This window comes from Scytonema hankhaensis NUACC26 (assembly GCF_045865695.1).
GTDB lineage: Bacteria > Cyanobacteriota > Cyanobacteriia > Cyanobacteriales > Nostocaceae > Scytonema.
The window spans coordinates 1-115,343 of record NZ_BAACAP010000244.1 but is presented as its reverse complement, the minus strand read 5'-3'; the positions used below and the strand labels follow the sequence as shown (position 1 = coordinate 115,343).

Genomic DNA, 115,343 nt, shown 5'->3' with positions numbered 1-115,343 from the left:
AAACTCTCGAATTGCAACCGTGCGACTCGACCAAATTTCCACGCATCTCAGGACTGAATGAACGCAATCTTGCTGTGAAGATAGTGCTATGTACTCATTTGCTGTCCAAAGTTCCCCCAACTCCCATCCCAAACACTCACATATAGCGTGTAAAGTTTTTGGAATCGCTTGTTGGATGCTTTGTGATTCTGAGAGAATGCGAGTTATGGCGTATTGCGTACCAATTCGTTGCTGTCTGCTTTTTTGGACAGTAATATTTCTTCCAATATAAATTATATCTATATTATCATCTGTTTTTGATTGAATTAAAGAGCAAGAAAACGCTATCAACAATTTTTCTTTCTTTTTACTGCGACAAATAATTTCTATATTTTGAAAGTATTTTTTTAATAAAGATTTTTGCTGAATAGCTTTTGGAAATAATGTATTATCATCGAGTAATAAAGATATAGGTTGACCAATAAGTTCTTCTTCACTATAACCAAATAAATCTAACGCCGCTCGATTCACTTTCTTGATTTTTCCTGTTTTCGTTGTCACTAGCAAGGCTTCTGCCATTGCAGCGAGAACTTTTTCCATATAATTTTTATATGTAAATAAAAGATTATATAAAAGTTTTATATTCTTGCTTTGTTGCTTAATAAGTATTGTCTTTGTTGTATCTTCAAAAAGTATTGTTAGCTTATTTTCATTATGACTTTCACATCGATTGCGTAAAATATATATGTCAAAATATAGATGACATTCTTCACTAGATGTTCTAGCCAAAGATTTCAATTCAAAGAGTTCCTGTTCTCCTTTTAAGATAGGAATTAAAATATTTTCAAGACCAATAAACTCAGGAAAACCCAAACGAATATCTTTTCCTGGCATAACCTCTTGAGGGTTAGCTGCAAATCGTTGCACTTGTTTGGATGCGTACAGAATCAGAAAACGACTATCCAAGTCCAAGCGTTCAAACTGGCGATGTATGGCTTTATACTTTTGTAAACTTTGATTGGATGCCTGGTGTTTCATAGTCGTACAGAGAGACTAACAGATGATTTGAGAAATAACTCCTGTACGGGCGTATGGTAGAAAACCATTCGCCCCTTCTATATGGGCAAACAATTGCTTGCCCCTCCACTCCTAAATTGGCACCACTAATGATTGTTCTGGGATTGCTGCCGTAACTTCATCTACTAAATTATAAAGTGAATTAGGCTTCTAGTTATACCTCTAATTCACCATATCTGCAATCTTTCATAAAGAACGAACATAGTTCTAAGGCTTTACTTCTGTAATATCAGACTTTAACCCCAATCATATAATACTCATAGTTGCAAAAAAATAAATATACCCAATGACAGATTTACTTTTCTTGGAGTTTAATTGATGTTAATTTTCGCGGTAAGTCAAGGATTTAGTGGCTAAAGCCGTATCGCATTAGTAGTGATACCAAATTCAAGTTCTATAGCCCTTCTAGCCTTGGCGATTGGAAATCGCGGCTATACAAACAAAGTCCGCCTACGCGGACTAGATTGTCAGGGGAGTTTAAAACATGGCTTGCGATCGCACGCTTGAGCTACCTCAGCTATACAAGCGAAACAAACCTGAGTTTATAGCGGTTTTCAATTGGGTGCAATACATAAAAAAGTTATGGAACCGCAGCCTGTAGCAGCCCGTAGCGGATAAATCTGTACTTCAATAAGAGTGAAAACCGCTATATAAACCTTGAATTTTCGTTAGTTTGCACGAGGGGTGAGTCTGAGAAATGCTAAAATTTATTATTGATTGACTTTTACTAATACACTTAACACAATATTAAAACTGAATGACTGTATATAATTATCCTCGTGCTACGACACTAAAGACAGCTTTTCAATTTTGTAATGTTGAACCTCTAGAAGGAGAAGAAATAGAGCGTTACTACGTTGACCTATCGTCAGTTCGGAAAACATCCGCCATTGAAAACGTAAGTACTATTTTAGACTTTCAAGAACCCGCACAATTCACCACTATTCTATTTACCGGACATCGAGGCTGTGGCAAGAGTACAGAACTGAAAAAAATTCAAAAGCAGTGGGAAGAAGATTATAAAGTTATTTATTTAGAAGTCAATGAAGAAACAGATATTAATGATGCTCGTTATACAGACTTATATTTAATCATTATTAAACAAGTAGAGTTTGAGCTACGTCAACTAGATTTACATTTTGATTCTCAACTTCTGAAAAACTTTGAATCTTGGTTTAAAGAAGTTACCAAAGAAACTGAAGAAACCGTTGAAAAATCCGTCAGTATAGAAGGAGAAGCTACCCTCGGACCTAGAGATCCGTTTATAGCTAAGTTGCTAGTTAAGTTATTAGCACAAATTAAAGGCTCTGACAAGCAAAAAACAACAATTCGCCAAACTTTAGAGAAAGACTTATCACGGTTAAAGGCAGATATTAATCTTTTGCTAGGTGATGCATACGTTAAACTAAGAAATAAATACCCTCAAATATAAAGGTTTATTGATTATTTTTGACAATTTAGATCGCGTTCCCCTTACAGTGGCAGACCATTTATTCTTTGAATACGCTGCTCAGTTACAAGAATTAAATTGCACTATCATTTATACGGTACCAATTTCTGTTCTTTGTTCGCCTAAAAACCCTTTTACCCAATTTGATGGTAATCCTCACATCGTACCAATGGTGAACATATATGAATTTAAACGCGATGTCTGGCATCTAAATTACAATCGAGAAGGATTAGAAGCAGTCGCTAGCCTCATTGAACGCCGTGTAGACATTGATGCAGTTTTTGAATCGCGACAAGAGTTACTCGATCTCGCAAAAGCTAGTGGAGGTCATGTACGTCAGTTAATGCAGATGATGCGGTCTGCTTGTCAAACAGCTAGCACTCGCAAACATTCTAAAATTAATGCTAAAGATGTCATCTACGCTGTAAAACAACAGCAATTTAGCTTTGAACGGTTTATTCCTGAAGAACACTATCCATTTTTAGCTCAAGTTTGCTTAACTAAAAATGTTAGCAAGGATGATATCGGTCAGTTAATGCTTTTTAACACCTCGGTTTTAGAATACAACGGGGATAAGCGATGGAATTACCCAAACCCAGTGGTGAAACAAAATGAATTCTTTCAAGCAGCCCTCAAATCCGCTCTCTCCAACAATCTTAAGATAGAAAGAGGGCAATTTCTTGCAGTCAATCAACAAACTTTTGCGGAGTTAATAACATTTGTAGACTTTGCCGAAAAGTTTACGATTGGCTTTGTAGAAATCAATTTTCCTAAAGATAGAGAAATTTTAATTGAAGCACTCAAGAGTCATCCTGAATGCCAGGATATTCAATTTGTCACACTAGATTTTCCTGACTCTAATTTACGTTTTTTGAAAGATGAAATTGTGAAAATATTACCAACAATTCAGAGAGAAACAAGTAAAAAATTAGTTTTGATTGTACGGAAGTTAGAAAATTCTATAGGTGTTTTTGGAGATTATCCTCCAGTTTTACAAGACCTAAATTTTGTGAGAGATACTTATAAAAAAACACTTCCACATCCTATATTATTTATATTACCTGATTATGCACTCACCCGCTTAGCAAAATTTGCTCCTGATTTTTGGGCTTGGAGGTCGGGAGTATTCCGTTTTAAAACAAACCAATTTACAAGAGAAGACGCGCTTGCTCAAACTCTTAACTCCGAGCAAGCAATAGATACATTAGAGAAACCAGAAAAACAAGAACGCATAGATTTGCTGCATCGCCTGTTAATGGAATACAAACCTACAGGTAATCGGGTAACAGGATAAAATTTACATAGCTACAGTAACATCTTACATCAGCTTGGAGTCGCATATTTAAGTCAACGAAATCCTGAAAAAGCAAGAAAATATTTAGAAGAAGCCGCTACAATTGCTAAAAATAGTGAGAATTCGTCATTCTATGCTGAAGTTCTCAATACATTAGGCAAAGCTTATTATCAACAAAGGAATTTTGACAGGGCTATTGCATACTAGGAAGAGTCTTTAGAGATTTCACAAAAGATTGGTAATCGTCTGGGTGAAATTGCTTCTTTGTTTGGCATGGGAAATACTTACTTGGGTTTAAGACAATTTCAACAGGCAAACAACCTTTATCATCAATGTTTAGAAATTGAGCAACAAGTGGGCGATCGCTACTCAAGTGCAAGCACATACCACCAATTGGGAATAGTAGCCCAAGAGTTGCGGGAGTACGAACAAGCGCGGCAATATTATCAACAAGCTTTGGAAATCTACATCGAATTCGGCGATCGCTACTCAAGTGCGAGCACATACCATGAGTTAGGAAGAGTAGCCCAAGCGTTGCGCTCGTTTGAGGAGGCGCGGCAATATTATCAACAAGCTTTGGAAATCAAACTCGAATCTGGCGATCGCTACTCAAGTGCTCGTACATACCACCAATTGGGATATTTAGCCCAAGAGTTGCGGGAGTACGAACAAGCACGGCAATATTATCAACAAGCCTTGGAAATCACACTCGAATCTGGCGATCGCTATTCCCAAGCTAGTACATATTACTGTTTGGGAACACTGGCAGAAGCACAGGAAAACTATGCCGAAGCAAGAGCTAATTTACAAAAAGCGTTAGAAATTTATGTTGAGTATAACGATGAATATTGGGCTTCTTCAGCACGTCAATTGCTAGAAAGACTTCCGTAATAAAAATTTTCCTTTTATAGCAATTCCCAGTCTGCTGATGACAATCTTATCAGCGTTCATCAGCGTTCATCTGCGGTTCATTCCTTCTTCCCATACCTCACAAAAGCGAGAATTGCCTCTTTCTTAGCGCCTTTGCGACTTTGCGTGAGTTTTAATAATAAATATTCAACCATACGACCATACTCAAAATGCAAATAACCCAATATCTCCACACAGCCATTCTCGTCACCGATTTAGAAAAAGCCGAGCATTTCTACGGAACAGTGCTAGGACTACCCAAAGTAGAACGTTCTTTAAAATTCCCAGGTGCGTGGTATCAAATAGGAAACTACCAAATTCACCTTATCGCCGCCCCATCCACACCCGAACCCCAAAACGAAAAATGGGGACGTAACGCCCATATCGCTTTCTCAGTCGTTGACTTAGATATAGCCAAACAGCAACTTATAGATAACAACGTTCCCATTCAACCTAGTGCTTCCGGACGCCCAGCCGTCTTTACCAAAGACCCAGATGGTAATATTGTTGAACTCAGCCAGCAATAAAAGATAAAGATTGCTGGGTTTCGTTCCTCAACCCAGCCTACAAAAATCTTCCCTTCGCGCACTTTGCGTCTTTGCAGTTTATAAATGAAAACCTTCGCCTACACCTACAGCGATCCCTTACTAGAACAAAACCCCGATCCCACAACCTGGGGATGGGAGATAGAACGAACATACCAAGATTTAGGAAAAAGGACTGAACTACAAAAACTACTCAACGACTGCAAAACCGAAACTCCCACCCATCTCCTCATTCGTCGCTTAGAAGAATTAGGAGACACCGTAGAAGAAGTAACTTCCCACCTCACAGAACTAGAAGCAATAGGAGTCACACTCATTGCAATTGAACAAAATTATAACTCCTCACAAAAAAGCCCCAACATCCGTGCTGACTTACTCAAACTCCTCTACGAAATACAAAATCAGCACAAAAGTCGCCGCATACGTCAAGGACACGCCCGCAATCGTTTAGAGTCTGCACCTCCTCCTGGTAAAGCACCCTACGGCTACCGCCGAGGGAAAGGAAAATACACTGTAGATCGCAGTACTTCCCCAGTCGTCAAAGATTTCTTCGATAACTTCTTGCTTTATGGTTCCTTAAGAGGTGCAGTTCGTTACCTAGCAAAAAAATATGGCAAGAAAATCTCTGTCACCACAGGACGCCGTTGGTTAACAAATCCCGTTTATCGTGGCGATACAGCGTATCACAATGGAGAAATTATTTCCGATACTCATGCTGCTATTATTAGCCGAGAAGAAGCAGCCCAAGTCGATCGACTATTACGTCGCAACAGCCGTTTACCTAGAAGAACAGCTAGCGCACCACGTTCTTTAGCAGGTTTAGCAATTTGTGGCGAATGTCAGTCGCACATGACAATTACCCGCGTAACCATACGCAAGCAAGATAAAGAATACCTCTATCTACGCCCAATTAGCTGTCCCAAAAGCCCTAAGTGTCGCGCAATACCATATCAAGAGGTATTAGAAAAGACAATTGAAATTGTCTGTAAAGACTTACCTCTTGCAGTAGCTGGAATGAATTTTCCTCAGCTAGATGCAGTTAAAAATAATTTAAATGAAGAAATTTTGCGTCAACAAGAAATCCTCAAACAGTTACCCGGTTTGGTGGAAACTAGTGTCTTGGATGCGGAAACATCTCAAATCAGAGCATATAAACTCCGTGTAGAAATATCAGAGCTTCAAGCGAAGTTAGCCACTCTACCACCAGTGAATTTACGTTCTGTTGCTCAAGCTGTTTCTATTCCTCAGTTTTGGTTGGATTTGTCTGAGGTAGAACGAAGGTTTTATTTCCGCGAGTTTATTCGACAAATTGAGATTGTTCGTGAAGATAAGGATTGGCGATTACGAGTTATTTTTATTTTTTAGTCAATTTATATTAGCCATGGCGAATGGAATTCGCGGCTATACAGACAAAACCCACCTACGTGGGTTTAAAACCTTGATTCTTTAATTATTTATTTAGTCCGCGTAGGCGGACTTCGTTTGTATAGTCGCGATTTCAATCGCCCAAAACTTTTAAAACATCCAAAACATCCTCTTAATTATTCCCTTCCCCAGCCTCATTTGCATTCTTTGTCGATTTAGGACGTTTGCCAGCATTTCGTACATTCATAAATTTACCAAGTACATCGAACCAAAAGGGCGCTCCCATTGCAATGGCAAAACCACTAACTATCCAACCCGGTATCATTCTTAAAAATCTAAGAGGCGTAATGACAGGTTCTTCTGGTGCTATTAAGCGAAACTGCTGGGATAAATTAGCAGGAGTCCAACCAATGGGTAGAGAAACTGCTGTGAGAATATTGTCAGCATCATTGGTTAATTTCTTTATGTCTCCTACTGTTGAAAAATTATTAACATTGGGGTTTGATAATTTTTCCGCATTTTGAACAATGATATTTCTCAAGACTGAATCTTTTGATAATCTATTAACCATGTGAAATGCATCAGCATTGGCTGCAACAGCAAGTACCAAGCCAATCAAAATCCCTACACCTTTGGCATTACGTTTGTACACCCCAGAGGCTCTTTCCATAGAGCTATCAAAAGCCGATTCAATTTCTTGTCGCAAATTATCGATTCCTTCGCGTGTATTTTGTATTTTCGTTCCAGCACGCTTTGCTAAAACTGAAATATTATCAACAACAGATGGCGGTAAATTCTCAATTAATTTTTGAATTTCTTGAGATGCTGCTCCATCTTTAGTTTTGAAAATAGTCTTGACTTCTTGATAAATTGCACTATTTTTATTAATAAGTCCAACCACTTCATCAATACTGGGTTGCAATCCTCCAATTAACATTGTCTGCTGGGGATTACCAAAGATATCTTGTTGGTAATATTCCAATTTCTTGAAAAATTTGCTGTATGGCTCCTGGCTTGAAAGTTCTTTAGGAAAATCCTCTAGAAATCTCTTGAAACTTATCTCCATACGTTCAACACTGGCTGTTATATTATTTTTGTTTTCTTTATAGTTTTTAACGATGTCATTGTAGTCTTTTTCTAAATCTTGAAGATTAAGTGCGAGTTTATCAAAAAATCTCCGCATTTTTTCATCTTGAACGGGCTGTTGTTGCAATTGATTTAAAATACCTCTGATTTCATTGATTCGTGCTGTTTTGAATTTTTCTAGCCTCCCTTCAGTTAGCCAACGAACTAATGTTGGAATTTCTAGTACTTCTAACAGAGTTGTCGCATAAATATCTGCTGGAATGTATGATGGTCCTGTGTGTTTGCTTTTACCAAAGAGAGTTTGTTGACCTCTATGTTTTGATGAGAATAAAGAACGAACTAATGATGCGATCGCCCAAGTGAATTTGCGAGGTAAGGACTCAAACCATCCTTTAGCTTCTTGGTTAATATTTTTAATTAAGGGATTGTCATAAAGTTTATTTGCTAATTCGACAACTGACTTTAATTCCTGATGTTGGTCTTTACTTGTAACATTGCCTGATAAGAAAATTTCAACTGACTTTTTTAAGTGTGCTGCACGCCATTGTAATAAAGTGGCAATCAATTCTTGAATTTCTGATGCTAGTAAGCTTAAAATTAAATAAATAAATATTAAGCCGAGAACTACGTCAAATATAGCTGGTAAATTCATACTTTTCTTCTCCTCATAGGAATTAGTACACAATCTTACTCGGAATTGGAACCACTTTCACCTTCTTTTAAAAAAAATAGATAAACCAAAAAAAACTGTAAAAAAAATTCTTTACGAAGAAATACAAGTTAATTTAAAATTTAGGAGATTAGGGATTGGGGACTGGGAACTGGTAACAAAGGGGGGATAAGGAAGAATAACTCATGACTAACAACCAATGATTAATTTCTAATTCCTAATCCCCAATCGCCAATCCCTTAGCAACAATCAAGTCTACAATGCGTCAGGAGTTTCATTCAATAACCAGCAAGCACAGTAATTGTCCTAGATTATGCAAGAAGGAAGCTTTCTTTGGGGTCGTCTGGAAAAACAGTATCGGTCGGCGGAACAGTGGATTGATTGGGTATGGGCGATCGTGCTGCTTTTGGCAGCTGTATTACTCTTTACCATAAATCTTGGAGAATTACCACTGCGAGATTGGGATGAAGGTACTGTCGCACAAGTCGCACGTGAAATCCTGCGTGCGCCTGCTGGTTCAATGCCTTGGCTTTATCCAACGCTTGGTGGAGAACCTTATCACAACAAACCACCGCTTATGCATTTGCTGATTACTGGGGCTTACTCTATCTGGGGAGTTAATGAATGGTCTTCCCGTTTACCTGGGGCTATGCTTACAGCTATTTCAGTCCCTTTACTTTATTACATTGGTCGAGAAATATTTCGCAAGCGTCATGCAGCAGTATATAGCGCTTTAATTTACCTGACTATGCTACCTGTCGTGCGTCACGGACGGTTGGCTATGTTGGATGGGGCTGTTGTCTGTTTTTTTATGCTGATGATGCTGTGCTTGTTGCGATCGCGTCGCAATTTACGTTACTGTCTTGGAGTTGGTATTGGTTTTGGGTTAATTTGCCTAACAAAAAGTATACTTGGTTTATTGTTGGGTGCGATCGCACTGTTATTTCTTTTTTGGGACACGCCAAGACTGTTAGGCAGTTGGTATATGTGGTTGGGAATTTTCCTTGGCAGTGTACCTGTAATGTTTTGGTACGGTGCTCAATGGGTACATTACGGTCAAATATTTACCAAAGTTGGTGTAGTAGGTCAATCCTTCAGCCGTCTTTGGGAATCTGTTGAGAACCATTCTGGACCACCCTGGTACTACTTGTTAGAAATTTTCAAGTACACTTGGCCCTGGCTAGTTTTCTTACCTCCGAGTTTGCGTTTAACTTGGGAAAATCGGAACCTAAGCTGGGCAAAACTGGTATTGGTATGGAGCAGCGTTTACTTAATTTCTATATCTTTAATGAGTACCAAACTTCCTTGGTACGTATTTCCCATCTATCCTAGCTTAGCCCTAGCTTGTGGGGCAAAAATCTCAGAAACTGAAGATTCACAATTGTTATCACCTTATCCTCGGTTTGTGGTCGTTTCTTTAGCTGTGTTAGCGGTAGTCGCGATCGCTCTCAGTGTATCCTACAGTATAGGAAGTGCATCTCGACCGGAGTTACAACTGCTTTTTGCTGCCGTAGCGTTAACAATGGCTTTAGCTGCTGTGTTAGCAGAACGAGGTGACGGGCAATTTTTGAAAGTTCTATTTTGGGGTAGTTATGTATCGCTGTTAATATTAATGTACTCCAAGCATTGGGTTTGGGAATTAGAAGAAGCTTATCCTGTCAAACCCGTCGCTGAGATGATACAAACAGTAGTACCTTCCGATGTAAAAAAGATTTATACATCTTTCCCTTATCATCGCCCATCATTAGATTTTTATAGCGATCGCACTATTATTCCCGCATCTATTGCTGAACTCGATAGATACTGGCTAAACGACAAGCAACCCTACTTCTTGCTACATGATATTGCCCGTAAAAACCTACATCTAGATTCTGTCAAGCAAATTGGTCAGACAGATGATTGGGTACTGATTACAAAAGATTGAGAGTTATTTAGTAGGGGCGCAATGCCTTGCGCCCGTACATTTGTTAGTTGTACTTCCCACTAACCACTAACCACTAACGATTCAAAACTGTTTCTCTGTTTTTGGAAGTTCTTGAGAATCGTAATTTGTAGTTTGTTGTTGGGTGATACCGATTGCACCAAGCAAAATAGCGCTTCCCACAACAAGCGCTACCAAAGGATGCTTAAGAATAACAAAATCTCGTAAAATCCGAGCTAGGGGTCTGCTTTGACGGCGTAGGGAAGATGAAACAGACACCTGGTGTCTGTATGAAAAAGGATCGCGGACGTAATGACCGCTTTGACAAACCACTAGCCTTTCCTGACAGTACGGACAAGAAAACAATCCGATGCACGCTTTTATTGGTTTTCGTGCAGCGTTTTTCTGACAAATGGGGCAAGTCAAATAATGATTATCAAAGATGTGTGTATTCATCTACCTCGTCCGCCTAGTCTACTTACTCGCTTTAATAACAAAACAACAGCTATATAGAAATTCCGGTGACACTTACGTAGAGTACCCAGTGTTCTGACATCAGCCATCAGTCACTGAATTGTTAGTGTTTCGGCTTCCCATACAATTCTAGTGCTAGGGAAGCCACCACGCCTCTGTTTGAAGTGTGTAGTTTATAACTCCCAAGAAGTGTGAAGTGTAAAGGATGAAGGCTAAAGTGAAGAAATGACCTCAAACCTTACCCTTGTGGGCGCAATCTCCGTTCAAGCACTTCAGTATTTACCGTATGATTCAAGCCGCGCCCCTACGAGGCGGTTACTTCATCCTTTATCGTTCATACTTTATCCTTTTGCTGACCTTCCATTCTTTCTCATTTAAGCATTGTCTCCGCAAAAATTTTGAGTGCTTGCAATCTTTTAACCAAAGCTTTGTAAATTTAATAAAGAAGCATGAGGAAATTAGGGATGGGGGATTGGGGATTGGGGAACTCGGGGTCCCCTCCTTGTTGAGGGGCAATGGGGATTGGGGAACTCGGGGCCCCCTCCTTGTTGAGGGGCAATAGGGATTGGGGAACTCGGGGCCCCCTCCTTGTTGAGGGGCAATGGGGATAAGGGGCAATGGGGATTGGGAAATAGATCGTTCCTAGTCCCTAGTACCCAGTCCCCAGTCCCCAGTCCCCGATCCCCAGATTCTACTTGTCTGGTTGATAAATAATCGCTCACAATGAAGTGTAAGACATAAAAATTTAAATTTTTTATTAGATTTACTCCTCCACCCAATGAGCCTTTTGCCTTCTACTCAATTGAGGAAGGTTGTGGAACAACCTGCTTTTCACTTCCTTTCTGCCCAGTTAACCGATTTACTTAACCGTTTTCAGCCATCTCCAGAAAGTGTCGTTCTGTTTTTAGCAGTGCTGATAGGAGGTGGCAGTGGAATGGGGGTAGTCACATTTCACTACCTCATTGATATCATTCACCATCTCATGCTGGAAAATTTCATGGGCGCTATTGGGGCTTGGGGTGCTTGGACTCTTGCTTGTGTCCCTACCCTGGGTGGAACGATTGTCGGGTTCATGCGCTGGCGTACCTCTGATTTTGGTCCGGGACTGTCATCTCTTATCGCCGCTTCCTCCCCAGGAGAGATTCAGCGAAAACTACGACCGGTTACCAAAATGCTGGCTGCATCTGTATCTTTGGGGAGTGGTGCTTCATTAGGACCAGAAGGACCCAGTGTGGAAATTGGGGCTAATTTTGGTTTGCTGTTATCTGTGGTGCAGCAAGTTTCACAAGAAAGACAACGCTTGCTTTTGGGTGCTGGTGCTGCTGCTGGCTTAGCTGCTGGATTTAACGCCCCCATTGCAGGGGTTTTCTTTGCTTTGGAGGTGGTTTTGGGTACGACTGCCTTTGCGACTTCTGCTGTGAGTGTGGTTTTACTAGCCGCAGTTGTTGCCGCACTTGTAGCTCAAATTGGGTTAGGCGCACAGCCTGCTTTTACCTTACCCGCTTACCAAGTCCGCAGCCCTTTGGAATTACCTTTATATCTTGGCTTAGGTTTGGGGTCTAGTGTAGTTTCTCTTGCTTACACCCAGTCAATCCGTCTGGCAAAAGCTTGCTTCCACGGAAAAGTGCCTTATTTTCAATGGATGAAACGCATACCCGAACCTATTCATCCTGTTATTGGTGGAATTATTGTTGGTACAGTTGCCATATTTCTCCCTCAAATTTTGGGGATTGGGTATGGCACTGTAGAAGCGATGTTGCAAGATGCAGAATTTTCTTTGCAATTACTCGTCGTGCTACTTGTGGTGAAACTTTGCATGACAGCTATCAGTGCTGGTAGTGGTTTTGTAGGTGGCGTGTTTGCTCCTGCTATGTTTTTAGGTGCCTCCTTTGGAGCGGCTTATGCCAAGATTTTAGCGTGGATTGCACCTGAAATTGGTCAGTTTATGGCGGGTCCGCCTGCTTATGCAATGGTAGGAATGGCTGCTGTTTTGGCTGCAAGTGTTAGAGCACCGCTTACAGCTATTCTAATGCTGTTTGAATTAACGAGAGACTATCGTATTGTCTTACCTTTAATGGCGGCAGTAGGTTTAAGTGTTTGGTTGGTAGAGAGAATGAAACCAAATTCCAACTCAAACACTAATTTACAACAAATTGGTCTTTCTGAATTGAAAGACGAACAAGCAGATATCTTACGGCAAATTTTAGTGGAAGATGCTATGCTCTCTTGTCCCAAAAAGCTACTATCAACCATGACGGTGATTGAAGCTGCTTTGGAAATGACAGGAGACTTATGCCGTAGCGCTTTAGTTGTTAATGATGCAGGACAACTTGTTGGTATCGTCTCTCTAGAAGATATCAACCGCGCTCTTTCTGTTTGGGAAAAATACCCAAATTCGTCAAGTGAAATTCGGGCTGACATCGCCAAGCAAACCCTCATAGATATTTCTACTACCGATCTTCTCTATGCATGGCTCGATGAACCTCTTGCTGATGCTTTAGATCGCATGGCAGGTCGAGGTTTACATCAGTTACCTGTTGTTGCCCGAGATAACCAAGAACGAATTTTAGGTTTATTAGAACGCGAGCAAATCGCTTTGACCTGCAACGTTGCAGTTACGCGCAGGTCTCTTCGTCATTACTTACCAATGACTATAAAAACAAGTGTCAGTATTTAGTAATTGGTCAAAAGGTCACTGGTCAAAAGGTCAAAAGGTCACTGGTCACTGGTCACTGACTAATGACCAATGACTCTTTAGACTAAAGCTTCTTCTGCCTCAAGAGCTTCTCTCTCCTCAGAGTCTAGTTGTCTCAAGCGAATATGTTTTTTGCCTAAAGTAATGACAAACTCATCTCCTGGTTTGAGATTCATTTGTTTTGTGTAGGCGGAACCTATCAATAAGTTACCGTTTGACTGCACGCTGATTCTGTAGCTAGCACTTCGTCCACCTCGTCCGTTTGCACTAGGAGCACTGTCTAACTGAATGCCCTCGGCATCAATTAGGGCATTTAGGAATTTCATCATGTTGACGCGCTCGATACCGTTTTTGGTTACGGTGTAGTAGCCGCATTGTTTAGCTTTTTCTTCTTTACTGAGGTGCTCTAGCTCTTTGACTTTTCTGAGCAGATCTTCTCCGACTAGGGGTTCAATTTTTTTCTGTTTAGCCATCAACTTAATTCACAAACGAATGGTCAAATAGGATTAATCGATTTTATTTTAGCTGAGGTTGAGGTAATGCGAGCAGAAACCTTTTGTTTTCCTCTTAGCTTAGCTAAGTATATTACATATTAAGAGCAAAATTTTGCGCTCGCACTTCATTTTTTCACTAAAATATAGTCTAAAGAAGATACATAATGGTGATAGCTATAGTTTTTAAGTTGCTGAAGACTGTCACTCCTTGTTTGTTTAAGTTTCCTAAACTAAGCTACAAGGGTTGCCTACTTGCAGCAGTTACAATAATTGGCACACAGAATGATAAGCAAAACTGAACTTTAGTCATTTGTCAAGTGTCCTTTGTCCTTTGTCCTTTGTTCTCACCAATGACTAGTGACCACCTGACTAATGACTCATGACTAATGACTAATGACCAATGACTAAAATGAAACTAACGACCAGAGGACACTATAGTGTAAAAGCATTGCTTGATTTGAGCTTACAGCCAAAATACGGACCTGTATCGACTAAAGTTATAGCCGCACGCCAAGATATTCCGGCACCTTACCTAGAAAAACTACTAATAGAAATGCGTCGTGCGGGACTGGTTAAATCAATTCGCGGTAGCATCGGAGGCTACCAACTCGCTCGTTCTCCGTCACAAATTTCTTTAGGAGAAATTTTAGAAGCCGTTGGTGAAACGATTGAACCTTTACCCCATCACCAAGCATCTCCAACACAAGCAGAAGATTGGGTAACTCACACCCTATGGAAGAGATTGCACCAAAAACTGAAAGAAGCTATATACAGTATTACTCTGGCAGATCTTTATTATGACGCTCGTAGTTGGCAAGCTTCTCTTGGCGAAGAAGCAAGTTTTATTGTTTAGTCAATGGTCAAGTGTCATTGGTCAAGTGTCATTGGTCAATTGTCAATGGTCATTGGTTAGAACGATGGACAAAGAACAAATGACTAATGACTAATGACAAATGACCATTGACTCTGTTGTTATTCTCATCATCGCTGCTACTATAGATTACTCGATCGGCGATCCTCGGAATTTGCCCCATCCAGTCCAAGTTATGGGGTGGTTTATTTCTCTGTTTACGAAATTTGCTTTAACTTATTGTCATAATTCTCTGACACAACGCATAGCTGGAATTGCGATCGCGATCGTTTTAATAATAGGTAGTGGCACTATTGGATATTTTTTTATTCTAGTTACTAAATTATTGCATCCACTTTTAGGAATAGCAATGGAATGTATCCTGTTAGCCAGCTGTTTTGCAGGTCGAAGTTTGAGAGATGCGGCTCGAACAGTTTTACAAGCTTTAGCAACAGGAAACTTGTCCGAAGCACGACTTCTTTTAAGTCATTATGTTGGACGAGATACCGATAAATTGACAGAATCAGAGATATTGCGAGCTATTCTAGAAACAGTGACGGAAAACGCTACCGATGGAGTTATGGCTCCTCTTTTCTATGCAATTATTGGTGTACTTTTACCAAGTCTAGGTTCTGTTCCCCTCGCTTTAGCATATAAGGCGAGTAGCACTCTTGATTCAATGATAGGTTACCCTGAAGCACCATATACATATTTAGGATGGTTTAGTGCTCGTTTAGAAGATTGCTTAACTTGGATTCCGTGTCGTTTAACAGTATTAACTCTTGCACTTATTTCAGGCAAACCTTTGTATGTTTGGCAAATTTGTCGTCGAGATGCGATTACCGATCCGAGTCCCAACTCTGGTTGGAGTGAATGCGCCTACGCTGCTATTTTGGGAGTGCAGTTAGGAGGTACTAATTGGTATCATGGCGTTGCAAAACACAAACCTTTGCTTGGAGATGCAAAAAATCCCATCACCGCAAATTCTATCCATCACGCCCTACAACTCACTCGCTTTTGTTTTTTGCTTTGGTTAAGTATTGCTTGTATTGTAGCAGTTGCAAAAACAACCTCAGCCCAAAAGTTGATGCTACAATTGTAACGAGAGCAGTACTCATCTCAAGTAAAAACAGGTAATCATAGATGTAGGGAATAATTGAAGAGTGAGGGGTTGGTTATAACCCTTCATTCACAATACCTTATTCCTAACACCTTGCTCTATATTCAGGGTATCAATCTATGGTTTTATCTACTCAAGCTAAAGTCGTTGAAATTCTGTCACCACAAGAACTCCGCCGTACTGCCAATCGCCTTGCTTCTCAAATTGTAGAAAAAACGCCGCTCGTATCCCGACTGGCTCTAATAGGTATTTATACTAGGGGAGTGCCATTAGCTCATATGTTGGCACGTCAAATTGAAGCACTTGAGGGTGTAGCACCAGAAGTAGGAGCACTAGATATTACATTTTATCGCGACGATCTCGATCGCATAGGGTTGCGGACGCCAGTAAAAACATATATTCCATTTGACCTGACAGGTAAAACAGTTGTTCTCGTAGATGACGTTATATATAAAGGTCGGACAATTCGCGCTGCATTGAATGCTGTGAATGAATACGGTAGACCCGAATCAATTCGTTTAGCAGTGCTAGTGGATAGAGGTCATCGTGAAGTACCAATTCATCCAGATTTTGTTGGCAAGCAATTGCCCACGGCAAAAGATGAAATTGTGAAAGTTTTCTTACATGAAGTTGATGGACGAGATGGTGTGGAGTTAATTGGAGATTAAGAGATTTCTAAGAAATAAATTATTTAGATTGTGTGTGGGACGGGCGAGGACGCCCGTCCTATGCTAGTGGCGGGCGGGACGCCCCGCACCACAAGAGTCTGAGCCAACTTACCTCTAGAACTCAGCTCTGGTATCATTTCATAATTGGGCTTGCATGATGGTGAACTAGATACCACTTACCACCGAGAAGTTCAAATACATTTGTTGCTATGGATTGAGCTGTCAGTTTTCTTCCATTTGCAATTTGGAGAACATTTTCTACCAAGATAACATAGGCAATATTCTCGCGAACTTCTGTCGTGATGATATTGGTATCGATCTCAACATAAGCTGTGTTTTTAAAGATTTTAGTCCAAGAACTCTGAATATCTTTCCAACCATTTAACACATTCCAGCCTGGGTGAATGCAACGACTGCCAGTTCCTTGAGACCACACTGCGCCCATTGCTTCGATATCCTTTTTTTCAAACGCTCGGTAGAAAGCGTCGTTGACTGCTAAAATTTCAGAACGGCGATCGCTCATACTTCTTAAAGTATATACAGTTTTATACCAATTTAATATGAAGCTGCATATTCTCAAAGAGACGCGGGGCGTAGAGACACACCAGACGCGGAGAGTCGCTTGCTCCCTTGTCCGGGGCGACAGCCCCAAAGGGTCTAAAACCCCAATTTCTGTAAGTTGCCTCAAGTAGGTTGGGGTTCAATCCCCATCTGAAATATCTCCGCGTCCCCGCGTCCCACAATCTCCGCGTCTCTTCCTTGAATTTTACCCCTCCTAACCTCCCCTTATAAAGGGGAGGAAAATAAGTTTCCTGCCTGTTTCCCCCCTTACCAAGGGGGGACTAAGGGGGGTTATTTCGGCTTACATTTTAGCAATTATCAATTATCCATTAGCCGTCGTATAGTTGACAAAAGTTGCTTTGCCGTGTATGGTTTTGGTAGAAAAGCTTTGACCCCTACTTCTGTAATAGCACTAATCTTTTCCGTAGAAGCAAGCCCGCTCACAGCAATGATTTTTACTTCTGGATTAATCTTTTGAAGGGTGCGAATAGTTGTTAATCCATCCATGGATGGCATGACCATATCCGTCAAAACAAGAGAAATTTTATCTCGATTTTCCGCATAAAGGGCAATTGCTTCAATTCCATCACCAGCTACAATTGCTCTATAATTGTGGCTTTCCAAGGATGTCTTGGTAACATCTCGAATGGAATCTTCATCATCTACAACCAGAATCAGTTCTCCATTCCCGCTTGGTAAATCCGTTTCTCGATCTTCAAAGGATTCTGTAATTTGTTGTGCTGGTAAATACACTCTAAACTCACTGCCTTTGCCTTCTTCGCTATATACGTTAATAAAGCCGTTGTGACTTTTAACAATACCAAGTACCGTAGAAAGACCGAGACCTGTTCCTTTGCCAATGTCTTTTGTGGTAAAAAATGGTTCAAAAATGCGGTCTACAATCTCCAACGGAATACCAATTCCCGTATCTGCAACAGAGATGATAACAAAAGACCCAACGCGAGCATCTATGTGCATTCGAACGTAATTCTCGTCAACTAGAAGATTCTCAGCAGAAATAGTTAAATAACCTCCATCAGGCATGGCATCGCGAGCATTCACGCATAAATTCATTAAGACTTGATGTATTTGAGTGGCGTCTCCTGAAACAGCCCAGAGGTTTTGCGGTATTTGGCAGGAAAACTCAATAGATTTGGGAAATGTTTCTTTGACAACTTGCTGAATTTCTCGAATCAAGTGATTTAATTGTAAGAGAGTGCGATCGCCTTCTATACCCCGAGTAAAAGAAAGCACTTGCTTAACTAAATTAGCTCCCCGTTTGGCGTTAGATATCAAAATCGGTAATAGTCGCTTACTACGTTCGTCACGGAGTTGTGATTCTAGAAGCTGTGCTGTCATCAAAATAGGGGCAAGAACATTGTTCAAGTCATGAGCAATACCACTTGCTAAAGTCCCAATACTCTCCAAACGCTGAGCGCGGAAAAATTGTGCTTCTAGTTCTTTCTTTTCTGTAATATCAGTATTAACAACTAGAATAGTTTGTTGTTTTTTATCGAACTCTTGTACTAACGTCCAACGACTCTCAACAACAATTTGTTTGTTTAACTTTGTTTTTTGATGGAGTTCGCCTTCCCAAGAACCATGCTTCATCAAAGTATCAATCGCCACTTGGAATTGCAAGCGATCTTTTTCTTCCCAAAGTTCTAAAGTTTTCTTACCAATTGCCTCATCTGCTGACCACCCATAAAGATTTTCAGATGCGTGATTCCAAAATAAAATTTTATTTTCTAAATCGCTGACAAAAATTGCGTCTGTGGCAACATCTAGTAAAGCTGCCTGTTCGCGGATTTTTAATTCCGCCCTTTTGCGCTCAAAAGCATAGCGGATAGCACGTTCTAAAAGAGGTGCGGTCAATTGACCTTTTTCTAAATAATCTGCTGCACCTGCTTTCATTGCCTCAATGTCTATCTCCCGGTCTCCTTTACCAGTCAGTAAAATAATGGGAGAAGAACAACCATTATAGAGCACTTCGCGCAATAAGTCTAACCCATTTTGCGCTCCCAAACGGTAATCAACAAGATAGATATCATGTTGATTTGTGGCGATCGCCTCCTTTGCGGACTCATAATTGCTTACCCATTCCAACTTACAGTAGCAAAGCTGAAATTCTTGGAACCAATCACGAGTTAACGTGTAATCATCTTCGTCATCGTCAACCAGAAGAACTTTAATGGGGATTTGCTTCATCTTTCTGCCTTCCTTTTTTATAGTGGCAGTTCTACAATTTCAAACCAATATTTTCCGATTGTCCTCATCACCTCAACCAAAGATGCGAAAGTCGTTGGTTTGATAATGAACGAATTCGCACCCAAATCGTAAGAACTATGAATATCTTCTTCTGCCCTAGAGGTCGTTAGCACAACAATCGGAATTTTTCTGAGTTGAGTGTCAGCTTTAATTTCTTTGAGGGCTTCACGACCATCTTTTTTAGGCATATTTAAATCTAGCAAAATTAAACCCGGACGGGGTGCAATTTTTTTGTCGGCGTACTTACCACGCCACTTGAGATAATCCATTAACTCTTCGCCATCAGTAACCATATGCAATTCATGAGTCAATCGACTTTCTGTCAATGCCTCTCGAACTAACATCCGGTCATCCTCATCGTCTTCAGCCATCAAAATTGTGATGGTTGTATGCCGACCCTTCACTCTATATTCTCTCCTTTTGAGGGTTTCTCATTCATCGACCGTCAAAATACAACCAATAGAGGATTTAGGTTGTTATTTTTTTACACCCATGGAAGTATGATAAACCCTATCAAAGAAAAGCGAGCGAAACAATAAATTTTGAGCCTTGACCTAATTGACTATGTGCAGTAATGCTCCAACCGTGACGTTCCACAATTTTTCGGGCAATGGCTAAGCCCATACCCGTACCTTCGTATTCATTACGACCGTGCAAACGCTGAAAAACGTTAAAAATGCGATCGAGATATTTTTCGTCAAATCCAATACCATTATCTTCAATAATCAGTTGTCCCTGTTGACTGGCATCTTGTCGAGTATAAATTTTGATAATAGGTGAAATGCCTTGGCAGTGAAATTTTAAAGCGTTGCCAATGAGATTTTGGAGCAATTGGCGCATTTGTAGGGGATCTGCGTGAACGGTAGGTAAATCTTCTACCTCTACACGTGCTTCTGTTTGCAGGATACTTATTTCTAGATCGGATAAAACCTCTCGTGTCACTTGAGTGAGATCCACTCGCTCAAAAGGTTTTGCCCTCGTTGTAACTCTTGAAAGTGTCAGTAAATCTTCGATTAAAGCTTGCATCCTACGGGTTGCGTTTTGCATCCGTTCGAGGTAATCTTGTCCTTGTTCGGTCAATGCATTACCACAAGTCTCTTTCAAACGTTCTCCAAAGGTTTTTATCTTACGGAGTGGTTCTTGTAGATCGTGAGAAGCAATAAAGGCAAATTGTTGTAGTTCCTCATTAGAACGAGCGAGTTCTTGTTTTTGGCGAGTTTCCTGTTCTAAAAGCTGGGCTTGCGCTAGAGCAATTCCTATTTGATTTGCTAAATGTTGTAAAAGTTCTGTTTCCCAACTCGTCCATTCCCGAGGACGATCGCATTGATGGGCAATAAGCAATCCCCATAGTTTATTCTTTAAAAGAATGGGTACGACTAAGTTAGCTTTAACACCTATTTTTTGTAAAAATTCTAGGTAGCAAGATGCAAGGCGAGCTTGTTGAATATTGCTAACAGAACTAATGCGTCCCTGACGGTACTGTTGAACGTAATCTTCATTAAAGCAGGGTTCTTCAATATTGTGTCCGAGAATGCTCAGATACCCAGGTACAACTTCCTCTTGTACGATCTTACCCGTACCATCAGATAGCAAACGAAAAATTAAAACGCGATCTGCTTGTAACAAATGTTGAACTTCTGTAACGCTTGTTTGTAGAATTTCATCAATTTGTAAAGACTGACGAATTTTTAAAGTGACATCGGCAAATAATTGCGATCGCAGTTCGTTTCCTTTGAGAAAATCTTCAAATCTCTGGCGTTCAATAGCAGTAGCCAGCATATTCGTCACAGCTAACAAGAAATAAACATCTTCTTTGCTAAAAGTGCGCGTTTTTGTAGTGTAAACTTCTAAAACTCCAAAAGGTTTCTCTTTACCGTGAATTAACAACGAAGCACCACTCACTATAGAACGAGCGTGTGGGAGTTGTGGTTTTCCAAAGCGAGTTTCCGTGCTGAAATCAGGAACAATCGTAGTTTCTTGAGAACGAAGGGTATACCCAGCTTGAGAATTACTCTCAGCACTCACCGTTGCTTGTCCTATCAGTTCCGAATGCCAACCAACTCCCGCCACCAACCGTAAGGTATTCCCATCCGGCAAAAGTTCTAAAATATTACAATACTCTACTTCAAGACTGTGGGAAACAAGAGCCACAGTTTCTTGCATTAATGTAGTCAAATTCAAACCAGCTAATGCTATTTGACTGAGTTCTGCCACCAACGCTTGACGTTTAGCATAAATTTCCAATTCTTGCATCGCACGGCGGGCTTGCAATATGCGGCGGACTCGTTGACGCAAAACTTGCCATTGAATGGGTTTAGTAATGTAATCAGTGGCACCAGCAGCAAAGGCTTTATCCACAGATTCTTGGTCATAGAGACCTGTAATCATTAATACAGGGGTTGTCGCTCCACCAGGAAGTACCTGCAATTGAGTACAGCAGGTAAATCCATCCATGACGGGCATCATGGCATCTAGCAGCACCATATCTGGTTGTTCTTCTTGATATACAGCTAGTGCTTGCTCGCCATTCGCTGCTTCTGCAACTCGATACCCCACCTGCATCAGCAATTGTCGCATTTGTAACCGTATTATATTATCATCATCTACAACCAGTATTAAATTGGGGATTGGGGAAGGTAAGGGCCCCCTTTGGGGATAAGGGGCAGGTAGGGGCCCCCTTTGGGGATAAGAGGCAGGTAGGGGCTCCCTTTGAGGATAAGGGGCAGGTGGGGTCCCCTCTGGGGATAAGGGGTAATGGGGATTGGGGATTGGGGAATTGGTCACTGGTCACTGATCGCTGGTGAGTCCAGTCCTGTAGAAAGGTCTCCTTTCGTAGGGAACTGGCGAACCCGGAGGGTCACTGGTCACTGTTAATAATAACACTATGTAAAGTTTGTAATAACTCCTGTGCTGTGTAGGGTTTGGGTAAAAATGCTGTTATTGGAGATTTTGCTTCAAAGGGTATTTGTTCGCTTGTTGCTAGTCCACTAACAGCAATAATACTTAGAAGCGGATTCATTTTTTGTAATGCACAAATGGTGGTTGCTCCATCCATATTTGGCATCATCATATCAATAATGGCTGCACTAATTTGATTTTTATACTGAGCATAAATCGCTAACGCCTCTATGCCATCACTAGCAGTAATGACTTGATAATTATGATTTTCTAAAGAAACTTTGGTAATTTCTCTTATAGCCGCTTCATCATCGACTACCAAAATACACTCTCCATATCCAGGTGGTACTTTTAAATCTTTGACTTGCTGTGTTTCTACTGTTTGAACGGCTGGTATATAAACTTTGAATTTTGTTCCTTTATCTATAGTGCTTGATACGGTGACAAAACCACCATGACCTTTCACAATTCCCATCACTGTTGAAAGTCCAAGTCCCGTTCCTTTACCAAACTCTTTGGTTGTGAAAAACGGTTCAAAAATTCTATCTAAAAGTTGGTTGGACATCCCTACTCCTGTATCGGTGAGTGCGATCGCAATATAAGAACCTTCTTTAGCATCGAGATACATTTTGACAAAGTTTTCATCAATGAAAATATTCTTAGCAGAAATTTTTAAATTCCCACCCTTGGGCATTGCATCTCGCGCATTCAGACACAAATTCATTAAGACTTGGTGCAACTGAGTGCTATCACCTCGGACGGTTAATAAATCTGTTTCTACTTCTGTTTCAATAGTTATGGATTTGGGAAAAGTTTGCTCGACAATTTGCTTCATTTCTAAAATCAAATGCTTGATTTGGAGAACAGTGCGATCGCCTTCAATTCCTCGTGCAAAGGAAAGCACTTGTTTGACTAAATCTGCACCCCGTTTGGCATTATTTTCCACAATTGCTAGTATTTGTTGAGTGCGAGCGTCACGAGATTTGGCTTTCAGCATTTGCACTGACATTAAAATTGGAGATAAAACGTTATTGAGATCGTGAGCAATTCCACTCGCCAAAGTCCCTATACTTTCCATGCGTTGAGCGCGTAAAAATTGCTTCTCTAGTTGTTTTTTATGTGTAATATCAGTATCTACAACAAGAATAGATTTGGTTTGAGAATATTCATCTCTTACTAATGTCCAACGACTTTCGACTATGATTTCTTTCCCCGATTTAGTAATTTTTTGTAGTTCACCTTGCCAAGAACCAGATTCTAAAACATTATCAAAAATTTCTGAGTGTTGCGGATAGGGTTCCCGATTTAAAATTTCACTAGCATTCCTACCAATAGCTTCTTGTGCTGTCCATCCATAAATGTTCTCAGCACTTTTATTCCAAAATAAAATCGTATTATTTAAATCTCGGACAATAATGGCATCAGTTGCTATATCTAACAGTGCAGCTTGTTCGCGAATTTGCTGTTCTGCTAGTTGGCGAGAAGTAATATCTTCAAAAATATATAACCGTGCAAAATAGCGATCGTTTTCATCGCGAATGCGTCTAGAAAATCGTCGAATGACTCGACCATCCTTTAATAAAAGTTCATCTTCGCAATCGCAAGTTTCGCTTGGCAATAATGGGCAAGCAGTAAAAGGTGAAGTGTCTGTAAATTGGCAACAAACTTCCATTACGTCTTGGTGTTTAAGTCCGCCGCCTTCCATCGGTATTTTTAAGTGTTCGATGTTCCAAATCTCGCAAAAGCGCTCGTTAAAATACAAAATTTCTCCATTGCGATGGTCTACAACATAAAATGCTAAAGGAGAAACATCGGTCATTGAACGCAAAAGCGCTTCTTTCCAACGTAATGTTTCTTCTGATTGCTTACGTTCGGTGATATCTTCAACTATGTAAGCAAAACGCTGTGCTGTAGTAGAACTTTCTACGATTTTGGAGACTGTAGCTTTCAACCACGTGCTAGCTTCATCAGTTTGATAAGGATTGTCAAAGAAACTCCGAAGCATCGATTCACTTTCCCGCAATGCTTGTTGCGCTTGCTTATACTCTGTTTTAATACTGGCTACTTCTGTTAAATTACGACGCAGTTCTAGTTGTCTCATGACTAAGCGTGCGATCGCTTTGAGTGATTCTATCTGTTCTGTTTTTAAGTAAGGACGTGGTACAATATCGACGACGCATAAAGCTCCGATGGCTTCTCCTTCTGGAGTGATGAGAGGAACTCCCGCATAAAATCTAACATAGGGAGCTGAAGTCACGACATGGCTAGTAGAAAACCTTTCGTCCGCCCAAGTATCGGGAATGACTAAGACATCAGATGCTGCGACACAATGAGGGCAAATACCTATATCTATAGGCATTTCTTCCACGTCTAGCCCAATTTTGGCTTTAAACCACTGACGGTTAGCGTCAATAAAATTGATAACAGCAATTGGTGTAGCACATACTTGGGCAGCTAGGAATGCCAAATCATCAAATGTCTGTTCTGGTGAAGTGTCGAGAATTTGATACTGATGGAGAGCTTTTAGTCTCTTTGCTTCATTTTTAGACAAAATAGAGTTCATTGATATTTTTTCCTAGTGCTGCTGAATTTTGGCTTGAGAATACCCGCGACTTACAGTTATTTGCTTGATGCCCAGCAGGGATATTATTAAAGTAATTGGTAGGCTAGAGAGAGATGCTTCGTAAAAGCAATTGCCTCAATCCAGTTTTTGCCGAAAAGAGCCATTAATTTACTCTCTAATTTCTCAGAAAGGTTATATAATTTTTTCACTTTAATTATAATAATACGTCTTCAGACAGATGACGATGTTTTTCGTTAAATTAAGTAAATTTTTATAGACTAAATAACTCGTGCGTGTCTTCAGTATATCTTTAAATAAGCTATTACAGACTAGTGTGTACACCGTAGCCTTTCCAAGGGGGAAACTGAAAATCAAGTTTCCTCCATGTAACATAAATAGAGTCGGTAATCCCCTCACTTACATGAACACAGTTGTAACAGATCGATTTGCGACTCCCATAAAACCAAACCCTGAAGACAGCTTTGCTGTTACTTTTGCACCATTGTCTCTAGAAGAAGTTTATGGTAAGGCAGATGCTCCTGCCAATGGAGCGGTAGTAGTTATGAGTGGCATGGTTCGCAATCAAACAGATGGTAAACCCGTAGTCGCTCTAGAATATCAAGCTTACGACCCTATGGCATTGCGCGTATTCTATCAAATTGCTGCTGATATTCGACAGCAATGGTCTGATGCCAATCGTGTTGTGATTCATCATCGCGTCGGGCGCTTAGGTATTGGTGAAATCAGCGTTTTAGTTGCGGTAGGTTGTCCCCATCGGTCTGAAGCATTTGAAGCTTGTCGCTACGCAATTGATACTCTCAAACACAATGCCCCTATTTGGAAGAAAGAACACTGGGAAGATGGTTCGAGTAGCTGGGTCAGTATTAGTGCATGCGAACATTTACAGTGACCAGTGACCAGTGACCAGTAATACAGTGACCAGTGACCAGTGATACAAAAAAAACCCTTTTTCATAAGAAAAAGGGGAAATAGTCACGGTGTTGTAGTTGTTGTCCTTACGGTTATCTATATATAGGTGACAGCGAAATTTGGTTATGCAGTAATTGAGAGTAAAGCTTTCCCAACCCAAAATTTAAAATGGTCACTGATGACTAGTCACTGGTCACTGATTGTTCCCCCAATTGTCCGTTGCACGAACGCAAACGGACAGAAAACAACGCTGGAGGTGTGGTAGGTGCTGCTGTGAGTTCCACTTGCCCTTTGGCATTTTTAATCCAACTATTAGCTTCCACAATCGATTTTGGTATGGCGGTAGTTGGTTTGTTGGTAACAGGTGGTGAGGAGTGGTTGTCACTACTAGGGTTAAAAGAGATCCAATCTGCCAGTATCTCATCATTCATCAATGGATCTGTGGGACTAGATGCTACTCCTCCACGACTTGTGGTAGTAAATGAGCTTCTTCTTCGCTTGCTACTGGGATTGCAGCCAGTGGCAATTTGCTGTGTGGCATCAACCACATTTACGGGAAGTTCAACTAAGCCTCGGCTGGGGTCAACATCAGGTGTGTCGATTTCGACAGTACCACTATACTCAGAACTTCTCCCGGTAGCAGTGATATCACTTAAGGGAGTGGGAGTATCTCGAAATTGTGTACCAAAAATACCTTGAGCAGTAATTCGTACATTTCCACCACGGAAGTTAGTAGAATTAGCACTGATATCGCTATCTTCCACGGCGACAAGGACATCACTATCAATATTGATATTGCCGCCGATGACATTTTCTCCTATTGCGTTGGTTCTGATGTTGCTGCCACGGCGCATTATTAAATCTCGTGAGTTAATGTTAATTGTCGCTTGTTCCCTAGTAGGGTTAACTTTAGCACTTTGTGTATTAGCGGTAAGTAAGGCTAAGTTGTCTAAACGGATAGAACGTGCATTTAAGATCGTGTTGCCTGCGGTTCCCTTTCCAGAACTCTGCACGCTTACTACAGCCCCGTTTTGTACTAGCAAGGTATTCGTTTTAATTGTCAAATCTCCTGCATCCCCTGTTGAGTTTCGCTGTGCGTCAGCAAACAAGCCACTGGGAAATAAACTATTAGCGCTGCTCCCAATCAGTTGCACATCAATAGCATTAACGCTTAAATTTCCCCCCTTGCCCGAACCAAATGTACTAGCACTCACAAATGCCCCATCTCGTACTAATAAGGTATTCGTTTTAATCGTTAAATCTCCCCCATTCCCTGTTGAGTTTGGCTCTGAGGCAACAGTCAAGCCACTACCAGCCTTACCATCAGCTGACTCCCCAATGACTTGTACGTCTTGGGCATCAACGATCAAATTTCCTCCGTTACCCGAACCAAAAGTACCAGAAGCCACCTGTGCCCCATCTTTAATTAACAAGGTATTCGTTTTAATCGTCAAATCTCCCGCATTCCCTGTTGAGTTTGGCTGTACGTCAGTATTTAGGCTACTGGAAATCCGACTATCAGCGCTTGTACCGATCGCTTGTACTTCGCGAGCATCAACGATTAAATTTCCGCCATTGCCCGAACCAACTGTACCAGCACTTACAAATGCCCCATCTTTAATTAATAAAGTATTAGTTTTAATTGTCAAATCTCCTCCATTCCCTGATGAGTTTCGCTCCGCCCTAGCAACCAAAGCACTGGAAGACAGATCGTCAGCAGTTCTACCGATCGCTTGCACGTCAGAGGCATTAATAGTCAAATTTCCTCCCTTACCCAAACCAAATGTAGCAGCACCCACTTGCGCCCCACCCTCAAGCCGCAACGTGCTAGTACCGATATTCACATTGCCTCCTTGTCCGCTTGCTCTTGCTAGCACTACATTGTTAATGGAACTCTCGTTGTTAAGATTAATTGCGACCGTTGCATTAACCTCAATATTTCCCGCTTCACTATTACTAGAACCTAGCCCACTGTCTATCCCTGCAACTAAGTAACTCCTTCCTGTCATCTCTAAATTCCGGGTATTAATTGCGATACTTCCACTATCCCCTGCAACTACCGCTACCCCAGCACCATTGCTAAGGAAAACATCACTTCTTTCTACAAGATCGGGAAAACTCAAACGCAGATTATTAGCATCTCCATTTAATCTAATTGTTCCTGCACTTGCTAATCCACCTAACTCGACTCGCCCACCAAAAGCATATAAACCTCCTCCATCCATTTTGATATCACCACCTACTAACAGCAAACTCGATCCATTTGGTACACGTAAGCCCGTTACTGTAAACTCTGAAGACAGATTTAAACCAGCATCTGCAACTGAGTTATTTTCAATTGGTGCTGCTGCAATTTGATTAAAGAAAAAAGCCGAAGGATTCACCGTTAGCAGTTCAGGATTATTCGGAGCAGAAGCACTGAAAAAACCTCGCTCGCCAAAAGCGATCGCATTGGCAGTTGTCGCTACAAACGAACCACCAACATCCAAACTGGCATTCCGCCCAAAAATAATCCCACTCTGATTTATCAAAAACAGATTAGCTGTACCATTAGCACGAATTAAGCCATCAATGTTAGAAATCGATCCACCCGTTACTCGACTAATAATATTTTGAATATCCGCAGCGTTATTAAAAAAAGCAGTGCCACCAGAGGGTATAGAAAACTGTTGGAAGCTATGAAACAAGTTACCACCAGCTTGTGTTCCTCCTGTGATATTAAGGATGCTACCATCTGGTTTGACGATGGAATTATTAGGTAAAGTGCCATCTGGGGTAATTTGGGCAGAAGCACAATTTGCTCCCAAAGCGAACGCACTCCATGTCGCAATTCCCAAAAACCAACGAGTCGTCATCCCAGACATAGCACCTCCAAGCGCCTTGCATTAGTTGCTCAACAACGGTTATATAGTAGGAGCTATAGGGATTGTGAAGTGGAACTCACTTCCTCGCCCCCGCCCCTGGGAGGTAGCCCAAATTTTGCCTCCTAATTTCCCAACAATTTGACGGCAAATCGCTAAACCCAATCCAGTTCCGCCAATTGTCCGTTGCATGAAACCTTCTTCTTGATAAAATCTGGCAAAAATGGCTTCCAACTGATTTGGCTCTATACCTCGTCCCGTGTCTGCAATAATAACTTCGATCGCCGGAGGAGATTTTTTTTCCTTGCCTTGACTTCCGTTTTCTTCTACATTGAGAATTTGAGCGCGAATTGTTACTTTTCCTTTGGAATCAGTAAATTTACAAGCATTGTCTAAAAGTTTGCTGGCAACTTCGGTTAATCCATCGCCATCTGCAAGTACTAGGGGTAAGTCAGAAGGCAATTCTAGAAAAATGGCAGGTAAAGTTCGATCTTCTGTTTGGGTTTTTCTCAAGCTACTAATAACCAACTCCAAAATTGTTTGAAGGGAAACTGGTTCTATATGCCAGTTCAGCATACCCCCTTCTAAACGAGAAAGAGTCAGAAAATCTTGAATCAGCCGCCGCATTCGTTCTGAATCAGCAAGGGCAGTTTGCAACATGGTTTGCTGAAATTCGATAGGCATATCCGGTTCGTTGGCTATACTCTCCAAGCACACTTGGATGGTGGATAGGGGAGTTCGCAGTTCGTGTCCGACTATCGCAATTAAGTTACTTTGAGTCCGTTCTAATGCCGCAAGTTGGTGATTTAAAGTTTCCAAATTGGTGTATGCTTGAGCTTGTATGAGGGCAACTGCAACTTGAGTTGCGATCGCTTCTACCAATGACTTATCGGAATCATCCCAGATGAGTGGTTCTGAACTACAATGATGCAACTCCAATATTCCCAACCACTTTTGATGATAGCGAATGGATACTACGAGACACGACCTGATGCCAAACTCTTGGAGTTGCTTGCTCAAATCTGGGTGTGCTTGAATTCCTAAATCTTGGGTTGTGTCAGCGATCGCAACGACTTTATCTTGAGATAAGATTGTTTGGAATAGAGGATGCTTTGCTAAAGACCAAACTTTTCCCTTCAACGAAGTCAATCCATGAGCTAGAGCTTCATATTCAATAGGAGTCAGTTTCTCAGTGGGATGATAGGGGTAAAGCAAACAGCGACAGGGGCTGAAAACCTGACTGAGTTCTTTCACTGTGACTGCAAAAATCTCCTCTGGATTGAGGGATTGACGAATAGCAGTACTAATAGTGTTAATCAAACGTTCCTGACGTTCTTTCTTTGTAATAGTTCGGTAAGCTTTAATTTGCTTGTACTGACTATTTTGTAAGTAAGTGACCAATCGGTCTGTAAACAATCGTGCGTCAATTTCCAGTACCCGATTGTCTGCTGTTCTGTCTGAGTTAACTTGAGTCAAACCGTAGCGTTGCCGTGCCACTTCTATCTTACTTGCCAAGTCGGGTCTGTAATTCAAAATCTTTTCCATTAAGAGTTTAGCGGCAGCAATGTTCACTTCACGGTCAAAAGTCCAAATTCCTTTGAATTGTCTTGCTTGATCCAACGATGAACCATCCACAGGGGAAGCGTATTCTTGACAAACGATACAAGCGCTATATTTTTTTCCAATGATGATGAGATGCCATTCTTGTGCTAATGCATCTTCTGGATGGAAGGGAATTGTCACCAATGGATCTGAGAGCCTTTTAAAATTTGCTTCTGGTGCGGCGAGGACATAAACCTGGTCTGTACGTTGAGCAATTCTTTGGTAGCGGCGGGTTTCTTGAAGATAATAACGCTCTTGCTGAAAATTGGCAATCACCAGTGGCTTATCGATTCCTACCAATATCAAGTCTTCCATTGCATGAGAAAGCGCTGTCAAGGAAGATTTGAAGTAAACTTGACATCTTAAAGACGGTAAGGTCTGGAGTAAATCGTGCAGTAAGGAATTTGAAGTCTTCATCACCAATAAGCTGTAGAGCTTGCTCTGAAGAAATTTTCAACAAAATTTAAGGAGCTACAACCTAAGCTTGCCTCCTCAATAGACTACTCTTGTTATTATCGCGCCTATTAATACCAATTATGCAATGAATCATATCGCCTACGGGATTTTACGCGAAGCGCGATCGCGCTGTAGTAACTGAATCGCTGCTTAGTGCTGTAGAACTGGTGTCAGCATGGCACAAATCGGTTCTTAACAAGATAGCTTTTGTCAAGTTTGTGTTGTGCAAGTCCGCTTGATTCAATTTTGCACCAGTTAAATTAGCCTTACTCAAGTTAGCACCTACTAAATTCGCACCGATTAAGTTAGCATAGCGTAAATCCACACCTTCTAAGTTAGCGTTACTTAGGTCGGCAAAACTCAGATCCGCTAACCGCAAATCTGCCCTTGTTAGTATAGCCTGATGTAAGTCCGCTTTACAAAGATTTGCACGAATCAAATTCGCTTTGTGTAAATTCGCCCAAATCATAAAAGCTTCAGTGAGGTCTGCCCTCCACAAATTGGCTTCTGCTAGAATGACTTCACTCAAAATTGCTCCGCGTAGATTCGCTGCTGATAAAGTCGCCCCTGTAAGATCTGACCGACTCAGATTAATTTTAGTCAATGAGATTTCGCTCAGGTGCGCTCGTTGCAAGGACACCTGTAAAAAATCTCTATTGCCTGCCTTATAGTGCTTTATGAGTTCATTCGCATCCATGTTACAAATTATAAAGATTGGGAACTGTAGTGCCGAGATAGGTTGATACTAAAATATTCATCCACAACCAGTGTCTACTATCCACTGACATACTGCACAAATATTTTTTGTTGACCTATGTTAACTAATGTAACAAATTATTAATTTTATTCAAACTATTCTTATATTTTTTTAATAAATTTTTGCAATTTATATATAAGAAAAATTTATAAGTGCGTTTTAAAGAACGGGCATGGGGCAAATCAAAAACATTATTGAAATTAATTATGTGCAATTACTGAGACGCCCATGAGCAATTACTCACAACAAGGCAATGAAAATAATTCTTTTCCAAATCCCCAATCGCTAATTCGCAATTCCCATACTATCTACAAAAAAATATTAATTTTTAATAACAGAAATTAGAAATGTCCGGAAAAAATGTCAGGCGCAATGCCGCCGTGCCCCTACCAAAACTTTCAGGTAATGCATAATCTCCTTCTAAAGATACCTATATATATAGCAACTCTGAATCATAAAAAATTTTAAGTCATGTAGGATGGGCAATACCCACCAAAAGACTTGTTGGTGGGCATTGCCCATCTTAGATGTATTTCAAAAATCAGATAGGAGTCTTATGTAGAGAAAATTAATCAATCCCTTAGATTTTCAAGAGATAAATCCGAATTGACCTGATATATTTTTTATTACATTGATAGTAAAAGATAATGGATAAAGAAAAGAGTCGTTTATACTGGCGTGCCAATACTGCTTTAATCCGCAATCTTTTAATAGTTTGGGCGTTGGTATCCCTTGGTTTTAGTATCTTGCTGGTACAACCATTGAACACAATACGTTTCTTTGGCGTACCTTTTGGCTTTTGGATGGCACAGCAGGGTTCAATTCTGACTTTTGTGCTGTTGATTTTTGTTTATGCCTTTCAGATGGATAAACTCGACCGCAAATACAATATCAAAAGGTGAGGAAAAGCTGTGTCAGTAGAACTTTGGACGATTATAATAGTCGGGCTTTCGTTTCTGCTTTATCTTTACATAGGATGGCAATCGCGAGTTCAGGATAGTAAAGGGTTTTATGTAGCAGACCAAGGGGTTCCTTCTGTTGCTAACGGTGCAGCGACAGCTGCAGACTGGATGTCCGCCGCTTCCTTTATTTCCATGGCGGGACTGATTAGTTTTCTGGGCTATGACGGCTCTATTTATCTTATGGGTTGGACGGGAGGCTATGTGTTGCTAGCATTACTGTTAGCACCGTATCTCCGAAAGTTTGGTAAGTACACAGTACCTGATTTTGTAGGCGATCGCTACTACTCGAATATTGCTCGGTTGGTGGCAGTGGTAGCAGCCATATTTGTCTCCTTCACTTATGTTGCCGGACAAATGCGAGGAGTGGGCATTGTATTTAGCCGCTTTCTGCAAGTGGATATTAATACAGGTGTGATTATCGGCATGGTGATTGTGGGATTTTTCTCCGTCTTGGGTGGTATGAAAGGTATCACCTGGACGCAAGTCGCACAATACGTCATCTTGATTGTTGCTTACTTGATTCCGGCGATCGCAATTGCTATGTTACTGACGGGTAATCCCATTCCTCAGTTTGCGTTTACCTTCAGTGATATTGCTAGTAAACTCAATCAACTCCAAGTTGACCTTGGGTTTAAGGAATATACTCAGGCATTTGTCAATAAGTCTGCCATCGACGTACTCTTCATTACCATCGCCCTCATGGTGGGAACTGCTGGGCTCCCTCACGTAATAGTGCGTTTTTATACAGTACCCGACGTGCGATCGGCTAGATTTTCAGCAGGTTGGGCGCTGTTATTCATTGCTATTCTTTATACCACTGCTCCAGCCCTCTCCATGTTTGCCCGTTACAATCTCATCAATACCCTGCACAACAGTACAGTTGAGCAAGTGCGCCAGTTAGACTGGGCAAACAAATGGGAAAAGACAAAACTCTTGTCTTTTGATGACAAGAATGGTGATGGGCGTTTTCAGTTATCCCCACAAAAAGACAAAACTGAAATTACCATTGACCCAGACATCATTGTACTATCCACCCCAGAAGTTGCGAAACTAGCACCCTGGGTCATTGCTCTTGTAGCAGCGGGTGGTTTAGCAGCAGCCTTGTCCACAGCATCGGGGTTGTTGCTAGTTATTTCTAGTTCCATCGCTCACGATGTTTATTATCGTATAGTCGATCCGGAAGCCTCAGAACAGAAACGATTATTTGTTGGACGTATCATGGTAGGTTTATCCCTCGTCCTTGCTGGATATTTTGGGGTCAATCCGCCGGGATTTGTCGGTCAAGTTGTTGCTTTCGCCTTTGGCTTAGCCGCTTCTAGCTTTTTCCCAGTTATTATCCTCGGCATTTTCGACAAGCGCACGAACAAAGAAGGTGCGATCGCAGGTATGATAACGGGGTTAGTTTTCACCATAGTATACATCGTAGGTGTGAAGTTTGCAGGTATGCCCGCTTGGTTCTTTGGAGTGTCTGCAGAGGGCATAGGGACTCTTGGCATGATTATCAACTTGATTGTCACGCTTGTGGTGTCTCGCCTGACTCCACCACCACCTGTAGAGATTCAAGCCTTGGTGGAAGATTTACGAAGCCCGGATATTGGTGAGGAACAAGGTGTGAGGGCTGTGCATTAAGTTCAAAATTTCTTCTTGTGGTGCGGGCTAGAAGCCCGCCATTGTCATAATATTCAAAATTTCTTCTTGTGGTGCGGGCTAGAAGCCCGCCATTGTCATAACATTCAAAATTTCTTCTTGTGGTGCGGGCTAGAAGCCCGCCATTCACATAGTACGGGCGTCCTCGCCCGTACCACGGGTATGATATAATCTAAATAAATTTGTATAAATTGTAACAAAAAAATAAATTTTTTGAATTTGTATAAAAGCAAAATTTATTACGTATAATGACTCATTGCTTCGCTTTTAATTTGCTAACTGGAGTAAAGAAATGGGTCACGCAAAAAAGGTTGTTTTGGCATATTCTGGTGGAGTTGACACTTCCGTCTGCATTCCCTACCTCAAGCATGAGTGGGGAGTAGAAGAAGTTATTGCTCTCGCTGCAGATTTAGGACAGGGTGATGAATTAGCTCCAGTCAGAGAAAAAGCACTAAAGTCAGGTGCAAGCGAATCTTTGGTAGCGGATGTTAAAGAGAGTTTTGTCAAGGATTACGCATTTCCAGCCATTCAAGCGAATGCTATTTATGAAAATCGCTATCCCCTTGCAACAGCCCTCGCCCGTCCGTTAATTGTGAAGGTGCTGGTAGAGACTGCAGTAAAATATGGAGCAGATGCGATCGCACACGGTTGTACGGGTAAAGGGAACGACCAAGTGCGCTTTGATGTTTCCACAGTTGCGCTTAACCCCAATATTAAGATACTTGCACCAGCAAGAGAATGGGGAATGAGCCGAGAGGAAACCATTGCATATGGAGAACGATATGGTATCCCTGCACCAGTGAAAAAATCTTCACCCTACAGCATTGACCGTAACTTACTTGGGAGGAGTATAGAAGCAGGGGTTTTGGAAGATCCTAATGTAGAACCGTTAGAAGAAATCTATGCGATGACTAAAGCAATCGCCGATACTCCTAACGAGCCAGAGTATGTTGAGATTAGTTTTCATAGGGGTATACCTACTGCGATCGACGGCGAATATAAAAATCCAGTGGAGTTGATCGAACACCTCAATCAAGTGGTGGGAAATCACGGAGTTGGACGCATTGACATGATAGAAAACCGCTTGGTAGGTATCAAATCGCGGGAGATATACGAAGCGCCCGCCATGCTCGTGTTAATTCAAGCACATAGAGATTTAGAGAGCTTAACTTTAACCGCAGATGTGACTCACTACAAGCGTGGGATTGAAGAGACTTACAGCCAACTGGTTTACAACGGTTTATGGTACAGTCCATTAAAAACAGCCTTAGATGCTTTTATTCAGAAGACACAAGAGCGAGTTTCTGGAACTGTACGAGTAAAACTGTTTAAGGGTAATGCCACCATTGTTGGGCGGACATCTGAAAACACCCTCTACACGCCTGATTTAGCAACCTACGGTGCTGAAGATAAATTTGACCACAAAGCAGCCGAAGGTTTCATTTATGTTTGGGGGCTTCCAACACGTATTTGGGCGCAACAGGAAAGGTAGAAAAAGGGAGTAGGGAGTAGGGAATGTTCCTTTTTCATAGCAAGGTTTCCCAAAGTACACCCCTCCTCTCCTTCCCAGGCTCCGCCTGGGAATGCAGTCCCAGAGACTCTGCATCCGCAGAAGTTGTCGGGGAGCTAGTGAGAACAAAAACAGTATTTGCACTGATGTTATTCTAAATAGCTGTAAGGTATTTTACTAATAACCCATTTTTATTGCTGATGTTATCCTAATTGATTGGAGTAACCAAGGGTGAAATCTCCAGAAGATAAGTATAAAGACTTAGAACGGATTGAGCGTCAAATCCGAGAAAAAGAGACGGAACTGAGACTCCGGGAGTTAGAAAACCAGATGAATGCTGACAATGCCAAGGTTTATCAGACCGTAAAGCATCAGCCTGAAAAGTTGGAAAAACCGTGGCAAAAAAAAGCTATTCTCGGAGCTAAATTATTTGCTCTTGGAGTTATGGCAATTGTTGCTGTTAAGGTAGCATCGTTTTTAGCAGGAATTGTCATTATTGGGTTGCTCGGCTTTGTTGCATATAAACTCTTTTTCGACCAAAACAAGCATAAAGGATGAAAGTTATTTTTTATTCCTTGATAAAGCTTCTTTCATAATTCATAATTCATAATTCATAATTCATTATGGTAACTCAAGCAGGAACTGATACATTTCTTAACGATTTAGAGCGTGTCATACAAGTTCGCTCTGAAGTTGCTGTGGCTTTAGATAAAATAGCTGACACAATTGCTCGAGCAGAAGTCGCTGGAGACACAACATCTGGAAAACTCAGTTTAGAACGCGATATTGAAGATATTAAAGTAGCTAGTAAAAACCTCCGTACTGGTGTCTTTCGCTTACTCGTTCTGGGAGATATGAAACGGGGTAAAAGTACCTTACTGAATGCCTTACTTGGTGAGAATTTGTTACCAAGCGATGTGAATCCCTGTACCGCAGTATTAACAGTTTTACGTTATGGAGCCGAAAAAAAGGTCACCGTCTATTATAATGATGGCAAAAGCCCGCAACAGTTAGATTTCCAAAACTTTAAGTTTAAGTACACTATTGACCCACAAGAAGCAAAAAAACTAGAGCAAGAGAAAAAGCAAGCTTTCCCTGATGTTGATTATGCAGTGGTTGAGTACCCTTTACCTCTATTAGAAAAAGGGATTGAAATTGTTGATAGCCCAGGATTGAATGATACGGAAGCAAGAAACGAATTATCCTTAGGTTACGTTAATAACTGTCATGCCATCTTGTTTGTCATGAGAGCATCGCAACCTTGCACTCTTGGGGAACGGCGCTATCTAGAAAATTATATCAAAGGTCGGGGGCTGTCAGTTTTCTTTCTGATTAATGCTTGGGATCAAGTGAAGGAATCTTTGATTGACCCTGATGACGAAGAGGAATTAAAATCGGCTGAGGATAGATTGAGACAAGTTTTCCGAGCTAATTTATCGGAATACTGTTATGTGGATGGTCACGATATCTATGATGAACGAGTGTTTGAAATCTCTTCCATTCAAGCACTGCGCCGCAGATTGAAGAATCCTCAGGCTTCTTTGGAGGGAACTGGCTTTGCTGAATTTATGGGTTCGCTGAATACTTTTCTGACTCGCGAAAGAGCGATCGCAGAACTGCGCCAAGTCAGAACATTAGCAAGACAAGCATGCGATCGCACTCGCGAAGCTATTGAAAGAAGAATCCCATTGCTTGACCAAGATGTCAACCAATTACGCGCAAGAATTAACTCTGTAGAACCCGAATTCCAAAAACTTACAAATATCCGAGACCAATTTCAGCAAGAAATCAAAAACACCAGTGACACCAAATCTAAAGCTGTAGCAGATTCTTTCCGCGACTACGTTTTGGGCTTAGGTAACACCTTTGAAACAGATTTCCTCCGCTATCAGCCAGAATTAAATTTATTTGATTTTCTCAGCAGTGGGAAGCGGGAAGCCTTTAACCTTGCACTGCAAAAAGCTTTTGAACAATATATCACCGATAAATCTGCTGCTTGGACTTTAACGGCTGAAAAAGACATCAGTGCAGCTTTTGCCCAACTTTCCAGAAGTGCAGCACAGTATGGCGCATCTTACAATCAAGTCACAGACATAATTACAGAACAATTGACAGGAGAAAAAGTTAAAGTTCACACGAACACTACAACTGAAGAAGATAACTCTCCTGGTTGGGCGAAATGGGCGATGGGATTGTTATCCCTCTCTAAGGGTAATCTAGCTGGTGTCGCTATGGCTGGTGTCGGCTTTGACTGGAAAAATATCCTGTTAAACTACTTTACTGTGATTGGTATTGGTGGGATAATTTCAGCAGTCACGGGAGTTCTCCTTGGACCGATTGGATTTGCTTTGCTGGGCTTGGGTGTTGGCTTTTTACAAGCAGATCGAGCCCGTAAAGAGTTAGTGAAAACAGCAAAGAAAGAGTTAGTGAAGTATTTGCCACAAGTCGCCCACGAGCAATGGCATATAGTTCATAAGGCGGTCAAAGAGTGCTTTGATTCTTATGAAAAGGAAGTCAGCGCACGCATTAATGATGATATATCCGCCCGGAAATCAGAGTTGGATAATTTGCTCAAGCAAAAGGAAACTCGCGAAATCAATCGCGAGACTGAATTGAAGCGGTTGAAAACGTTGGAAGAAGACATCTTTGCTCAATTGCAGACAGTTGAGTCAGCTTACAACAATTTACTAGCTTACTACAGTTAGTTTTACTTGTTCCTGGGCTGTAGCTTTACACACTCGTTCCCAGGCTCAGCCTGGGAATGCATTCACTGAGGCGGAGCCTCACATACACAATTGTACTAGAGGCTCCGCCTCTACTAAGTCGTTCCCAGGCTCAACCTGGGAACAAGGAGATGATGAGATGAGGAGAAGAAAAGGATGCAATCACAGCAAAAAGAAGATTACCAAAAACTTGCAGATGCTCTAAAATCGGCGTCTGCTTTGCTTAATTTAGATGCTAAATCGCGACTGTATCAAGATGCGATCGCAATCTCCAATCATCTCGTCTATCCTAACTTCCGGATTGCAGTTTTTGGGCCATTTAATCACGGTAAGTCTACCCTAATCAATGCCATGTTAGGCGATCGTGCTTTGCCAATAGATTTAATTCCCACAACAGGTGCTGCAATCATTGTCAGGTATGGAACCAGTCTCAGAACTCGAATTCTTCTGACCAATGGAACAGAAATTTACCGTACCGGAACTGAAGTTTTAAAGCAATTTGCCGTTTTAGATAATGACAGGCGGATGCGAAGCGATGTAGCATCTGTAGAAGTTTTTTGTCCTCATCCCTTTTTAGACACTGGTGTAGAATTCTTAGATTTACCAGGAACCAACGACAGAGAAGAACAAGATAATTTAGTCCGCCAACAACTTTTGAGTGCAGACTTAGTTATCCAACTTCTTGATGCTCGCAAGTTAATGACTTTAGGAGAGCGAGAAAACTTACGAGATTGGTTATTAGAACGAGGGATTAAAACAGTTATTTTTGTTGCTAATTTTATTAATTTACTCGCTCCTGAAGACCAAAAACAAGTCCAAAATCGTTTGCGGTTTGTTGCTGAAAGTTTTCGAGCCGAATTACCTCCTGGTTTTAGTAATTTATATCGCGTTGATGCTTTACCTGCTTTAAGAGCAAGGCTGAAGGGCGATGTTGCAGCTGCTAGTAGTAGCGGTTTAGTCGCTTTTGAATCTGCTTTGCAAAATATTGTATCAACATTTAAACAAAATCACAAAAATGTGCGCTTGCAAAGAGTAGAACCCATAGCTCTTCAAATTCAGCGCTCGTTCCAAGCTAAAATAAGTCCATTGCAAAGTGAAATCAACGCATTTGATGAAAAACAAAAAGCTAAAAATGATATAAAAACACGTGCGGAAACACTTATCAAACAAGGCTTTACTGTTAGTGTCTCTAAGTTACGCGATTGGTTAGCTTTACCCAATTTACGAAATAAATACCAAGCTGATGCAGCTGTTGCGATCGCACAAGGTAATTTTAAAAATTGGGAGAAAGATACTCTGAAAAATGATTTGAAAGAGTTACAGCAAGATATAGTGAAATGGCTATACCAAGCATACGAATTTTTTCAAGAAGAACGTCCAGAGGATTTATTAATTCCTTTACCAGATGAGCCAAAAGTCAAATTACCTCCTCAGTCAGGAAGTTTTGATGGTTTGAGCGAACCAGGTTCGATAGCTGTTGGAGGTGGTATCGGTTGGCTATTAGGTGGTCCTATAGGTGCAGCTGTTGTTGGCAGTATTTCTTATTTGGTGAATAAGAAATTGCAGCAAGATGAGGAAAAGACAGCACAAGAATCTTACCATCAAAAAGTGGCTAAACTTTGTATCGATGCTGTTGATGAGTATTTTGTTTGTTTGAGCGATCGCGGATTATCTCTACTGAACGATTATGAAAAGAAGTCTGAAAAAATAATTTATCTTTCAGAAAATAAAGAAAAAGAGCCTATAGAAATAACTCAAAAACGTCAGGAAATATGGCAATTACAAAATAATTTATATCAATTGTGTCAACAATTAGAAAAAACGCTAAAAATTCCCATTCCTCCTGAAGTGAAAGTTCCAACAGAAATGCCTAAACCTCAAGATTTGCGTTCTGTGTACCGCCGATCGGGTAAGGGAGTGAAGGAGGAAGTAGGGACAAAGAGTCCAGAAGCCAAGGTCAACAAAGACAAAGAAGATAAGAAAGACAAGGAAGACAAGAAAGATAAGGGAAAATTTACTGGAACTGCGAGAATTCCATCACCTCCACCTCCTAATTGGAAAAAAGATAAAGAACTAGAAGCAAAATTCCGTGCTTTAGAAATTGATGAAGAAATAGCACAGATGAAAGCAAACATGAGTTCATCTAGTTCTCAAGGGAATCAGCAACAGAACTCAAATCGAAGTCACAAAGTACCAAATCAACCATTAGCACAGACAGAGAAAGAAAAAATTACTCGTGCTTATACCATTTTAGGTTTACAGCCCGGTGCTTCACAGGCTGAGGTAAAACAGGCGTATCGAACTTTGGTGAAAAAATGGCATCCCGATTTGTTTATGAATAATCCACAACAACAGAAACAGTCTCAAGAGAAAATACGGTTAATCAACGAAGCTTATGCACTGTTGGACGTTTAAGATAATTTGTAGTTTTTGTATACTAGATATAGAGGAAGATATGGATTGGCAAAGTTTATTTAATTTAACTGGAGTTTGGTTGTTGAAAGTGTGGATGTTGTTCATCGCGCAAACTCCTGGGCTACCTGCATCAACTCCCAAACCATTACCCTCACCAGCTGCTGATGTCGAACTGCTAAAAACACAAATCCAGTTTCTACAAGATGCTAACACACGCCTGAATAATAGTTTTGGTAGTTTTGTTGGTGCAATTAATCTTTCGTTTGTAGTTTTTGGAGTCATTTTAGGAGTAGCTGGAGCGATTAGCGTTTACTTGTTTAATCAAAGTCTCAAAGAAGCACGACAGTTAGTTCGTGAGGAAGTTGAACGACGACTTCAAATATCGGTTGGCGAAGCGATCGGACAACAAGTTGATAATCTCAAACGAATTTTAGATCGGGAACAGGTTCTTGGTGGGATAAATGTTAATTACATTCTTCCTCAAGACAAACCATTGCTGAGTGATGATTATCCAGAAGAGTATCAACTGCTTGCAGAACGGGGTTTTAAATCCACACAAATTTTAGATGCTTCCAAACGCCTTAAAATATCCGGCGATGTTGTAGTTCTAGATTTAGTGAATTATCAGTTAATTTTAGATGAAGAAAAAACCAGTTTATCAGAAGTGGAAATTGCTAGATTAACAGAAGAAAGAGTTGCCGAACAAATTCAAAAAATTCTGAATGCGCTTCCAAATAAAGCTGTTTTAGTCGTTTACATTCGACCAGGTAAGCAACGTATAAGTGCTATTGATGAACTATCGCGAAAGGTTAAATACTACGCTTCAGCAAATACACCCGTCAATTTAATGGGTACTGTGGTTGATTCAGCTTATGTTGCTGATGCTTGGAATAAATGTTGATTGATACAAAGTGGCGTTGAAAAAGTTACTCCTATCCCGATATTTCTTAATTAAATGAACCGCGAAGACGCAAAGAGCACGAAGAAAGAGGAGAAGAGAATCGGTAATTTTATGGGAAAGGGAGTAGGATTTAGGCAAAGCCCCCCTTTTTAAGGGGGGGGGTTGGGGGGATCGATAATGTGTGAAACCTCGAAAATATCGGTGTATGGTGCTCTAAAAACATAAGTTTATATTATTAATTATGTATTATTGATAAGCATCTGAGGGGGTTAACCAATGGCTGAAACCCTTATTCTTTCGTTGACCCCCTCAGGTAACTTACTGGATAAGAGTTTGAAGGTAGTTGGTTATGAATTTATTGAGAAGAATTGCTAATAATTTTGGGAAAAACTTGACCCCCTCAGATAATGGGGTGTACAATTCAGATAGGGTAAGGCTTTCAAAAGTCAAGCCTTTGAACTTCTTCGGAAGTTGAACTAATGGAAACCTACCTCCTTCGACGTAGGAAGAACTATCAGTTCTTGCTTTGAACTTCTTCGGAAGTTGAACTAATGGAAACTAATAAAGATTGCGGTATAGATATATCTACTCCGCTCTTTGAACTTCTTCGGAAGTTGAACTAATGGAAACGAATAAACTGAGCGACCTGAGGTTTGATCATTACATCTTTGAACTTCTTCGGAAGTTGAACTAATGGAAACTTAGACGTTCCTTGAAAGTTATCTACACCAGCACCTTCTTTGAACTTCTTCGGAAGTTGAACTAATGGAAACCGAACATTGCAGCAGGTAGGACAGCCTCTACCACAGTCTTTGAACTTCTTCGGAAGTTGAACTAATGGAAACCCTTTTCTCCAGCCCTGTCCTAGTTATCTGATTTTTCTTTGAACTTCTTCGGAAGTTGAACTAATGGAAACCTGTCTGACCCATTCGACCAGCTTTATTCTAAAAGATTCACTTTGAACTTCTTCGGAAGTTGAACTAATGGAAACTTTCTTTTGGAGAAACGGAAAACATGAAAATTAAACTTTGAACTTCTTCGGAAGTTGAACTAATGGAAACCCTGAGTGTCCCAATTTTCGTTGTCGCAATATTGGAAATCCTTTGAACTTCTTCGGAAGTTGAACTAATGGAAACATTCTCGATGACTGAGAAGAAAATTAATTTTTTGAACTATCTAATTTCTTTGATTGATACGCTTGTCAATTATGGACTTTTAGGGAATGAATCAGCCCTGCCTAAAAAAGGGGGAAATATTTTTAAAGTCCCCCTTTATAAAGGATATTTAGGGGGATATTGAACGTTTTACTATTAAGAGGACTTTTCAAACATCCTCTTAGCGATCGCATTAAAAAATCATGTATCAATTGGTGAGTCTGATTAAATTTGACGCAATTCCTATAGTGTACTGACTGATTCCAAAGCTTTGAGACTGGCTTCTAATAAACTTTTGTCTTGGATTACTTCGATTTCTGGTAATTAAAGTTTGACGTACTTTAAGTAATTGGACAAAATTAATTTCAATACTGTTTTTGGTTTGCCCAATGCCCAGCCTTTATGAGTGTATTTATTTTAGTCCAGTTACTTACCAAATTGTTTGCAAGGTATAAGTAAGTGGTGTTTTAAAAACAAGGCAGAATCAAATTACACCAGCACAAATGATGAGCGAGCGATGAAGATTGGTTTTTTGCGGTTCTAGACTGCGAGAGCGGAGAATCACCACTCCGTACCAATCATCATACAGTAATGGATTGCGATATAGGTATAAGCGTGTGCCTTTGAATTATTAACCCGTACAAAGTTTGACTGAAGGTTGATAGTTTCTATCTGCAATGCGTTCGTAACAAATAATATCACCAATAACTCTTAGTCGCTGACCTAAGAATAAACAAAAACCAACCGGAGCAAATAAAACTAAGTGCGTGCAAGTAGCACTATATTTTTGACGATAACGACGTATCAAATCTTTTACATCTAACACCAGTGCAACAGCATCTGCATCTGAACGAATAGCTCGTTCTCCAGTTCCAAACTCTGGTTCGGCATAAATCACAGCACTGAATGGAATTGGTGAATCTTGTAAGAGTTGTGCCACATCTAATGATGGATTACCTGTAATACCCAATGCTATGAGCAGATGCTCTCCAGCCTCACCGGTTTCGCTAACGACCTTAAACTTTGCGTCTGATGGACTTGCATCTGAACGCCATAAATAGAGTTTTCCTGCAGTTTGTTGTTCTACTTGCAAAGTATAACCTCTGGTATCAGGAAAAACCGTACCAATGGCTACTGCAACTGTTAAAGGGAATCGCCCACGCACGTCGATGGTTAAGGGTGTATGTCCTTGAGTCAATTCCTTCCGTGCTCTGTTTAAATTCGGTAATAAAATATTATCCCAAGTGGCTTGATCTGCAATCCGACGCGGTTGAGCATATATATCGAAATGCTCTGTCCAGTCAAGTTCTACAGTTGGAGAATTACTATAAATCTGTTTGTCCCACCCATGTACCCATAAGCTTAAATAGGTGTTATTATTCACATCAAAAGAAAAGCTTTTTCTGTGTAATACAGGAACATTGGCTTGGTCAATCCCTGCCATAGAGATACCATTACAAGCGTATTCGTAGGCAAAGTCATAGTTTTTATCTGCACCAAGTGCCTCATAAAAGCTAACAGCAAATTCAATGGCTGTGCGATCGCCTAGGGATTGATTCATCCCAATCACATAATCAATATGATGCTTAATGACTTCCGCCTGAAGTTCTGAATAACAGGCATTTAAGAGCACGCATTCTACCTTGTTTGCAAACAATTTAAACAGTCCAGCTAAGGCATTGGTGCTGACAAACTTGACCTGACCAGTTTCATCTTGTAATACCAGCCCTTCGTCTCCCATCCCATGACCGCAAAAATGTACAATCTGGGGACTCTCCTCCAATACAGCTAGCTGTAATTCTCTTGGAGTAACAGCCCAGCATGACACTAGCTCAAATTGGTCACGCTTGGGAGCACATCGTAGGGCTTTTTTGATTTCTCGGACTTCTTCATCTAAGCGCAGACGGGTGGTGTTCGTGGGATTAGCGGCGAGGATAAGGATACGTTTTATGGGACTAGTAGTCATAGGTTAATATTATCAGAGCTTAAAAATTTAAATTAAGTAAGTCAGCACAATTAAAGTAAATATGAAGTAGGTTAACGCAATTGGAGAAAGAGGCAATATCTTGTGCTAGCAAACCTCCGTTGAGCTTATTCTGACTTTCATGCTCCCACCATTTCTTAAGTTCTGGTTAGTCACTTTGGAGACATTTTAATATTGTTATCCCGTACAAAGTTTGACTGAAGGTTGGTATTTTTCAGCAACACGCTCGTAACAAATGACATCACCAATGACTCTTAATCGCTGACCTAAGAAGAAACAAAAACTCATCGGAGCAAATAAAACTAAGTGCGTGCAGGTTGCACGGTAGTTTCGACGAGCTTGGCGAATGATTTCTTTAGCATGAATTGTGAGTGCGATCGCATCTGCATCAGAACTAATTGCCCTTTCTCCAGTACCAGCTTCTGGCTCTGCGTAAATAGCAGCACTGAATGGAATTTGTGAATTTTCCCACAGTTGCGCTAAATCTCCTGATGCATCACCTGTAATTCCCAACGCTACTAAAATGTGTTCTCCAACTTCGCCAGCTTCCGTGATAATTTTAAACTTTGCATCTGACGGGCTAATATCCGATCGCCACAAAATATTTTGTCCTGTGGTTCTTTGTTCTACTTGCAAGGTATATCCTCTGGTATCTTGAAAAACATGACCAATGACGACTGCTGCTGAAAGAGGAAGCCTACCTCGAATATCAACAGTTAATTCAGTATGTCCTTGAGACACTTGTTCGCGTACTTGTTCTAATTTAGGAAGTAAAATATCATCCCAAGTTTCTTGGTTGGCAATACGACGGGGTCTAGACACACTCTCAAGGCTAAAATATTCCGTCCAATCAAGTTCAACAGTGGGTGAGTTGTTATACGGCTGCTTAACCCAACCATGCACCCAAAGGCGAACTCTAGCCTGCTTTTTCAAAATCGGGATATCTGCTTGGTTTATTCCTGCTAGCGAAATGCTGCTGCGACCAAAATTATAGGCGAATTCATAGCCTCTACCTGCTCCCAACGCATCATAAAAGCCAACAGCAAATTCAATAGCAGTGCGATCGTCAATTGGTTGATTCATTCCAATTACATAATCAATGTGCCGTGCAATCACTTTTGCTTGGACTTCTGAATAACAAGCATTGAAGAGCACGCATTCTACCTTGTCTGTAAACAATTTAAATAGTTCAGCCAAGGCATCGGTGTTGAGAAAATTCACTTCACCTGCATCGTCTACCAATACTAGCCCTTCATCTCCCATTCCATGTCCGCAAAAGTGAACGATTTGGGGATTTTCTTCTAATATTGCCCGCCGTAAGTCTCTATGGGTAACAGCCAAGCACGGTTGTGCTAACTCAAATTGGTCACGTTGTTGAGCCCGTTCTATTGCTTTTTTGATTTCTTGGGCTTCTTTATCTAAGCGCAGACGAGTGGTGTTCGTGGGGTTGGCTGAGAGAATTAAGATGCGTTTTTTCATGTTATTTGTTTATATTATAGATATCTATGAATCAACACGATTTTGCGTTAAGGCTGAACTCCAAATAAACGTACTGCCCCAGTTATTTCATCTAAATCTTGAAGAAAGTGACAACGGATATGATTTGACTGGGGTGTTTTTCCCCCCATAAACAAGCAAACTATCTCTTTACATTGTGTATTTTCTTGCTTATTCGGGATATTCACGCGCTTAATGCTGACCCACGAGCAATGAGGATCGCCATTAGCTGCATTTCCTCCAACATCGGGATTGCGCTTGTAATTGTAGGGAGGGGTTTGTTCGTAGATGAGGTGCATACCTTCTCCACGAGTTTCTATGGCATTGGTTTCCAGCCAATCAAAATCATCCTCATCAATCAGATTGGCATCAGGACCGGGGACTGCATAAATGGCGCAAGTCTTTGGCGAAAATACTTCAGCTGCTAACAACCGATTTGCATCAATGTTGATTCTATCAGCCCACTGCGATCGCACATCTGTCAACCATCTTTCATATGCAGAAGTCCAACTTTCTGGATTGAGTGGTAACCCAAAAAGCTTTATTTGCCATTGTCCCTCTTGGTTGCGAACGTGATGTTTCACGATCAACAAACTTCCTCGCGAGAAAGCCCTTCTATTATCCATATGAAAAATATGCAACGGACGCCGCCATCCCCTACCGACACCTCCCACGCTAACTGCAAATTTCATAATTGGTAGAATAATTGTGTTAAGAATTTTGCTTGGTGCAGTCACTTGTAATTTTCCCTGCCAAACATAAAAGTAGGGTAAATTCTTCGAGCAATCGCCCCAAGTTTCTCCTGGAGTCATGCCGATCCGCACGCACCCTATGTGGGTTTTTGGCTCCAGTGTTCCCATCAGTTCCCATAGTGTTTTCTCTGCATTCTCTTTCGACATCACCCCTAGCAGAAATCGCAACACCCAGGAACGCAACCAACCACGCCAATGAGAGGGGCGGAATTCCTGTTGTCCCCTATCCGGTCCAGCACATCCCTGGTTATAGAGTGTGAATTCAAACGTTTTGCTTGTGTAACCATTTTCAGCTTGGCGCAGTTCTGGTGATGGTCGAAACCCATGAGGCGCTTTAATACATCCGTAGCCAACAGAGGTACGACTACCAACTCCATAAACGCTCAGAGCTTGCTGTACCCATTCCCAGACTGTGCCTACTTCTTTGCGGGTAGCTTTACCAGAAATTCCCCGAATTGCTACCGTGACTTCAACGCCGTCTTCACCGTTTCCTAAGGTATAAAGCGAAAGGGGGGTTCCTTGTCCTTGATGGTAGACTTGGAACTCCTGTTGTGGGTTGACAATATCTAAAACAAGTTTGGTTGGTTTTACAGGCCATGCATCTAAAAATTCGATTTTACCAGATTGGATGACATTGCCTTTTTGATGCCCCAGTAATTCTAACATTTGACTGCGGATGCTGGGACGTTTCATTGCCCACGCACGCACAACTCCCCGAATGGAGGAAGCAGGAATGTAACCATTGAGCGGAAGTTCCGACATTAGAGCCAAGTTATCACCCACAGTGCGTTTGTCTTCCGGTCGTCCCTCTGTAGGACACCATGCACCGCAAGGTTCTCCTGCAGAAACTATTGTCTCTACATCGGGGTGGGGAAAAGAGCCAACTTTGGTTCTCCAATATAGAGTAAAATTCCCTTGTTTGAATAAGTCTGAATTGGCTCTGCGTTGATGCTGATTTTCAAGTAGTTGAGCAAGCTGGGGTCCAGTATACATAACAAGTTAAAAGTTAAAAGCAGCAAATAAACCGTAAGAATTCTTGCAAATAGCTTATACAGAATAAGCTCGCGCCCAGAAATTCCAATAGTTAGATAGCATCATGACTTTGCGCCAAGTTGCTATATATTTCTCTGGTTCTTCTTTTGCCATGTTGACGATCGCTTCACGTAATTCCTTTTCAGAAGGTGGATTTTGGGGATCGAGCAGTTGACCGAGCAGCGATTTCCACACGGGAACAGTACGCGATCGCACTCTTCCTTCTTGAGCATTTGTTTGGTTGACATAGGCTGCGGCTGAAAGCAATCCAAAAACTCGCAAATGCTGAGATAGCCTTAAAATAGCGTTCAAGTCTTCTTTGTCAATTGCTGTTTTTGCGCTGATGCTCAAGTATGTTTGAATATGTTGGTGAGCGGTAAGGCTCATTTGTTCTGGATTGACCATGACTAACTCTCCACCTGCATAAGTTGATTTGATTGTTCGGTAGGTAAAGTTTTATTTGTAACCCAGCCTTGCACCCAACCACGTCCGATATTGGCTTGTCCTCCAATTTGGAATAGCCCTGTCACAACATCTTTTAATAAATTATGTTCAGGTTCGGTAACTGGATTTAGTTTGTTTAATTTGTAACCCCAAGAGTAGTAGAGAATGGTATCTCTGGGAATGCAAACATCAGTCCAGAAAATTTCTGCACCGCCTTCAGAATCGTCTTCCTCATCTTCACCACCTTTGTTAATTTTGTTGCGAATTTGTGTCCATAAGGAATGCTCCATTAAGGTTTGAAAATCACTATCAGGGAGGACAATACGGTTCTTCTCCCATGTTGACTTAACTGCACTAGAAAGCGATTCCGTGCAATCTTCAGCTAAGGCGATCGCTTGCTTTTCGGGTTCTTTCAGTCCAGAAACTTGCAATTGAGCATCGGCGACATAATAAGTACCTGTGTGAGTTCCTACAGGATTGTCAGGAAACTCAGTTATTGGTAATCTAGATAGCAATGCATGGTCGCGAATTAGCGAATGGCAACTTACCCAAGTGAATACATTTTGATTGCCATTCATTGACATTGTTCGCATCGGAACCCATAGCAAACGAGCATCACCAAACCAAACTTGATGAATCCCCATTTGTCCATCTGCACTCAATTCTTTGCCAAATAATTTATCTGCGGCTGCTGGGTTAATAGAGTTTACATCCCAGCGCAGGCTACCTCTTAGGGAAGAACCGGGAATGTATGGAAAATCGGTGTGTACTTCGCGGACAATATCCAAAATGTTTCCCAAATCTCCTTCGCCACCGCAATGAATTGGCGCAAGCGTGTAAAGATATCCAGTACGAAAATCATTCATTGATTAAGTTCCTTGTCCCCATAAAAGTTTTCCATAATTAAGCTTTTGAAAAGTTTCCAACCACTGTCCACCTTGTTCGGGTAATAGCTGTTGGTTTGCAGGGAGTTCGCCGTTAAAGATGTACACTGTCCCTGGCGGTACAAACCCCCTTTGCGGTAACAATGCAAACTCCTCTTTTGTGGTTGTCTTGTCATCTTTACGCAATGTCGATACACCACCCCACAGTAGAGCTTTGTCTGTCGCGCATCCTTTTAGGTGTTGCTTCCAAGCCTTGGGATAGCAACTGTATCTTGTTTCGTCAAACAGTGCGAGTCCTGGGGTAAGAAGGTAGGCAAATTTTGTAGCTTGTGATGGGCGATCGGTTTTAAGTAAACAATCCAGTTGATATTGCAGAGTGTCATTTGCTTCCATCAGTGGAGAGACTAACGCTCGGTGTCCCTCTCCTCCCAACCGCACAACGCCTTCTCGAATTTCATCACTACTCAAAGCCGCAACAAAACACCATCCATCTTTAAGGCGGACTGCGACTTCGGTAAAGTAGCCATCGGCGTCTTTAACTTGTCGCTTGTCAGCCTGCATATGGATGTGGGGTAAAACTTGCGTCTTCCAAGGATTCTTATGAAAGTCATCTTTCCGCCAATTACTACTATCTTTTCTACCTTCAAGGTAATCAAAGAGTGCTTCTGCTTTTATCCAATGGTTAGGTGATTTAATACTCCCATCCCATTTTTTATTGAGAACGAGAGGGTCAATTTGTTCTCCATCAAATACTAAGTGCTTCCACGTCTTACATTGATGGTCAAGAGGTTGCAAGCGTTGAATTTCGCTCCAGTTATCGCTGACGGTTTTGCGGTCTTCTCCTATGGGATACAAACATATTAAATCTTTGGGTGTGGGTAACCAAAGGGTATGGTTGATATCTAATAAAAAGGGACCTAGAAAATGCAAATCTCGTTTGATACGCTCTTCTTTACTGGTGCTTTTTGATAGAAGCGATCGCAACGCCTGAAACACTGTTATAGGCATTGGTGGGAATAATCCCTTCGCCCATGAACCTTCTCCTGGGCTAAAAGGTTTGCAATCTCGAAAAAGTAGTACATCTAATGGGGTAATTGTATACCAGTGCATGAAAATGTCATTTGTCATTTGTTATTTGTCATTTGTAAGAGTTTTAGCTTATTGGCATACCTTTACATAGTTCTGTTTTTCTCATTTACCTACTTGTATTTTTTTACGGTTGACTGTCTAATGTTTCTTTCCATTGGTAGCGTTCTACTCGCTTATCGATCCAAAAAGCGGTAAATCTCAGGATTTTGCCTAAATCTTCGGGTTCAATACCAATGGGTTTTGAATCTTCGGGTTTAATATCAATGGATTTGGGGCTGATTTCCTTGGCTTCATTAACCCAGTATTCTAGAGGTTGCTTATTCCATTCTTCTAGTTCTGCTAAGATTTTTTTAGCTTGTTCTAGTTTTTCTAAATCTGTTCGATCGCATTCTTCTAGAGTTTGTTTAGCCCATCCTTTTAGAGTTTGTTTTGTCCATTTTTCTAGAGGTTCTTTAACCCAATCTTCCCATTTGTCTAACCATTTTTTGATTTTTTCAAAGACTTCGTCAAGTTGTTTGCTTTTGTCCCGACTTTCCATGATGACTTTGGCTGCTTTGGAGAACAGTTGGTAATTCTCTGTGATGGAAGCGCGATGGGGTAATTCTTCGGCTAAGCGATACAGCAAGGGCGCAAGGTTTTCTTGGTATTCTCCGTATTCCTTCACCCAGTCCCACCATGTCTCCAGTAATTCTCCTTTCATGAGTGCTTCTAACTGGTTACCACCTCCGTATATGACTCGGAAGCAAATACCATCTTTATCAGGTATTTTTTTCGCCCTGTCTGCTTCTGCTTCCCAAAGGTTTTCAAGGACGGTGGGTAGGGGAACGCTTTTATGAGCAATGACTACACCAGCACTCATAGTCGCATCTTTTCCCATGGTGAAGTGGGGACGTAGTGGTAGTTCTTTTACTTCTTCAGTTGGATACCAGTAACCTGTTGTTTTACCTTCTCCTATTTGGCTGTTTGGTTCAGAAGAAACCCCATTGCGTTTGTTTTCAAACTCGTTCTTGGGGTCTTTTCCACCACTCCAAGCAGCACGTAATGATAATAGATATTCTGGTAAATCTTCTAAGGGTAGGACTACCATGACATCATCACCACCACTATAAATGACGCGACCGCAAAATCGCTTTTCTGTTATGTAGGGAACTAACCGATTGGAGAAGTCTAGTAGGGCGCGGTTTAAGCCAACATGGGTGGCTGGTCCCATGCGTTTATGAGGAGTACAAGTGAGTAGTTTATCGAACAGGCTTCTGTCAAAACCTTCGATGTCTTTATTAACAGCATCAATGTCAACATAATGCACATATTTTTTGAGTTTATTCCCAGAGACATAGTCACCCATTCCATCTCCATCAGCAAGAAGAATGACCCACCAATCGGCTGGACTGCTATCACCAAAACCTGTTCTTTGATGGGCTTTTTGAACAATTTCTCGTAAAATGCTAACCTGTTTCTGATTGTTTTGGTCACGGGATGAATCTGTGTTACCGCTTGCGGTGATGCGTTCTTGTTCTTGCAAGCCCATGTCATCAATGAGCCATTTACTAGAAAACATCACCCCGTTATAACCGCCTTTGAAGTTAGGAAATTTCTGCTGAATTGCTTTATCTGTATTCGGGATGTGGAACGGACGGTTGGTTTTGGCATAAAAGGCGCATCGCTGCTCCGGTGAAAACTGATTTTTGTGTTGTTGAAAAAGTTTATATAAATTACTCCTGTAAGTTTTCATCAAGTTGGGATGTTCCCGTGCAAAAGCAGCTGCGGCGATAGAACTCAGGTTAGGAAATCGGATTAACTGTTCGTAATCAATGATTTTGGTTAATTCGTTCGAGTTTTGGTTGCTAGTTTCTGGCTCTTCCTCCAATTCGGAAGCCACTTCAGCAGGTAGCAACTCTTCGCTGAGTTGGAAAGGAATTCCCAAAGATTCTGCTACACCTCCATACACCCAAGCCATCCGTTTGGTAAGTTCTAGAGCATTGAGTTTCTCTGAACCATTAAATAAACCGAGATACGCTTTGGACATGACTAACCAAAATAAGCGCATCGAACGTGCTTTTACACCGCTACCCTCGCGCAAATCTCGTATTTGTCCTTCGGGAGATTCTCTGACTTGATAATTCAAGCGAGGGTGGACGGCGCTAAATTGACCTGATATTGTAGAACGTTCGCCGGGAGCAGTCGCAATTTGCCAGTTACGGGTATACTTAACATTGGTTAAGCAATGTCGTAAGCGTTGCTGGATACTACCCCACCAGGTTCCAACATTTAGATCTGTATAAAGTTTTTTTTCAAATTCATCGGGTAAATCGATAAGGGACTCGCATAAAAATAAAATACCAGCCAGACAATCTGAATTAACGAGAAAAGTCCAAAATCGGATTGGTACATTATTAAACCGTAAGTCCCTAAGCGGTTGAGCTATTTCAGTTTGGGAATTAATCCAATCTTTATTAAAGGAATTATTGTTTCCCTTATTAATGGTTAATGCTTGTTCTGGGTTTCCTAGCGGTATGGCTGTCCAGTATGGTTCCCAAGTATGATTGAGTTGAGCTTCCCAAAGCTTGTTCCATTCCCAACAGCATTGTCGCCTCAGAAGTTGCAGTTCTTTTCGGTAATCCTCAAGAGCGGTAGGTGTATTTTTAAGTTCAGGGAGGGCTTCGTTCAGTATTGTTTCTAATTTTTCTGGGGTTTCTTTCTCTAAAAACTCTATAACTCGTTTTCTAATGTGGTTTTTGACTTCTGTACCTATCTTGACCCATTCTTCGGTGAGTGTTTTAGAAAGACATTTTCCCCATTTCCTCGCTTCTTCTTCTCCTGAAACTAAAACGGTAATTGCATTGGGGAAACCTGCTGTGCTTAAACTGGTGGATATTTTTTCTTTAAACCGCTCTACTGGATTTTTCCCATCATGGAGACGTGCGAGATCGGATGCAAAATCAGAATACTTTTGCACAATGAACGCATCGATAATTTCTTGGCTCCAGAGGGAGGGTACGATCGCAGCATCTGGTCCAAGGTGTTCGGCGATAAGCCAGCACAACCGGGTGCTGAGGTAGTGCAATAGGTACGAACCCGCCCAAAAATCAAGAAATTTCCGCGAGGACTTGATGAAATCCTGTACTGGTGAAAAGGTAAATACTAATAGATAAGGAATTCGATGTTGTTCTTTATCCCGCCAAGATTCGGGAAACATCGCACCAGTCAATGCTGATACTGTACTTTGGTGGCTGTGTAGCGGACAGTCAGGTATGACTGTATGTGCGGGGAAGAGTAATGCATCGTGTTGCGTGTCTGCTAGTAGTTCTGGGTAAAATCTCCAAAACCACCAAAAAACTTTTTTAGCGTCTGCTTCGTCTTTTATCCAACCAATGTCTGGCTGTTTTTTCCGATATAACACTGCAACCTGTTGCTTTTGAGCACTTATCGGATGACGAACAGTCACTTGTTCTGCGGTTTGACTCTGTTCTAGATGAAGTAGGTTCACGCGATCGGAGGAAGAGCCAATATCTTGTGCTAGCCAACCTCCATTAAGCTTATCCTGACCTCTATGCTCCCACCATTTCTCCAGTTCTGCTAAGTCACTTTGGAGACATTTTAATTGAGATAATAAGTCTTTTCCCCATTCACGTACTTCTGGTGACTGTAGTATTGCATATAACTTACGCTGGTAGAAATTCATATGGCTGGAGTATATAGTTATAAGGAATAAAGTAGTTTTCTACAGGGTTTTTCAGGGTTAGGTTATTTTTTAGGTTTATCTAAATGAATTTTTGTTGTATCAAATAATTACTTCCTCAGCAAACTGAATGATTCCGGAAAATTACGGAGACAATAATCATTTTTGAAAATTATCTGTTACTTTTGTAGAAAAATGGCAGTCAGCTAGTGCTTTTGAGAGAGTGAGTGGGTACAGCTTGCGCTTTGCAAACACATGAATGTGGATGTTGCCCTCTATATATAAGTAAATTTTATTCAATTGATATTATTGATAAGCATCTGAGGGGGTCAAGTAATGGCTGAAACCCGCATTCTTTCGTTGACCCCCTCAGGTAACTTGCTGAATAAGGGTTTGAGGGTGGTAGGTTCTGAGTTTATTGAGAAGAATTACTAATAATTTAGGTACAAACTTGACCCCCTCAGATAACGGGGTGTATAATTCAGTCAGGGCAAAGCTTTTAAAAGTCTAGCCTTTGAACTTCTTCGGAAGTTGAACTAATGGAAACGAGCTAGCGCCAGCAAAAGTCACTACTAGAAGAGCTTTGAACTTCTTCGGAAGTTGAACTAATGGAAACTTTTCAAATCAGCTTCAAGCATAGGAAGCAGATCAAAGACTTTGAACTTCTTCGGAAGTTGAACTAATGGAAACCTGATTCTCTCTACCTTGGTTCTTTACATAAGCACTAACTTTGAACTTCTTCGGAAGTTGAACTAATGGAAACTTGCAATTGTAAGAGACATTAGTCTCAGTTAGTTCCTGCTCTTTGAACTTCTTCGGAAGTTGAACTAATGGAAACTCTTGCCCTTCTACAAACAAGGTCAAGCAGTTCTAGACTTTGAACTTCTTCGGAAGTTGAACTAATGGAAACTAGAGCAGCAGACCCATTTAGAGCTAAGAAAATAAGTCTTTGAACTTCTTCGGAAGTTGAACTAATGGAAACTTTTCTCCAGCCCAGTTATTAGGGTAGGTACCTAGTCTTTGAACTTCTTCGGAAGTTGAACTAATGGAAACAGAGTATGGTGTGAGGTCTTCGACACCAAAATACACTCTCTTTGAACTTCTTCGGAAGTTGAACTAATGGAAACCGACAAATGGCCCTTTGAATGCCTTCTCGTTGTCGAACTTTGAACTTCTTCGGAAGTTGAACTAATGGAAACCACCTCACCCTTATTCAGCTCTGTAAGGGACAGAAACAGATCTTTGAACTTCTTCGGAAGTTGAACTAATGGAAACATTGCCACTATCTCTTGTAGAATAGTGGTAGGATAGGGACTTTGAACTTCTTCGGAAGTTGAACTAATGGAAACAAGGAGGAGGACCACTCCGTCACACTAATAATTTCTTTGAACTTCTTCGGAAGTTGAACTAATGGAAACCAGTGTTTTTCATTTTTCATTTATTGTCAGCACAAACTGTAAGGACGCAAGGCATTGCGTCCCTACAATATGGTCTATTGACTCGCAAATTACTCCTAAGTTACGAAATCCCTGACCAACATCTCAACTCAGATAATGGATATTTAAAACCTCCTTACCTAGTACTACAACGAGAGATTCAAGATACCTAATCATTCAGATCTAAGGGTGGATGTTCTCCCATCGCATAGAGTACGCTTCGCAAATTAACTACACCTTCTCGATTTAATTGCAAAGTTTCTACTGTCGCCCGTCCAGTAGGAGTCAACCCAATAAGTATAGTAAAATCATTGTTCCAAACGAAATGATGGTTCCATTTTTGTTGGCGTGGATGATAAAGCGCTACCTTGTCACCACTTATTGGATCGTAACCTTCAGTCTTATTATATTTGTGATTGTTGCACCCTTGACAAGAAAAAGCTAAATTATTCAGTGTAGTTTCTCCACCTTGGCTTTTGGGAATTATATGTTCGATAGAAAACGGTTGAATAGCAAAACGTAGTTGACTTCGGCAATACTCGCAGCAACCGCAAGCCCGTTCAGCAACCGCCTTTTTTTGTTGGGATGTCACTCTGTTTTCAGACAGATTCTGATGTTTTAATTCCCAAATTTGTCATTAGTACAGTTAGCGAAATACCACGAATACGCGCCAACTCTGCCAAAGATTCTATACGTTGTGCTTGCAGTTTTTCTACTTGTTCAGTTAACTGCAATAAATTTTGATGCTCCTCAACTGTTAAAGTCTCTGCTTCACGTTTAGCGATTAATTCATTGTAAAGCCTCTGAAGATCTGAGGGCATACCTTGATTTATTTTTATCAATAATTCTGCTTCTAGTTGAGGTAAATTTCTAGCTTTGCGTTGTGCTTGTAGCGTCATGACTTGAAATACAAATTGCTCCAAATCAGCTTGGCTCAATTGTTCTACAGCTTTTAGCAAATCTCCTGAGAAGAGCTGCACTTCAACTTTAACTGTTGACATTTTTTATCTCCTGATAGCTAGCTTATTGATATTGTAATTGAAGAAACTAGTAGAGATTCAGTTAAACTTTCTAAATATTGAATAGCTTGAGGTTGTCCGCGCAAATAATCAATTAAAACATTAGTATCAATTAATAATTTTTTTCTCATAAAAATTGTCTGGGTTATATCACAAACGTTCCCATTCTTTTCTGAGATTTTCTCTACTATTTAAATCTTCTCTATCTGCCCAAATACCTCGTGCTTTCTGCATTAAATCACGGCGTTTTTTTTGTTGATTCTCGCTAACAAATATCTTTATTGCTTCATGAATCAATTCATTCACAGGTTGACCGATACGTTGAGAAATTTCGTCAAGCGCATTTTGTATTTGTTCGGAGAGGGAAAGTTGAGTCTCTAGCATATGCAAAATTTATTTTTTGGGTTATTTAAAGTATATGCTGATTAGCGGTTGTTTAGGTCGAGATATGAGCATGAAGGCAATTGGTCAACAAGAACAAAAGTTGCACAATCTGGGCTTTGCTTGCTGAATGCTTCTGAATCTAATTTGTAGTTTTTATATGGTGCGTTAGGCTTTGCGCTTTGCACCATACTATGCTCGTAACTACCAACTATCAGTTGTGAGTCTGATAAATTTGACGCAACTCCTCTAGTGTAGAGACTGATTCCAACGCTTTGAGAATTGTTTTTAATAAACTCACGTCTTGGATTGCTTCGATTTCTGGTAATAAAGTTTGACCTGCTTCACCAAATTTGAGTTTCAAACCTAAGGATATACCTTCAAGTAGTCCCTCCTGTTTACCTTTTTTAATCCCCAATCGTTCGACACTCGTAATATACGGCATACTTTTAGACTCCTCAAAATTCCGAAATTCCTGCCAAAATTCTTGCTCTAATTCTTCAGGTAGGCTCATAATCCAATCGATTAACTTGAATAAGTTAATGATATCTTCCCGACTGAAGCCCAACTCGTATAGTCGTTTAGTCAACTCTAGCTTCGACTGAAGCCTTTTTGTGCGATCGCTACGGGTTTGTTGAGCTTTCAAGTGAGTCATCACTACCACTGCAAAGGGATTGCGGCTGGCTTCTAGTTCTGACCACCTCGATTGATAGTCTAACAATTTTACTATCGGAAATCTAAAGCCGACTTCACAACCAAATAACTGATAACCAAATTGATTCGGTCGCCAATTACTGCGTTCATCTCCCAGAACCGCCAACGAAGCCACCGAGCACTTGTAACAGTCATAGATGCGGTAGTTATAGATAAACATTCGTTGAGCAAAGTCGCTTTCCTCTTGACTTTGGATTTCAATGTGTACAAGTACCCAAACTTCTTTTCCTGTTTTCAGGTAAATTTTCACCAGTTTATCCGCCAATCGCCGCCCCAGTTTTGCATCCCGCATGACTTGCTGTAGTTCTTTGTCTAAGAACTCTGGTGCGTGCGTCCAATCCACCTCTCCATGAGCTTGAGGGAAAAAGAAGCGCATGAAGTCTTCAAAATATATTTGTAGTATGTCTTTCCAAGGACTATCAAATTCTGTTTGTGGGTCGCTCATCTTTAACTCCGATCGCCATATTTACAGAAGTCTTCTGTATGTAGAGTTACATAGAAATAGTTCGATGACATACATTTAGACAGCCTCTGAGTAAATTGGTCTCATTTGACACCAATTGGGTGACAAATATTGAACTGAGTGCTACAATCGCTAGCTTTTGAGGAGTCGGTGGGTACGATGATCTGGGTACAGCTTGCGCTTCGCGAACGCAAGAATGTGTATGAAACTCTACTTACGTGGTTTTTTATATAGTATTTAATTATACTTAAAAACCCGGTCTCTCACCTCTTCCCTCTGTGTCCTCTGCGTCTCTGAGGTTTAAAAATAATTTATTTAACCGCAGAGGCGCAGAGTTCGTAGAGAAAAAATTTTCAATTATGAATTATTGCGCTCTTAATGAATAAATTATTAATTCGTAATTCCGAAATTTTTAGAGGTCATTTATACAGTAAATCTTAAATTGTCAACTGTATTATGTGGTTTGGCTAGAACGAAATGACACCCAATAATTTGATGAAATGTTGGGTTTCGTTCCTCAACCCAACCTACTAAATCATCTCTTAATTACAAATTATGTCACCCTTCTCGTTCTCTAATAATGAGATTCTTGACTTCTTGAGGAATCCTATCATTGTTTAACATTTCATCTAGTAAAGGTGAGTATTTTCCTTGAGTGTATAAAATTGACACTGTTACCGCACAAATATTTGCACTTGGTAAAATATCGGTTTCTGTCACACAATCTTCTCTAACTATACAAGTGAGAAAATCAGGGTCAAACTTAGTCAGTTTGTCAAGCAATCCAATAAGAAATCCATTATTTACCTTGATAACATTTGTACAACGCAGTAAATTTCTAGTACACAAACCCAACTGCATATTAAGATGAGCATATTCTAAATTAGCAATACTTTTTAATGCTATAAACGCAGAATTAGCAATACCGTTATGAATTGTTTTGTCTTGTTTGGAGCTAATCAGACGATTGGTAAAATGAAAAATAAATTCAGCTAACTCATCTGTAATAGAGTCATTTCGTTCAATCCATGCGATCGCTAAACTATAAAACGGTTGTACAAGTTCTGGCACATTTTCCTCTTTCAAAATTTGGCAAATCTCTAAAATATCTGATTCTGTCGTCTCTCCACCAGATTCCACAACTTGAATTAATGCTTTTAAGCAGTTTTGGCGTACTCCTAAAATCTTACTATTAGCAATAGTAGAGATGAAGTCTGATGCTTTAAATTCATGTTTTTGTTCTACAAGCTGGAGGATAGCTTTACTAGCATCTAATGCTATTTCACGGCTATCATCCAGACATAAACCAAGAAGTGATGCGATCGCCGCTTTAGATTGTACATTTTCTACCTGCTGCTTGTACAATCTGACTAATGCTAGTCTGGATTCTTTAGACTTCTTGGTTGAAATAAGATAAGACTCTAGCAATGGAGGAAGATTTTGTAACCGTTTGATAACTAAGTTTAACTGTTGTCCATCGAGATGGGGAATGTTTTGTTCTAAAAGTTCTTCCAGCGATGGTTTTAGCTGAACTTCTAAAGAAGATAAATAATCTATAATTGGGATAACTTCTGTAGGAAAAATATTAGCTATTGGCATAATCCAGTTTGCCAAATTTAAGGTTAATTCTTCTGAGATAGGCTTGCGATTTTGGGCTTGATTTGTCATTCTAGCTATTAATGATAATATAAGAGATAGTTGATTCTGACTTATCTGAATAATTGGTAAATCAAGTAAACTTGATACAAGAGAATTTCCTGCTCCATGTTTGATAGCCTCGCTAAGGGCGATGAGATAACGGCGAAGTTTCTCTTTGTCGCTTTCAGGGACATTTTCTTGTAATAACTCATGGATTAATATCTTTACTAATTCCAAATCTGTTACCGCTCGATAACCGACTGCGGTTGCTTGAACTAAGTCCCAACCAGAAGCTAAGGATGCATTGAGTGCTTCTAAAAAGGAAGAGCCAAAGACCGAAGTTTTTAATTGAATTAAACTGGGTAGCAAATGTTCTAATAACTCAATGGCTTTTTCTTTCTCACTTTCTTGCTCCGTTATTCGCCGTTGAATGATATGAAAGAGAAATTCCTGCTGTAATTCAATAGGAACTCCAGGAGTGAGATACAGTTGAATAACTACCGAACGAGTGTAACTACCAAACCCAAAATAGTGCTCTTTCAGAGAATTTAATACTTGAACATCTATTCCATTTCCCCAAGTTTTGGGTGTCTTCGAGTAAGAAGTTACCAACTTACCAAAGATATTAACAGAATTTTGTTCTCGTTCGCGCTTTGAGGCGGCTTGGCGATCGCTAACAGCCAAGATTGCTTGTTCCACAGGATTTTCCGTAGAAGTTTTCATGCGAGTCAGTAACTCTCCGGCGATATCTGCTGCTTTAGAGGCTGATGTCATTCCGGCTTTGTTCATGATTTCTAAAAGCAGCGTCCACACGTTTTGAATATGGCGGTTAGGTGCGCTAGAAGCTGCAACAAGCAGTATATCTTGGTAAGCGTCACCCTGCAGGAGAGCGTTTTGGAGTAGTTGCAACAGGATGTTGGAACTTTCAGGTTCGGTGCGGGAAACCGATGCAAAAGCAACTGTACGAAATGGTAAAAGTTTTTCTTTCTCTAAGGTGTCAGCAATGCGGTAAAATTCAGCAAAGTTGACAAGATTTAGCAGTTGACGGACAACAGGCCATATATAGTGTTTTATGTAGGCGTTTTCAGGTTGCGTCAAGTGGTTCAATAGATGATGTTTCTCTTGCTCTCCCTTGGGAGTTGATTCAAACCAGCGTGCGATCGCATACTCTAAAAAGGTTTGGTGAAAGAAACTCACCCTATCTGCACCCAACTCTTGTAAAATTCCATCGCTTTGAAGCTCCTCATAAGCCAGAAATTCCGTTTCATTGAGTTGCAGTTGATTTTCGTAGACAAAATCACGCAGACGTTCATCGGAAGAATTGTACATAGCTTCTGCGATCGCCAAACAGAGATTTTTTTTCACCATTCCGATGCGGCGGTCTGGGTGTTGTTTGCGGCTTGTGGCAATTCGCATATCCCAGTACTTTTGATAGAGTTGACTAACAGTCAAGTCTTCTGGAACGTTACCATCTTCGCCAAATAACTTGCACATCAAGGCGAGTAACAACGGATTGCGAGTGATATCTGCTAGAGATTTATTGTCTGTAGAGAGTGCGATAATCTTTTGGGCGAAGTTTACAGACACTTCTGGTGTCTCAACACCAAATTCCTTTTGATAAAAGGCTCTCGCCGCTTCTTTAACTTCATCATTGTTAAACTCAGGGATGAGACATCGCTCTATACTATCGGTAAAACCTGCAAAGCTTTCGTGATGGGGTTCAAGGAAATCTCTATAGTCAGACTCGCGACAGGTAAAGACAACAGTCGTCCCGTTCTCCAATAACTGCAACAAAACACTGCGTAGCACTGGGACTAATTTCTTCTCCAAAATTAAATCCAAAGTATCAATAAGCAGTACGCCTTTACCATGCTGGGCGGTTAACCTATGAGCTATTTCTACAACAGATTGCCTAACACCACTGATTTTTTCGCCAAGTTCAACAGCAAAAGTGTCAACAGTCTCAATAAGATCGCTACACCTTACCAAAGCCACCCAAGCAGTTTCCGCTTTCTCCAGCTCGTCGTAAATACTACCAAGAATCGTGCTTTTACCATATCCAGCTGCGCCCAGGATAGGGATAACGCGGCGTTTGTTTTCCTTCACTCCGCGTTGAATGGCTGTTACGCATTTTTGTAACAAGATTTCGCGGCGAATCCGAGGTAGAATATATGGGTCAAGACCTGCTCTAGCACGTTGTGAATAACGTTTTACAGCTGCAAGTTCAGATGATATCTCCCCTTCTTTTCCACTTTCCTCCTCATCAGCGAGAAATGGCGCGGCGATGTCTTGCCAATCTAAATCCAGTCTTTCGCAAATATTGATAAACGTATAGCGGTCAATGGGCTTACCATTGAAGAATCTACTCACAGTTGACCATGATGCAAGCATAAACTCTTCAGCTAAAGCTGATTGTGTCAGTCTCTGGCGCGTGAGGGCTTGTCTGGCTCGTTTGATACCTTCTGGTGATGCGATAAGGGAACGCTTTGCCATAAACTTACCCAAAATCTGCTTGCTCTTCTTAAGTCATATACGAACTCATATAAATCAGTCAAGAACTTATATACGAACTCATATACGCACCTGCAATGATAAATATATAAGGTTTTTTCCTTAGTCCCCAGGCGGGTGTAAGCCTAGCACCTGGGTTGGTATTCTTGTCACTTTTTACTTTTTACCCAATTATGTTCACTCTAGAACATCTACTTTTTGCATGGTCTCAAGTCCGTGCAGGGAGTCGTAATGCTGGCGTGGATGGAACTACCGTAGACTTGTTTGCGGCATCTGTTAACTCCGAGTTGCAGGTGATTCTCCGTCAAGTACTACAAGAATCATACCACGCCAGCCCTGCACAAGGATTTTATGTATCCAAAAAAAACGGTGGTAAACGTTTGATTGGTATTCCTACCGTTCGGGACAGAATTGTGCAGCGTCTGCTACTTGAAGAACTGTATTTTCCCTTAGAAGATACTTTTCTAGAGTGTAGTTATGCCTATCGTCCCGGAAGGAATATTCAACAGGCGGTACAGCATTTATATTCCTACTACAAGTTCCAACCAAAGTGGATTATCAAGGCTGATATCGCGGACTTTTTTGACAATCTCTGTTGGGCTTTGTTGTTAAGTGCATTGGAGGAATTACAACTTGAACCAATTGTAGTGCAATTAATAGAGGGACAACTGAGATCGGGAATTGTCATTGCGGGAAAACCTGTTTATCCAGGTAAGGGAGTGTTACAAGGCGGTGTCCTATCTGGAGCGTTAGCCAATTTATACCTGACTGAATTTGATAAAAAATGTCTCAGTCACGGAATTAATTTGGTACGGTACGGAGATGATTTTGCGATCGCATCTAGCAGTTGGTTGGAAGCTAACCGCACGTTAGACAAAGTAACAACTTGGCTGGGAGAACTTTATTTATATCTCCAGCCAGAGAAAACACAAATTTTTGCTCCAAGCGATGAGTTTACTTTCCTGGGTTACCGGTTTGTCAAAGGCGAAGTTTACGCACCGCCACCACGACAAGTTGAACGCGAAGGGGAATGGGTAACAAACGAATCTGGTTACCCTTACTTCCGTCCCAAAGAACGCAAACTCAAGTTTGAATCTCGTCCCCCAAAGGCTTGCGATATTAGCAAACCCAGCAATTTACCCAAAGCACCAATCTCTCATATTTGGCAGGATTCTATGTCTACATTATACGTTACCGACCAAGGCGCTTACTTGAGCATACAAAATCAGCAGTTTCAAGTTTTTTATCAAAGAGAGTTGCGGATAAAGGTTCCGGTCAACCGTGTCAGCAACATTGTTTTATTTGGTTGTTGTAATGTATCCCATGGAGCCGTTTCTTGTGCATTACAGCGACGGATTCCAATTATGTACCTATCGCAAAGAGGGCGTTATTTTGGTAGACTGCAAACCGAAGGCAATGCAAAAGTTGAATATTTAATGCGTCAGGTACTCTGTTCGCAAGACCCTGAGTTTACCAGAAAGCAAGCAGAGAATATTGTCTCCGCAAAATTGCATAATTCCCGCGCTTTACTTCTCAAATTAAACCGTCGTCGTCCGTCAAAAATAGCAGCTTCTGCGATCGATTTAATTGCTGAGTTGATGGATAATTTATCGCAAGCTGATTCAATGGATGCACTGCGGGGATATGAAGGGAAAGCAGCCACCTTATACTTTCAAGCTTTAGGTTCTTTATTTACAGGAGCGTTTGCTTTTGATAAGCGTACAAAACGTCCGCCAACTGACCCCATTAACAGTTTGTTGAGTTTGGGATATACGTTATTGAGTCAGAATGTCTTCTCGTTTGTACAAGCAGTAGGTTTACACACTCATTTTGGTAATCTTCACTTACCCCGTGATAATCATCCAGCTTTAGTGAGCGATTTGATGGAAGAATTTCGGGCGCAGTTAGTCGATTCGCTGGTAGCTTATTTGATTAACTCCAACATTTTTACAATAGAAGAGTTTACACCACCCGACGAAAAAAATGGAGTCTACCTCCAACCGCATTCGCTCAAAAAATTTCTCAAACATTGGGAAGAAAAGTTACAATCAGAGATAACCCACCCCCATACAGGAAATCAGGTAAATTTCCGGAGATGTTTGGAATTGCAGGTAAGGGAGTATGTCGCTTGTTTGATGGGTGAAGTTGAGATGTATCGACCAATGATTTGGAAGTTATAATTTTGGGTAGGTTGGGTTGAGGAACGAAACCCAACATTCTCGCGGCTCCCTTGGGTAACGTTATTGCTCTACCCAACCTACAATTATCCTTAACTGAACCGTATTGAGTTATACTAAAAACGGTTTAGAAACTGACTTTCCAACAATTGTCAATAATCGTAGGGACGCAAGGCATTGCGCCCCTACAAATGCTATAAAACCATTCCGAAAAAGAACAGTTGTTAGCCGTTTACAGTATATAGTCTCTAGATCTAAGGAATTATATTAGTATATCTTATCAAAACCGTGTCATTGATAAGTATCTGAGGGGGTCAAGCAATGGCTGAAAGCCTCATTCTATCGTTGACCCCCTCAGATAACTTGCTGAATAAGGGTTTGAAGGTGGTTGGTTATGAGTTTATTGAGAAGAATTGCTAATAATTTGGCTGAAAACTTGACCCCCTCAGATAATGAGGTTTATAATTCAGTCAGGGTAAGGCTTTCACAAGTCTAGCCTTTGAACTTCTTCGGAAGTCGAACTAATGGAAACCTTCGTTTCATTCTTGATACGAAAGCTAAAGAAACTTTGAACTTCTTCGGAAGTCGAACTAATGGAAACCTGAATTTTTTTTATCAGGACTAGAAGAGATAGAAAAACTTTGAACTTCTTCGGAAGTCGAACTAATGGAAACGAGAATATGAGAATATGAGATCTTCCTACTTATGGTCTTTGAACTTCTTCGGAAGTCGAACTAATGGAAACAATCAGACTGATCTAACGAAATATCGAAAGAAACTTCTTTGAACTTCTTCGGAAGTCGAACTAATGGAAACAATTACTAAGCCAAAATAATACTCGGAACAAGAAGCTTTGAACTTCTTCGGAAGTCGAACTAATGGAAACAACTGGTTCGAGCGCTTCTAGTCTGACTCCGTTAAACTTTGAACTTCTTCGGAAGTCGAACTAATGGAAACTTTGTCGTAGTTTACACCGCTATGGGCAGTTCCATCTCTTTGAACTTCTTCGGAAGTCGAACTAATGGAAACTGCTAGAAGAATCGACTTGGGAAATGATTTCCCGAAGACTTTGAACTTCTTCGGAAGTCGAACTAATGGAAACTTTATTTGAGGAACAGTTACGTTTCCGACAAATTCAACTTTGAACTTCTTCGGAAGTCGAACTAATGGAAACACTGTTCCACTTATTTGTGCCTTGGGTTAAGGCACTTTGAACTTCTTCGGAAGTCGAACTAATGGAAACCCGAAATCTGCTTTGCATCTTTGATTTCAGGATAACTTTGAACTTCTTCGGAAGTCGAACTAATGGAAACTTTAAGTTATCTGCTTTTTGCTCACCAAAGGAGACCATTCTTTGAACTTCTTCGGAAGTCGAACTAATGGAAACTTTTTTGCATGGACTTTACATATTGATCTAGATTCTTTGAACTTCTTCGGAAGTCGAACTAATGGAAACATTAACAGTTAATTAACAGTTATCAAAAAAACAACTCTTTGAACTTCTTCGGAAGTCGAACTAATGGAAACTCTGTTCCAGAGTAAACCTTGTCTACTCCATTTGAAGAGACCTTTGAACTTCTTCGGAAGTCGAACTAATGGAAACTAGCGTTAATCCCGAAAATCCAACTAAAAAACCAAACTTTGAACTTCTTCGGAAGTCGAACTAATGGAAACGCGAGGTAGTCAGAGACTACTTTTTGGACAACTAATTTACTTTGAACTTCTTCGGAAGTCGAACTAATGGAAACTTTTTGGCCTTTCAAAAATTCTTCGTCCTGGGAAAAATCTTTGAACTTCTTCGGAAGTCGAACTAATGGAAACGCCTGCAATGCAACCTCTTTGAGAGGTAGAAAAGAAAACACTTTGAACTTCTTCGGAAGTCGAACTAATGGAAACGAAGGAGCAGCTCGCTAAGCCGAAGCCAAAACCTCTTTGAACTTCTTCGGAAGTCGAACTAATGGAAACGGAGATATCATTGGATATTCCCTGACGGTTCTCCTTTGAACTTCTTCGGAAGTCGAACTAATGGAAACTGGCATGATGTAGCTTCCACCAGAAGAAAAATTACTTTGAACTTCTTCGGAAGTCGAACTAATGGAAACTCTCCAACTCCACTTTTTTACATAATGGCAGGAAGCCTTTGAACTTCTTCGGAAGTCGAACTAATGGAAACTTTGATCAGCCACTTGCGCTGCTTAACACCACTATTCTTTGAACTTCTTCGGAAGTCGAACTAATGGAAACGCCTTTTCTTCGTAGGTTGGCCGATCAGTTTCCCCCTTTGAACTTCTTCGGAAGTCGAACTAATGGAAACGAGTAAGTTATTAACTCTCTAGCTAGTCAAATTAAACTTTGAACTTCTTCGGAAGTCGAACTAATGGAAACCAGGAAGCACAGACCCTAGGGGCGCAAAGCATTGCGCCCCTACAATGTGTCTATTTACTCCTCACGTGTTACGAAATCCCTTACCAACATCTCAACCCAGACAATGGATATCTAAAACCTCCTTACTCAGGAAATTGGTCAATACGAACAAAAGTTGCATACTCTGGACTTTGCTTGCTGAATTCTTTTAAAAGCACCATCGCTTCTGGAATCTGAAAATGGTGAGCAAGGAAAGGGAGAACATGAATACGAGCAAAAGCACTGTATTCAGAACTTGGCTGGCAATGTTCTAGAAGCAATGCTATTGCTTGAGAGTTACCAGTTTCCAGAGCAATTTTTAGCACGCTAAGTGTTTGTCGAACGTAATTAGTACGGTGCTTTATTAGTTCTTTTCTAGTACCGCAAATAGAATTCAGGTCGAAGATTTGCTCAACCGCTTTTCCTCGTGCATCAAGACCGACGACTGTTGCACCATCTACATCATCCCAGGAAAATTTCAGATGTTTATTAATATCTGTAACACCATCGGTTGGATCTATTAACAAAGGTTTGCCACTGGGAGCGAGTGGGAATTGTGTACCTTTGTGACCTGCATCATTGCATCTCTCGCATGAAAGTAAGAGATTACTCCACTCAAATGTCAAATGAATGCATCGTGAATTTCCTTTTGGGCAAAAGTGTTCGATATCCCCATATCCTGTAGTTGTCACTTTACTTTCACAGTAAGCACATTTACCATGAAATATCTGCTCTAGTAAGTCTTTAATTTCTTTGTGTCTATACTTATTCGTAGCATTTTCAACATTCTTTACAGCCTTAGCTATTTCGTCTTTTGTGGCAGAAGGATTAGCCTTAACAGTCTGTAAATGAGCTATGGCTGTCTGTAAATTAGCTAACCATTTTGCTGCATTTCGTTTTAAAACCACTGATGGTTGTTGAGGTCGAGATACAGGAATCAAGGCAAATTTGCCTCCAAAAAAGCTCTAGTTCGAGCTTCTAAACTACCAGGTTCGGGAGAACCACCAATAGGTTGTGCTTCTTTCATGAATCGTCTTAAGTGCTCGTACTCCCTACGTTCTTGCTCCATTAGATTGTCTATTTTATTACTAAGTTCGTGATAACGATTTATTTTTTCTTGAGTTTCTGGTGAATAAGTGGATTCTAAACCAAAAGCAGGGCTTCTTAGAATATAATCAGAATCGTATGCTGATATATCTTGAACTTGTTTAACCTCAAGTTCACCGTCTACCAATTCTAAGCGCAATGTTAGGGCATCGTCTCCTCCTCCCGCAGCTACCAAAGGACTATGAGTAGCAACAATAAATTGGAGTCGGGGAAAAACCTGTCGCAGCCAACCAGCAATTTGTCTTTGCCATGATGGGTGTAAATGAATATCTAACTCGTCTATTAAGACTACACCAGACGCCTGGGTTGGATCTTCCAAATCGGGAAAAGCTTGAAGTAAGCGCCAGATTAAATCTCCTGCTAAGGCTATAACGCTACGAAAGCCATCAGATAAATTAATAGTTGAAACTTTTTGCTCGTTGACTATGAATTGAATCAAACCATCAGCAGTAACTTCAGCAATTTTTGCATCTCCAGGAAGTAGCTTTTCGATAACTTTTTCCCCTACTTCTCGCATTTGTTGCGCTCTAGTATCACTCGAATTTTTAGCAATACGAAATTCTAAATAAACCATCCATCTTTCAAAAGAGCTTAAAGCGCTATCTTCATCAAATTGAGTGATGAAATTGCTAGAACGTTTTGCTGGTTCTAAACTAGGTATCAAGACTTGGCTAACTCTTGTCAATCGGCGAAAAGCTCCATAACCGACAGAAAACCACCCTTTACTGTCTGAAGCAAAAGCATTTGTTCGCAGCCAACTCAGGATTTTGGAAGGTTCTTCAATCAGTACGGGTTCAGTGTAGGTTTCCTTTTCTTTCCCTACTTGGACAGGTATTCCACCAGTCACAAAGTAAGAATAGGCAAATGTTTGCCTCCTTTTATCTTCCCCAAAACTACCTGCATCAATTTCTTCTTTGTGTAAAACAGCGCTTAATTTCCCAGGGATCGAGGGGTCGCGAACCCAACCAGTAGGACGTGGGAGAAGTTCTTTCGCAGCTTCAGGACCTGCTAAAAGCAGTGCAAGTGCTTGCAATAATGTACTTTTTCCAACTCCATTCTCACCCAGTAAAGTAATCCAAGAATAAGGTTTTGCTCTCTGACCCGTGGCTTGCTTATGAGTAAAGAATATTTTTTCTTCTCGAAAGCACTTAATGTTCGAGAGAGTAATGCTTTCCACCCACATTGTTGTTGTCCTTTAATCCCAACTATAGCAATCCTATTTGATTTGTGAGAATTGCGAGACAAGATAAACACAGTTTCCCATGAGATACCAGATTTCTTGGCGCTCTAGATTCGCTGTTTCTTAGATGAGCGATCGCTCTTAAAGCAGTGTTTCCAAACTTTTGCCCTTTCTCTAAGTACCGACGGTAAATTTCTTTAGCTTTACCCTCTCCAAATCGCTCGACTACCATAAATAATACCGTTTCTCCAAATGTTGGCGACAGATAATCCCCCCACTCATATTTAATCACCTCATTATGACTTTAAGTCTTAGTAGCGAACAAACTCTTTACTTACTACTGCTCATTCATTGGTTGGTTGGTAGTATGGCTGCAGTACTTGCTTGGTATAAAGGTCGATCTTTGAGACTGTGGCTGTTTTTAGGTCTAACTTGCGGTATTGCTGCTTTACTTGTAGCACTCGTGATGAAATCAAAACAATCGGTGCGAACTTAATTGTACAATTGTGCCTCTAGACGGGCGCAAAACCTTGCGCCCCTACTCCCTACCCCCTATCCTCTAACAACCTATTGACTTGACGATGTATCTCTGGTATATTCGCCCGTATTCTGTTAGACAACTAACAAATAACCAAATAGATGAGGCAAAAGTGCTTAGTTAAGGTTTCTTGACAAGAAAGCCAAATTTAGTGCGTTGCAAAAGAAATGACAAAAGTAAATCCTGCAATAGTTTTACTGATAATCCTGGGATTATCGGTAAGCATCCGATTAACTAGATCTCTAACAAAAGGCTCAGCACATTCTTCTGTTACGCAACCATTCAATTCACAAATCTTAAAACCATCTGTTGAACCTCAAGTCATTCCCGTTCATGCATCTACCAAAACATACAATCGCAAAACTACTAAACCGCGCCCTACTCCTTCTGAGTTACCAGATTGGGCTATTGCTAGATCGCTACCTTTCCCTTCTCGTCAGTTGGGACAAGAAGATTCAGAAGTTCATTACAATCTCAAAACTTCTCCTAATTTTAAATATAGCCCAAAGTTACAAAAAATTGTTAACGAAGCTGTGAATCTTGCTACGGAGCGAGATTTACCCAAACAAGATCTATCAATAACTTTGATAGATGCAAAAACTGGCGAAACGGCTGGACACAAACAAGATACTCCTAGGTATCCGGCTAGTGTTATCAAAATGTTTTGGATGGTTGTGTTATACGCGCAACTAGAAAATAATATCTGGGAAAGTGAAGATGACTTTACTCCCTATCTCAGTAAAATGATTAAGGAATCTGATAACGAAGCAGCTAGCTTAATTGTTGACTTAATCACAAGTACTCGTTCTAGCCCAACATTGAAGGAAGAAAAATTTAAAGCATGGAGGTACAAACGACAGCAAATCAATCGTTTTTTTCAAGAAGCAGGGTACAAGAATATTAACATTATTCAAAAAACCTTTCCCATCTACCATATAAATTTTCCAGAACCAAAAGGAAGTGAATCTCAATTACTAGGAGAGTCAATTCAGCATTGGAATAAGATAACCACACGACACGCCGCTAGATTAATTTACGAAATTTGTTACGCCAAGCAAGCTGTATCTCCAGAAGCTAGCTATAAAATGTGTGAATGGCTCAAAAGAGATTTAAACCCGAAAGTTTGGCGAAAAAACTTAGATTCAGGTTTTAATCCAGTATGGAGCTTTTTTGGGGAAGGATTATCGAACACTGATGCTCAACTTTACTCTAAAGCTGGTTGGACATCGATCGCACGAGCAGAAACAGCAATGATTGATACAGGCGAACAAGGAAAAACTTATATTTTGGTTGTTTTTTCTGGAACTTCAGCATATGCTGATGATGTTCAAATTTTCCCCAAAATTTCCCGTCTTGTTTATAAACGCATGATTTCTCAAAGTTCAAAGAAGTAATTTGTAATTATGAAGAACGTTCCGAACATCAAAATGTTATTGTCTATTTTCTGTGTTGCTGGTGGAGTATTTCTTTTAGTACGTAGTTGTAGTAATTTTGATAGAAATTCTGAGAATCAAAATTACAGAATTCAACCAGCTAATAATCAACAGTTTATTAAGTCAACTTCGGAAACAAAAGCCAATCCAAAAATAGCAAAATCCAAAGCTTCTGTAGAAATTCAGCAAAAATTGGATGAAGCAAAAGCAGAAGATTTAACAAATACAGCAAAATTTTTGGCTGGTATGCAAGTCGAGAAGAACCCAATTGCCAAGTTTGAACAAAGTAGTAACTGGCGATCGCATCAACAATTTTTCAACAATGCTTGGTCCAAATTAGAAGCCCGTCAGTTACAAAAGGTTAGAAAGTGGTCGCAACAAGAACTCAATCAAATTAATACAACCTCTCCATCTATCTTTTATCCCTTTAGCGGTCCTGATTTTTTATATGCCTATTCCTTATTTCCACAGGGAAGCCAATATGTACTAGTGGGTTTAGAACCAGTGGGTATAATTCCTAATCTGGCAAAGCTTTCGGAAAGCCAGCGAAATTTGAAGTTGCAAGAAATTAGAAGTTCTCTCTATGCAATTCTACAATTTAGCTTTTTTATGACCAATGATATGAAGGTAGATTTACAAAAACAAGGACTGTTACCAATATTATATGTATTTTTAGCACGAACTCAAAATCGCATTATCAATGTGCAATATATTGGATTAGATAAAAATGCTGAGATTCAACAATATAAAGAAGGAATGATTCCTGGAGTAAAAATTGATTTTGTTGCAAAAGGCGAGGAGCGATCGCGTATTTTATATTATTTTGCCCATGACTTATCAAATGATGGTTTAGAAAGAAGACCAGAATTTAGTCGATTCATCACCAATTTAGGTGAAAAAGTGACTTATTTAAAAGCCGCTTCTTATTTAATGTACAATGATGGATTCTCTGAGATTAGAAACCAAATTTTAGCTCAAAGCAGCCAGATATTGCAAGATGATTCTGGTATGCCTCTCACTGCTTTTTATCGTTCTAAATGGAATTTAAAGTTTTACGGTTCATATACTAGTCCCATAGGATTATTTGCAAATCGCTATCAACCAAATTTAAGAAGAATCTATCGAACTGATAAGAGTATCGAGCCTCTCGACTTTGGTATTGGCTATAAGTATGAAGCGAATAATTCAAATTTGATGTTAGCTGAGGAAATCAATTAGTACATGAATCAATAATCTATCATCCAGAAATTAAAGGCTGGATGTTTTCCTCCTATGGCTTGAGAAACGATTTGCGGGCAGATTTTTAAACCATTTTGACTGTTAGTTAAAATGACGATTCCCGTTTTCAATTCACGAGAAGCGATGGTAAAACTTTTAAATGTACCAAGATCGCCCCAATGCCAAAAAAAATTGTTACCTTCCACCCTCTCCAATCCCCAACCCAAACCCCAATCTAAAAATCGATTGATTTTAATTTGCGATCGCAACATCTCTTCTATGCTATCTCGTGTCAGTATGGAACTGTCAACTTTACCAGAACCCATCATAGCTATAAGGAATTTTGCATAATCAGTAGCAGTGGTACGCAAACTCCCGGCTGCACTCCCGCGTTTTGACTGACTCATAGGGTAGGGTTTACCTTTGCGATCGTGTCCGTCACTTGCTATGCTTTGGTAAGCAGTTCGCCATACAAGGCTACTACTGTTCATATCCAAAGGATCTAAAATCTGTTGGCGCAAATACTCATCTATAGGCTGTTGAGTAATATCTTGTACGACTTTTTGTAAATATAGATATCCTTCTCCTGAATAACCAAATTTTGTACCGGGAGGAAACTTAATTGTCAGAGGCTTGTTACCACTCCAAATAGGAAAACCAGTTGTATGAGATAACACCTTCCGTACATTAATGAGTTTAATTCTGGGATCGGAGATATAGGGTTTAGCAGTATATTTTGAGAGAGGAGCATCTAGATCGAGCTTTCCCCGTTCCACCAACTTCAACACGGCATAAGCAAATAAAGGCTTATTTAAGGAAGCAGCAGCGAATACAGTATCGTTAGTGACGGGTTTTTTAGTATATCTATTCCTAACGCCAAAACCATGAGACCAAAACAACTCTCCATTCTGAATGATTGCCAATCCCAAACCAGGGATCGACTCAGCTTGCATGAGTGCGGGAACTTGAGCTTCTAAATTAGCAATGATTTTATCTACAGAGAAAACAGAACGGTTGCGGTATAGGCTAACCAGACTGAAAGCAGAAAGACCAACGAAAGCCTTTCTGCTATAGTTAAGAAATTGTCTTCGGAAGAATACCTTGGTCATTGAGAATTGTTTACTAAGCTTTCAGCAATGATTCTCCCCCATCAATCCACACTTCGGTACCCGTGATATGGCTCGAAGCATCAGAAGCTAAGAAGAAGGCTAACTGTGCTACCTGTTCCGAAGTTCCTGGTTTGCCATCAGTTAAAGGAATCTTGCCTTCAGGAAACTCAACTGGTTCTTGAACGTGTTCTAAATCTCTTCTTTGAGTGTTCTCGTCAATACTAGTTTCAATTGCTCCAGGACAAATAACATTGACGCGAATGCGATGCTTGGCAAGTTCTAGTGCAACCATTTTTGTAAAAGCCACTTGAGCAGCTTTTGAGCAAGAATAGGCAGTTGCACCCGTATTGCTAAAGATGCGCGTACCGTTGACAGATGAAGTGATGATAACAGAGCCACCCTGTTTTTTTAAATAAGGCACTGCGTACTTCACCGTCAGAAAAGTTCCTTTCAGGTTGATATCGATTGTTTTATCCCATTCTTCAGGAGACAATTCCTCAATAGGTGCCCACACCCCATTAATACCAGCGTTAGCAAACACGATATCCAATCGTCCCCACTTATCGACAAGTTCCTGCGTGACTTGTTGCATTTGTTCTGGATTTGAAATATCGGCAACCAAAGGTATGGCTTCACCGTTGTTCTTTTGAATTTCCGCAACAGTTTCTTCTAGTTCTTCCTTTGTACGTCCCAATGCACCAACTTTAGCACCAGACGAAGCAAACAACTTTGCTGCTGCCTTAGCTATACCCGAACCAGCCCCCGTAATCAGAGCGACTTTTCCTGCTAGTTGCATAAATATTCTTATTCTTATGACAACAGCTGTGTAACATAAAAAACCCCATTAATTCATACTGCTAATGGTAGAAAGGGCTTCTCTACCTAATTACATAAGTATTTACTATCATTGGTCACTGGTCACTGGTCACTGGTCACCGGTCGCTGGTCACTGGTCACCGATCGCTGGTCACTGGTCACTGGTCACCGATCGCTGGTCACTGGTCACTGGTCACTGGTCACTGGTTGCCCAATCGCCTCTATCGTAAGAGTGATGACTTTATAGCATCGTTCTTCGATACTTCTTTCGATATAACAGCACTAGCCCCCGCTTGGAAACAAGAATAGATGACAGCTTTATTAACTACTAATGCACAATTTGAGCGAGTTGCTAAAGTCATTGCAGAGAGAGTGGCACAGCTTCTGTGTGCGTCAGTTTTTGTAATTGACCAGCATGCGATCGCAATAGCAAGTAACGATCCCAAGCTACTGGAGCTTTCCTTCGATCGCATTTGTGGAAAACTAGCTCTCAACTACCTACGCATACCATTTACTTTTGAGACGCAAGTAGGTGAAGTTATTATTGGTAAATCCTTAAATGGCGAAGCCATTTCTCCACATCTGGCACAAGGAATTGTGGAATTGGTAGTTAATCAAACAACAATTATTGATGCATTGCCCAACCAACATCAGTTTAAAAATAAGTTTATCTCTGACCTACTTCACGGATTAGCGGACAAAACAACAGTTTTTCAATACAGTAAACTTCTGGGTTTAGATCTAGCACCTCCCCGTGCAGTGATTTTAATTGATGCAAGTGATTATATTTTAGGGGTTTGCGAGACTCAACAGAAAAGACGAATAGCCTCAGTCATAGATAGTATTGTCAATTTTTTCCATCTACCCAATGATACAATTTGTGCCTATTTAGGTGATGGTGAGGTAGCTGTCCTCAAAGCCAGCGATACAAAGAATTTAGGAACTTGGGCAAATCAAGGCGATGTACCAGAACAAAGCAGTTCTTCGTGGGCAAATCTCACAGCATTAAAGCGAGCATCAGAGGCATTGGTAAAGCAGTTGCGGAAAGATACTGACACATCAATTAGTATAGGGGTCGGTCGCTATCATCCAGGGATTTGGGGATATGCTCAGTCCTATAGAGATGCACGGGCGGCTTTGTCTCTAGGTTGTCGGTTTCACGATCGCAACCAAGTTCATTGCCTAGATGGATTGGGAATTGCAGCCTTTATCGGTGTTGCAGACGAGCAAACAAAAATAGAATTGGCAACATATCTTTTAAGTCCCCTGAACCACGAACCAGAATTATTAGCAACCTTAGATGCGTTTTTTGCAAAAGATTGCTGTCCTTCTACAACAGCCAGTCAGCTATCGATTCACCGGAATACTTTGAGTTACCGTTTGGAAAAGATTACGTTACTGACTGGTCTCGATCCCCGTCGTTTTGATAATGCCGTGCAAATTCGATTAGCTTTGCTTATGCGAAGATTGCGATGATGGGTATTGCCGATTACTGTTGATTGCTACATTATACCAATTTTCTGTGAAGCCGCACATTATCTGGGAAAGGTAGAGGGCAGAGGGCAGAGGGCAGAAGGGAAGAATAAGCATTTTCTGGTAACAAGCAATACCCTCTGTTCCGTATGACCTCTGCCAATGCGGTTTAAACCGCACCGTCTATACGGTGTCTACAATCGCGCCGGGTAGGAATCCCCAACAGAAGTGAACATAGCTGCCCTCTGCCTCCAGCATAGCTGCCTTCTTCAATTTTACCCCTCGTAACCTCCTCTTACAAAAGTCCAGGAACTATATTTCCTGTTTCCCCCCTTTATAAGGGGGGATTAAGGGGGGTAAGGAGAGATGCTACAGATGGAGGTTTTTTCTATGCATCTTCGTCTGAAAACGGTATTAGGGACTTCCAAACAAAAAAATGCCCTAAAATGTATTGTGGTGCGAGCAGAGATGCCCGCACACAAGAGGCAAAAGACTATTACTCAAGTGATGGCATTGGTAACTGATACCAAATTCATCGTTAAATAACTCCTACAGCAGTCACATTGAGGTATAGACATACCGAAGCGATCGCACCTGTCACACTTTCAAACTTTAGAAGTATCTGGGACTTTTACTACTGTGTTGGTTGCCACTTCTCCTAAAAAAAGCCTACGCATTATTGAGTAATTACTAATTATTTTATAAAAAGTATATGGAATTAATAATCCTGCTAATAACTTTATAAATTCATTGTTCAAAATAGGATATTTGCTAAAATTTAGTTGAATAATTTGATGTAAATACATGATAACCATAGAAGCTTTACCAATTTCAATTAAACCATTACCAAGATAAGCTTTTGAATCAATTTTTTTAGCTAACCATTGTGTCATTATAATACCAGACAATGCTATGATAATATTAATTCCCAGAAAACCATAATTTATATACTTCATATTAAATGATAAATCCAACCAATGGCAACGCTCACTAATAATTGCTGTTACAAATATGATGACAGACACAATTACTGGTGTAGCGGTATTGATGGCTGAAAACTTAGCTGTCATATGTCCTATCCAGTAAAATGGTAGTGCCAGTGCAACTACATTAAGGCTCCAAGGAAATGAAACATTTTTCAAATACCAAAAATTTATCATTGCTAAGCAATAAAATCCTAGCATAATTTTTATCATTAACCATTTATTAGAACCAAATTTCGAGTAGAGCCAGTTGTACAACTGCTGTGTAAAAAATAAACACGTTACAAACCAAAATATTCCAAAAGAACCAGTTAAATTCTTTCCACCATATATTAAGTTAAAAGTAAATTCCCAGATTTCGTTAAAGTCATTATTTTTTCCTTGTTGCCATATCTTTAATATATATAATGCATATTGAGGGATACTCAGTAAAACTAGAAATGAACAATAAGGTATTATAAGATGAGAAAACTTTCTTTTCAAAAAAGTGAAATTATCAAATTTCTTTTGATAAAGATACCCGCTCATAAAGAAAAACAAAGGCATATGAAACCAGAAAAAATATTTTGATACTGGTTCTACTACATGACTGATAACAACAGTAATGATGGCAATTCCTTTCCAACAATCAATCCAGACAATTCTTTGAGACATGAATGATATCTCCTCAATTAATTGTGTACTATGATATTCTTGTTGCTAACTAGTAAATATAGCAATCCTATCTGATTTGTGAAAAAATCTCAGTACTGTAGTACTGTAGGGTGGGCATTTACCACTAAAAGCTTTATGTGTGCGGCATAGCCCTACCTACGTGTATACGTGTATTTCAAAAATTAAATAGGAGTCCTATATTTGAACTAGATCCGTACTCTAGGTGAGTAAATATTTTTAGATATTCTTTCTACATGAGATAATAAATTAATTAAGTAACTTTACTATCTTTTAACCCAAAGCTTTACTGATTCTTTATAAATTTGTAAATTTTAAGTGAAGTTAACAAAAAATAGTATCTCATGAAATATGAGATATAGTGCAGAACAAAAAGCTCGCGATGGAAAAGCTCGCACTACTACTATATTTCAATTGGTTGCATTTACCTGTATTTAGCATATGCTAACTGCTAACCAACCATTATTAAAGAGGTAAACTTTCAATGAAAAAACAACGAGAAAATTTAAGGTTTCCCTTGAGGTACTTAAGACAAAGTTTAGTTGTAGTATTGTTATGCTCTTTATTAAGTGCAACCTGTTCTGTAAAATCAACTGCCAATAACGACACAGCCCAATTACCTCCAAGATATACTGGATTAGCACCTAACTCACCATTCGGATTAGATTTTGGTTACAGCGATCCCAAAACTATAGGTGCGATCGCACAAGACTTGGGAGTAAAATGGGTTCGTGGTATCCAAGTAGAATTCGATCCTTGGAATGGTGACCCCAAAATTCTTAGAGATAGAATAAACACCTTAAAAAGTTATGGTGTATCTTCATTACAAACACCCTTCTATCCAGTAGATTGGAAAGAAAAAGACAAATTAGGTCCACCCAGAAATGTAGATGCTTACGTACAAAAATTCTATAACTGGGTAGCAGCTACCCATGACCTCATGCCTTACTACGAGCATTGGAACGAACCTTGGGTTGATGAGTGGGCATGGAACGGCGGTACTGCTGAAGAATATAGAGATATTATTAAACGAATTTGGAACAAAGTAAAAGCCGATTATCCCAATGTGAATTTAATTGGTGGAGGTTCTTTAGCTTATAACCGAGATGTTCTGTACGCTAAGGGAAATGACACGGGATATACCGATGGATCTGTTAACCATGCTTATGCTTTTCCTAGCTTAAGCGTGTTCCATAGTGTATTGATGCAACTGACCTTGGATAAGAAATTTTCTAAAACACAAGGTCGTGCGGGAGCATGGCAGACAGAGTTTGGTACATTTCGGGATATGTATTCTTCAAACCAAGATACTTGGGTTGCCCGTACTATACCCTCTAGTTACTTAATACATATGTTAGCAGGTTATTATGCCCAAAGACCTGTGAGAGCTTTTTGGTTTAACTGGAGCGGACATGGGATGCATGATATAGCCAACAACGATGCTGCTAAGGATGCATATAGAACTATGACTCGCATTCTAGAAGGAACGAAAATAGTTGAAGATGCATTTCCTAGTTCTAAATCAATGTGGGGAATGGTTTTTCAAAATGATTATTCTACTGATAAACGTACTAGAGCAACGTTGTTTGTTAACGCTCCTTTCTATGGCGATATAGGCAATCCTTGGGACCCCAAAGGAGGTAGCCAAGCTAAAGGAAATCTTCCTTCTAATGAGTATTCTGGTACTGTTTCCTTTGGTAATGCCAATATACAAGTTTACGATTACAGAGGAAACAGAATCAATAATTTGAACAAAATTCCTCTCAATCCTGTGGAAGTAGTATACATTATTGCAGATATGCCACCTTCACAGTTGAAGCAGATACTCCAAAATGCTGATTTTCAGTTAAAAAATGAAATCAAAGTCACGGCTTTGTCTTTATCCGGACCTGTCGTTAAAGGTCTAACTATCGATGTCAAAGTCGAGAATGTCGTCAATAAACCTCGTAGTGGAACTATAGCGATCGCTCCTCCCAAAGGATGGACTCTTTCTCAGAAGAGCATATCTTTTGAAAATTTACAACCGGGAGAACAGAAAATTATTAGTTTCCCAATAGAGTCTTTTGCTGTCAACAATGACAATAATTATGAAATTAGCTACTCGTTATCAATCAAAGGTAAATCCTCTCCTCAAACAGGTAATTGGAAGATACAATCAGCCTACGCTCCTAAAAAAACAATCAACGTAGACGGGAATTTACAAGACTGGTCTGATATTCTTGCTACAAGTATGGGTAATGGAGCGTATAAATTTAAAGTAGCATGGGACTCAAATAATTTATACTTTGCAGCAGAGATTGATGATGATAAGCACGCTCCATTTCCCCCCTTCGATCCAAGTTTTGCATGGTTTCGAGAAAATAGAGTTGATGGTGCTAAAGGCGATGATAATACAGATGGATTATTTATTAACATTGACTGTACAAAGAATAATCCCGATGACTTGCTGAAAGGTCACGTAATGTATGAAAAAGCTTTGGCTGCAGATGTCGATTACGAGTTTTTTGCCAGTTATAGTACGGGAGATAAAAGCGAGTTATGGAAATATCGCGCTCCAGGTACGAACCATCAAGGATATTATCCAACAAATGCAACTCTGAATCCACCTCTGATGAAAATGAAAGCAAGTCCATCAGGTGAATCAGAAGGCAAGATAAAATTTACTCGTTCGGGCAATAAAACAATTTATGAAGGAGCAATTTCTTTAAATGCAATTCCAGAATTAAAGTCAGAATTGAGTCGATTAAAACCGGGAGATTCTTATTTTCCTAACCTCGCATGGCGAGTTAACGGAGGAAATCAAGGGAAAAAATTCTGGACGATAGAGTCAGGTCAATGGGAAGAAGGAGGATATGGCTTTGTCCCCCAATGGCTATCAGGAGGTTTAGCAAACGGAGGACGAGTTATCAGTCGTTGGGCTTTTGTGAATTGAGGTTGATAGTTGTTAGTTGATACTAACTGTGGTCGAATTTACCCCCCTTAATCCCCCCTTGTAAAGGGGGGAAATGGAAGATTCAGTTCTTTTCCCTTTGGGGGGAAATGGAAGATTCAGTTCTTTTCCCTTTGGGGGGAAATGGAAGATCCAGTTCTTTTCCCTTTGAGGGGAAATGGAAGATTCAGTTCTTTTCCCTTTGAGGGGAAATGGAAGATTCAGTTCCCTCCCCTTTACAAGGGGAGGGCTAGGGTGGGGTAAAACTAACGCTAAAATCTTCGCCTATTAGCTATTTCAGCTTATGTGTACACACTAACCCCTAATAATGACTCCCTGTCTTACGGTGATGAATAGCAGTTAGAGCATCAGGTTTGAGTAACTTACCATTATCAACAGTTGCATAAATAACCCAATGATCTCCACATTCCATGCGCTTGCTTACAGAACACTCAAGGTAAGCAGAAGCGTCATTGAGGACAGTACAACCATTCCCTGCAACTTCTGTAGAAAAACTGGCAAATCTATCTTCTCCAGGAGCAAAGGTTTTGCGGAAGTGTTTCATATATTCCTGATGATTGCCTTCTGGTAAAATATTCAGGACAAACTTATCTCCTGGATACATCAGAGATTCAACTGCTCTCTCTTTTGCGATCGCAACAGTCAAACCAGGTGGGTTAAAGGTTGCTTGGGAAACCCACGAGCCTAACATTCCCGTTGAAACTTCTCCCTGTTTTGCCGTAACAACACAAACCGAACCCACTATCCGACCGACAGCTTGTTCAACAGGAGTAGCAGCTGGTTGTGGCATGCGTAATTTTTTAGCTTTTCTCAAGACTTGAGCAAAGTCTGTACCTGTTTCTTCACACTGTTTGAGAATGTTATCTGCAGGTTTAAACTTGACTTTTAAAGTTTCAAACCCAAATTTGTATCCCGCTTCTCGGAGTTTACCTTCAATAACATCAAAGGCTTCACCGCTCCAACCAAAAGAACCAAAGACTCCAGCCAGTTTGGAATTATTACCACTTGCTAGCACAATACCCAAAGCTGTTTGCATGGGAGTTGGGACATTCCCACCAATAGTAGGAGAACCCAGGATAAAGCCTTCACATTTTTCGACAGCGGCTTTAATCTCTTCGGGTTGAGCAAATTCACAGTTGATAGACTCTACAGCAACTCCTCCCTTAGTCAAACCCAGAGCGATCGCTTGTGCTAAAGTTGCTGTATTTCCATAAGCTGAAGCATAAAGCAAGGCAACAGTGATTTCGCGATCGGTTTGAGAACGGCTCCATGTTTCGTACTCTTGAGTCAGTTCCAACAAACCGTAGCGCACCAAAGGACCGTGAAGAGTGCCAAGCATTCTCACTTGCAGTTCGGAAATTTTCTCCAAAGCCGCTTGTACGTGACTTGCATGAGGTGCCATCAAACAGTCAAAGTAATAGCGCTGGTCTGCTTTGACAGTATCCCAATCTTCATCAAAAGCTTCATCACCACAAACGTGAGCGCCAAAAAGCTTGTTTGAATACAGAATTTGGGTTTTTTGGTCGTAAGTACAAAGACCTGCTGGCCATCTCGGGCTGGGGATAGGGAAACAGCGTAAGATGTGGTCTTTACCCAAATCCAGTGTTTCTTTCCCCCGCATCACCATGATGTTTAGCTCGTGATTGGGGAAAGTTGCTCGCAAATTTGCAGCACCAGGAAGAGAACAAACAAAAGTTAATTGCGGTGCAGCTTCTAAAAGAGCTTTTATGGTTGGTACTCGGTTGGGATTAAAGTGACCGAGAACAACATAATCCAACTGTTTTAAATCTAAAGATTGTTGTAACGCTTCAAAAAAAATCTGAGTGAAAGTTTCCGGAGGAGGATCGATAATTGCAGTTTTCTCTCCTTGGATTAAATAGCAATTGGAAGTTGTACCTTTAGACAGCGCGTATTCTATTTCAAACCGCAGCCGCGTCCAACTGCGTGCTCTCAGCGCTGTTGTGTTTGTAGCGATTGGTAAAACTTGTATATCACGAGTATTGGAATTGGTCATAGTTGAGTGAAGGAGAGATGAGATTGGGAATTGGGCATTGGGGATTGGGCATTGGGAATTGGGAACTGGGCATTGGGAATTTCTTTCTCTTATCCCTACTCCCTACTCCCTACTCCCTACTCCCTAGTAATAGTTACCTACTTTACGATGGCGAACTGCGGTCATTCCTTCGGGTTTGGAGACTCGACCATCTGAAACGGTACAGTAAATAATCCAGTGGTCGCTGCATTCCATGCTGCTTGTCACTTCGCATTCCATGTAAGCGAGAGCGTCTGTTAGGATCGAGCAACCGTTTTTAGCTGTTTGGGTTTTGACTCCAGTAAAGCGATCGACACCGGGAAGCAAGCGCTTGAGGAAGTGCTTCTTCAATTCTTGATAATTTCCTTCTTCCAAAACGTTCAGAACAAACTTACTGCCAACTTCCATTAAAGATTCAATAGCACGGTCTTTGGCAACAGCAACTGTAAATCCTAAAGGTTGCAAGCTAGCTTGTACTACCCAAGATGCGAGCATTGCTTCTTGGACATCATCTTGTTTGGCGGTGATGATGTACAGCCCGTTGCTAATTCGACCTAGAGCTTTCTCTAAGTTGACGTCAATGGATTTAACTTGCTTAATGTTGCGTTCGCGAACAAGCCGTTGACCTAAAGTTGTCCCTGCTTCTTCACATTGTTGGTATGTGGCATCAGTAGGAATGTCTTTGACGCGAATTGCGGGAAATCCTTCTTTGACGCCAAGAGTGACAAATCTTCTGAGCAGTGGATCGATGGGTTCTTCATCTGGACCGTAGCATTCAAACAGTCCAATGACTTGCTTTTCTTTTGCTACTGCTAGTAGGGAACTGATAGCAGCTTGAGCCGCAAGATTACCGCTTGGAGGCATACCAATAATGATGCCACCTGCTCTTCCTGCCAATTCTTGAATTTCTTGGATCTCGGCTGAGGTCAAATCCATCATTTCAACACCAGCCCCAGTTTTTTGGACTCCGTGAGCAATGGACTGAGCAAGACGTTCGCTATGTCCGTAATCGGAAACGTAAAATACAGCAGCAATGGTTTCTGCTTTGACTTGTCTTTGGCTCCAGCTTTGGTAGCACTCTCTCAAAACTTCAAGATTGTGATACAGCAAGGGTCCGTGTCCGTTGGCAATGATTCTAATCTTGCCAAGTTCTCCCATTTTTTTCATTGCGTTGAGCAAGGAACGGGAATTGGGACCCATGAGACAGTCGTAGTAAAATCTGAAGTCGGGTTCAATTGCCTCTAGGTTGACGTCAAAGGTGTCATCACTGCAATAGTGCATCCCAAAGGCGTCGCAGGTGAACAGGACTTGATTTTTATGGTCGAAACTAAATATTGTATCGGGCCAGTGCAAGTTGGGAGCACTCACAAATTCTATTTCGTGTCCCTGTCCCAAGTCTACGCGATCGCCACTTTTCACAATTCGCTTAGAAAATGGATCGTGAGTTAGGTTTACAGTATCAAGTATTTTTGTATCATAGCTATGCCTGATAGTAAATAGACCTAGGCGTGGAAAAGATGTAAGGGCGCAAGGCGTTGCGCCCCTACCAAAACTTTCGGGTAATACATAATTAATTTCTGGAGATATCTAGTGGTTGAATGTGGGCTGGAAGAAATTCGATCGCATCTATCGATGTGTAATTCATTTTGATATAAAAGATGGGAAAATTTGGCTTCAGCAGAATTTGACAGATAAAAATCCAGCTGAGGAGTTAGTTGTAATGGGAGTGCCAAGGGAAGATATTGTGTTAGGTCTACAACCTCCTTATAAAAGACAATACACGGATTATGGTGTTCCTTAGAATACTAATTCACTATTCTCAACGGTGACGAAAAACCTAGTTTCTTAAATTTGATTACCGAGCGTAATAATTGCATTTTTTTATGCTTTTGCATAAGATTTAACCATAATTATTCAAAAGAACATGATATAAAGTAAGTTCTGTAATCGCTACATGGCTTAGGTTTTATGGGTTCAACTGATTTTGAGTCTTGGGGCTATGCGCGAGTATCAACCGACGAACAAGCACAAGACAGAGACGCACTTCTCAAGCAAATGCAAAGGTTGAGAGATGCAGGTGTTGGAAAAATCTTTTTCGATATTGACAAACGCACCAAGCACGCTCGCAAAGGTCTTCTTAACTTAATTAAAGCAGTTCAAGAGCTTCCGATTAATCACGATATCAAATTTTTAAAATTTACTCGATTAGATAGAGTTGCAGCATCCCAAGTCATTTTTTACCAACTAATTGGTGAGCTTCAAAAGAAAAAAATTAAACCCGTTGCTCTTGATGACCCCTTCGACTTAGATTCAGTAGGAGGAGAACTAACAGTTGATATTCGGTTAGATGTAGCCAAGCATGAAGTTAAAATGTTAGGCTTGCGAATTCGGAAAGAGCGCGAACTCCGGCGTAAGGAAAAGAAAAGTCATTTTTTTGCCCCATTTGGTTACAAAATTGAAAATGACAAATATGTTTTTAATCATGACCCCTGTATTTGTTTAATTGAAAACAAGCAAGAGTTATCTGTCGTTGAAGTTGCACAACTCATATTGAAAACTTTTCATCAAGTTGGTAGCTGTACCCAAACAGCTAAAAACCTCAATAATTTCTTTGGTATAAATTTAAAATGTTCTGATAAATATACTACAAAATCAGGAGATTATTCAATTGAAGAAGATGATAGACTGTCTCAGAAAACATTAAAGAAAAAAATAGATGAAAAGTCTAATGCAGGATTGCGTTACCCATACTCAGGGTTAAGATGGACAACAACTGGCATTCGAGATTGGTTAACGAATCCAGTGTTAGCTGGTGGGACTCCTTATAGTACGGTTAAAGAAAATGGTAACAAAAAGTCTTTTGATGAGATTAATGTTTTTTGGAACACGCACGATGACCAAGCATTAATTACATTTGAACAGCACCAAGAAATTAAAGGAATTATACGTAGTAATCGTAAGAATGCATGGGCGTCACATAGCGATCGCAATCCACAAAAACTGAACATCTTCCAAGGTTTAGTTGTTTGTGCAAAATGCAATGCCAAATTTGTCAAAGTTGCGTCCTACCAAAGCAGAAAAGATAGCAGACATAAATCATACTACCAATGCACATATTACCTAAAAACTGGTATGTGTCAGCATAAAACTGCAATTACCAACTTTGACCTTGAAGACCAAATTATTGAGTTTTTGGTTAAGGAAGCACAACGCCTTTCTGTATTGGGGGAACAAAAGAATATGCTAGTGGTAGAAAGTAAAGAAATACAGGAATTGCGATCGCAATTCCAAGCCCTAGAATCCATATTTGGTAACAATCCTGCCATTGAGACAGCCAAACAGGGGTTGCGCCTGCAAATCGCTGAGTTGCTTGATAGTGGAGAAAGAAGCGATCGAGCTTTGTTAATTAGCCGAGAAAGGATTATAGCTGCATTTAGCAACAGGGATTTTTGGAAAGGTATAGAGAATCCTGTGGATAAAAAACGTTTGTTGCGAGAATGCATTATGTGTGCGGTTGTAGATGAAGGGAAAGTGGTAGAGGTTAAGTTACGGATTTAAGTCTTGAAAAACCCTACTGCCGACTTTCCAAAAATTCTGATGCAACCAACCCTTTCTGAATTGCCAGTACTGCGGCTTGAGTGCGATAAGCCGGGTACGGCTTGCGCTTCGCGATCGCGAACCTCTAACTTTTGCAAAATAGCGTGAACGTGAACCCGCACCGTACCAGGTGCAATGTAGAGAACAGATGCAATTTCTTGATTGCTTTTACCTACAGCGACTAGCGCTAAAATTTCTTGTTCGCGCTTTGTCAATGGATTTTCTAACTGTTCGGTAGTTTTTGTAGACCGTATTTCTACGTTGTTGCTTGTCTCAAAAGCAGCCCTAATTTCTGTTGTTGCTGTCCGCTCCCACCATGAAGCCCCTGCAGCTACCGAACGCAGAGCTAAAATTAAAGACTCTGAGGGAATGCCCTTAAGACAGTAACCATGCGCCCCTGCTTCAATTAACCGTGCAATTAAAGGTTTCTCAAAACGAGAAGTTAAAACTAGGATGGGTAATTGAGGATGGTGTTGCTTGATTTGGCGACAAGCTTCAATACCGCCAATTCCTGGTAATCCAACATCAAGTAACACTAAATCCAAAGGATAACGAGAAGCAAATTCTAAAGCCTGTTCTCCATCTTCAGCGTCCGCCACAATTTCTATACTGGGTTCCTGTTGCAACCGCATTTTCAATCCTAAGCGGAAAAGTTCGTCATCCTCAACTAAGAGAATTTTGAGATTATTGCTAGACATTGAGGAACTTGGTTTCAATACAACTTTAACTCTACCACCACGAGGAGAGCGATCGATAGAATTTGTTAAGAAATTCACTTAGACGCATTGCAGTTGTCATTGATACCATGCAGTTTCTTTACAAAGCTTGGAACTTTATGCTCAAAGCGATCAGACTGTTCTCATAACCTAACGAACTGTTATATAGCAATTCCCATTTTCGTGAGGTACAAGAAAAAAAGAACTAACCGCTGATAAACGCGGATGGACGCGGATAAATTTGTACTTCAGTAGACACTTACGACCCCAAACAGGAGGAGATACGGCAATGGATAAAATAGAACGCTATCGTCAAATTATTAAACAAATTCTAACTGAACACGCACAAAATAGCTCTGACCCCGATACTGTAAAGTCACAGCTAATCTTTGACAATGAAAACAACCACTACCAATTAGCTTATGTAGGTTGGCAAGGTGAAAAACGGGTATTTGGTCCTGTGATGCATTTTGATATTCAGAATGAAAAGATATGGATTCAATACAACGGGACAGAAGAAATTATTCCCGAGAGGTTAGTTGAGTTAGGTGTACCTTCCTCCGATATTGTTATTGGTTTTTACTCCCCATTTAAGCGTCAATTTACTTCTTACGCTGTTGAGTGAGAGGTCATTTATAAAGTCAATCTTAAATCGCCAATATCATATATTACGTAGTTGGGTTTCGTTCCTCAACCCAACATTGAATTGAGCAGTGCAATGTGGAGATGGTGAAAGAGCAGGTTGAAATTGAATCATAGAGAATGGAGAAATGTTAAGCAGGGTACTGATTGTATCCTCTATGCTACATCAACACCGCTCTAAAAATGGTTAAGTTGCGGATTTAGGTCAAGGAACTTTCTTCTGCATACAGCAGTTTTCTTTCCTGATGCCAGTGTCAAGAGAAGCTAAAATATAGCTGAATTCAATCAAATTAAACATCAAAGCTAGGCAGAAGAGTAAAAATGACCCTCAGTTTAAATTTACCACCAGAGCTAGAAAGCGAACTTAGTGCACAAGCCTCTCGTCTAAATCTACCGCTCTCCGAATATATTCTACGCATCCTGTCTACGAGACAAGTTATAGAAAATCCGCCACAAACTGGAGCAGAATTAGTGGCATACTGGCAAAGCGAAGGTTTGATAGGTTCAAGAACTGATGTGCGTTGAAGTCCCTAAATAGACGCATTGTAGTAGGAAGGTGTTACCCTGAACTAAAAATATGTCCTTGCAACTTAAAATCGATTATCCAGAAACTTTACCAGATGCTTTACAACAGACGCGAGAACAGTTTGAGCAAGAAGCAAAAATGGCAATGGCAGTTAAGCTGTTTGAAATGAAACGCATTTCTTCTGGCGTAGCAGCACAATTAGCAGGTATGGATAGAGTTTCTTTTTTGCTCAATTTACATCATTATGGAGTTCCAATGATTGATTTAACAGAAGAGGAACTTTTATCCGATCTAGAAAATGCCTAATACCGATAAAATAGTTATTAATACAGCACCAATTATTTCTGTGGTAGCTGCTTTGGGAGATTTAAATATTCTCCAATCTCTATACAATCAAGTTTTAGTACCTTTGGAGGTTTGTCAGGAAATACTTACAGGAGGTACTAGCGGGTTTGGAATAGCTGAATTTGAAGCTGCTTTTTGGCTGCAAAAATGGCAAACTCCTGTAAATATTTCTCCTTTTTTGCTCAACTCCCTTGATTCCGGCGAGGCGGCTGTTATTCAACTTGCTATTAATGAAAACGTCCAAACAGTCTGTATCGATGAAGCTACTAGTAGACGAGTAGCAAGATTAAGTGGTCTTTCAGTAACAGGTACTGTTGGCATTTTGTTACGTGCTAAAAGGGAAGGATACTCAATATCTATACAGCAATCGATTCAACGGATGCTTGCTCGCGGTATTCGTCTAAGCAAAACAGTCATTAATTCTGCGTTAGAGCAAGCTGGTGAGAGTTAGAATTGTACCGATATCAGTTGAATCTGTACTGGGGGAACAAAATAGTACACCTGTGGTAGAAAGTAAAGAATTACAAGAATCGCGATTGCGATGCGATCGCTGACAGCTGGGGCTTTGCCTAGGCTGTTGATTCTGTGCCTTTTTTGGGAAAAAAGTTCATGCAGTTTTTGTGTCGTCATGATTAGCCGAAAACAACTGTTTTCGTTTTGAGAGCGTCGATTGACCAAAAACTTCAGCTAGCCATGCTTCAACGCTTATCGCGTAGCAGTCCATACCCAACCATGACCGCCCCTTATTCTCTAATGAATGTAAAAACAGCAATCGGAAAGTACGGAAAAAGTTAAGTGTGGATATCAACCAACAAAAAGAACAATTTAGCAATACTTACTTACAAGCAGTAATCACCGTTGCTGGCTATTCACTGTACAAACCGTTTGTAGATGATGACAGTGTAGACTGGGGAATCGCAGCTAAAGGGGGAGCGGGGATAGTTCAGGCACCAAGATTAGAATTACAGTTAAAATCAACATCTAGAGATGTCCTTGACGATCAAGTCATCCGTTACCCGCTTATAAGTATTTAAAACTTAATTTTAAATGGTTATGCTACACCAAGAATATTGGTTGTAGTTATAGTTCCCGAAAACCTTCAGAACTGGTTAAAACAAACAGAGGAGGAGTTATGTTTAAGACACTGCGGGTATTGGCTATCCTTACGGGGAATACCACCTACAATAAATACTACGAATGTTACAGTAACTATACCCAGAACTAACCAATTTACAGTTGCTGCCCTTCAATCCATCATGCTCGGTATTAGTCAAGGAGTCAAGCCATGAAAGTTATAGTCCGGGATGCGGAAATTTTCAAAAATATCGAATTAGAACAATTAAGAGATTACCTGCAATCAACTGGATGGCATCTTGACCGCCCATTTCTAGATAATGCCACGATTTGGTTAAAACAGGAACCACAACGAGGGGAGTTTGAAGTTTTACTACCCAATAGTCAAAATTTGGGTGATTATGTCACACGCATTAGTGAAGCAATAGAAATTCTGGCAACTGTTGAAAATCGCTCACAATTGAAAATTATTGGTGAACTCATCACTAATTATCCCAACATCACTATTCAAGGTTTAGTAACACAAATTACGTCTCCTAATGGTGATACAATAAGCGGCGATATTACACTATTTGGCGTAGTTGTTGATAAATTACGTCCAGTCAACACCACACTTCGAAACCATGAATATATTCTTGCGATTAAAGCATATACTGAACGGTTAGCAGTCCTATGTACGGGTGATTTAGTTAAAGAGAAGAATACACTTATTCTGAAAAACCCCCACCAATTTCGTCTCGACCAACCACACCATTAACTGTTGTCGGAGTTGCTATGACAAATTATACATCATTACCATAACCATATAAGTGCTATTTTTGCAGAATTTGATAAAAATGTTCTGATACTCGTAACGCTTCAAAAGAAAGGGCTTCCAAAAATTCAACAGCCTTTACTAAAGATTCTCCTGGTAATTGTTTAAGTAAAGCGATCGCTCTCTAACAAATTTCTGTATATACAGCCATAGGAAACCTAATCTCGGTTGCTTTTAGCTCTGAATTATAGCCATATTATAGTGCGATCGCTTACGACGGAGCAACAGCCCATTCAAATTTTGTCCATATCATGTCAACTTAAGTATCTACTTTCCCCAATCATTAAAACTCGTATCCCTTTGCTACCCAATAATGCCAGTCAGCTATGGCTTCTGCCGTTTCCTCATCAACATCTATTGGTTTAATTTCAGATAGATGTGCGGAAAAAATATCGTCAACGGTTCTCTCTTGATATCGCACCTCTACAAACATATCGTGCAAACAATCATCTTCTGGCGACATTTCTATGACCTCAACATCTCTTCCTTCTGGACGCTTACGGCTTATCCACTTGGCTTGGAAGGGAAAATGAAGTCTGTCATCAAGGTAATAGTACCATCCCATTGCCCGTTCTTCTTCATGGTATGCATCAACAACGGCTTCCATATGGATACGTTCTTCTCAGTTTTCGTCTCGTTCAACCTTGGACATAAATTTGCTCCTATTAAGGTTTTTGAGTTTGGTAAAGTAAGTGCTTATCGTGTTTCAAGTCGAAAAAGTATCTGTGCTCTAAATTTACCTGAATTTGCTTCTTTACGATCTGTTTTTTTAGCCTGAAAGTCACTCATTTCAGATAATACACCTGACATTTCCCAAAAATCATGGATAAATCATAAATTTTTTACTGAAATTTCCGAATCAGGTGAAGTATTAGTGTATTTATACAAGGTAATCAGCATTCATACTAATGGCTAATTCTGATATATGATTCTGTAAACGAATATGCAAAAGAGAAAAGTTGGTTTTGCCTTTCTAATTACATTACTAGCAAGTACGGCAGCACCGTTAATAGTGAGTTTGCCAGCTGTATCTGTCTCTATGCGGGTAGCCGCTCAAACCACAGACAACCGCAAGCAAGAAGCAGACAAATTATTAAAGCAAGGTAACCAACAGTTTAAAACCAGCCAATACAAAGCGGCATTGAATTCTTACGAGCAGGCACTGAAAATATATCAAAGCATTGGCGATCAATTAGGTGAGGGGAATTCTCTGGGTAATCTGGGAAATACTTACTCTTCCCTCGGAGAGTACAAACAAGCCATCAAATACTACCAGCAACATTTGGAAATCGCCCATGCTATCGGCGATCGGTATGGTGAGGGGAATTCTCTGGGCAATCTCGGACTTGCTTACGACTCCCTGGGAGAGTACAAACAAGCCATCAAATACCACCAACAGAGTTTGGAAATCAAACGCGCCATTGGTAACCGATTAGGTGAGGGCGCAACTCTGGGCAATCTGGGAGTTGCTTACTCTTCCCTCGGAGAGTACAAACAAGCCATCAAATACCACCAGCAGAGTTTGGAAATCGCCCGCGCCATCGGTAACCGATATGGGGAAGGTGCAGCTCTGGGCAATCTGGGAAATGCTTACGACTCCCTAGGAGAGTACAAACAAGCCATCCAATACCACCAGCAACATTTGGAAATTGCCCGCGCCATCGATGACCGTAATGGTGAGGGTGCTTCTCTGAGTGGTTTGGGAAATGCTTACAATTCCCTAGGAGAGTACAAACAAGCCATCCAATACCACCAGCAACATTTGGAAATCGCCCGCGCCATCGGTAACCGTAATGGTGAGGGTGCAACTCTTGGCAATCTGGGACTTGCTTACCGCTCCCTGGGAGAGTACAAACAAGCCATCCAATACCACCAACAAAGTTTGGAAATCGCCCGCGCCATCGGTAACCGTAATGGTGAGGGTGCAACTCTTGGCAATCTCGGACTTGCTTACTCTTCCCTGGGAGAGTACAAACAAGCCATCAAATACCACCAGCAACATTTGGAAATTGCCCGTGCCATCGGTGACCGATATGGTGAAGGGAATTCTCTGAATAATTTAGGGCTGAGTTATCTGAATTTTGGACAATCAAAACCAGCAGAACAATATCTCCGCGATGCCATCACTGTTTTGGAATCTCAACGCGAACGACTCGGTAACAATCACACTTTCAAAGTTTCTTTGTTTGATACCCAAGCTCATACCTACCGCCTTTTACAACAAGCTCTCATCGCTCAAAAACAATCTGATAATGCTTTGGTCATTGCCGAACGCGGTCGTGCTCGCGCTTTTGCCGAATTAATTATTGAACAACAACAACTCTCTTCTTCTCCTCCTCCCAATCTTTCACAAATCCGTCTCGTCGCTAAACAACAAAAAGCTACGATTGTCTACTATTCCATTGCCTGGAATCACCTCTACATCTGGGTGGTGAAACTCAATGGTGAAGTGGTCTTCCACAACGCTGACTTAAAAAATAAAAATTTAGGCACCTTTGCAGAGGATACCCGTAGTGCCGCAGTTAACCTCGCGGAAGGGAATTCTCCACCACAAAGTGTCGCTGACGAGTTGATTACTGGCTGGGTTCGTCAAACCCGTTCTGCGGTCGCAAAAACGGATGATTCTTCATCGGCTCCATCATCTGATGGTGTTCGTCGCCCCAGTTGCAGAGGGAATCTCTGTTTGCAACAGATGTATTCGTTACTGATTCAACCCATTGCCAAACAACTACCAACTCATCCTGATTCCCGCGTCATTTTTGTCCCCCATGAATCGCTGTTCCTCGTTCCCTTTGCCGCTCTCCAAGACCAAAAAGACCAGAAATTCCTGATTGAAAAACATACCATCGCCATCGCACCTTCAATTCACGTTCTGCAACTGACTCATCAAAAAAAACTAGCATTAAAATCTCGACCATCGACAAAAACTGACTCAATGATGGTTGTCGGGAATCCGAAGATGCCAAAAGTTCCTTCCATCAATGGTGCAACTCCCGCGCCACTGGAATCTTTACCTGGAGCACAACAAGAAGCTACTACTATTGCCCAAATGTTTCAGACTGCGCCATTAACTGGCGATCGCGCCACAAAAGCTGTAGTCACCAAACACATGACTCAGGCGAACTACATTCATTTTGCCACACACGGCTTATTAGAAAATTTAGGTGAACCGGGAATTCCTGGTGCTGTCGCCTTAGCGCCTGATGCTCAAGATGATGGTCTGCTCAGTGCGGATGAAGTGTTAAAGATGAAGCTCAAAGCAGAATTAGTGGTCTTAAGCGCGTGCGATACTGGCAGGGGAAGAATTACTGGAGATGGAGTTATTGGTTTACCACGTGCATTTATTTCTGCTGGGACACCAAGTATTGTAGTTTCTTTATGGCGTGTATCGGATGAATCGACTGCCTTTTTCATGCCAGAGTTTTACCGACAGTTAAAAGTACACAAAGATAAAGCCATTGCACTCAGACAAGCAATGTTAACGACGATGAAGAAGTATCCTCATCCCAGTGATTGGTCTGCTTTTCTACTTATTGGTGAAGCTGAGTAGTTGTTTTAAGGAGTTGAACGAGTGCAACAAAAAGTATTACTATTAACAGCCATTCCTCGTGGTCTACGCTTAAACAAAGAAATTCGAGAAATTGAAGAAGCCTTCCGACGAGCTGCAAAACGAGATAACTTGGAAATAAGTTTGAGAACAGCTGTTCGTCCCCAAGATATTCGCCGAGCGATCGCAGAGGAACGTCCTTCTATTGTTCATTTCTGCGGTCATGGCTTGGAGGATGGCAGTTTAGTATTAGAAGATAATGAAGGGAATAATAAGGAAGTTACACCAGAGGGATTGGCGCAACTCTTTAAATTACATAAAGATTACGTAAAGTGCGTACTGCTTAATGCTTGTCACTCCGCTCAATCTGCTACAGCTATCCATCAATATATTAATTGTGTCATTGGCATGAACCAAGCGATTCAAGACCAAGCTGCGATCGCGTTCTCTCAAGGTTTTTATGATACTTTGGGTTATGAATATCCAGATAATAATTTAAATATATTCCAAAGAGCCTTTGACGAAGCATTGGTGGCACTACAGCTAGAAAATATTTCTCAGGGGCAAATTCCTGTTTTAATGCTTAATCAACCATCTACTCCTTTACCTGGGAATGATTCTCTCATGAATAATCCCCCAATAGAAACCAACCAGGAACTCGACGACCGAGATATGGAAACTTTACGGGAGCTTTTACAACTAAGCGGACGAGCTGCTGCTGATAGACGCAAGGCGCTATGTATCGAAATTGGCATCAATTCCGGAGACTTGAGCGCTATCTGGATACTAGCTGAAAATGACTTTGCTGTTGAACTTGTTGATTTATTGCAGAAACGGAAATTACAAAGCTCAATTTATAAACTTTGTCAAAAATTAGCATCTGATTTTAAAGGGGGAGGATATTATTCCAAATTAAGAGCCATTATGGCTAAAATTAATCCTGAATAGTTTGATTTAGTGAATACACGTACATCTTAATCAGAAATTAATATGTCTCTAGAAGACTTAGATGATTCGGACATCAAAACTCTGAGAGAACTTTTAGAATTAAGTCGGCGTGCCGATCCAGATCGGCGGAGAGCTTTATGTATAGAAATTGACATCGATCCAGCAGAATTCAGTGCTATCGGGACAATTAGCACGCATGATTTTGTCGTAGAACTGATTGATTTATTACAAAAAAGAAAATTAGAAACTGCCATTTATAAACTTTCTCAAGAGTTGCAGTTAACTTTTCAAGGAAGTAAGTACGTATCTCGATTAGATGCTATTGTTCGTAAAATTAACAATGAACACTATGTCAAACTAGATAATGTAATAACATCTACTTCCTCACCAATAGAATCCTTAAATTTTCTCAATACGGAAATCTCTATACAAGGAAATTATCTTCATATTTTTTTTAAAGTTAGAGAACTTTTTCTGAGATTTTTAAAAAGCGGATCGAGTATAAGAAAAGCATTTATAATAAGTTTAATTGTTACTAGTGGATTAGTAGGGGTACGTTTTTTTGCTGTATTGGAGTGGTTGGAATTGAAGACTTTTGACCACCTGATGCAAGCAAGATTATTAGAAGAGAAAGAAGATAATCGCCTTGTCATTGTAGCGATCGCAGATCGAGATATCCTAGAGCAGGATAAAAGAAGAGAAAAGGGATATGGGAATTCCTTACGAGACCCCTCTCTAAATAAACTTTTAGCTATTTTAGAACAGCATAAACCAAGACTGATTGGACTAGATTTGTACCGCGCATTTCGTGCAGATTCTGCAATACCAGATTTAGTCAATAGATTGCAACAAAAAAATATAGTAACGGTCTGTAAAGTACCCGCTACCGACGAAGAAGGTAATACTATCGCGCCAGGAGTCCCTCCAGCACCAGAGATTGTATCTTTAGAGAATGTTAGAGAAAAAGTTGGTTTTAGTGATTTTGTGACCGACACTGATGGTCATGTGCGTCGTCATTTAATGGCTCAAGATATAATTCCAGGAACTGAGTGTCGAACAAAAGAGTCTTTTAGCTTGTTGTTAGCACGACGCTATTTGGAACAAGAACAGGACAATAAAAAGTACAAAGCTATTATTCGCGAAGGAGAAAATCCACGCATAGGTAACTTTACTTTTCCTGTAGTACAATCTTTTACAAGTGGTTATCAGGGCATAGATTCTTCGGGTTATCAAGTCTTACTAAATTATCGAGCAACTATTTCGGGCAAAATTGCCAAAGTACTAACCCTTGAAGACGTTTTCAACAATAAATTTGATGGTGAAGAGATCAATGACAAAATTGTATTAGTTGGGAGTTATGCTTATCAAGAAGGACCCCGCGATGAGTGGTCTACACCCTATGGTACTATGAATGGTGTCACTGTACACGCACACATGGTCAGTCAAATTCTTAGCACTGTACTTGATGGGCGGTCGTTATTGCGCGTCTGGTCACAGGGTATAGAAATAATTTGGATCGGTGTTTGGTCTTTCTTCGGTGGGTTCTTGGTCTGCTACTGGCGTTCATTAAAGACAATAGGCTTAGTCATCACTGCCAGTATTTTGGTTTTATACATTATCTGTTTAATGAGTTTAACTTTTGCCAGTCTGTGGATTCCTTTCATACCAGCAGGAATAGCATTTACCATCACTAGTTCTGGATTAATTTTTATTCGTTATCTTTCTCGGAAACACACTTAATTTTTATTAAAAAATTATATGAATAAACAGACATTAGCTAAAAGTACGATTGTTTTAAGTAGCATTTTACTTTTATCGTTGACTCACTCTCTATTTTTTCTTTCATCAGTCCAAGCACAAAACACCAAAAGTAGACCTAACTTAAGTGAAAGAGTGAAACGCTTTTTCTTCGGTACTCGTCCGGGTGGCGTAGCTAAAGGTCGTAAACGGGGAGGTGCTGTACGCGGTCCATGCAGACAATTAAGCCAACAAATTATAGCTTTAGTACCATCGACAGACAATGGAGTTCCTTTTATCGAGCAAACCATTAGTCAACGCCCAACTTTTTGGTTTTACATCCCTCGCTTACCCATTGAACAAGTAAAAGCAGAATTCTTGCTGTTGAATGAACAAGGCAAAGAGATTGGTTCTGAAATCTTTCCTTTGCGATCGCAACCAGGGATTATTCGTCTGCAAATGCCAAGCAAGATACTCCCTCTTGAACCCAACAAGACTTATCGATGGGCTTTTTCCGCTATTTGTAATCCTGAAGACCGATCTGCTGATGTCACAGTCAACGGTTGGTTAAAGCATACTGCTGCTGATAGTAACCTCAATCAAAGATTGAAATCAACATCTGGTAGGGAGCAGGTCTTTGTGTATACAGACAGCCAACTATGGTATGAAACATTAACAAAATTAGCAGAATTACGGCAGCAAAATCCACAAGATGTAACAATACAAACAGATTGGGCGAATGTGTTGCGATTAATGGGCTTACCTGAAGATGCTCCCAAGACTTGGACAACTTATCCTCTTCCTTCCAATGCTGATACAACATCTAGATAAAGTAGCTGGGGAATATGCAATATGCAGGTGAGAAAAGTTGGTTCAGCGTTTCTGATTGTATTGCTGTCAAGTACGGCAGCTCCGTTAATGATGAATTTGCCAGTTGTATTGGTGTCCATGCGAGCAGTCGCTCAAACTACAGACAACCGCAAACAAGAAGCAGATAAACTTTTTAAGCAAGGTAACCAGCAATTGAATACTAGCCAGTTTGAAGCGGCGTTGCGTTCTTACCAACAAGCACTGAAGATTTACCAAAGTATCAAAGACCGACAGGGTCAGGGGGCATCTCTGGGAGGTATGGGGCTAGCTTACAATGAGCTCGGAAACTACAAACAGGCGATTGAGTACCATCAGCAGCGATTGGCAATTGCAAGAGAAATTGGCGATCGACCAGGGGAGGGGCGATCTCTAGGTGGTTTGGGAAATGTTTACTACTCACTTGGAGACTACAAACAGGCAATACAGTACCATCAGCAGAGGTTGGTCATCATAGGCACAATTGACAAAGAAGGAGAGGGGCGATCTCTGAGTAGTTTGGGAAACGCTTACTATTCACTCGGAAGCTATAAACAGGCAATTGAGTATTACTTGCAGAGTTTGGCAATTGCAAGAGAGATTGGTGACAAACAAGGTGAGGGTTGGTCTCTGGATAATCTAGGAAATGCTTACACCGGACTTGGAAATTACAAACAGGCAATACAGTACCATCAGCAGAGTTTGGCAATAGCAAGGAAGATTAGTTACAGACAAGGAGAGGATCGGTCTCTGGGTGGTCTGGGAAATGCTTACGCGGGACTGGGAAATTATAAACAGGCAATACAATACCATCGGCAAAGTTTAGCGATCGCAAGAGCGGTTGGTGACCGACTTGGAGAGGGAAAATCTCTAAACAATTTGGGACTAGCTCTGCTTCATTCTCACAGCCCGCAAGCTGCCGAAACAAATCTCCACTCTGCAATTACAGTTTGGGAATCCCAAAGAGCTAGCTTAGGTGATAACGACGCTTTTAAAGTCTCTATCTTTGAAACCCAAGCTGATACTTACCGTCTGTTACAACAAGCCCTCATTGCCCAAAAGCAAAATAATACTGCCCTCGAAATCGCCGAACGTGGTCGCGCTCGCGCTTTTGCTGAACTGATCGTTCAACAGCAACAACTCTCATCTTCTCCTGTCCCAAAAATTCAACAAATCCGCCTTGTTGCCAAACAACAAAATGCCACTATCGTCTACTATTCCATTGCCTGGGATGATCTGTATATCTGGGTGGTGAAACCCAATGGCGAAGTTGTCTTCCAAAAAACTAATCTCAAAGATAAAAATTTAGGCACTTTTGCAGAGGATGCTCGTATTGCTGCTGCAACCCTGGCTGAAGGGACTTCCCCTCAACGTAGTTTGGTTAACGATCTCATTACTCGCTTGATTCGTCAAACCCGCTCTTCTGTCTCTAAAACGCATGATATCCTATCTACTCCATCATCTATTGAGAATATTCGCCATCCCGCTTGCAGAGGGAATCTCTGTTTGCAACAGATGTATTCGTTACTGATTCAACCCATCGCTAAGCAACTGCCTAATAATCCTGATTCTCGTATCATTTTTGTTCCCCATGAATCTCTGTTCCTCGTTCCCTTTGCCGCTCTCCAAGACCCAAAAGACCAGAAATTCCTGATTGAAAAATACACTATCTCTATTGCTCCTTCGATTCAAGTCCTGCAACTGACTCATCAAAAAAAATTGGCGTTAAAATCTCAACCATCTACTAAAACAAGCAACGCGATGATGATTGTGGGGAATCCTACCATGCCAAAAGTTCCTGCCACAATTGGTGCAACTCCTGAACGATTGGAATCTTTACCTGGAGCACAACAAGAAGCCACTACCATTGCCCAAATGTTTGAAACTCAGCCCATTACTGGAGATCGCGCCACAAAAGCTGTAGTCACCAAACAAATGACTCAAGCGAACTACATTCATTTTGCCACACACGGCTTACTCGAAAATTTAGGTGAACCGGGAATACCTGGTGCTGTAGCCTTATCACCTGATGCTGAAGATGATGGTCTGCTCAGTGCGGATGAAGTGTTAAAGATGAAGCTCAAAGCAGAATTAGTGGTCTTAAGCGCGTGCGATACTGGCAGAGGTAGGATTACTGGAGATGGAGTTATTGGCTTACCGCGTGCATTTATTTCTGCTGGGACACCAAGTATTGTAGTTTCTTTGTGGCGGGTATCGGATGAATCGACTGCCTTTTTTATGCCAGAGTTTTATCGGCAGTTAAAAGTACATCAGGATAAAGCCATCGCACTCAGACAAGCGATGTTAACGACCATGAAGAAGTATCCCAATCCCAGTGATTGGTCTGCTTTTTTGCTGATTGGTGAAGCAGATTGAAAAAAGCTCTGACATTAGGCTACGTTGCTATGTGTAGGCAAGAACTCGTTAATTAGCACTTGTAAATTGACCTGACGAAGTTGAGCCAATTTTATCAATGCTTCTGCACGTTTAGCATCTTGTTGCTCAACGCGCTCAATATACGTTAGTAACTCTTTATACTCTGTGTCTGTAATGGCTCCCATCTCGTTTCGCTGACGCAGGTAAGCCAATCTATCTTGTTCTTCAGAAGACAGACGGCGTTGAATAATTTGAAGCAAAGCGACTTCATCAGGTGAGGACTTTGGTGATTTCGATACCTGTAGCGCCTCGTGAGAAAGGGTTTCCAAAAATTCAACAGCCTTTACTAAAGATTCTCCTGGTAATTGTTCGAGTAAAGCGATCGCTCTCTGACGAATTTCTGTAGGTACAGCCATAGGAAACCTAGTCCGGTTTGCTTTTAGCTCTGATTATAGCTATAAAAATATTTACCCGAATCATCGTGAAGGTCTTCCTCCAACAACGTTCTTTTTCCAAAGCTCGCCCAAGGTATAATCCTTAAGCCATTCCTCCAACTCGTGTTGATTCAGCCTGTGAAATAATGATTTTCCTTCATTACGGTCTACTACAATAATATCATTTGCATCAAATTCATTGAGCAGTTCTACTGATTGGGTTGAAATTATTACTTGTTTGGGGGTACTCCGTATTAATGATGCTAAGATGGTGATGGCATAGGGATGAAGACCCAGTTCTGGCTCATCAACTAGAATTGTCTCTGGCTGAAGCTCTTCAGGTTGCAGGAAAACGGTTGCCAGACACATGAAACGCAGCGTACCATCTGAAAGCAGGTGTGCCTTGAATGGAATATCTTGCCCTCGCTCAAACCATTCTAGTTCGATAACTTCTCTGTTTTGTGGAGAGGAACGCAGGTAAAAGTCTCCGAAAAACGGAGCAACAAGCCGGATAGTTTTGACGATTTTCTGATAGGAGGCTGGGTTGCGATCGCGCAACAGATACAGAAAAGATGCAAGATTACGTGCATCAGTCCGTAGGTAAGCATTGTCATTGATACCATGCGGCTGCTTGACATAAGCACTGTCACTAGTGTCATGAAAATGATAAACCCGCCACTGCTGCATAGCAGACAAAACATACTCGTCAATTCCTGTTCTTGTATCAACGAAAGCTTGTGTCTCAAAATGTCCCCTACCTATTTCTCGCTCACCACTCACATTCCACCAAAAGGACTCCTTCGCAAACATCAGACGATTATCCTGGGTTGGTTCTAAAGTGGCGAAGTACCCATTATTGCCAAAGTATAACTGAAATTCTAGTTGTTCTGTTGTTTTGCGCCCAAAATATAATAACGCATCTGGTCCTCCCTGGCGACTGACAAAAACTTGCAGGTTGCGTTCAAGCAACTGCTGAATCATCCGAAAAAAACCGATAAAATTAGATTTACCCGCACCGTTCGCTCCAATTAAAACGTTTACTCTAGAAAGTTCAATTTCACACCCTGTAATAGATTTAAAGCCTTTTAAAACCATTCTTGATAGTTGTTTGTTTTCATTCGTCTCCGTCATGAAAAAGCCTCCCTATATACAGGCTTTTAAGGTACTAATTTTAGTTATAATAATGTATAAATTTTATAAAAACAAGAAGAACTCTTTATATTGTAATGTCATACAGCGATTTCAAAACTCTTGATAAAGCAATTAATGACCTAAACCTTATTCTTGAAGAAAGTCATAGTCTATTTGCTCAAGTTCCTCCAATTCAACCATCTCAACGATTAAAAGAAGCTCTAGAAGAAACCCTAGAGCTAGCTACTAATATCAGTACTGAAAAGGCAAGGTCTGAATTAATTATCACTCCGATTCTTCTAGAAATTAGAAGAATGTTTCCAGGCAAAATTGGTTATTTTTCAGGAAATTCATTTAACGTAGATGAAAGTAGAGGACTGAATGGGGTCTGTGATTTTATTTTGACCGCCTCAGATAACCAATTGTTAATTACGGCTCCAGTTATGACAGTCGTTGAAGCCAAAGATAATGACATTAAAGTGGGTTTAGGACAATGCGTAGCTGAAATGGTAGCTGCTCAAATCTTTAACGATCGCAAAGGACAATCGACAACAATATATGGAGCAGTATCAACTGGTACATTGTGGAAATTTTTAACACTCGAAGCACAAATCATCAGAATTGACAGGACAGAATACTTCATTGCACAACTTGAAGAAATTCTTGGAATTTTATCCGAACCATTTAGGAAATAAAAGTACATCAGTTGCGTGGTTGTGAATGAGGAGAAAGTGGTAAAGTGGTAGATATTTGTACTTTTTTTGCTTCGAGGGCTGCTTGTCGAGCTTCATATTCGCATACTAAACGCACAATCATTTCAGCGATCGACTCAATTTCATCAGCACTTTGCATAATATCCAATCATTGATTGCAATTCAAAAATAAGCATTTGTCAAAAGATGTGCTGTAGCATGAAGAGCGATCGCATTCTCTAAAAATGTTCTTAGCGAGCCAATTACAAAACTTTTCTGAAACTCCTTTTCGTCATCAGCATTCTGAAATGTAATAGAATTACTATCTATATTCCAAGCAAAACATAATACAAGTAATATATAAATTGTTTTTAAAAAAATATTTTCTTTTTTAAACCATATTTGTTATATGAGACTCTTATTCGATTGCTGAACTACACATAAGAGAGCAACATTACAGACACAAGCTTTGATTTCTTGTAGTCCGCATTGCGCTCTCTTTATTTGTGTTGAACATCCTCTTAAAATCTTCCATAGACTACCATAATACTTCATATAAAAGTTAAGTTTTGATTATCAAGAGTTTATTTTTTAGTTATTAAACACACTAAAGTTTTTAAGAAAAAAGAAAAGAAATATTGTAAGTTCTGGTGATAAAATCTGCATAGATTTAAATAAATCTATGCAACATATATAGCTCACATCATAATACGCATCTGTATAGCACTGAAACTCACGTTGAGAAGGAGCGACTATGTTCTCTATCGCGAAATGCAATAGAAAATTGCTTGAATGGTTGAGTATTGGTTTTTTCGTAATGACTGTCATTATTTATCCCGCTTTATTAACTCCCGAACAGTCATCCAATGTATCACTAGTAGAAGTTAACACCAGTATACAGACAGCGAAGCCTCTAGATGTTCAACCAGCTATCAAATTTGATATTGCTCAAGCTGCTTATGCATCTAGTGGAGCATCCAAAAGCGAAGGGAAATCAAAAGCCATAAACTTCTTTGCTATGGCTATGGGTGCCTTGGCAGGTTTGGTACTATTTATTTACGGTGTAACCCGCCTCTCTGAAGGACTAGAAGAGATCGGTACAGACCGGATGAAAGGTTTCTTGAGCAAATGTACGACTAATCGCTTTGCTGGAGTTCTAACAGGAGTTGTTGCTACAACCGTACTCGAATCTTCCTCTGTGACCATCATCATGGTAATTGCCATGGTCAGTGCTGGAGTACTGACATTTGTACAGTCTCTCGGTGTGGTTCTGGGTTCCAATATTGGCACAGCAGTGGGCGCACAAATTATCTCGCTCAACATCGAGCAGTACGTCCCACTACTGATGTTTCTAGGAATGTTAATGCTGTTCATTGGCAAGACAAAAGTACAGAAAAATATTGGGATTATTCTGCTAGGTTTTGGCTTAATGTTTTACGGTCTGGAAGCGATCGATGAAGCCATGAAGCCGTTCAGAAACTATCAGCCTTTCATTGACTTGATGCAAACTCTAGGAAAAAATCCATTGCTAGGTGCAGTCGTTGGGGCGATTTTTACGCTGATTATTCAATCTTCTTCTGCTACAGTGGCGATCGTTATTACCTTAGCAAGTTCTGGTTTAATTTCACTCCCTGCAGGTGTTGCCATCATGTTGGGTGCTGAAGTTGGTACCTGTGCTGATACCCTATTGGCTACTGTAGGGCGCGGTCGCTCAGCCTTAAGGACAGGATTATTCCATTTTCTGTTCAACCTGGTAAGTGCCATCTTAGGGATTATCTTTGCTCCGCTATTAGTGCAACTGGTTTTAGCGATTTCGGGTGGAGCAGGTGTAGGTCGCCAAGTTGCTAATGCTCAAATCATCTTTAACCTCATTGGCGTAGTTGTAGTCATCATATTTCTGCCAACGATCGCTCGGTTACTGGAAAAATTAGTCCCAGATGCTAAAGACGAGCGCACATTAACTCCAGAAACAGTTCAATCCGGCAGATAAATGCCCTATGCCCTGTGCCCCATGCCCCATTTTCTAGACAGGTTGAAAAGAGGATGTTTGTTCAAAATACTCGTATTACATTTGTCAGTTGTTTAGCTACTCTCTTGTTAGGAGCATCTGCTTGCAGTAACAATCAGGCTGATGATACAACTGCTAGTTTTCCAGAAGCCGTGAATCAAGCAGAAAATGTTAGTACTAGCACAACAAATTTGTCAGGAACTATAAAGATAGATGGCTCTAGTACTGTGTTTCCTGTTTCTAAAGTGATGGCACAAGAGTTTCAAAAAGCTAACTCTGGTGTGAAAATTAATGTAGCCTTTTCCGGTACTGGTGGGGGTTTCAAGAAATTCTGTGCAGGGGAAACTGATATTACAGACGCTTCTCGCCCAATTAATGAAGAAGAAGTCAAGCTTTGTCAAACAAACAACATAGAATACATTGAATTACCAGTAGCTTTCGATAGTCTCTCTGTTGTCGTTAACGCAAAAAATGACTTCGTTCAGTGTCTCAAAGTGAGCGAACTAAAAAAGATGTGGGAACCTGGAGCTGAAGGCAAAGTCAATAATTGGAATCAAATTCGTTCTAGCTTCCCCAATCAACCATTAAAGTTATTTGGTCCTGGTAGTGACTCTGGGACTTACGATTATTTCACCTTGGCGGTTGTAGGTCAAGAAGGGAAAAGTCGAGGTGATTACACTAAGAGCGAAAACGACAATGCTCTAGTTCAGGGAATTTCTCAAGATCCAAATGCATTGGGCTTTTTTGGCTATGCTTACTATAGTGCCAATAGAAACAAGCTTAAGCTAGCTAGCATCGACAATGGTTATGGCTGCGTACAGCCCAGCGCTCAAACAGTGGCAGATTCTCGCTATCAGCCGCTTTCTCGTCCAATTTTTATCTATGTGAAGAAAGCGTCAGCTACTCGTCCAGAAGTGAAAGCCTTTACTAATTTTTACTTAGCACCAGAGAACGTCAACTTGGTATTACAAGTTGGTTATGTACCATTACCTAACATCACCCTACAAGCAGCTAGTTCTCGGTTGAACAACGGCATTACTGGTTCTCAACTAGGAGGGCAAGGTTCTGTCATCGGTGTAAAACAGCAAGGGCTTCAAGAAAAATAAGAACTAAGGAGTAGGGAGTGGGGAGTGACAAATGACAAATGACGAAGCCCAAACAGAAACTCCACGATCCTACTTCTTAGTCTGTGGATTAGGAAGTTTGGGTCAATACTGTGTTGCTAAACTCAAAGAATTTGGTGTAAGTGTCACTGCAATCGATATTGCTTTGCCCAGCATTTGGGAAGTGAACAATATACCAGATTTATTGGAAGAACTGGCGCTCGGTGATTGCCGACAACCAGATGTTCTGGCAAAAGCAAAGATTCAACAGTGTCAAACTGTCTTCATAGTTACTAGTGATGAGCGTGTGAATATAGACACGGCTTTTGCTGTTATAGTGCTAAATCAACACGTTCGCATAGTTATACGCTCTTCCAAACAAAATCTGAATGAACTTTTAGATCGAAGCTTGGGTAATTTTACGGCTTTGGAAGCAACTCAAATCACAGCTTCTGCATTTGCGATCGCTGCTTTGGGGAGTGAAATTCAAGGATCGATCGATTTGCTCTGGCTGCTACCATTATTGCCCTGTCCTTCTGTTATTGGGCTGTGCGCCGAACAAACGCCAAATACCCATTCCACTAAAAAATTTACTTGATAGTGTAAACCTGTTTTGTACTAGGTTGTCCAGAAACTGTAGAGCAACTTTGGATGCTAAAACAGTCGCTCTTGGGGCTAATTGGAGCACATCTTCCACCAAGCCACTGTGGTCTGGTTCTGTGTGGCTGACAATGATGTAATCAATTGCCTTCGGGTTAACAAGGCTTTTGAGCGTATTTAAATACTGTTCGCGAAACTTAGTGTGGGCGGTATCAACTAATGCTATCCTGTCACCTTTAATTAGATACGAGTTGTAAGTCGTACCATTTTGCAATCCAAATTCAATGTCAAAGCGATCGCGATCCCAATCGAGACAGCGAATCGCGGTTGTATTAGGAGCTATTTCAACAGTTTGTATAGTTAGCCTTTTTTGGGCGTTCTCTGCGAGCGCAACCATTAATTCTCTCCGAGCATGAATCGTCAGTCGTCGTTTCTGCTCCTATTGTGCTCATAATTCTTTTTGTAAAGTTGTTAAAGATTTTATTTTCTTTCAAATAGTTTTTGTAGCCAAAGAGACTATTCTTTGGCATTAACTCTTGCTAGGAAATTGTTACTCATGGTCTTTTATTTGCTTTCAGATTATATCAGATATTTGCTTTTTTTTAAATTCATTTTATGTATGATTTGTAAGAAAGCTTATATTGAACTTATATATTTTGTATCGAAAAGCAGAGATTTTACAACCGTTGTATCTTTCAGACATCCTCTAGTTGTCTGTAGTTAACTACAGACTTACAAAACTCTAAAAGTTCTTCTTCTTGAAAATCTCTCTTAGCAAAGTTAGCCATTACACTAACAAATTGAACATTTCCTTGTATGTAACCAACTGAAGAATCTATCCTGTCTAAACTAGCCGTTCTAGGATGTAGTTTATGACTGTTCCAATGAGCAGTTGTCTCAGGATTGTCTAATTGCCAACCAGTATACGGGCATCGTCCGTCTTGCTTTTCCCAAAGTTCCTGAAGATATTCCAGTGTAATAGTACATTCCCGTCCATGAGTTTTGACTCGTCTTCTTGCCAATTTCAAATGTTGCCGAAAAGGTGAGTATTTATCTCTGCGCTCGCTAGAAAATAAATTATTTAAAATCTTGCAAGTTGGCTCTGCAATTGAATTTGCAACTCTTGTATTTTTATAGTTATAAACGTCGTAGCAAAAATTGATTAAATCTTCTTCCAAAAAAGCGTTTTTAGCAAAATTAGCAATGACAGCAACAAACTGAATATTGTCCAGAGAATAACCTTGCGTAGAATCAAGACGATCCACACTTGCTCTGTTAATTGTTAAACGAGTATTCTCATAATCATTAGTGCTTGGCAGAAGAACTAGTTCCCAACCAGTATAAGGGCAAATACCGTTTTGTTTTTCCCACAAATATTTTAAGTCTTCTAACGCCACTGTACATTCTTGTTTTCTATGCTTAGAAGACTTTTTCATCACTTTTAAGTGATATCTATAGGGAGAAAAAGCATCCCTTCTAATGATGTTCCGCAAATAAGAGGTATCTTTATTTATCTTGTTACCAAAATTAATTAAACCTTTAAACTTTCCGTAACACGATTTAGAACAAAAATGCTGTCTTCCTAATTTTGCGCTTCTCTTAACTTCAGCCAAACGCTTGATAAATTCTTTGCTACAAGCTGGATTTTCACAAATAACAAGAACTTCCGATCTACCCATAGCCATGGTATTTGATTTTTGAGTCCTAAAAGCGAACCCATCAGTGAAACTTATCAACTGATGGGTACACCCTTATATTTACTTATGGAGCTTATGGGAGTTGAACCCATGTCCGCAATGGGTATTGACCCCCCACTCATTCACAGGTTTAGCCCTTTTTACCCTCAGGGCGGGGAACGTTCTTTATCCCGAACGGTAGGATGCTCTGATTAAATCTTAGCCAACAGCCAACCAGAGAACACTGCTAGCGCATCCGTTGGGGGTTTGCCTCTAGCCTTTAACGGAGTCAGACTAGAAGCGCTCGAACCAGTTAGAGGTTATTATGCAGCTACAGTAGCGTGCTTACGAGCAAAAGGTACGATGTTGTTTGCATCTATTTTTTTGAGCCTTTGATTTTCGAGAGACGACTCACTCTCGACCTGAATCATAGAGCAGCTTTCGCCACCACGTCGAAACCGTTAAAGCCCCGTGTGGTTTATATGTTCTATTGTAGTGCGGAATTTCAAAATGTGCCACAAAGAAATTTGGGATTTTAGATTTTAGATTTGGGATTGTAGGCGCAATCCCATGTACCACAAGAAATTTTAGATTTTAGATTTGGGATTTTAGACGCAATCTCATATACCAGTAAGAGATTTCAGATTTTGAATTTCAGATTCAATCCCAAATCCCAAATCCCAAATCCCAAATCCCAAATCTAAAATTGGTTAATCCAAAATCTAAAATCCACGCATCCCAAATTACTTTACTTCAGCGCTTCCGCACCACTGACCACCTCAAGAATTTGATCGGTAATGGAGGCTTGACGGGCTTTGTTGTATGACCGGGTGAGGGAATTGATGAGTTCTTTAGCGTTGTCGCTAGCACTACTCATGGCTGTCATCCGCGCTGCTAGTTCGCTAGCAGCAGATTCTTGTAGTGCTCTCAGTAACTGGTTGCTCAGATACAGAGGTAGCAAAGAATCAAGAATTTGTACGGGGTCTTGCTCAAAAATCATGTCACGAGGCAAAGTCCGTGTTGGGGTAGCGACTTTCGATCGCTCTACCTCAAATTGACCGCCACGAGTCGTTAATCGGAAAATTTCATCATCCTGTGCTTCCAAACCCTGGGGATCGAGAGGAAGTAGGGTTTGCACTACGGGACGAGAACTCACCAAAGAAACGAACTTGGTGTATACTAACTCAATCCGGTCTACTTTTTCAGACAGGAACAAGGAAAGTAGTTCGTCAGAAATCTTTGTGGCTTCTGCTGCAGTAGGAATCTGCTCTAAGCCAGTGTAGGTTGCATCAATAGGTTGCTCTCGGCGTTGGAAGTACTGAGACGCTTTGCGTCCTACAATGACAAATGTGTAGTCAAGACCTTCTGCCTTAATTTCTTTGGCACGGTTTTCAGCACGCTTAATAATGTTGTTGTTGTAACCGCCGCACAATCCTCTGTCGCCTGAAATCACGAGCAACCCTACAGACCGGACTTCTCTTTTCCGCAGTAGGGGTAGGTCTGCATCTTCAAACCGCAAGCGAGTTTGCAAACCGTACAGGACTTGAGCCAAACGGTCTGCAAAGGGACGAGTCGCAATCACCTGTTCTTGAGCGCGACGTACCCTAGCAGCAGCTACAAGCCGCATGGCTTCTGTAATTTTCTTAGTATTTTTGACCGACTGAATGCGATCGCGTATTGCTTTTAGATTTGGCATATTTTTGTTCTTTGTCCTTTGTCATTAGTCATCAGTCATTTGTTATTTGTCCTTTGTCATTAGTCATTTGTTCTTTGTCCTTTGTCTTTTGTTAAAAGATTAAGAGACCAATGACGAATGACTAATGACCAATGACCAATGACTAAATTACGCTGTTGCTAAGAAGGTCTTCTTGAATTCGGTAATTGCTTCCTTGAGGGCTTTTTCCTCATCATCACCTAGAACTTTCTTTGCCTTTACGGTATCTGTATACTGAGGCTTGCTAGTCTTCAAATATTCGCGCAGACCCTTAGTAAAAGCAGTCACCTTGTTTGCTGGTACGTCATCTAAGTAACCGTTAATACCAGCGTAAAGAATAGCAACTTGCTCGTAAACTGACAGAGGAGAGTTTTGTGGCTGTTTCAGGAGTTCCCGCAAACGAGCACCTCTTGCCAACTGGTCTTGAGTGGCTTTATCCAAGTCAGAAGCAAATTGTGCGAAAGCTTGCAATTCGTCAAACTGAGCTAACTCCAGCTTCAACTTACCAGCAACTTTTTTCATTGCCTTGGTTTGAGCAGCTGAACCCACCCGAGATACGGAAATACCGGGGTTAATCGCCGGACGAATACCAGCGTTAAACAAGTCAGAAGACAAGAAAATCTGTCCGTCAGTGATAGAAATCACGTTGGTGGGGATGTAAGCGGATACGTCACCTGCTTGGGTTTCGATGATGGGTAGAGCAGTCATGCTACCAGCACCGAGTTCATCGTTGAGCTTAGCTGCCCGTTCCAATAAGCGGGAGTGGATGTAGAAAACGTCTCCAGGGTAAGCTTCCCGTCCGGGTGGGCGACGTAGTAGCAAGGACATTTGACGATAAGCTTGAGCTTGCTTGGAAAGGTCATCGTAAATAACCAGGGTCGCTTTCCCTTTGTACATAAAGTACTCAGCAAGGGTAGCACCAGTGTATGGAGCCAAATATTGTAGGGTAGCAGCGTCACTGGCATTGGCGGCGACAACAATTGTGTAGTCCAACGCGCCTCTGTCTTGCAGTGTTTGTACTACGTTAGCTACAGTGGAAGCTTTTTGACCGATCGCAACGTATACGCAAATTACATCCTCTTCTTTTTGGTTGAGGATGGTGTCAATTGCGATCGCAGTTTTTCCAGTTTGACGGTCACCAATAATCAATTCCCGTTGACCGCGACCGACAGGAATCATAGCATCAATAGCTGTGATTCCCGTTTGCATGGGTTCGTGTACGGAACGACGAGCAACAATACCAGGTGCTGGCGATTCAATCAAACGGGTTTCTGTGGTTTTGATATCCCCTTTGCCATCAATGGGGCGACCGAGAGAATCTACAACCCGTCCAACCATTGCTTCTCCCACCGGGATTTGAGCAATTCTGCCAGTTGCAGTTACAGAACTACCTTCTTGAATTTGACGACCATCACCGATCAGCACCGCACCCACGTTGTCTTCTTCCAAGTTTTGGGCGATGCCAACAGTACCGTCTTCAAACTCTAGTAGCTCGCTTGCCATGACCTTGTCAAGACCGTAGATGCGGGCAATACCGTCACCCACTTGTAGAACAGTACCAACATTCTTGACTTTGACTTGTTGGTCGTATTGTTCTATCTGTTGCTGAATAATGTTGCTGATTTCGTCTGGTCTGATACTAATTGCCATTTGACTTACTCTTTAGAACTTGGAACTCTACTAAAAATTTGGGGCTCGGGGATTGGGGATTAGGGAATGGGGAATTTAGGTTACTGCTTTCCCCATTCCCTATTCGCTATTCCCCATTCCCTCAATTATGCGCTAGTTAAGCGTAATGATAGGCGACGCAACTGACCGCGTATACTGGCGTCAATCACTTGAGATCCTACTCTAATGATGACACCACCAATCAAATCGCGCTCGATTTTTGTATCCAATTCCACTTCACGAGCATTAGTCAACGCAATGACTTTTTCTCTAACAGATTGTTGCTGTGCTTCGGAAAGGGGAACTGCAGAAACAACTTCCGCAAGAACAGTTTGTTTGAGTTGCCGCAAAAGCGCTAAATATTGCTGACAAATAGGTTCTAGCAATGAAATCCGCCTTCTATCTACCAGCAGCAGCAAAAAGTTTCGGAAGTAAGTATCAGCACCATCTCCAAGGATACGGGTGATGACAGCTTTTTTATCTTCTAGCTTCACAAATGGGTTAATGAGGAAGTTTCGCAACTCCTCACTTTCACCAAGCAAACTAAGTAAAGAACGGACATCTTCGCCGAAACGATCTGTCAGGTTTCTTGCTTGAGCCAGTGACATCAACGCTTGAGCGTAGGGATTAGCTATTTCAGATGTTGCTACGTTGCTTGCCATCAACTTCCTCCGAGTAGCGCTATGCTGCGATCGATTAATCTATGTTGAGCATCGTCGGCAATTCCAGTCTGCAGTTGCGACTCGACTTTTTGCAATGCCAAAGCGACGACTCGCGCTCTTACTTCTGCGATCGCTTTTTCCCTTTCCGTATCTAAATCTCGAGATGCGGTTTCTTTCAAGCGTTGCACGTCCTTAGCTGCTTCTGCCAGAATTGCTTCGCGAGATGCGCGAGCACTTTCTTCAGACGCTTTGACGATTCGCTGTGCTTCTGCTTGCGCCTGAGTCAGTCTTTGCTGAGCCTCAAAGAGGGCGCTCGCTGCCTCCTTTGCACGCGCTTCTGCTTCCTGAATTGTCGCTTCAATATTTGAGCGCCGTTCGTTCAGGGTATTGCTCAAAACATTACGTCCAAAGTATACTAAGACGCCAATGAGAATCGCTAAGTTAATGATGTTGGTTTCTAAAATGTCCGCATTCAGACCGAAACCGCCTTCTGATTCTGCTCCTGCTATTGCCTCAGTGGCTAAAAATAAAACAGTCCCTATAATACCCATTTACAACTGCGCTGCTCCCTTGCTAGTTACGTTGAATTTTCCCCAAGGGAAAAAGTGTCAAATTGACACTCGAATGAAGCGCTGACCGGAGCAACGCCCCGTTGCGCGTAAGCTTACACAGAACCGCTCTATTTAATAAGTTGGTTCCAGTAGTTTGTCTAGAATTTGCCTACTGAGGGCATCGACTTGTTGCTCTAATGAACGCATTGCCTCTTGCTTTTGCTGGTCTATGTCTTGAGCCACCTGTTCTCGCTGAGCTTGGGCTTCTTTTTGCGCCTCGGCTACTTTTTCGGCAGTTATCTTTTGTGCTTCAGCCTGAGCTTGTGCTACCACAGATTGTGCTTGGCGGCGAGCGTCTGCTAACTGCTGTTCGTAGTCTTTGGTCAAGCGCTCGGCTTTAGCCAAACGTTCTTTTGCTTCAAGATTGTTCGTTCGGATGTAATTTTCCCGATCGTCCAGCGCTTTAGTTAGTGGCTTGTAGAAAATCACGTTCAATAGAGCTGCCAACAGCAGGAACTGCAATGCCATCACAGGCAAAGTAGCATCGAAATCAAACATTTCTCTCCTTATTCGGCTCGAACCGCTGTTTTTGTGGCATCTACGATCGTCTAACCTTTCATTTTGGAGATCCTTATAGTTATCTAAGGATCGGTTGACTTTTAAAGGTATTGTCAGTTGTAAGGACTCCCAAAATTTCTTGTGGTGCGGGATTGATGCCCGCCACTCATACTGAACGGGCGAGGACGCCCGTCCCACAAAATGAGTTACTTAGTCCCACAAAATGAGTTACTTAGCCCCACAAAATGGTAATTTAGTCCCACAAAATGGCAATTTAATCCCACATTCCGGAGACATTTATTTCTTGGAAATCCCTTTACAACTGACAAGTTTTTAAGTCTTAGGAAAATGGGTTAGCGAACAATAGTACTAGGGCAATTACTAGACCGTAAATGGTTAGGGATTCCATGAACGCTAGGGTCAACAGCAAAGTTCCACGAATTTTTCCTTCAGCTTCTGGCTGACGGGCAATACCTTCTACTGCTTGACCTGCAGCATTTCCTTGACCAATACCAGGTCCAATCGCAGCCAAACCAATCGCCAAAGCAGCAGCTAGAACTGAAGCAGCAGAAACTAATGGATCCATCTTGATTTCCTTACCTTTACTACAAAATGAACGGTTTTTGATTTGAGAGATTCTTAGATTTTAGATTGCGCTTGAACTTAATATTCACGCCACCTAAAATCTTGTGAGAAACTCAATGAGGTTCGTGTTCTTCATCACCATGTCCCTCTAGTGCCTCGTGAATGTATGCCGCAGCTAGGGTAGCAAATACCAAGGCTTGAATGGCACTGGTAAATAATCCCAAAGCCATGACTGGCAGAGGCACGAACAAAGGAACTAGAAGAACTAATACAGCCACAACTAACTCATCCGCCAAAATGTTACCAAATAGTCGGAAGCTTAGGGATAGAGGCTTGGTGAAATCTTCAAGAATCGCGATCGGTAATAAGATCGGCGTCGGTTCTATATACTTTTTGAAGTAACCCAAACCGCGCTTGCTAAAACCCGCGTAAAAGTAAGCTAACGAAGTCAGTAACGCCAGTGCTACTGTCGTGTTTATATCATTGGTCGGAGCAGCCAACTCTCCCGACGGTAATTTGATGACCTTCCAAGGAACCAGAGCGCCCGACCAATTCGATACGAAGATAAACAGAAACAGCGTGCCGATGAATGGCACCCAAGGGCGGTACTCTTTCTCACCAATTTGATTTTTCGTCAGATCTCTAATAAACTCTAGGGCATATTCCATGAGATTCTGTATGCCGCTAGGAATTTTTTGGATGCTGCGAGTCGCTGCTAGTGAAGCTATTACTAAAATAGCAATTACAAACCAAGAGGTGAGAAAAACCTGCCCGTGCAGTTTCAGGTTACCCAATTGCCAGTAGAAATGGTGACCCACTTCTAATGAGGCAAGAGGGAAAGAAGGGAAAACGTTCAGAAAATTCACCATTTTCTTTCCATGTCGTTCGATTCTCCAATCTTAACTGGAGATAAAGAGGCAAGCCATCTCGGTATGGATTTTCCTCCCGAAAAGCACTCGCGCCATCGCCTTTTAAGGTCTGGTGGAGCTTTTACGAGTCAGGGATAAATGCCCCCCTAACTACGTAGATGAGAAGCGTACCTTTGTAGGTGAGAAATCCCAAAAATATTGGCAATATTTGCAGTTTATTCCACTGGGATGCCAGTAAAATAACTCCTACTAATAAAGCTAACCGAGTTTTGCTCAGCTTGCGATTTTCTCTGCTCAAACGCTCAACATCTTTTGCCAACATCCTCAAGTAAACCACACCCGTGCATGCTCCAAGTAAATAATTCAGAGCAACGTTTCGGGAATACAAAACCCATACAGAGATAAATATAATCCCTGTCAAGACAAGAGTGATGACTAACAACTCCCGGTAGAGATGGTAAAACTCTTGCATGGAAGAGCTTTTCCGTTCTGGATTCTCCAAACCGGGATTTGAATCTTGTCCTGTTGCCCTAGTGGATTTAATTGATTCGTCTGACAAGCTCACGGGAGTTGAAACTAGTACAGTTATTTGTGTTGACTGTTTGCTCAGCCAGCTGAATCATATCACGATTGGGTAACAATACTTTAGAAAAAAACAATTAACTTATTGTCTGCAGAAAAATATTAGTAGATACAAATGCATAGAATGGATTTTTAATACAAAAATTTTGGATAAATAAGGATAATTTTTTACCTTTTTACCCATCGATCGACTCTAAGATCCCCAACTTCTTTAAGAAGTCGGGGATCTAGTCCGCGAATATTCTTTTAACTCTTATTCTACCGTTTGAGTGGTGCTGTGCGTCTCAAGTTGGCAAGGTCATTCTTTCAAACTGGTGTTAACATAATTAGCTGTTGTTTGAGAAGCTCTCGCACCCTCTCTATCTCTATCTGTACGGTTGCCAAAATTCTGTTGACTGTTGATTTCCCATCACAACTTTGTAAAAACTTTAACTCCGCTTCCGATAAGTTAACAAGTTGGTAATCGTAGTTCAACAGACATTGACTAGGGAAGCCTTCTATGCATGGATTTCTTTCTGGAATTGCTGCTAGTAGTGTGTCTGGTTCTGACCAATCTGTTTTGGGTAACGGGGGACGATTTAAGAAAAACTCGTAGTGACTCACTTCCGGATCTAATAATTCTATTAAGCGATAACGCTGGCGATCGCTCAACTCTTTAGCTCGTTCCACTAACTCCGGTGCTTTACTCAAAAGTCTCTCTAAATCCCAAAAACTTGGATTAGAAAAACCCACAAAATCCAAACCCGAAGCATCAATAAGTTCAAACAAAGTTTCTATGTTGTAATCAATTTCCTGGGGATGTACGTACATATCAGCAAAGCACTCATCCCGTTGATTTTCCAACAACCATCGTTCTCGTTCCCGCTTAAGAATACGGTTATTATCTGGTAAAGAAGCAAATATTTGCCGTCCAACTCGAACAC

87 protein-coding genes, 1 other RNA gene, 6 pseudogenes and 3 CRISPR repeat arrays (1 of these 97 running past the window's edge) are annotated in these 115,343 nt (G+C 40.8%); of the genes and pseudogenes, 45 read left to right on the top strand and 49 right to left on the bottom strand.

What is annotated here, in order from left to right:
- Positions 1–1,017, bottom strand: partial view of an adenylate/guanylate cyclase domain-containing protein gene (locus ACKTT2_RS42745; protein WP_407898036.1) — the 5' portion only. Its footprint begins 1,374 nt before the window's first position; the window shows 1,017 of its 2,391 coding nt (coding positions 1–1,017); its start codon is at positions 1,015–1,017; the stop codon falls past the left edge of the window.
- A 796-nt stretch (positions 1,018–1,813) separates the two neighbouring features.
- On the opposite strand from ACKTT2_RS42745, the gene ACKTT2_RS42740 reads away from it, so the two are divergent.
- From ACKTT2_RS42740 to ACKTT2_RS42715, 6 genes are all read left to right on the top strand, one after another.
- Positions 1,814–2,488 carry a hypothetical protein gene (locus ACKTT2_RS42740; protein ID WP_407898034.1) on the top strand — a complete coding sequence of 225 codons (675 nt, stop codon included), beginning with the start codon at positions 1,814–1,816 and terminating at the stop codon, positions 2,486–2,488.
- A 7-nt stretch (positions 2,489–2,495) separates the two neighbouring features.
- A complete protein-coding gene (locus tag ACKTT2_RS42735) occupies positions 2,496–3,800 on the top strand; it encodes a hypothetical protein (RefSeq protein ID WP_407898032.1) in 1,305 nt (434 codons plus the stop codon).
- A gap of 21 nt (positions 3,801–3,821) precedes the next feature.
- A complete protein-coding gene (locus ACKTT2_RS42730) occupies positions 3,822–4,007 on the top strand; it encodes a tetratricopeptide repeat protein (protein WP_407898079.1) in 186 nt (61 codons plus the stop codon).
- A gap of 66 nt (positions 4,008–4,073) precedes the next feature.
- Positions 4,074–4,691 (top strand): tetratricopeptide repeat protein, encoded by a 618-nt coding sequence (locus tag ACKTT2_RS42725; protein ID WP_407898030.1) that lies wholly within the window; start codon positions 4,074–4,076, stop codon positions 4,689–4,691.
- Positions 4,692–4,879: 188 nt separating this feature from the next.
- Positions 4,880–5,236, top strand: coding sequence for a VOC family protein (locus ACKTT2_RS42720; RefSeq protein WP_407898028.1), 357 nt, complete (start codon positions 4,880–4,882; stop codon positions 5,234–5,236).
- An 84-nt stretch (positions 5,237–5,320) separates the two neighbouring features.
- Positions 5,321–6,619, top strand: a complete 1,299-nt coding sequence (locus ACKTT2_RS42715) for a recombinase family protein (RefSeq protein WP_407898026.1) — start codon at positions 5,321–5,323, stop codon at positions 6,617–6,619.
- Between the two features lie 172 nt (positions 6,620–6,791).
- On the opposite strand, the gene ACKTT2_RS42710 is transcribed toward ACKTT2_RS42715, so the two are convergent.
- A complete protein-coding gene (locus ACKTT2_RS42710) occupies positions 6,792–8,357 on the bottom strand; it encodes a hypothetical protein (protein ID WP_407898024.1) in 1,566 nt (521 codons plus the stop codon).
- A 331-nt stretch (positions 8,358–8,688) separates the two neighbouring features.
- On the opposite strand from ACKTT2_RS42710, the gene ACKTT2_RS42705 reads away from it, so the two are divergent.
- Positions 8,689–10,299: an ArnT family glycosyltransferase gene (locus tag ACKTT2_RS42705; protein ID WP_407898022.1), complete on the top strand. Its 1,611-nt coding sequence runs from the start codon at positions 8,689–8,691 to the stop codon at positions 10,297–10,299.
- Positions 10,300–10,380: 81 nt separating this feature from the next.
- Here ACKTT2_RS42705 and ACKTT2_RS42700 read toward each other — a convergent pair whose 3' ends face one another.
- The gene (locus ACKTT2_RS42700) at positions 10,381–10,752 is read right to left on the bottom strand and encodes a hypothetical protein (RefSeq protein WP_407898019.1); all 372 of its coding nucleotides are present in this window, start codon (positions 10,750–10,752) and stop codon (positions 10,381–10,383) included.
- A 796-nt stretch (positions 10,753–11,548) separates the two neighbouring features.
- Here ACKTT2_RS42700 and ACKTT2_RS42695 point away from each other — a divergent pair.
- Positions 11,549–13,447, top strand: coding sequence for a chloride channel protein (locus ACKTT2_RS42695; RefSeq protein WP_407898017.1), 1,899 nt, complete (start codon positions 11,549–11,551; stop codon positions 13,445–13,447).
- 77 nt (positions 13,448–13,524) lie between these two features.
- On the opposite strand, the gene ACKTT2_RS42690 is transcribed toward ACKTT2_RS42695, so the two are convergent.
- Positions 13,525–13,938, bottom strand: coding sequence for an AbrB family transcriptional regulator (locus tag ACKTT2_RS42690; protein WP_407898015.1), 414 nt, complete (start codon positions 13,936–13,938; stop codon positions 13,525–13,527).
- 430 nt (positions 13,939–14,368) lie between these two features.
- Here ACKTT2_RS42690 and ACKTT2_RS42685 point away from each other — a divergent pair, with 430 nt between their 5' ends.
- The 3 genes from ACKTT2_RS42685 (at position 14,369) to pyrR (ending at position 16,597) form a co-directional block, all read left to right on the top strand.
- Positions 14,369–14,812, top strand: coding sequence for an Rrf2 family transcriptional regulator (locus ACKTT2_RS42685; RefSeq protein ID WP_038076748.1), 444 nt, complete (start codon positions 14,369–14,371; stop codon positions 14,810–14,812).
- Positions 14,813–14,912: 100 nt separating this feature from the next.
- A complete protein-coding gene (gene cbiB, locus ACKTT2_RS42680; RefSeq protein WP_407898013.1) occupies positions 14,913–15,911 on the top strand; it encodes an adenosylcobinamide-phosphate synthase CbiB in 999 nt (332 codons plus the stop codon).
- Between the two features lie 137 nt (positions 15,912–16,048).
- Positions 16,049–16,597: a bifunctional pyr operon transcriptional regulator/uracil phosphoribosyltransferase PyrR gene (gene pyrR / locus ACKTT2_RS42675; RefSeq protein WP_407898011.1), complete on the top strand. Its 549-nt coding sequence runs from the start codon at positions 16,049–16,051 to the stop codon at positions 16,595–16,597.
- 133 nt (positions 16,598–16,730) lie between these two features.
- Here the strand turns inward: pyrR and ACKTT2_RS42670 are convergent, their stop codons facing one another.
- From ACKTT2_RS42670 to ACKTT2_RS42650, 5 genes are all read right to left on the bottom strand, one after another.
- A complete protein-coding gene (locus ACKTT2_RS42670) occupies positions 16,731–17,120 on the bottom strand; it encodes a nuclear transport factor 2 family protein (protein ID WP_407898009.1) in 390 nt (129 codons plus the stop codon).
- Between the two features lie 356 nt (positions 17,121–17,476).
- A complete protein-coding gene (locus ACKTT2_RS42665; protein ID WP_407898007.1) occupies positions 17,477–19,366 on the bottom strand; it encodes a hybrid sensor histidine kinase/response regulator in 1,890 nt (629 codons plus the stop codon).
- A 17-nt stretch (positions 19,367–19,383) separates the two neighbouring features.
- Entirely contained in the window at positions 19,384–19,830 is a 447-nt protein-coding gene (locus ACKTT2_RS42660) for a response regulator (protein WP_407898005.1), read from the bottom strand.
- A 109-nt stretch (positions 19,831–19,939) separates the two neighbouring features.
- Positions 19,940–22,054, bottom strand: coding sequence for a GAF domain-containing protein (locus tag ACKTT2_RS42655; protein ID WP_407898076.1), 2,115 nt, complete (start codon positions 22,052–22,054; stop codon positions 19,940–19,942).
- Positions 22,055–22,283: 229 nt separating this feature from the next.
- Positions 22,284–24,887: a hybrid sensor histidine kinase/response regulator gene (locus ACKTT2_RS42650; protein ID WP_407898003.1), complete on the bottom strand. Its 2,604-nt coding sequence runs from the start codon at positions 24,885–24,887 to the stop codon at positions 22,284–22,286.
- Between the two features lie 421 nt (positions 24,888–25,308).
- On the opposite strand from ACKTT2_RS42650, the gene ACKTT2_RS42645 reads away from it, so the two are divergent.
- Positions 25,309–25,797, top strand: a complete 489-nt coding sequence (locus ACKTT2_RS42645) for a molybdenum cofactor biosynthesis protein MoaE (RefSeq protein WP_407898001.1) — start codon at positions 25,309–25,311, stop codon at positions 25,795–25,797.
- Between the two features lie 202 nt (positions 25,798–25,999).
- Here the strand turns inward: ACKTT2_RS42645 and ACKTT2_RS42640 are convergent, their stop codons facing one another.
- The 3 genes from ACKTT2_RS42640 to ACKTT2_RS42630 form a co-directional block, all read right to left on the bottom strand.
- Positions 26,000–28,681 carry a two-partner secretion domain-containing protein gene (locus tag ACKTT2_RS42640; protein WP_407897999.1) on the bottom strand — a complete coding sequence of 894 codons (2,682 nt, stop codon included), beginning with the start codon at positions 28,679–28,681 and terminating at the stop codon, positions 26,000–26,002.
- 39 nt (positions 28,682–28,720) lie between these two features.
- Positions 28,721–30,697 carry a DICT sensory domain-containing protein gene (locus ACKTT2_RS42635; protein ID WP_407897997.1) on the bottom strand — a complete coding sequence of 659 codons (1,977 nt, stop codon included), beginning with the start codon at positions 30,695–30,697 and terminating at the stop codon, positions 28,721–28,723.
- Positions 30,698–30,845: 148 nt separating this feature from the next.
- Positions 30,846–31,433, bottom strand: coding sequence for a pentapeptide repeat-containing protein (locus ACKTT2_RS42630; protein ID WP_407897995.1), 588 nt, complete (start codon positions 31,431–31,433; stop codon positions 30,846–30,848).
- A 707-nt stretch (positions 31,434–32,140) separates the two neighbouring features.
- On the opposite strand from ACKTT2_RS42630, the gene ACKTT2_RS42625 reads away from it, so the two are divergent.
- From ACKTT2_RS42625 to ACKTT2_RS42590, 8 genes are all read left to right on the top strand, one after another.
- Positions 32,141–32,395, top strand: a complete 255-nt coding sequence (locus ACKTT2_RS42625) for a DUF4212 domain-containing protein (RefSeq protein ID WP_407897993.1) — start codon at positions 32,141–32,143, stop codon at positions 32,393–32,395.
- A 9-nt stretch (positions 32,396–32,404) separates the two neighbouring features.
- The gene (locus tag ACKTT2_RS42620) at positions 32,405–34,084 is read left to right on the top strand and encodes a sodium:solute symporter family protein (protein WP_407897991.1); all 1,680 of its coding nucleotides are present in this window, start codon (positions 32,405–32,407) and stop codon (positions 34,082–34,084) included.
- Between the two features lie 310 nt (positions 34,085–34,394).
- Entirely contained in the window at positions 34,395–35,594 is a 1,200-nt protein-coding gene (locus ACKTT2_RS42615; protein ID WP_407897989.1) for an argininosuccinate synthase, read from the top strand.
- A gap of 249 nt (positions 35,595–35,843) precedes the next feature.
- Positions 35,844–36,170 (top strand): DUF3040 domain-containing protein, encoded by a 327-nt coding sequence (locus ACKTT2_RS42610; RefSeq protein WP_407897987.1) that lies wholly within the window; start codon positions 35,844–35,846, stop codon positions 36,168–36,170.
- Positions 36,171–36,235: 65 nt separating this feature from the next.
- The gene (locus ACKTT2_RS42605; protein WP_407897985.1) at positions 36,236–38,317 is read left to right on the top strand and encodes a dynamin family protein; all 2,082 of its coding nucleotides are present in this window, start codon (positions 36,236–36,238) and stop codon (positions 38,315–38,317) included.
- 174 nt (positions 38,318–38,491) lie between these two features.
- Entirely contained in the window at positions 38,492–40,750 is a 2,259-nt protein-coding gene (locus tag ACKTT2_RS42600; protein ID WP_407897983.1) for a dynamin family protein, read from the top strand.
- A gap of 40 nt (positions 40,751–40,790) precedes the next feature.
- Positions 40,791–41,651 carry a hypothetical protein gene (locus tag ACKTT2_RS42595; protein ID WP_407897981.1) on the top strand — a complete coding sequence of 287 codons (861 nt, stop codon included), beginning with the start codon at positions 40,791–40,793 and terminating at the stop codon, positions 41,649–41,651.
- A 452-nt stretch (positions 41,652–42,103) separates the two neighbouring features.
- Positions 42,104–42,787: a CRISPR direct-repeat array (repeat unit 35 nt; unit sequence CTTTGAACTTCTTCGGAAGTTGAACTAATGGAAAC).
- Between the two features lie 7 nt (positions 42,788–42,794).
- Entirely contained in the window at positions 42,795–42,950 is a 156-nt protein-coding gene (locus ACKTT2_RS42590) for a hypothetical protein (RefSeq protein WP_407897979.1), read from the top strand.
- A gap of 486 nt (positions 42,951–43,436) precedes the next feature.
- Here the strand turns inward: ACKTT2_RS42590 and ACKTT2_RS42585 are convergent, their stop codons facing one another.
- The 7 genes from ACKTT2_RS42585 to cas10 form a co-directional block, all read right to left on the bottom strand.
- Positions 43,437–44,771, bottom strand: coding sequence for an SAVED domain-containing protein (locus tag ACKTT2_RS42585; RefSeq protein WP_407897977.1), 1,335 nt, complete (start codon positions 44,769–44,771; stop codon positions 43,437–43,439).
- A gap of 195 nt (positions 44,772–44,966) precedes the next feature.
- Entirely contained in the window at positions 44,967–46,268 is a 1,302-nt protein-coding gene (locus ACKTT2_RS42580) for an SAVED domain-containing protein (RefSeq protein ID WP_407897974.1), read from the bottom strand.
- Positions 46,269–46,315: 47 nt separating this feature from the next.
- Positions 46,316–48,031, bottom strand: a complete 1,716-nt coding sequence (locus tag ACKTT2_RS42575) for an RAMP superfamily CRISPR-associated protein (RefSeq protein ID WP_407897972.1) — start codon at positions 48,029–48,031, stop codon at positions 46,316–46,318.
- Positions 48,032–48,085: 54 nt separating this feature from the next.
- Positions 48,086–48,475, bottom strand: a complete 390-nt coding sequence (locus tag ACKTT2_RS42570) for a hypothetical protein (RefSeq protein WP_407897970.1) — start codon at positions 48,473–48,475, stop codon at positions 48,086–48,088.
- A gap of 2 nt (positions 48,476–48,477) precedes the next feature.
- The gene (locus tag ACKTT2_RS42565) at positions 48,478–49,380 is read right to left on the bottom strand and encodes an RAMP superfamily CRISPR-associated protein (RefSeq protein ID WP_407897968.1); all 903 of its coding nucleotides are present in this window, start codon (positions 49,378–49,380) and stop codon (positions 48,478–48,480) included.
- 3 nt (positions 49,381–49,383) lie between these two features.
- On the bottom strand, positions 49,384–50,526 hold the full coding sequence (locus ACKTT2_RS42560) for a type III-B CRISPR module-associated Cmr3 family protein (RefSeq protein WP_407897966.1): 1,143 nt from the start codon (positions 50,524–50,526) through the stop codon (positions 49,384–49,386).
- An 85-nt stretch (positions 50,527–50,611) separates the two neighbouring features.
- Positions 50,612–54,169 (bottom strand): type III-B CRISPR-associated protein Cas10/Cmr2, encoded by a 3,558-nt coding sequence (cas10, locus tag ACKTT2_RS42555; protein ID WP_407897964.1) that lies wholly within the window; start codon positions 54,167–54,169, stop codon positions 50,612–50,614.
- A gap of 509 nt (positions 54,170–54,678) precedes the next feature.
- A CRISPR array of direct repeats spans positions 54,679–55,584; the repeat unit is 35 nt; unit sequence CTTTGAACTTCTTCGGAAGTTGAACTAATGGAAAC.
- 2 nt (positions 55,585–55,586) lie between these two features.
- On the opposite strand from cas10, the gene ACKTT2_RS42550 reads away from it, so the two are divergent.
- Positions 55,587–55,775, top strand: coding sequence for a hypothetical protein (locus ACKTT2_RS42550; RefSeq protein ID WP_407897962.1), 189 nt, complete (start codon positions 55,587–55,589; stop codon positions 55,773–55,775).
- Here ACKTT2_RS42550 and ACKTT2_RS42545 read toward each other — a convergent pair.
- The 5 genes from ACKTT2_RS42545 to ACKTT2_RS42525 form a co-directional block, all read right to left on the bottom strand.
- Positions 55,772–56,194, bottom strand: a complete 423-nt coding sequence (locus ACKTT2_RS42545) for an HNH endonuclease (protein ID WP_407897960.1) — start codon at positions 56,192–56,194, stop codon at positions 55,772–55,774. The two genes, ACKTT2_RS42550 and ACKTT2_RS42545, sit on opposite strands and share 4 nt — an antisense overlap.
- A 7-nt stretch (positions 56,195–56,201) precedes the next feature.
- Positions 56,202–56,603, bottom strand: coding sequence for an STAS/SEC14 domain-containing protein (locus ACKTT2_RS42540; RefSeq protein ID WP_407897958.1), 402 nt, complete (start codon positions 56,601–56,603; stop codon positions 56,202–56,204).
- A gap of 168 nt (positions 56,604–56,771) precedes the next feature.
- On the bottom strand, positions 56,772–57,005 hold the full coding sequence (locus tag ACKTT2_RS42535) for a hypothetical protein (protein WP_407897956.1): 234 nt from the start codon (positions 57,003–57,005) through the stop codon (positions 56,772–56,774).
- A gap of 211 nt (positions 57,006–57,216) precedes the next feature.
- Entirely contained in the window at positions 57,217–58,161 is a 945-nt protein-coding gene (locus ACKTT2_RS42530; protein WP_407897954.1) for an RpnC/YadD family protein, read from the bottom strand.
- A 576-nt stretch (positions 58,162–58,737) separates the two neighbouring features.
- On the bottom strand, positions 58,738–62,310 hold the full coding sequence (locus ACKTT2_RS42525) for an NACHT domain-containing protein (RefSeq protein ID WP_407897952.1): 3,573 nt from the start codon (positions 62,308–62,310) through the stop codon (positions 58,738–58,740).
- 191 nt (positions 62,311–62,501) lie between these two features.
- On the opposite strand from ACKTT2_RS42525, the gene cas1 reads away from it, so the two are divergent.
- A complete protein-coding gene (cas1, locus tag ACKTT2_RS42520; protein ID WP_407897950.1) occupies positions 62,502–64,508 on the top strand; it encodes a CRISPR-associated endonuclease Cas1 in 2,007 nt (668 codons plus the stop codon).
- A 494-nt stretch (positions 64,509–65,002) separates the two neighbouring features.
- Positions 65,003–66,890: a CRISPR direct-repeat array (repeat unit 35 nt; unit sequence CTTTGAACTTCTTCGGAAGTCGAACTAATGGAAAC).
- Between the two features lie 122 nt (positions 66,891–67,012).
- On the opposite strand, the gene ACKTT2_RS42515 is transcribed toward cas1, so the two are convergent.
- From ACKTT2_RS42515 to ACKTT2_RS42505, 3 genes are read right to left on the bottom strand one after another with little or no spacing between them, the layout of a single operon-like run.
- The gene (locus ACKTT2_RS42515; protein ID WP_407897947.1) at positions 67,013–67,849 is read right to left on the bottom strand and encodes a hypothetical protein; all 837 of its coding nucleotides are present in this window, start codon (positions 67,847–67,849) and stop codon (positions 67,013–67,015) included.
- Complete coding sequence (locus ACKTT2_RS42510) at positions 67,846–69,198, bottom strand: AAA family ATPase (RefSeq protein WP_407897945.1); 1,353 nt, start codon at positions 69,196–69,198, stop codon at positions 67,846–67,848. Before ACKTT2_RS42510 ends, ACKTT2_RS42515 begins: the two co-directional genes overlap by 4 nt.
- Before the next feature lie 22 nt (positions 69,199–69,220).
- Positions 69,221–69,487: a hypothetical protein gene (locus tag ACKTT2_RS42505; protein WP_407897943.1), complete on the bottom strand. Its 267-nt coding sequence runs from the start codon at positions 69,485–69,487 to the stop codon at positions 69,221–69,223.
- A 6-nt stretch (positions 69,488–69,493) separates the two neighbouring features.
- On the opposite strand from ACKTT2_RS42505, the gene ACKTT2_RS42500 reads away from it, so the two are divergent.
- The 3 genes from ACKTT2_RS42500 to ACKTT2_RS42490 all read left to right on the top strand — a co-directional run bounded on the left by ACKTT2_RS42500 (position 69,494) and on the right by ACKTT2_RS42490 (position 72,384).
- Complete coding sequence (locus tag ACKTT2_RS42500) at positions 69,494–69,691, top strand: hypothetical protein (protein WP_407897941.1); 198 nt, start codon at positions 69,494–69,496, stop codon at positions 69,689–69,691.
- A gap of 209 nt (positions 69,692–69,900) precedes the next feature.
- Positions 69,901–71,127, top strand: a complete 1,227-nt coding sequence (locus ACKTT2_RS42495; protein ID WP_407897939.1) for a serine hydrolase — start codon at positions 69,901–69,903, stop codon at positions 71,125–71,127.
- 9 nt (positions 71,128–71,136) lie between these two features.
- Positions 71,137–72,384 (top strand): hypothetical protein, encoded by a 1,248-nt coding sequence (locus ACKTT2_RS42490; RefSeq protein ID WP_407897936.1) that lies wholly within the window; start codon positions 71,137–71,139, stop codon positions 72,382–72,384.
- 8 nt (positions 72,385–72,392) lie between these two features.
- Here the strand turns inward: ACKTT2_RS42490 and ACKTT2_RS42485 are convergent, their stop codons facing one another.
- Entirely contained in the window at positions 72,393–73,493 is a 1,101-nt protein-coding gene (locus ACKTT2_RS42485; protein WP_407897934.1) for a serine hydrolase domain-containing protein, read from the bottom strand.
- A 13-nt stretch (positions 73,494–73,506) separates the two neighbouring features.
- Entirely contained in the window at positions 73,507–74,289 is a 783-nt protein-coding gene (locus ACKTT2_RS42480) for an SDR family oxidoreductase (protein WP_407897932.1), read from the bottom strand.
- A gap of 329 nt (positions 74,290–74,618) precedes the next feature.
- On the opposite strand from ACKTT2_RS42480, the gene ACKTT2_RS42475 reads away from it, so the two are divergent.
- Both ACKTT2_RS42475 and ACKTT2_RS42470 read left to right on the top strand, forming a co-directional pair.
- Complete coding sequence (locus tag ACKTT2_RS42475) at positions 74,619–75,785, top strand: PucR family transcriptional regulator (protein ID WP_407897930.1); 1,167 nt, start codon at positions 74,619–74,621, stop codon at positions 75,783–75,785.
- Positions 75,786–76,157: 372 nt separating this feature from the next.
- Entirely contained in the window at positions 76,158–76,328 is a 171-nt protein-coding gene (locus ACKTT2_RS42470) for a hypothetical protein (protein ID WP_407897928.1), read from the top strand.
- A 59-nt stretch (positions 76,329–76,387) separates the two neighbouring features.
- On the opposite strand, the gene ACKTT2_RS42465 is transcribed toward ACKTT2_RS42470, so the two are convergent.
- Entirely contained in the window at positions 76,388–77,419 is a 1,032-nt protein-coding gene (locus ACKTT2_RS42465; RefSeq protein ID WP_407897926.1) for an acyltransferase family protein, read from the bottom strand.
- A 502-nt stretch (positions 77,420–77,921) separates the two neighbouring features.
- On the opposite strand from ACKTT2_RS42465, the gene ACKTT2_RS42460 reads away from it, so the two are divergent.
- Positions 77,922–80,369, top strand: a complete 2,448-nt coding sequence (locus tag ACKTT2_RS42460) for a DOMON domain-containing protein (protein ID WP_407897924.1) — start codon at positions 77,922–77,924, stop codon at positions 80,367–80,369.
- A 319-nt stretch (positions 80,370–80,688) separates the two neighbouring features.
- Here the strand turns inward: ACKTT2_RS42460 and ACKTT2_RS42455 are convergent, their stop codons facing one another.
- Entirely contained in the window at positions 80,689–82,401 is a 1,713-nt protein-coding gene (locus ACKTT2_RS42455; protein WP_407897922.1) for a diflavin flavoprotein, read from the bottom strand.
- Positions 82,402–82,524: 123 nt separating this feature from the next.
- Positions 82,525–83,871, bottom strand: a pseudogene (locus ACKTT2_RS42450) (flavin reductase); the annotation flags it as partial.
- 139 nt (positions 83,872–84,010) lie between these two features.
- On the opposite strand from ACKTT2_RS42450, the pseudogene ACKTT2_RS42445 reads away from it, so the two are divergent.
- Positions 84,011–84,220, top strand: a pseudogene (locus tag ACKTT2_RS42445) (element excision factor XisI family protein); the annotation flags it as partial.
- A 167-nt stretch (positions 84,221–84,387) separates the two neighbouring features.
- The gene (gene xisF / locus ACKTT2_RS42440) at positions 84,388–85,977 is read left to right on the top strand and encodes a fdxN element excision recombinase XisF (RefSeq protein WP_407897920.1); all 1,590 of its coding nucleotides are present in this window, start codon (positions 84,388–84,390) and stop codon (positions 85,975–85,977) included.
- A 13-nt stretch (positions 85,978–85,990) separates the two neighbouring features.
- Here the strand turns inward: xisF and ACKTT2_RS42435 are convergent.
- Positions 85,991–86,714 (bottom strand): annotated as a pseudogene (locus ACKTT2_RS42435) (response regulator transcription factor).
- Positions 86,715–87,021: 307 nt separating this feature from the next.
- On the opposite strand from ACKTT2_RS42435, the gene ACKTT2_RS42430 reads away from it, so the two are divergent.
- From ACKTT2_RS42430 to ACKTT2_RS42405, 6 genes and pseudogenes are all read left to right on the top strand, one after another.
- Complete coding sequence (locus tag ACKTT2_RS42430) at positions 87,022–87,357, top strand: XisI protein (protein ID WP_407897918.1); 336 nt, start codon at positions 87,022–87,024, stop codon at positions 87,355–87,357.
- Between the two features lie 338 nt (positions 87,358–87,695).
- Positions 87,696–87,899: a hypothetical protein gene (locus ACKTT2_RS42425; RefSeq protein WP_407897916.1), complete on the top strand. Its 204-nt coding sequence runs from the start codon at positions 87,696–87,698 to the stop codon at positions 87,897–87,899.
- A 52-nt stretch (positions 87,900–87,951) separates the two neighbouring features.
- Entirely contained in the window at positions 87,952–88,206 is a 255-nt protein-coding gene (locus tag ACKTT2_RS42420) for a UPF0175 family protein (protein WP_407897914.1), read from the top strand.
- A complete protein-coding gene (locus tag ACKTT2_RS42415; protein ID WP_407897912.1) occupies positions 88,199–88,696 on the top strand; it encodes a PIN domain-containing protein in 498 nt (165 codons plus the stop codon). The genes ACKTT2_RS42420 and ACKTT2_RS42415 overlap by 8 nt, the downstream gene beginning before the upstream one ends.
- Positions 88,697–89,042: 346 nt before the next feature.
- A pseudogene (locus tag ACKTT2_RS42410) lies at positions 89,043–89,534 on the top strand (DUF4365 domain-containing protein).
- The gene (locus tag ACKTT2_RS42405; RefSeq protein WP_407897910.1) at positions 89,531–90,076 is read left to right on the top strand and encodes a hypothetical protein; all 546 of its coding nucleotides are present in this window, start codon (positions 89,531–89,533) and stop codon (positions 90,074–90,076) included. The pseudogene ACKTT2_RS42410 and the gene ACKTT2_RS42405 overlap by 4 nt, the downstream one beginning before the upstream one ends.
- A 340-nt stretch (positions 90,077–90,416) precedes the next feature.
- Here the strand turns inward: ACKTT2_RS42405 and ACKTT2_RS42400 are convergent, their stop codons facing one another.
- Positions 90,417–90,740, bottom strand: a complete 324-nt coding sequence (locus ACKTT2_RS42400; RefSeq protein ID WP_407897908.1) for a calcium-binding protein — start codon at positions 90,738–90,740, stop codon at positions 90,417–90,419.
- Between the two features lie 336 nt (positions 90,741–91,076).
- Here ACKTT2_RS42400 and ACKTT2_RS42395 point away from each other — a divergent pair, with 336 nt between their 5' ends.
- From ACKTT2_RS42395 to ACKTT2_RS42375, 5 genes are read left to right on the top strand one after another with little or no spacing between them, the layout of a single operon-like run.
- The gene (locus ACKTT2_RS42395; RefSeq protein ID WP_407897906.1) at positions 91,077–93,683 is read left to right on the top strand and encodes a CHAT domain-containing protein; all 2,607 of its coding nucleotides are present in this window, start codon (positions 91,077–91,079) and stop codon (positions 93,681–93,683) included.
- A 21-nt stretch (positions 93,684–93,704) separates the two neighbouring features.
- On the top strand, positions 93,705–94,628 hold the full coding sequence (locus tag ACKTT2_RS42390; RefSeq protein ID WP_407897904.1) for a CHAT domain-containing protein: 924 nt from the start codon (positions 93,705–93,707) through the stop codon (positions 94,626–94,628).
- Positions 94,629–94,670: 42 nt separating this feature from the next.
- A complete protein-coding gene (locus ACKTT2_RS42385) occupies positions 94,671–96,368 on the top strand; it encodes a CHASE2 domain-containing protein (protein WP_407897901.1) in 1,698 nt (565 codons plus the stop codon).
- 18 nt (positions 96,369–96,386) lie between these two features.
- Entirely contained in the window at positions 96,387–97,196 is an 810-nt protein-coding gene (locus ACKTT2_RS42380; protein ID WP_407897899.1) for a DUF928 domain-containing protein, read from the top strand.
- A gap of 21 nt (positions 97,197–97,217) precedes the next feature.
- Positions 97,218–99,587, top strand: coding sequence for a CHAT domain-containing protein (locus ACKTT2_RS42375; RefSeq protein ID WP_407897897.1), 2,370 nt, complete (start codon positions 97,218–97,220; stop codon positions 99,585–99,587).
- A 14-nt stretch (positions 99,588–99,601) separates the two neighbouring features.
- On the opposite strand, the gene ACKTT2_RS42370 is transcribed toward ACKTT2_RS42375, so the two are convergent.
- Together ACKTT2_RS42370 and ACKTT2_RS42365 are read right to left on the bottom strand one after the other, a co-directional pair.
- Positions 99,602–100,003: a hypothetical protein gene (locus ACKTT2_RS42370; RefSeq protein WP_407897895.1), complete on the bottom strand. Its 402-nt coding sequence runs from the start codon at positions 100,001–100,003 to the stop codon at positions 99,602–99,604.
- Between the two features lie 60 nt (positions 100,004–100,063).
- The gene (locus ACKTT2_RS42365; RefSeq protein WP_407897893.1) at positions 100,064–101,152 is read right to left on the bottom strand and encodes an AAA family ATPase; all 1,089 of its coding nucleotides are present in this window, start codon (positions 101,150–101,152) and stop codon (positions 100,064–100,066) included.
- Positions 101,153–101,247: 95 nt separating this feature from the next.
- On the opposite strand from ACKTT2_RS42365, the gene ACKTT2_RS42360 reads away from it, so the two are divergent.
- A complete protein-coding gene (locus tag ACKTT2_RS42360; RefSeq protein ID WP_407897891.1) occupies positions 101,248–101,847 on the top strand; it encodes a hypothetical protein in 600 nt (199 codons plus the stop codon).
- Positions 101,848–101,854: 7 nt separating this feature from the next.
- Here the strand turns inward: ACKTT2_RS42360 and ACKTT2_RS42355 are convergent, their stop codons facing one another.
- Positions 101,855–102,004, bottom strand: a complete 150-nt coding sequence (locus ACKTT2_RS42355) for a hypothetical protein (RefSeq protein WP_407897889.1) — start codon at positions 102,002–102,004, stop codon at positions 101,855–101,857.
- Between the two features lie 657 nt (positions 102,005–102,661).
- On the opposite strand from ACKTT2_RS42355, the gene ACKTT2_RS42350 reads away from it, so the two are divergent.
- From ACKTT2_RS42350 to ACKTT2_RS42340, 3 genes are read left to right on the top strand one after another with little or no spacing between them, the layout of a single operon-like run.
- Positions 102,662–103,834: a Na/Pi cotransporter family protein gene (locus ACKTT2_RS42350; protein ID WP_407897887.1), complete on the top strand. Its 1,173-nt coding sequence runs from the start codon at positions 102,662–102,664 to the stop codon at positions 103,832–103,834.
- A 53-nt stretch (positions 103,835–103,887) separates the two neighbouring features.
- On the top strand, positions 103,888–104,958 hold the full coding sequence (locus ACKTT2_RS42345; RefSeq protein WP_407897885.1) for a PstS family phosphate ABC transporter substrate-binding protein: 1,071 nt from the start codon (positions 103,888–103,890) through the stop codon (positions 104,956–104,958).
- Positions 104,959–104,989: 31 nt separating this feature from the next.
- A complete protein-coding gene (locus ACKTT2_RS42340) occupies positions 104,990–105,553 on the top strand; it encodes an NAD-binding protein (protein ID WP_407897883.1) in 564 nt (187 codons plus the stop codon).
- 3 nt (positions 105,554–105,556) lie between these two features.
- Here ACKTT2_RS42340 and ACKTT2_RS42335 read toward each other — a convergent pair.
- The 12 genes and pseudogenes from ACKTT2_RS42335 to ACKTT2_RS42280 all read right to left on the bottom strand — a co-directional run.
- Positions 105,557–105,952, bottom strand: a pseudogene (locus ACKTT2_RS42335) (oxygen-binding di-iron domain-containing protein); the annotation flags it as partial.
- 298 nt (positions 105,953–106,250) lie between these two features.
- Entirely contained in the window at positions 106,251–107,240 is a 990-nt protein-coding gene (locus ACKTT2_RS42330) for a hypothetical protein (protein WP_407897881.1), read from the bottom strand.
- Positions 107,241–107,316: 76 nt separating this feature from the next.
- Positions 107,317–107,702, bottom strand: a transfer-messenger RNA (tmRNA) gene (gene ssrA, locus ACKTT2_RS42325).
- A 277-nt stretch (positions 107,703–107,979) separates the two neighbouring features.
- Positions 107,980–108,927 carry a F0F1 ATP synthase subunit gamma gene (locus ACKTT2_RS42320; protein ID WP_407897879.1) on the bottom strand — a complete coding sequence of 316 codons (948 nt, stop codon included), beginning with the start codon at positions 108,925–108,927 and terminating at the stop codon, positions 107,980–107,982.
- Between the two features lie 147 nt (positions 108,928–109,074).
- Positions 109,075–110,595, bottom strand: a complete 1,521-nt coding sequence (gene atpA, locus ACKTT2_RS42315) for a F0F1 ATP synthase subunit alpha (protein WP_407897876.1) — start codon at positions 110,593–110,595, stop codon at positions 109,075–109,077.
- A 125-nt stretch (positions 110,596–110,720) separates the two neighbouring features.
- Complete coding sequence (gene atpH / locus ACKTT2_RS42310; RefSeq protein ID WP_407897874.1) at positions 110,721–111,275, bottom strand: ATP synthase F1 subunit delta; 555 nt, start codon at positions 111,273–111,275, stop codon at positions 110,721–110,723.
- Positions 111,275–111,826: a F0F1 ATP synthase subunit B gene (locus ACKTT2_RS42305; protein WP_407897872.1), complete on the bottom strand. Its 552-nt coding sequence runs from the start codon at positions 111,824–111,826 to the stop codon at positions 111,275–111,277. Before ACKTT2_RS42305 ends, atpH begins: the two co-directional genes overlap by 1 nt.
- A gap of 132 nt (positions 111,827–111,958) precedes the next feature.
- Positions 111,959–112,384: a F0F1 ATP synthase subunit B' gene (locus ACKTT2_RS42300; protein WP_407897870.1), complete on the bottom strand. Its 426-nt coding sequence runs from the start codon at positions 112,382–112,384 to the stop codon at positions 111,959–111,961.
- A gap of 340 nt (positions 112,385–112,724) precedes the next feature.
- Entirely contained in the window at positions 112,725–112,970 is a 246-nt protein-coding gene (gene atpE, locus ACKTT2_RS42295; protein ID WP_008233924.1) for an ATP synthase F0 subunit C, read from the bottom strand.
- 112 nt (positions 112,971–113,082) lie between these two features.
- Complete coding sequence (gene atpB, locus ACKTT2_RS42290; protein ID WP_407897867.1) at positions 113,083–113,838, bottom strand: F0F1 ATP synthase subunit A; 756 nt, start codon at positions 113,836–113,838, stop codon at positions 113,083–113,085.
- A gap of 121 nt (positions 113,839–113,959) precedes the next feature.
- Complete coding sequence (locus ACKTT2_RS42285) at positions 113,960–114,403, bottom strand: ATP synthase subunit I (RefSeq protein ID WP_407897865.1); 444 nt, start codon at positions 114,401–114,403, stop codon at positions 113,960–113,962.
- Between the two features lie 323 nt (positions 114,404–114,726).
- Positions 114,727–115,343, bottom strand: a pseudogene (locus ACKTT2_RS42280) (SAM-dependent methyltransferase); the annotation flags it as partial.

Coding starts and splice junctions, on each gene's coding strand:
- ACKTT2_RS42740 (WP_407898034.1), top strand. CDS start 1,814: ATGACTGTATATAATTATCCTCGTGCTACGACACTAAAGACAGCTTTT.
- ACKTT2_RS42725 (WP_407898030.1), top strand. CDS start 4,074: ATGGGAAATACTTACTTGGGTTTAAGACAATTTCAACAGGCAAACAAC.
- ACKTT2_RS42720 (WP_407898028.1), top strand. CDS start 4,880: ATGCAAATAACCCAATATCTCCACACAGCCATTCTCGTCACCGATTTA.
- ACKTT2_RS42715 (WP_407898026.1), top strand. CDS start 5,321: ATGAAAACCTTCGCCTACACCTACAGCGATCCCTTACTAGAACAAAAC.
- ACKTT2_RS42710 (WP_407898024.1), bottom strand. CDS start 8,357: ATGAATTTACCAGCTATATTTGACGTAGTTCTCGGCTTAATATTTATT.
- ACKTT2_RS42705 (WP_407898022.1), top strand. CDS start 8,689: ATGCAAGAAGGAAGCTTTCTTTGGGGTCGTCTGGAAAAACAGTATCGG.
- ACKTT2_RS42700 (WP_407898019.1), bottom strand. CDS start 10,752: ATGAATACACACATCTTTGATAATCATTATTTGACTTGCCCCATTTGT.
- ACKTT2_RS42695 (WP_407898017.1), top strand. CDS start 11,549: ATGAGCCTTTTGCCTTCTACTCAATTGAGGAAGGTTGTGGAACAACCT.
- ACKTT2_RS42690 (WP_407898015.1), bottom strand. CDS start 13,938: ATGGCTAAACAGAAAAAAATTGAACCCCTAGTCGGAGAAGATCTGCTC.
- ACKTT2_RS42685 (WP_038076748.1), top strand. CDS start 14,369: ATGAAACTAACGACCAGAGGACACTATAGTGTAAAAGCATTGCTTGAT.
- cbiB (WP_407898013.1), top strand. CDS start 14,913: ATGACCATTGACTCTGTTGTTATTCTCATCATCGCTGCTACTATAGAT.
- pyrR (WP_407898011.1), top strand. CDS start 16,049: ATGGTTTTATCTACTCAAGCTAAAGTCGTTGAAATTCTGTCACCACAA.
- ACKTT2_RS42670 (WP_407898009.1), bottom strand. CDS start 17,120: ATGAGCGATCGCCGTTCTGAAATTTTAGCAGTCAACGACGCTTTCTAC.
- ACKTT2_RS42665 (WP_407898007.1), bottom strand. CDS start 19,366: ATGAAGCAAATCCCCATTAAAGTTCTTCTGGTTGACGATGACGAAGAT.
- ACKTT2_RS42650 (WP_407898003.1), bottom strand. CDS start 24,887: ATGAACTCTATTTTGTCTAAAAATGAAGCAAAGAGACTAAAAGCTCTC.
- ACKTT2_RS42645 (WP_407898001.1), top strand. CDS start 25,309: ATGAACACAGTTGTAACAGATCGATTTGCGACTCCCATAAAACCAAAC.
- ACKTT2_RS42640 (WP_407897999.1), bottom strand. CDS start 28,681: ATGTCTGGGATGACGACTCGTTGGTTTTTGGGAATTGCGACATGGAGT.
- ACKTT2_RS42635 (WP_407897997.1), bottom strand. CDS start 30,697: ATGAAGACTTCAAATTCCTTACTGCACGATTTACTCCAGACCTTACCG.
- ACKTT2_RS42630 (WP_407897995.1), bottom strand. CDS start 31,433: ATGGATGCGAATGAACTCATAAAGCACTATAAGGCAGGCAATAGAGAT.
- ACKTT2_RS42625 (WP_407897993.1), top strand. CDS start 32,141: ATGGATAAAGAAAAGAGTCGTTTATACTGGCGTGCCAATACTGCTTTA.
- ACKTT2_RS42615 (WP_407897989.1), top strand. CDS start 34,395: ATGGGTCACGCAAAAAAGGTTGTTTTGGCATATTCTGGTGGAGTTGAC.
- ACKTT2_RS42605 (WP_407897985.1), top strand. CDS start 36,236: ATGGTAACTCAAGCAGGAACTGATACATTTCTTAACGATTTAGAGCGT.
- ACKTT2_RS42600 (WP_407897983.1), top strand. CDS start 38,492: ATGCAATCACAGCAAAAAGAAGATTACCAAAAACTTGCAGATGCTCTA.
- ACKTT2_RS42595 (WP_407897981.1), top strand. CDS start 40,791: ATGGATTGGCAAAGTTTATTTAATTTAACTGGAGTTTGGTTGTTGAAA.
- ACKTT2_RS42590 (WP_407897979.1), top strand. CDS start 42,795: ATGACTGAGAAGAAAATTAATTTTTTGAACTATCTAATTTCTTTGATT.
- ACKTT2_RS42585 (WP_407897977.1), bottom strand. CDS start 44,771: ATGACTACTAGTCCCATAAAACGTATCCTTATCCTCGCCGCTAATCCC.
- ACKTT2_RS42580 (WP_407897974.1), bottom strand. CDS start 46,268: ATGAAAAAACGCATCTTAATTCTCTCAGCCAACCCCACGAACACCACT.
- ACKTT2_RS42575 (WP_407897972.1), bottom strand. CDS start 48,031: ATGTATACTGGACCCCAGCTTGCTCAACTACTTGAAAATCAGCATCAA.
- ACKTT2_RS42570 (WP_407897970.1), bottom strand. CDS start 48,475: ATGGTCAATCCAGAACAAATGAGCCTTACCGCTCACCAACATATTCAA.
- ACKTT2_RS42565 (WP_407897968.1), bottom strand. CDS start 49,380: ATGAATGATTTTCGTACTGGATATCTTTACACGCTTGCGCCAATTCAT.
- ACKTT2_RS42560 (WP_407897966.1), bottom strand. CDS start 50,526: ATGACAAATGACATTTTCATGCACTGGTATACAATTACCCCATTAGAT.
- cas10 (WP_407897964.1), bottom strand. CDS start 54,169: ATGAATTTCTACCAGCGTAAGTTATATGCAATACTACAGTCACCAGAA.
- ACKTT2_RS42540 (WP_407897958.1), bottom strand. CDS start 56,603: ATGTCAACAGTTAAAGTTGAAGTGCAGCTCTTCTCAGGAGATTTGCTA.
- ACKTT2_RS42535 (WP_407897956.1), bottom strand. CDS start 57,005: ATGCTAGAGACTCAACTTTCCCTCTCCGAACAAATACAAAATGCGCTT.
- ACKTT2_RS42530 (WP_407897954.1), bottom strand. CDS start 58,161: ATGAGCGACCCACAAACAGAATTTGATAGTCCTTGGAAAGACATACTA.
- ACKTT2_RS42525 (WP_407897952.1), bottom strand. CDS start 62,310: ATGGCAAAGCGTTCCCTTATCGCATCACCAGAAGGTATCAAACGAGCC.
- cas1 (WP_407897950.1), top strand. CDS start 62,502: ATGTTCACTCTAGAACATCTACTTTTTGCATGGTCTCAAGTCCGTGCA.
- ACKTT2_RS42510 (WP_407897945.1), bottom strand. CDS start 69,198: ATGTGGGTGGAAAGCATTACTCTCTCGAACATTAAGTGCTTTCGAGAA.
- ACKTT2_RS42500 (WP_407897941.1), top strand. CDS start 69,494: ATGACTTTAAGTCTTAGTAGCGAACAAACTCTTTACTTACTACTGCTC.
- ACKTT2_RS42495 (WP_407897939.1), top strand. CDS start 69,901: ATGACAAAAGTAAATCCTGCAATAGTTTTACTGATAATCCTGGGATTA.
- ACKTT2_RS42490 (WP_407897936.1), top strand. CDS start 71,137: ATGAAGAACGTTCCGAACATCAAAATGTTATTGTCTATTTTCTGTGTT.
- ACKTT2_RS42485 (WP_407897934.1), bottom strand. CDS start 73,493: ATGACCAAGGTATTCTTCCGAAGACAATTTCTTAACTATAGCAGAAAG.
- ACKTT2_RS42480 (WP_407897932.1), bottom strand. CDS start 74,289: ATGCAACTAGCAGGAAAAGTCGCTCTGATTACGGGGGCTGGTTCGGGT.
- ACKTT2_RS42475 (WP_407897930.1), top strand. CDS start 74,619: ATGACAGCTTTATTAACTACTAATGCACAATTTGAGCGAGTTGCTAAA.
- ACKTT2_RS42470 (WP_407897928.1), top strand. CDS start 76,158: ATGGAGGTTTTTTCTATGCATCTTCGTCTGAAAACGGTATTAGGGACT.
- ACKTT2_RS42465 (WP_407897926.1), bottom strand. CDS start 77,419: ATGTCTCAAAGAATTGTCTGGATTGATTGTTGGAAAGGAATTGCCATC.
- ACKTT2_RS42460 (WP_407897924.1), top strand. CDS start 77,922: ATGAAAAAACAACGAGAAAATTTAAGGTTTCCCTTGAGGTACTTAAGA.
- ACKTT2_RS42455 (WP_407897922.1), bottom strand. CDS start 82,401: ATGACCAATTCCAATACTCGTGATATACAAGTTTTACCAATCGCTACA.
- xisF (WP_407897920.1), top strand. CDS start 84,388: ATGGGTTCAACTGATTTTGAGTCTTGGGGCTATGCGCGAGTATCAACC.
- ACKTT2_RS42430 (WP_407897918.1), top strand. CDS start 87,022: ATGGATAAAATAGAACGCTATCGTCAAATTATTAAACAAATTCTAACT.
- ACKTT2_RS42425 (WP_407897916.1), top strand. CDS start 87,696: ATGACCCTCAGTTTAAATTTACCACCAGAGCTAGAAAGCGAACTTAGT.
- ACKTT2_RS42420 (WP_407897914.1), top strand. CDS start 87,952: ATGTCCTTGCAACTTAAAATCGATTATCCAGAAACTTTACCAGATGCT.
- ACKTT2_RS42415 (WP_407897912.1), top strand. CDS start 88,199: ATGCCTAATACCGATAAAATAGTTATTAATACAGCACCAATTATTTCT.
- ACKTT2_RS42405 (WP_407897910.1), top strand. CDS start 89,531: ATGAAAGTTATAGTCCGGGATGCGGAAATTTTCAAAAATATCGAATTA.
- ACKTT2_RS42400 (WP_407897908.1), bottom strand. CDS start 90,740: ATGGAAGCCGTTGTTGATGCATACCATGAAGAAGAACGGGCAATGGGA.
- ACKTT2_RS42395 (WP_407897906.1), top strand. CDS start 91,077: ATGCAAAAGAGAAAAGTTGGTTTTGCCTTTCTAATTACATTACTAGCA.
- ACKTT2_RS42385 (WP_407897901.1), top strand. CDS start 94,671: ATGTCTCTAGAAGACTTAGATGATTCGGACATCAAAACTCTGAGAGAA.
- ACKTT2_RS42380 (WP_407897899.1), top strand. CDS start 96,387: ATGAATAAACAGACATTAGCTAAAAGTACGATTGTTTTAAGTAGCATT.
- ACKTT2_RS42375 (WP_407897897.1), top strand. CDS start 97,218: ATGCAGGTGAGAAAAGTTGGTTCAGCGTTTCTGATTGTATTGCTGTCA.
- ACKTT2_RS42370 (WP_407897895.1), bottom strand. CDS start 100,003: ATGGCTGTACCTACAGAAATTCGTCAGAGAGCGATCGCTTTACTCGAA.
- ACKTT2_RS42365 (WP_407897893.1), bottom strand. CDS start 101,152: ATGACGGAGACGAATGAAAACAAACAACTATCAAGAATGGTTTTAAAA.
- ACKTT2_RS42360 (WP_407897891.1), top strand. CDS start 101,248: ATGTCATACAGCGATTTCAAAACTCTTGATAAAGCAATTAATGACCTA.
- ACKTT2_RS42355 (WP_407897889.1), bottom strand. CDS start 102,004: ATGCAAAGTGCTGATGAAATTGAGTCGATCGCTGAAATGATTGTGCGT.
- ACKTT2_RS42350 (WP_407897887.1), top strand. CDS start 102,662: ATGACTGTCATTATTTATCCCGCTTTATTAACTCCCGAACAGTCATCC.
- ACKTT2_RS42345 (WP_407897885.1), top strand. CDS start 103,888: ATGTTTGTTCAAAATACTCGTATTACATTTGTCAGTTGTTTAGCTACT.
- ACKTT2_RS42340 (WP_407897883.1), top strand. CDS start 104,990: ATGACAAATGACGAAGCCCAAACAGAAACTCCACGATCCTACTTCTTA.
- ACKTT2_RS42330 (WP_407897881.1), bottom strand. CDS start 107,240: ATGGCTATGGGTAGATCGGAAGTTCTTGTTATTTGTGAAAATCCAGCT.
- ACKTT2_RS42320 (WP_407897879.1), bottom strand. CDS start 108,927: ATGCCAAATCTAAAAGCAATACGCGATCGCATTCAGTCGGTCAAAAAT.
- atpA (WP_407897876.1), bottom strand. CDS start 110,595: ATGGCAATTAGTATCAGACCAGACGAAATCAGCAACATTATTCAGCAA.
- atpH (WP_407897874.1), bottom strand. CDS start 111,275: ATGGCAAGCAACGTAGCAACATCTGAAATAGCTAATCCCTACGCTCAA.
- ACKTT2_RS42305 (WP_407897872.1), bottom strand. CDS start 111,826: ATGGGTATTATAGGGACTGTTTTATTTTTAGCCACTGAGGCAATAGCA.
- ACKTT2_RS42300 (WP_407897870.1), bottom strand. CDS start 112,384: ATGTTTGATTTCGATGCTACTTTGCCTGTGATGGCATTGCAGTTCCTG.
- atpE (WP_008233924.1), bottom strand. CDS start 112,970: ATGGATCCATTAGTTTCTGCTGCTTCAGTTCTAGCTGCTGCTTTGGCG.
- atpB (WP_407897867.1), bottom strand. CDS start 113,838: ATGGTGAATTTTCTGAACGTTTTCCCTTCTTTCCCTCTTGCCTCATTA.